The sequence below is a fragment of the Paenibacillus sedimenti genome, assembly GCF_014534655.1.
GTDB classification, from domain to species: Bacteria; Bacillota; Bacilli; order Paenibacillales; family NBRC-103111; genus Paenibacillus_E; species Paenibacillus_E sedimenti.
The window spans coordinates 173015-288357 of the sequence record NZ_JACVVD010000002.1; the positions used below are offsets into that span (position 1 = coordinate 173015).

Genomic DNA, 115343 nt, shown 5'->3' on the forward strand with positions numbered 1-115343 from the left:
AACTGCCCGGCGACGATGTGATGGATAGCTTCAGCCAAGTCGTCGATCAGCTGGAAAAGCTGCAGCAGGTGATTGCCGATCCCGAAGTCACCAGCATTCGCCTCGTCGTCAATCCGGAAAAGATGGTCATTTCCGAAGCCCGGAGAGCGTTCACGAATCTGAATTTATACGGTTTTCACACCGATGCTGTCATCGTCAATAAAGTGCTGTCCGAAGAAGCGGCCGAAGGGTATTTCGCCCAATGGAAGCAAATCCAGACCAGGTACGAGGAAGAAATCAATCATTGCTTCAGTCCGCTGCCGATCTTGAAGGTACCTCTAATGCCTCTCGAGGTTATGGGCAAAGAAATGCTTGAACGTGTTGCAGCGGCGGCTTTTCATGAACGGGAATGCGGGGCGATTCTTCACCGGGGAATCGTGGAGGAAGTGAAGAAAACAGAGGCAGGCTATGAACTGCGGATCTCGCTTCCTTTTACAGAGAAGAAGCAGCTTCAGCTCAATCAAAAAGGCGATGAATTAACGCTGCAGGTCGGCGGTTATAAGCGAATCGTTGCGCTGCCGCGAGTTTTGCTGGGGCGCTCTGTAGAGGCGGCGCGTCTTGCAGACGGCGTGTTGACGATCCATTTTGGCCAGATGGAATAAAAGAAGGAGGATGCGGTTATGAGCACCCGAACAAACCTGCAAGACCTGGAGAACATCGTAAGCTGTCTGGAGGATGTAAAGAACATCGTGGTGGCAAGACTCGTGCCCGAAGAGGCAAGAACGCATTTTCGGCAAGCTGAAAAAGAAGCATTGCTGGGAGTCCGCTCGTTGCTGGATGCAGCGATTGACCGATTAGATGAGGACAAAGCCGATCAAAAAAGGAAAGACAGGAACCGAATGAAGCAAATTTTGGTTGAAGAGTAATTTTTTATACGAGGAGGAAAGAATATGCCGATTCAAAAGCACAGCGGATGGATGTTGGAGTGGACTTCTTATATTCACACGGCGATCGGGTTACTCTTATTTTGGAAACCAGTCAGTGACATGGTGAAAGCTGGGGTGTGGAATTCTGTAGATCTAGCCATAGACAGATCGAACGCGTTCTGGTTCCTATTCTCCGGGGTATTACTGTGGATCATCGGGCGAATGTTGCGCTGGTTGACCCGAAAACAAGGTATTCCGATCCCGCGATTCGTTGGTTGGCAGTTACTTATTTTCTCTATTGTGGGGGCCATTTGTATGCCAATTTCCGGGTTCTGGGTTGTCATTCCTCAAGGTATTTACATCTTAAAGCGATAGGCGGATCCTATGCCTCTCCAAGACTCTTGATCGATTGGATCAAGAGTTTTTGTGTTTACTTGACAAACACCGCATATAAATTAACAAATGGTCAATATACTTATTTACAAAAGTCAATTGTTAAGATATTGTAAATGGTATTTACATTTATCGTTTTTCTGGATGGCCATTGACTTCTAGTTTTTACGTAAGGGGGAGAGCGCAATAATGCTTAGTGTAGATGTCCATTTATTAATCAAATTAGGTGTCTCGGCAATTTTTGGGTTAATTATCGGTCTGGAGCGAGAAGTTCGGAATAAACCGCTTGGTCTGAAAACTTCTCTGGTCATCTGCTTAAGCAGTTGTTTATTGACGATTGTTTCTATTGAATCAGCCAATAAGTATGCGGTTGCAGGCTTGCACGTCATGGATCCGATGCGGCTTGCTGCGCAGGTTGTCAGCGGAATCGGTTTTCTCGGTGCAGGGGTTATTCTCAGAAAACATAACGATGTCATTATCGGCTTAACGACCGCTGCGATGATTTGGGGAGCGGCAGGACTGGGTATCGCCGTGGGTGCAGGTTTCTTCGTAGAGGCTTTTTTCGGCCTTATCCTTATTATGATCAGCGTTGTCGCACTGCCATATTTGATTAAGAAAGTCGGTCCTAAACCGTTAATTATGAAAGATCTGCGCGTCAGGCTCATCGTATCGCATGATGCAAATTTAACCGCTATCATAAAAAAGATCATTGCCAAAGGCTACAAAATGCAAAGCGTTCACATCAAAGAGCTGAACAGCGAGCATCAGGAGCTGAATTTTATTGTGTACATTGATCGAAAGTACGCTTCCGAAGTGTATGACGAGCTCAAAAGCATGGAATATATTGAGATCGTTGAGGTCGAGACGCTTTAGATTTTGCTAAGCAAAGGTGGAGGCTTCGGAATGAGGAGCGCGCAGAACGCTCCCTTCCAATCCGCCTCATATTAGTTCGTAACGCCGAGTGCAGCTGCGAATTTCTTGCCATATTCCAAGCAGAATTGCTTTTCTTCTTTGGAAGGGTTCAGCTCAATTTTCAGACCATCAAGCACTTTCTCAGCCCCAAGCTCGGCAAGCTTTGCTTCAAGCGTGTCTACAGCAGCCCCGAACTGAGCGTAAGAGGAGTCAGCGGATCCGAACACAGCGGATTTGCGGCCTTGAAGGTTCAGATCATCCATTTCCTCGTAGAAATCCTCGAATTCATCCGGCAGATCGCCATCGCCCCATGTGTATGCGCCAAGCAGAATGCCATCATAATTCTCCAATTCTTGACCGTTCGCATCCATGACGGATTTCACAACGGGCTCGATCCCAGCCTCTCTAATGCCTTCCGCAATCGCCTCTGCGATTTCTTCGGTATTTCCAGTCATACTAGCAAACACAATAATGATTTTTGACACCCGGTATCCCTCCATCTCTAATGAAATCATCTTCATATTAATTGATAATGATTATCATTGTCAATGTGTAATTGCGGATATGTAAGTACAATTTCACTTAAGCTTCCGACTCCAGGCTGCCAAACTATCTTCTCCGTTCACATAAATGCGCTTCAGCTGAAAAGGCTTTTGCGAGGAGGTCGTTCGGCCTTGCTCGATGGTAAAGGCGTACCGGAATCCGGCGTCTTTTAAAATGGTAAGCGTTTTCGAATTGAAAGCTCCGTATGGATAGCAGAATACATCGGCCGTCGTTCCTAACTGCTCTTCGATCAATCTGCGCGCCTCCGTTATCTCTTCTTTCTGTTTCTCCACGGATAGCTTTGAAAGATAGGGATGCGTCATACCATGAGGATGGATGTCCCAGCCGGCTTCGTGCATTTCCTTGACCTGCTCCCAGTTCAAATAATCGGGCTGTCCGACAGCTCCGGGCGACATAAAGAGTGTCGCAGGATAACCGTACTGCTTCAATAAAGGCATAGCAAGCTCATAGTTATCCGTATATCCATCGTCAAACGTGAGTAATACCGGCTTGGACGGAGGCGTCAATTTCTTTTCAAGAATAAGGATAAAATCGGACATCGTAAGCGGCGTATACTCATGTTCTTTCAAATACTCCAATTGCTTTGCTAGTTTGTCCGGATGAAGTACGAGCGTATTGCCAGGCTCATTGCCGATGCTGTGATAATTGAGTACGGGAATGGAAATCTCCTTGGTTTGTTCTGGTTGCCTCGTAGGGGACGGAGGCGAAACGGCGGGAGTGCTTGAAGGTTCTACGTGGGTTGATACAGGTATGGGCGGGTTGAGAAAGGTAGTTGGTATCGACTCTTCGTCATCCGCTAACCTTGTATCAACGATCGATGGCATGGGCGTATGGACGTCTGCCGGCATAGGTGTGGAGCCCTCTGCATGAGGGATCAACTCTAATTCAGCCTGTAAAATTGGATGTGCCGACTCCATAGGAGTTGGCTGGACGAGATAGACCAATAGACTAGCTCCGATGATGGCCATCCATACGATGGCGGCTGCAGAAATCCATTTTTTCATAGAGAGCCTCCTAAAAGTTTTCGAAGAAAACTTGCTTCGTAAGCATAGGCGATCGAACCAATTAGAATATACACTTCCAATCTATTCGTTTCCCTATGAAAATATGTCCCGAGCCGTATGAAGCTAGGAACTTGCATATTTTGATGAAAAAAACCGCCTAATGGCGGTTAGTGAATTAAGGTTCATCAATGTACTCTTCATCGTTCGGAATACTGTTGAATAGGCCTTCATTTACTTTGATTTGGGCTTGATCTGTATTTGGTGCTTGGTCTGTGTCGCAGTTTACGATACATTTCATTATTTCTTCGGAGTTGTCTTGAAGGTTAATATATTCGACCATGGATGAACCTCCTTTCATAGAAAGTAGGGTTTCCAAGGATTCCATTTTTTAGTCGTTGGAAAGTTTGAAAACATCCAGCAGCTTGAAGAACAAGCTTAGCAGAATGGTAATGACGGTCGCCAGAGCCATGCCTTTCATTTCAAAATGTCCCCATTTCAGCGCCGCACCGCTAAGACCAATCACAAGAACTACGGTCGTTAGAATGAGGTTGACCGGTTTAGAATAATCTACTTTGGTCTCCACAAGCATCCGGATCCCTGATGCGGCGATAACGCCGAACAGCAGTAAGGATACGCCGCCCATGACTGGCGTCGGAATGGTTTGAATAAGCGCCGATATTTTCCCGACAAAAGACAGCACAATAGCAAGGATCGCAGCTCCGCCAATAACCCATACGGAATAGATGCGGCTGATCGCCATGACGCCGATGTTTTCGCCGTAGGTTGTATTAGGCGTTGAACCGACCAGAGACGAGAGCATGGTTGAGACTCCATTCCCAAGTAAGGATCTGCTTAGCCCGGGGTCCTTGGATAAATCTTTCCCGACCATATTCCCGGTTACGATCAAATGACCGATATGCTCCGCAATAACGACAAGAGCCGCCGGCGCGATGATCAGGATACTTGACCAATCGAAAGTGGGGCTGTAGAAGGTTGGCATTTTAAACCACTCAGCCGCTCCCCATATGTCCGCAATATGTACCAAACCGAACAAGGCTGCCAGCACATAACCGGCAACAATGGCAACCAGAATCGGAATGACCTTTAATATCCCGCGAAATACTACGGAACCTATAACCCCAACCAATAAGGTGAAAATGGATACCGTTACAACGGTTGAATCAGGAGACCAGCCGGCCGGCGCCCCGCTTGGAGCGATAAGGCCCGCCATTCCGGCTGCAGTCGGTACCAGCTCTAACCCGATCACGGCAACGATGGCGCCCATTGCAGCGGGTGGAAACACAACATCAATCCATGCGGTGCCTACAGCCCGGATCAATAAAGCTACAATCGTAAAAATCAACCCGACTACCAGAAATCCGCCCAATGCCGAACTATACCCTTTGGATGATAAAACGACGAAAACCGGAGAGAGGAAGGCGAAGCTTGAACCTAGAAAAGCCGGAATTTTCCCTTTTGTCATGAAAATATAAAGCAAAGTACCTATCCCGTTCATGAACAGGATCGTGGCTGGATCGACTTTAAATAAAATAGGAACCAGCACCGTGGAGCCAAACATAGCAAATAAATGCTGCAGACTAAGCGGAATACTCTCCCAAAATGAGGGGCGTTCCTCAACTTGAATGATGCGAGACACGGTGAAACCTCCCTGAAATTGATTTCTCGTACGATATCTTATCATATTTTAACTATGAAAGGACTATCGCTAGTTTAACAGGGGCTAGGTTTTGCTTTTCTCGCGCACCAATGATTTAAACTCAATTTCTTTATCGAAAAAGTAACCGGCATCGTCCCTGGAAGGCTGGAAAATCGTTTCCTGCCATCGCTGATAGGTATACAAGAACAGAGATACGGCGGTCATCAATAATAAGAGCTGCCATTTGGCCACGTTAGCCATTGTAAACACACCCATACGTTCAAAAATATTTTGAAAAAAGTATAGATGCAGGCTGTCAACGATTAGATTGGTCAAAAAATAAATCCAGAATTTACCGAAGGTCAAGCGGAAAATCCACAAGGTACCAACCAGGAAGAAACCGTAAACAAAAGAAATGTTCGTTATGTTCCCCCATGTAACGATCTTAATCTTTAAAATCCACCAGTTGTAAACATAAGCAATTTCAAAGAAAATGGTGACCACTAGCGCTGCAAGAATAGAGACAGGCATATAGCGTTTGATCATGGATTTTTTCATGGCAAACAATGTAATCCAGGGGAGAATCAATGAGGTCCACATGATGATTTTTACGATCATCGTAATCAGCTCTCCAATCAGCAGTTTCCACCTAGTATTTCCAAAATAATAATTTACAAAATCTGCTTGTTAAAATTAGTTCACAGCATTATAGTAGTGCTTAATAATACTACTATATTCGAAAAGAGGGATTCGCAGATGAATCATTGTTTTGTTGTTTTGCTCGAGGTCGATCACACTTGGCTGGCGCTGCCCAGAGAGGCTCGCAGGGAGTATGCGTCAGAACTTTATGAGATCATCGGGCATCATGCAGACGAAGTAAAGGTACGGTATTTTGATGCGGATGCGTTCAGCGGAAAATGTACGGATTTTGTTATTTGCGAGACTCAGCATATTGCGGCCTATTACAATATGTGGGAAGCGTTAAAGGATACTCAGGCTTTCTCCGGCGGTTTTTATCGGATCAAGGATGTTATATACGGAATTCAAAATGCTTACCAAACCTATGAAATCGAGGTTTTGGGGATGGAAGAAGAAGCTTGTACGACCTAAATCAGGGAAATCATGTTACAATAATAACCAAGTTGAATATTAACCGGGTTAAAGAAAGAAGGGCTGTAGCATGGAGGAAGTTTTGCAGCATTTGAAAAATCTCGGCTTCACGGATCTTGAAGCCAAATGCCTGCACGTGCTTGCGGAGTCCGGCAAGCGGACAGGTTACGAAATCGCCAAACGTCTTGGCGTTTCGCGTTCGAACGTGTACTCAGCGCTGCAGAAGCTCGCGGAGAAAGGCGTCGTGCTCACCAGCCACGGTGAGCCGACGCATTACCAGAGCGTGCCGATCGACGAGATCGGCGACAAGATTGAAGCGGAGCTGCAGGCTTCGATCCGCTATGTGAAGTCGCATATGCCGAAGCAGGATGCGGAACGGACCGAGTACTTCAGCCTGGAGGGCGACGCCAAGGTCATTGAGCGCATCCGCACCGAGCTGAAGAAGGCGAGGGAAGAAGCGCTCTGTGAGCTGTGGTCGGAAGAAGCGCAGCTGCTGAAGGACGAACTGGCGCATGCGCAGGAGCATGGCGTGCGCATTCTGGCTTCGACCGTCGGCGAAGCCCAGCTGCCGAATGGCGTGCATCAGTTCCCGCATGGCCGCGATGAAGCATGGCAGGCTCGTATTGGGCGCAAGTTTACACTGCTCATCGACCGTAAGTTGGCGATTATCGGTACGCGAGGCGGCGGTGAGCCAACCAAGGCGATGCTGACGGAGCATCCGGCGATGGCGGAGCTGCTCTTGAATAATTTTTTCCATGGTGTCGTGATGCATGAGCTGCAGCGGGATATGGGCGCTAAGCTGGAAGATAAGTACGGCAAGAACTTCAAGAAGATCATGCAGAAGTATACAGAGGTTAAGTCAACTGAGGCGAAGCAAGCTGAAGGAAAGCCAGCCGAAGGGAAGAGGAGAAAGAAGAAATGATGCGGGAGCAAGAACAGGAGCGAGATCAAGAGCAAATGCAAGAGCGAGAACGAGAACGAGAACGAGAACGTATTCTGCTCGCGGCCGAAGCGCTCGTGAAGGAGAAGCTGGAGCGCGATAGCAGCGGCCACGATTGGTGGCATATCTACCGCGTCGTGCAAACAACGAAGCGGATTGCCGCCGCCCAAGGCGCCGACCGCTTCGTCTGCGAGCTCGCGGCGCTGCTGCATGACGTCGCCGACGAGAAGCTGAACGCCGACCCGGCTGCTGCGCAGCAGGAGCTGGAGGCGTGGCTCGCCGCCAGCGGCACGCCGGCGGCGCAAATCGACCACGTGCTGGAGATCATCGGCACGATGTCGTTCAAGGGCGGCGCGCGGCCGCCGATGCGCACGCTCGAGGGCCAGGTCGTGCAGGATGCCGACCGGCTGGATGCGATCGGCGCGGTGGGCATCGCGCGCGTGTTCGCTTATTCGGGCTGGAAGGGACGCCCGATTCATGATCCTTCCGTCATGGTGCGGGAGCAAATGACGGAGGCCGAATATCGCAGCGGGAACGATACGGCGATCAATCACTTTTATGAGAAGCTCCTGAAGCTGAAGGAGCTGATGAATACGGACTTCGCCCGTAAGCTCGCAGAGGAGCGGCACCTTTTCATGGAGCAATATTTGGAGCAGTTCTATGCGGAGTGGGACGGGGAAAGATAGCGATATGTTGAGCCGGCGACGGCTCTTTTTTGTTGTACCAGGAATTTATGCAAGAAACCGATGTGCGTGGATGTGACGTTAATATTTCGAGCTTGCTCGTCAAATATGGTTATATAGAACAATGTACCCTAAACAACGAACAAGGTGCTTTATTAAAGACCTTTGTTCGTTCGAGCCCATTTTATCCATATCTTCGACGATATAGCGTCGCTTTATATCCTTAATAACGACCATTGTTCGTTATGAATCGCCATACGTGCGAAACGCCTCATAAATGCGAAACAGCCCCTACTTCGCGAACAACTACAGCTCAAGTCCATGGCCGGACCTCGTTACTTTGCTTTTATGTACGAGAATAAAATGCTTAACACCGCCTAGTACCTCGTCCCAGCTCTACCGCCTCACTTAAAAGACGGCTTCGTCAGCGGACAATCCGGCAAGCCGAGTATTTCCACGTTGTAGTCAGCCAGCTTGTGCAGGAAATAGCAAGTTTCCGGGATGTGATGCTCCAGGAAGCGCAGTGTCAAGCGGCTCAGCAGTTCGGTGTGCTGGTATTCCCGAATCACATCTTCAACCAGGTGATAGAAGCCGATAACCGATGTGGCGACTTGTCTGGCAAATCTTTGCTGGACTGGGAAGTTAGGCGCGGTAAACCGGAGAAAACCCCGTATCGCCTTATTTTTGACGATATGGGCTTGAAACTGCTGCGCGAATTGCTCCGTGCTCTTTCCAAGCTCGATCTCTGTAGGATCGAGATGATTCCCTAGCAGCACCGCATGGCCGAGCTGATCTTCGAGCCACATGTCCATTAAACTCACGAGCGGCAGAGGCTCATAGGGCAAGCCGTTCATCCAATAGGAGAGGATCCGCAAGTACTCCCCGTTCTCGAGCAGCGTTCCATTGAAATACACCGGCGTCAGGGAGATGACGATTTTATTTTGAAGGCGAAGATGCTGTAAATGTCCTTCAAATTGATAATATCCGTGCGCCACCGGATAAATATCTTTAGACAGCTTGATCATCGCTTCATATGAAACGGGCAGGGAAGGATCGGTCTTCAGAATGCGATTCCGCAGTTCGGTAAAAGCGCCGATATACCGCCTTGCGATCGCAATCCATTGAACTTCTTCCGGAGCAAGCGCCTCATCCGCAAAGATCGCGTGGTCCTGCAAAATTTCCACCCAAAACAAATGCTCCTGCCAAGGCGTCATGGTCCCATTCAAGCTCAAGGAAAGCCCCTCCTTAACGAAAAATCCCCGCTGTATCACGGGCTGTAATGCTCCACACCGAAGTGTATTCACCCCAAAAACCAACAAGAACAAGTTGAGTCGGATTTTGTGTTAAAATAAAAAGAAATGAACAACCACTACACGAAAGAAAGAGATGTTACGGAGATGAAAAAAGAAGCTAAATATATCGCAACGGTATCATTGGGCGTCATGGGAGCCGGATTTGTCGCTACGCTTCCGGTGTCTTCAACGGTGTGGGGAGCTTTCTTGCAGGGCGGCTTCGAAGCCGGAGTTGTCGGCGGCTTGGCAGACTGGTTTGCGGTTAGCGCTTTGTTCCGCCATCCGCTGGGCATACCGATTCCGCACACAGCGCTGCTGCCGAAGAATCGTGAGAAAATCACCAACGCGCTTGTTTCCACGGTCGAGAATGAGCTGCTGTCCAAAGAGACGATCCGCACGCGTTTGCAGCAAATTCGTTTTCTGGAGCGAGGACTGGAGCTCGCTGAGAGCCATTTGGATAATGAGGCGCTTCACAAGGGATTGACTGCTCTCGCAAAGCAGGCGCTGCACGCCATCGATCTTGAGAAATTGACGCCGCTCCTGGCGGAGGAAATTCATAAAGCACTTCAAGACGTGGTTACGAGCCGACTCGTTCGAACGATTGTGAATGGCTTCATGGAAGGCGGATATGACGGCAAAACGTTTGACTTTGTGCTGGATAAATTAGAGGCGTGGGCGGTCAAATTCGAGACGCGGGACCAGCTCGGCGGCATGGCGCTCAAAGCTTTTGAAGGCTTGCAGTCGAACGGCTTCATGGCGTTTGCCGTCAATGCGTTCATCGGCATGGTGAGCGAGGAGAAACTGGGCAGCATCATCCAGAATTTTCTGCTCACCTACATCGAGCAAATGAGAGTCAAGAACCACCCGCGCAGAGAAGCTGTACTAAGCTTTATTCACAGCGAGCTGAACAAGCTGGATAAGCATCCGCAGCTTTTGGCGGAGCTGGATCGGTTAAAGGAGAAGCTTCCTGAGATTTTCTCGCTCGAAGAGAAGCTTGCGGGAACACTGGAGCGGTTGAAAGGCAAAGCGGAGGCGTTCGTGGAGCAACCGGATTTTGCATCGCAATACGTGGTTCCTATGATCCGTAAGCTATTGGCTTCTGTGAAGGAAGACAGGGATGTAATGGAGCGCGGCGAGGACTGGATTCAGCAGCAAATCGTCTTATACCTGGAGCAAAATCACAGCAAAATCGGGCAGCTCGTGAAAGAGAATTTGGACAAGCTGGACAACGACAAGCTGATTGAAATGATGGAGGACAAGGTCGGTAAAGATCTGCAATGGATTCGCGTCAACGGCGCGATTTGCGGTTTTATTATCGGACTTGGCCTGGCGGGTCTGAAGCTGCTTTTCTAACGTAAAGGAGTATTCTTGGTAATGGCGGTATAGATGAAAGGAGGTACGCATTTTGATTGAAATCAAGGAAGTCAGCAAGACCTTCATACAGCGGATCGGCGGCAGCTATAAAGCGCTGGACGATATATCGCTCACGATTCAAAAAGGAGAATTCGTCTCCTTGCTCGGGCCGTCCGGATGCGGCAAGTCAACTGTTCTGAATTTGGTCGCCGGCTTCGATACGGTTAGTGAAGGAACGCTTCAAGTGAACGGAAAAAAGGTGACCGGTCCCGGCGCGGACCGCGTCGTTGTCTTTCAGGAGCATGGCCTGTTCCCGTGGTTGACGGTGCTGGATAATGTCGCTTTCGGCCTCAAGCAGAAAGGCATCGGAAAGAAAGAACGCCATGAGCTTGCCATGGAACAGATCAAAGCCGTGCATCTCAGCCGGTTTGCGGATCGCTATCCGCACGAGCTTTCCGGCGGGATGCGGCAGCGGGCGGCGATAGCCCGCGCTTTGGCGATGGATCCTGAGATTCTGCTCATGGATGAGCCGTTTGCTGCTTTGGATGAGCAGACCCGGCTTATTTTACACAAAGAACTGGAAGAAATCTGGATGCGTACGCGCAAAACGATCCTCTTCATTACCCATAACATACGCGAAGCGGTCATCCTCTCGGATCGGGTTCTCGTGATGTCCACGCGACCGGGCAAGATCAAGAAAGAATTCGTGGTGAAAGCGGCGAGACCCCGTGACAGCGCGGATTCGGTGCTGCATCATGTGGAGAGCTCGATTATGGATGCGTTAGCGGATGAGCTGGAGAAAGTGGTAAGGGAGGAAACCGGCGATGAGTACAGCATTAAGAAGAACGATTTTTCTGGTACTGCTTCTGATAGCTTGGGAGGCGGGATTTAGAATTTTTGGCTGGGGATGGAGGTTTCCTTCGCCGACGCAGACGCTGCAAGCCTTTTATGACGGCATTGTCCACGGGGAATTGATACAAGCCACGATCGCGAGTATGGCCAGATTGTTGATTTCATTCATTATTTCTTTACTGATCGGAACTACGCTTGGATTCCTGTTTGCGAGATACCGGCTGCTTGATGATACGATTGGCTTCCTGGTGGTCGCGCTTCAGACGATTCCGAGCATTGCTTGGCTTCCTTTTGCAATTATTTGGTTCGGTCTTAATGAATCTTCGGTTATTTTCATCACCACTTTGGGCGCTACCTGGACGATGGCCTTATCGAGTAGGACCGGCATCAAGAACATCCCGCCGATCTATTTGCGCGCCGCGCAGACGATGGGCACCGGCAATGGCTTCAACATGTTTGTGCAGGTCATGATTCCGGCAGCATTCCCGCATCTGATCAACGGCGTGCGTACCGCATGGGCATTCGCCTGGCGCGCGCTTGTGGCCGGTGAGCTCATTGCTAAAGGCGCAGGACTCGGTCAACTGCTGCAAGATGGCCGCAACTTAGGCGATACGTCATTGATGCTATGCATCGTCATCATTATTGCCGTACTGGGGACGGTCTCCGACCATTTCTGCTTCAAGAAGCTTGAGGATAAAGTACTGGAACGCTACGGCCTCGCAGGCTCGAAATCATAACGGGGGAACCTACAATGAGAAAATTGGCATGGACCCTGACGCATCTCCTGGTTGCTGCTACACTGCTGACAGCTTGCGGGGACGACGCTCCTACGGGCAAAGCGCAGAAAGTAAGGCTGGGCATTTTCAAAAATGTGACGCACGCTGCGGCCTATATCGCTCTGGAAAAAGGTTATTTCCGCCAGGCCTGGGGCGACGATGTGGACATCGAAGTGACGGCCTTCGATAACGGATCCGATCTGTCCATCGCCATGGCGACGGGAGATATCGATATCGGCTTCGTTGGACCGGGACCGGCGACGACTTTTTACCTCAAAAGCCAGAACTACAGAGTCGTCTCCGGTTCGAACAATGGAGGCGCTGTGCTGGTAGCCCGCAATGGAACAGGCATTAATGCCGTTAAAGATTTAGTGGATAAAACAATCGCGATTCCGTCCAAAGGGAATACGAATGAAATTTCGCTGCGCATGCTGCTTCAGCAGGAAGGTGTAAGCTTGGGAAGAGGGGCGGGTAGCGCTCATCTCATCGTTCGCTCTCCGTCGGATACGCTGATCTCTTTCCGTCAAAAGGAAATCGACGCGACGCTCGTACCTGAACCTTGGGGAACGCAGATCGAGAAGGCCGGACTCGGTAAAATGGTGGCCGATTGGCAGGCAATACCGCCTAACCACGGCGATTACCCGACGGTCATTATGGTGGCCAGCGACAAGTTTATCGAGCGGTATCGGGACATGGTCAAGGGTGCGATCAAGGCGAACCTCCAAGGGATTGCCTTTATCCAGGACAACCCCGATCCGGCATACGACCTTATCAACAACCAGTTGAAGCAGTACAGCGGTAAAGGCATGGACAAAAGCTTGATCCAAGCTTCGCTATCCCGACTTAAACTGACCACGGACGTGGATGTAAAGGTGATGGAGGAGATGGCGAAGGTGTCCATCGACGCCAGGTATATTAAAGGCATTAAGAAAGAGGAGCTCGATCTCAGCAAGTTCGTGAATCTGTCGATGCTTGAAGAAGTGAAGAGCGGGAAGTAGGGAGTGACAGCTTGATTATATCCTTTTCAGGATTGAATCGGGCTTTTTTTTTTGGAGCAGTTCATAACGAAGCTGTCATTTCGCATACGAAATGATGCTGGGATCGCGCTTTTTTATTACTCATCGTGTTGCTTGTGGCATTCCTACTAGCTCTTTCAAAAACAATCCCCCATTCCTTATCAACGCAAGCGATCGCCCGATAATTAATGTTCTTCTCAACGCATGGCGGGTATATCCAAATATAACAGGAAAAGCTCCTGCTAAATTGGCAGTTACAAGCGGATTTAGGAAATCAATATGGGCTTCGAGTTCGAAATTAGCTCCGGTTTTTCCCGCTAATGTTTAATCTGTGTAGTTGTGCACGGATTGAGTAAAGGGCTATCCCTAAGGTCAATTCAGACCTTTTGGGATAGCCCTTTTTATTTTAATTCCCGCCGGAAGCGGCTTGCTGTTCGTTCTTTTGCTGCTTATGCGCCTTGGCGTCGATGACCTTGCCGCCGCTGCCGCCGCTTCGTTCAGACGCTGCCATATTCATGGAGCTGCTTCCTTGGAAAATCCCGCCCTCCTGAATGATGAAGGAACGCACATCAATGTTGCCGATCAGCACGCCGGAGCTGGTTACGATGAGCTTGCCCTTGGTATGGACATTGCCTTTGACTTTGCCGGCAATGATGACGTCGCGGGCGTGTATGTTGGACTGCACGATGGCGTTCTCGCCGATGGTGATGTCGCCTGCGCACTCGACGTCGCCGTGCAGTTGGCCTTCGACGCGAAGGCTGGCTTCGGACATGATTTTGCCTTCGCAGATCGTACTTTCACCGATTAATGTGTCTGTCGTCTTGTCATTAATTGGCTTGGATTTGCTGCTTCCGAGCATTAGCGGTCATCCTTTCTATCTTGAATAAGATAAGGGGAGGGGTTGATCTCGACACCGTTCTTGTGCACTTCATAATGCAGATGGGTACCTGTACTTCGCCCCGTCGTTCCCATGAGGCCGATCTTTTGCCCTTTCGTTACTGATTCTCCGCGTTTCACGAGCATTTTATTCAGATGCATGTATACGGTCCTCAGCCCGCGTGTATGATCCACGATAATGTGATAGCCATGCTGATTGTCGTAGCCGGCTTGCACCACTTTGCCTGCTGCGGTTACGTATACGGCATCATTCAGCTCGCCGTCAAGGTCTAACCCGGTATGCATAGTGGGCTTTTGGGTGAAAGGGTCTTTGCGTATGCCGAAACCGGATGTGATGTTGCGGGAGTCGGTAGGCCATAATGTAGGCGTGATGTTGCGAAGCCGCTCGGCTTCTTTCAGCTTCGCCTCGGACTCTGTCAAATTCGCCAGCAGCGCATTAATGTCTCCGACGAGCGAGGACAGGTCTTGTTTGGTGCTGCTGACGAGCTGGGAAACTTCCTGCGAATTAACAGGAACCTCAGTACCGCCAACATCAGAGCCGGTTCCGGAAAAGGAGCCGCTGTTTGAAGCTGCGGATATTTTGCTTGTCCCGCCTGTTTGGCTCATCAATTGTACGACATGTTCCAGCTTTTTGATTTCCTCCAGCTTGGCTTTAAATTCATCGGTTTGTTGCGATAGGTCAATCAAATTGTTTTGAAGCTGTTCGAGTTCGCTATTTTTAAGTGTAATTTGATCAACCAGTTGACGCTCTTGTCCATCAAACGATTGCTGCATCGAGCTCGTCGTCTTGTGGAAGTAGGTGTTCATCAAATAAATCGTGACAAAAAATCCAATCCATACGAGCACAATCACGCTGGGCACAACATATAAACTGCTGTGTGGAAGCTTGATTCTTACGGTTCGGCGGTTGGCGCCCGGAATGATCATTAAGGTGAATTCCTTCTTACCCCAGATGAACTTCAACCGATCCTCTTCCTTTCCGTAACAAAGTCCCCCTCCTTGATTCGATTGTATTCGTCATTGGGGCGAGTCATGACTACTTTATTTGGACACTGGCGCAACGCCAAGAGCTTGCCGGCTTTTTGACGTACATGTTTTTGCATTGGTAAATTATACATGAATTCGAATATAGCGGGCATACTAGATGGGCGTATAAGCTTGAGACGAACGAGGTGGTTTCGAATGTCTGTCTGGCAGTGGATGAAATATAGACCGGTACCAAGTGGTCAGCGTGAAAAGGATAAAACGCCTCAAAAGATCATACCCGATCGTTATCTGGAGCAGCACCACGATGAAATATTATCGGGTAACCTGGATGAATCGATCCATTTCATTCAAACAGTTCTTGGCGATAACGATGATCTGATCATTCGCAGATTCCATATATTTGGACAGTATCGGGCTGTCATGGTGTATTTTCTCAATATGATCGATCAAGAAGGGGTTAATGCGGACGTCTTGAGACCCTTGATGACAGCGCCAACGCATCTCTCAATGGCAAGTATTGAATTGAACCAACTGAAGGATATTCTCTTATACGATACGCTCTATCACAGCATGGGTAAGCTGGAAAATAAAATTCCTCCTATCATAGATGTCATTTTACGCGGTCAAACCATTATCATTGTAGAGGGTATGGACGAAGCGATTATCCTTGGGACGACCAAGGTCGATAAACGTTCGATCGATCAACCGCTAACCGAACAGGTCATTCGAGGTGCGCGTGAAGGCTTCATTGAGCAGCTTGGCACGAATATCGCACTGCTGCGCTACCGTTTGCCGACAACGGATTTTACGATGAAGTCGCTGCAAGTCGGCAGGGTGACGAAATCCCGCGTAGCGGTTTGTTATCTCAAAGGCATTGCGAACGAAGCACTTGTGGAGGAGGTCGAGAACCGCATATCCGCTATCGATATCGACGGTATCCTGGATGTCGGTTATCTGGAACAGTTTATTGAAGACAACCATCTCTCGCCGTTCCCGCAAATCCAGAATACGGAAAGGCCAGACAAAGCGGTCGCCAATCTGCTGGAAGGAAGAGTCATTATTCTCGTCGACGGTTCTCCTTTTGCGCTAATCGCCCCTTCGGTATTCACACAGTTCTACCAGACGACCGAAGACTATGCGGAACGCTTTCTGATGGTCAGCTTTATTCGGCTGGCGCGCTTGCTGGCGCTTGTTTTCTCGCTGGTCACTCCATCCCTCTATGTAGCGGTTATTGCGTTTAATCCGGAACTGATTCCGACTAAATTCGCTGTTGCGGTATCAGGAGGCAGGGCGGGAGTTCCTTTTCCCTCCGTCGTGGAAGTGCTGTTGATGGATGTATCCATGGAAGTGCTTCGTGAAGCTACGCTTCGCTTGCCGCAGCAGGTCGGCGGCGCCCTCTCCATTGTGGGTGTACTTGTTATTGGACAAGCAGCGGTAGCCGCCGGCTTCGTTAGCCCGATCACCGTTGTCGTCATTGCTTTAACGACGATCGGTTCGTTTGCAACACCAGCCTACAATGCGGCATTGGCATTAAGGTTGCTGCGCTTTCCCCTTGTTTTTCTGGCGGGAATGTTCGGCCTTTTCGGCGTGATGGTAGGCTTGATTTTAATTGCCAACCACGTACTTTCTTTGAAATCCTTCGGGGTTCCTTATATGAGCCCGATCGTTCCGGGTAATTATGAAGGCATGAAGGATACGGTTATGCGCGGGCCGCTATGGTGGATGAAGAAACGCCCTTCTCTTTTACATACACCCAACCGTGATCGTGTAGGCGATGATGTGATGAACAGTCTCAAACAAACTCCGCACAATACATTAGACCCGCTGAAGGTCGGCAATGAGAAATGGGGGGAGTCCGATGGAATATCCAAAGCAAGTCACAACGATTCAGGCGGCGGCAATTCTCATTAGTACAATCATCGGTGTTGGGGTCCTCCCCCTTCCTTTATTTGCTGTTCGTTCAGCAAACACGGGTGCGCCTCTGGTAACATTCTTTGCTGTATTGGTCTCTTCGTTAGGGCTATGGGCTGTCACCAAATTAGGGATGAGATTTCCGACCCAGTCATTCCCGCAATATAGCGAGGAGATTTTGGGCAAATGGCCCGGGAGGATCGGCAGCGGCATTGTCGTCCTCTTTTTCGCTATTCTCGCCTCCTTGGCGTCCAGGGAATTCGGGGAAGTCGTCATCACTTCAGTCTTGAAGAAAACACCGCTTGAAGTTTCCGTTATCGTCATGCTGATGATAGCGACACTTGCGTCGCGCAGCGATATGACCACATTCACCTACATTCACCATCTCTATTTGCCCATTATTTTAGGTCCGGCCATTCTCATTGTTTCGCTCTCTTTGAAAAATGCGGATGCCGATTTTTTACTGCCGCTTTGGGGCAATGCACCACGAGACATGTTGAACGGTGTGCTGATTATCGCGGCCTTATTCCAAGGTTCGTTTATTCAAACGATTGTCATCCCTGCTATGCGTCGACCGGAAAAAGCGATGAAAGCCGGTTTTTGGGGGATGTCTATATCAGGTGCGCTTTACATAACAATTGTCATAGCCGCTGTCGGTGTGTTTGGCCCTGCGGAAACCAAACTATTACTATGGCCTACCTTGGAATTAGCCAAGACGACGACGCTGCCCGGTAATATTTTGGAACGGCTGGATGCCGCTTTCTTGGCGATTTGGGTAACGGCTGTGTTTACAACCATATTTGCCAGCTATTACCTGACGATTCATTTAGCAAGCAAATTATTCGGTTTGCGGGATCATCGAATGCTCTCCCTGTTTATATTGCCGTTTTTGTTTGTAATGGCGATGCTTCCTCAGAGTATTTTACAAATGTATGAGGTCATTTCGATTGTTGGAAGGTGCGGTCTAATAATTACCATTGTATATCCAATGCTTCTTCTGATGATCGCCAACATTCGCAAGAAGGGAGGCTTACGATGAATCATCATGGATGGACTTCCTATTTTTCAAAAGCCATTATCCTTATCTGCATCTTTCTGCTCACTGCAGGGTGTTGGGATCGTCAAGAAATTGAGGAACGTGCTGTTGTTCTTGGTATTGGAATTGATCCGGCGGAGCCCGGCGCTGCAGAGGAAGAGGCACAGATTTCCCATAAAAAAGGCGCGCTGGATATCCCTGAACACGGGATGATTCAACTAACGGTGCAAGTCGCCGTTCCAGGCCGCATCCCATTAGGTCCCGGGGCAGGCGGTGAGGGTGGGGGGAAAAGGACGGTGTGGGTCGTTTCAGGCGTGGGTCATACAATAGATGATGCCATTAACGGGCTGCAGCAGCGAATAGCGTCCCCGTTATTTTTTGGGCACCTGCGTGTTATTGTCGTATCTGAAAAGGTAGCGCAAAAGGGGATGCAAAATATAAACGATTATTTTCGCCGGAATCCCGATATTCGCCGCATGAGCTGGATGTTTATCTCCAAAGGCAGCACAACAGAATTGATGAAAGCATCACCACAGCTGGAGCGGGTGCCTACCTTATATCTGATGACAACGATGGACCAAGCGGTCAAAATGGGGCGATTCCCGAATGATTTCCTTGGTTTATTTTGGAGTTCGGTATCGGCCAAAGGAAAGGAAGGGTACTTGCCATACGCTGAACTTAAAGGTCAGGACAGTTTACAGATCAGCGGCTTAGCTTATTTCCGCGGCGATAAATTAGTAGGAAGCGCACAACCGGTAGATATCATTCTGCTCATGGGTATCATGGGGATGAATCCTGCGGGAGGGCAGGCTTTCGTTAAAATTCCGGGTACATCTGATTACTTGGAGTTCAGTGCAAGGAGCCGCAAAGTGTTCACCAAAGTTGATATTCAAGACGGACAGCCTCATGTACGTGTGAAAATCATGCTGGAAGGAAACATCCGGGAGAAATCGACCGAAGAGGTAAAGCTGGACCATACTGTCATACAAACGATGGAAAAACAGCTGAACAAAGATGCACAAAAGGCGTATTTGGATTTAATCCGCCGTACGCAGGAGAAGGGCTCTGACATCTTCGGCTTTGGCGAAAAAGTCCGTGCAAGGAAGTGGAAATATTGGGATCAGCATATTAAGACCAAAGAAAAATGGCAGCAGATGTACCCGGATATTAAGGTTGATCTCACCGTACAAGTAGAAATTCGACGTGTCGGCATGAAAGCAGTTTAATCCTTTAATAAGCACGTTTGAGTGGGGGAAAGTCGATGGCATCAGGGATATCTATTGGCTATATCCAATTCACCATCTATTTGTTGTGGTTGACAGGGGGGATCATGCTGCGATTTGATTTGAAGAGCTATCGGTTAAGTAAACTGGAAACGGAAGCAAAAGTAACACGGTTTCTGGGATGGTTCAACCTCGCAGCCGGCAGTATTGCTTTTGTTGGGAATTGGATTTACAAAACTTTCTTATGGTGAGTCTCCATAGGGGCAGAGTAGGCCGTTAGTAGGAATTTTTGACCGTCGTTCAATTCGACATTTTTTATCGAAGGGGTTTTGGATAAGCGGGCGAATAGTTATAACTGTGTAATCCCATTTTGCATTGGAGGAGGAGTCTCATGAAAGTCAAATTATCTGTCGCTCTATTTTCTTCCGTAATTGCAGCATCGACCTTACTCAGTGGTGTCGGCTTATCCAAACCTGCTTCAGGTGTCTCAACAGCAAAAAAATATTTGATCGCTTACCAAAACAATATTCCTGCCGATTACGAGGCCTCAATCTCAGGCGCAGGAGGAAAAGTTCTACGCGTACTGCCTGAGCTCGGCTCTCTTGAAGTTGAGTCTTCAGACACTGCGTTTCTCACTAAAATCAAACAGGTGTCGGGAATTCGTGGAGCTAACCTTGAATTGGTGCATCAGCTTGATTATAAGAAGGTGGATCCCGCAGCGGCAGATGGGCAGCCGGTGACAGATATCCCTCAACATGCAGCAAGCTTCTGGGAGTACCAATGGGATGTGAAGCGTGTTACGAACGATGGAGCAACCTATGGACTTGAGACAGGAGGGAAGTTAGAGGGAGGCTCTATCAAGCATAAAGCGATTGTAGGCGTTATCGATTCGGGCATCGACGCGAACCATCCCGACCTGAAGGCAAATGTGGTAGGCGGGAAGAACTTTGTTCCTGCCGGAATAGATGCCAGTGAAACGGGAGATCCCGCTGACATTCGCGACCGGGACGGACATGGAACACACGTTGCAGGATCCATCGCGGCGAACGGTAAAGTGAAAGGGATCGGACCGGATTTAGGCATCCGTTCTTACCGTGTATTCCCAGAAGGACAAGGTGCGCCTACCTCCTGGATCGCTGCTGCTATCGTGCAAGCGGCTAACGACAAAGTAGATGTCATTAATATGTCCCTTGGCGGGTTCGATGCCATCTCGCGGTATACGTTTGAGGGCGGAAGCTATAGCGATGTAGCCGACACACTCGTCTGGAAACGCGCTGTAGATTACGCATTAAGTAAAAATGTTACCGTCGTAGTAGCTGCGGGTAATGATTCATTAAATTTAAATAATCCTACTGAAATCACCGATTATATGAATGCGCAATACGGAAGCCTCGGTTTCAGCTTTAAAGGGGCGTCAAGAGTAGTTCCCGGACAAACACCGGGTGTGATCACAGTATCCTCATCCAACCAATGGTCTACGGAAAAGATTGCGTTTTATTCGAATTATGGAACGAAGTCGATCGATGTTTCCGCTCCGGGTGGGGATAACGGACCGGTCTACGCTGAAACAGGGGATCTGAATCAACGCGATTTCCATTACCGCACACTCAGCACTTGGCCAACTTATTTGCCTTCTTACTTTACGTCCAATCTGACCAGCTATGCGCTGCTTCATGGTACATCGATGGCGTCGCCTAAGGTTGCAGGCATGGCGGGTGTTATCAAAGCCGCGCATCCGGAGCTAACGCCTTCTCAAGTAACAGCTCTTATCAGCCAAAGCGCAATTGATTGGGGTAAAAAAGGAACCGACCAGCTATATGGCGCTGGAGAGGCGAATCTTTATAATGCTTTGACCCAAAAATAAGTAGAGGTATAAGTAAGAGCCTAGTCCTATTCATTAGGACTAGGCTTTTTTTGTATGAAATGTGTGGATTTCCTCTTTTTTGTAGAAAAGTGTTGAAATATGAAAAAACGTGGATTAATATGGGAAATAGTCAGTTCTAAATGACTAGTGCTAATAAGTAGAAATACCTATTAACCAAGCAATAATGAACAAAGGCAAACCCACCGAAAGATGGGGACGCAAAGCCACGGGTCTAAGCCATGTGTCACACCTCATGGGACGATAGCCGGGTTGCTCTATAGGAGCTTGGTTTTTTGCTGTTTAAATTCGAAAAAATTTTAGGAGGTACATCATGTTGAAAGTGAACAGATTAATGATCATGGTATTTCTTGCTTTTGCAGTAACATTCGGGGTAATACAAGAGGCCGACGCTGCAAGCATTCCCGGCGGGGATGTGTATATTTCCGGCGAGGAAATGGTGTGGCACGCTCCGGATGACAGCGGGAAACGGCAAATTTTTTATAAAAATGTTGCAACGGAAGAAACCAAGCAAATTACCAACACCGCTACGGTGAAAACTTTTCCGAAAGTAAAACATGGCTTAATCGTTTGGCAGGAGAAAAGGGATGTGGACAATCCCGAATTTGAATGGAATGTGTATGGTTATCAATTGTCAACAGGCATTGAGAAGAAATTAAATACCAATTCGGGAAACCATATCGAGCCGACTACAGATGGCCGCTATGTCTCTTGGCACAACAACAAGGCTTCTGCTGAGATGTATGTGTACGATTGGTCGACCGGCAGCCTAAAGCAATTTGCAAATGGCCGCTTTCCGAAAGTAGCAAGTGGAACCATTGTATATAAACAACAGACTGGAACGGGGCTTGATCTCTACACAATAGCTACCGGGGAGATCAGGACGGTTGTTCCGTCTTCCAAAACCGAATATGTAAGTTGGTTTGCTTTTAATGGGAATCATACCTTGTTTATTATTAATAACTACTCGGAAACACAGTACGCGTTGGTGAATGTACATGAGGTGCCTTCAAACGTAAAGAAGTTAACGTTAATGACCAAGAAGGAAAGGGATTTTGGTGAATTGGTCGTAGGTGATTCTTACGTAGCCTGGATGGAGGACAAGAACGGTGTAGCCCAAATGATGGTGGCAAGCGTACATACTGGAGACGTAAAACAGGCAACATTCGGCACGGTAGACCAGAGGCCCTTAGCCTTTACTGGAAATGTGCTAATAAGCACGAAAGATTTTGCAACACTGGATTCGCAGAATGTAAAACAATATTTCCCAGAGCCTTCTTCAGGTGGTCCCTCACAACTTCCACTTCCGCAGAAAGATGTTGTGATCAAAGGTAAGATCGGTCCTAACGGTGGAATCTTGAAGACGGATGACGGAAGAGTTTCACTTGAATTTGCCCCGGGGACCTGGGATCAGGAAACAGAAATTGAGCTGAATGAAGTTGTAGAGCTTCAAGCGGAACAAAACCCAATGTCTCCGTTTCAAAAAATGGCAAGTGTTTGGGACATTCATTTTACTCAACCGCCTTCAAAGCCGGTTATTTTAAAAATGGCCTACGAAGATGAGGATATGTTTGCTGAAAACATAAAGAAGCTCGGTATTTACTCGTATCATCCTGAACAAGGATGGAATTACGAGGGAGGAAGAGTCAACGGACAACTGCATATGGTTCAATCGGAAGTTACTACGTCCGGGGTGTACGCTATTCTATTTCACGATGTAAAGTTTACAGATGTTGAAGGACATTGGGCTGAATTGCAGATTGAGGTGCTTGCTTCCCGTGGAATCCTCAATGGCATGCAAGAAGGGGTGTTTGAACCGAGTGCGAAGCTGACCCGCGCGCAGTTTACGAAAATGTTAGCTGCGGCGATGGGGCTAAAACCTGTTTCGGCTAATGGACGATTTACGGATGTAACTTCGGATCATTGGGGTGCAGGATGGATTGAAGCTGCTGCCGCCAAAGGCATCGTAGATGGCGGAGATCAAGGATTTCAGCCCGATGTGGAACTGACTCGGGAGCAAATGATGACCATGATCATTCGTGCGATGGGGAAAGAAAATGAAGCGATTCAAGAGCGGGGAGAACTTCCTTTTGCTGATGCGAATGAGATCAGTTCTTGGGCACAAGGTTATGCGGGATTGGCTGTAAAGCTGGGACTTGTTGAAGGGAGTACGGAAGGAATCAGGCCGCAATCCACTTCCACACGTGGCGAAGCAGCGATGGTCATTTTCAGATTGTTAGTAAAGCAGGATAAGTTATAGAGCGAAGGAGAGAGTCGAACATGATCCAAAAAGTAACTAAAAAGAGATGGAAGCAAGTCATTTCAATTGTACTTTCCTTCCTTGTAATGTTAACGGGAATACCTTTCATACCGGGTGGAGGATTGCCGAAAGCACATGCTGGAACGACTGTGACGGCTTCATCTACCCAAATTAATGCCGTATATGGGGAGAAGACGGACATCGGATGGATTTACACCGATCCTGCCCGGGATCCGATTACAAATGCCATACTGCAACCAACCCATCCAACAGATGTAAAAATATGTCAAGGCGGGACTAGAAGTATGTTGTCTGGTGTCGACAAAGCCGTTCTGGTACATCACACAGTGACATGGGATGGTCAAGTGGAGGTAGAAAATGGAACGGACTTTGCCTTGGATGGGATCTACACGGCGTGCGTTACACCGACAGATTTCTCAGAAGAGAGTTCTTCGGTAGATATTACCGTGTTCAATCCGAATCCGCCGGCTCCTACGCATTTGGAAATGTTGCCGAACTACAATAAGGCTAACAACGATCCTCATTATGATCCGGAGCGGTTGAAAACTTCACATAAAATTCGGGGATTAGCCGAGGTCGGCACCGAAGTTACATTATATTACACAAGAGTTTACCGCGAAGGCATTCAGCAAATCGAAGACCCTACGGAACGTGTGCTTACACCGGTTAGTGGAAAAATTTTTACGAAGCCAAGAGAAAGCGCGTGGGCGCAAGGTATTCCGATAACACCAAGTTATTTTAACGATTTTCCTACCCGTACAGATAAGACTCCGGGCAGCTTAGTAGGGGAATGGGAAGCGGAAGTTGATTTGAAAGAAAATGAAATTTACAAAATTACCGCAGTTGCTAAACGAATCCGAGGTGGGAAGGAATCCCATCATTCCGCGCAGTATAACATTTTGCGGCATGATGTTCGGGATAATAATGTGACCTGGGAAGCTTTGGCCGGGTATTATTATGTGAAAAAGACCGTGCCTGAAATGGTGGCAACGGGGAAGATGATTGCCACTACCAACATTCTTCCTTTCAAACCCTGTCTTGGGGTACCTGAGGGTTGTCCGGGCTTAATAGATAAAGGCTGGCAGTTATTAATGTATGATCCGAAGTGGGCTGGAACGTATGAATCAGAAGAATTGGATTACTTGACCAGCATTGAGAAGATTACAAACCCGGACAAATACCCTCGCCCGATTGGGTTGGATCCGATTAATCTTGCAACAGGAGATTTTGTATTCTCGCATACTAACATCAGTTTGCAAGCCAGATTCCCGCTAGAGTTTGAGATTACGTACCACAGCAGGGATACGTTTAATGGAGCTTTAGGTTATGGCTGGCGTCATACGTATGAATGGAGATTGGAGCGGCGTGCCGGAGAGACCATCGCCGTTACGACTGCTGAAGGTGCGAGCTATGAATATACGCCGCTAGGCGACGGAACGTATAAACCTCCGCTTGGAACGTATAACACATTGAAACGGCTGCAAGATGGCACCTATTTGCTCGAAATGCCGAATCATTGGAACTATCTGTTCCGTCAAGACGGGGTCTTGTTATCCATAACAAACCCGAACGGGAATCAGGTGAATCTGACGTATACGGGCAGCGTGTTAGAGGGGATTCATACGGAGGGCGCCGGGCTGAACCTCTATTATGGCGATGCCGGGAAAATAGAAAGAATTGTAGACCAAGCGGGCCGGGAAGTCCGGTATACGTATGATATCTACCAACATGATTTGAAGAGCGTCACGCTGCCTGACGGCGGAACAATGAAGTTCAAGTACGACCCCAATCACCGTATAACGGAAATCCGCAATCCGAATGATACCGCATCTCTAGTAAATGTGTACAATGAAGAGGGTAAGGTCAAGGAACAGACCGATTTCCGCGGTGTGAAAGGTTACATTTCCTATGATACGGAAAATAAGCAGACCAAAGTAACCGACGAACTGGGCCGCGTCAAAACCTATTCCTATGATGAGAGATATCGTCAAACGGCGATCGCTTATCCGGAGGGGTCCAGTGAACATTTTGAATACGATCATCAAGACAATATGACCCTACACACGGATCGTAACGGAAATACGAGAAGGTTCTCTTACGATTTGCAAGGTAATTTGGAACAAGTGGTGGATCCGATAGGCGCAGTAACTTCCATGAAATACAATGAGTGGAACCAACCTTGGGAAATTACAGATGCACTTGGGAACAAAACCACCATCGGGTATGACGGCAAAGGCAATATGGAGACCATCACCAATGCCTTGGGTGAGGTAAGCCGAATTAACCGGGATGGACAAGGCGTTCCAACAAGCATCGTGAACCCCAAAGGCGAGACCGTGGTACTCACTAACTACAGTAATGGATTTGTAGAATTTGTAACCGATCCGCTCGGCTACAAGAAGCACTTGAAACGGGATGGCCTCAACCGCGTAACCGATATTGTAGACGCATTGGGTCAAGTCAGTTCCATTGAATATGACTCGCGCGACCGTGTTACAGCCAAGATCGATGCGCTCCACAATCGGGAAGAATTTCAATACGATAAAGACAGCAATTTGAAATACCATAAGGATGCTGCGGGTGCAGAATCGCATTTCACTTATGAATTTGACCGTATCAAAACCGTAACGGACAGTCTCTCGAAAACGACGGAGTTCTTTTATGATGCTATAGGAAATATGACGCGGAAAGTAGCTCCGAATGGAGCAGAGACCGAGTATCTATATAATAACGTCAATCGTGTGGAGACCATGTTAGTTAAGGATAAGAACGAACAAGGCGAAGACATTACCTTAGTAACCGAATTCCGTTATGACGGTAATGGCAACCTGATTTGGACCAAAGATCCGAAGGGCGGCATTACGGAGATTCATTACGATGAACGGAATTTGCCTGACCAGGTAAAGGATGCCTCAGGCGCTATAACCACATACACATATGATCATGTAGGCCGCTTAACCCGTGAAACGAATGCTTTAGGACATGGCACAACCTATGGCTATGACGCAGTAGGCCGCTTAGTAAAAGTGACGGATGCGTTGAATGCCTCAACATCTTTTGAATATGATAAAGCCGGACGCCTGACCAAGACGATCAAACCAAACGGCGCAGTTTGGGAAATGTTCTATGATGCAAGGGGATTGTTGACAAGCACGAAGGATCCGCTCGGCAATACGACATCTCTGGAGCGAGATGAATTGGGACGAGTCCGCACATCCTCGGATGAGTCGGGAGCAACGACTCAGTACGGTTATAATGCATTAGGTTTTGTTACGTCGATCGTAGATGCGATGAACCAGGCAACTTCGATGAACTATGATCCGCTGGGGCGCTTGAAAAGCATAACGGACGCCAAACAGCAAACAACGAGCTATGACTATGATCCGCTTGGCAGGTTAACATCGGTAACGAATGCCTTGCAAGCTAGAACAAGCTACACCTATGACGCAGTAGGGAATATAACGAGTAAAACCGATGCGCTCATGCGGGTAACGGGATATGAATATAACAACCGAAACCAACTGGTTAAACAGATCAATCCGCTCAATCAACTGACACAGCTAAGCTATGATAGCAACGGCAATGTGGATCATATTAAGTATCCGGATAACAAGCTAACCGCTTATCAATATGATCCCATGAACCGACTGATGGAAATCAGCTACTCTGATGGGAAAAAGGTCAACTACGCCTACGATGCCATTGGTCGACGCACCTCCATGAATGATTCGACCGGAACGACATCGTATGCGTACGATGCTTTGAATCGTCTTACCCAGGTCACGAACGGGGCGAACCAAACCATCGGCTACGAGTGGACGCCAACTGGGCAGCGCAGCAAAGTCGTGTACCCGGATCAAACGGCCGTTACGTATCAGTATGACCTGTTAGATCGCATGACAGGTGTCACCGATGCAAGTGGTCTAACCACCAGCTACACGTACGATAAGCGGGGCTTATTGACACAGAAGAATCTGCCGACGCAAGGCGTAAGCACGTACCAGTACGACGCGCTTGGTCAGGTGCTGAACATTCGACACGCGAATCAGCACGGCAAGGTCGTGGAACAACTGCAGTACGCGTATGACCCTGTAGGTAACCGTTCACGCATGGAACGAGTGGAAGATGGCAACGACGAAGATGATCTGGATAGCGGAGACCATCCGGAATCGATGATTACCGAATACGCCTATGATGCGCTTAACCAATTGACGCAAGTAAAGCAATACAATCAGGCAACAGCGGCTACGCCAGCCTTGACTAGCTATAGCTATGATGCAGTTGGCAATCGTCTAACGAAACAGAGCACGTGGGATACGCTATCTAACTTGGAACAATATAGCTATGACCCAGCCGATAAGCTTCTTCATTGGCTAAGCGGAAGCAACTACAAGGATTTCACCTATGATCCGCGGGGTAATCTGCTGAAGGTAATCGGCATTGATAACCTGGATGATACCGCAGTTACTAGCCTATCCAGCATGAATGGATGGAATTCCGTAACGGGCGGGGTCTACGACTGGGGCACAGTTGCAAGTGGCGTATATGGTAATAACACATTGATGAGCAGTGCAACGACAGCTTCCCCAGAGCTAATAGAAGAATACATCTGGGATTCGTCCAATCGATTGAAGCAGCATCGAAGCGCGAAGAAAGACATCTCTCAATTCTTCTATGACGGAGATGGCAACCGAACGAAGATGATCGTCGACGTAAAACATGGTCCGACGGACCACAGCAACGGGAACGGTCAGGGCAACGGAAATGGAAATAGTAATAACAACAACGGTAATGGCAATGGTAAATGCCATGAAGTACCTCCTGGCTTCATTCCACCCGGGCTAGCTAAGAAATGTGGGCAAGTAGAAGAGCCCTATCCGGATATGCATCCGGGAGGACCGCGTGAAGGCTGGGAGCCGCAGTTCAAGAAGAAGCATTGGGAGTTCAACTATACCAATGATGTCAGTTTAGCGCTTCCGGAACCGCTTCAGGTAACGGATAAGGATCAGTTAAACGGAACTAACGATTTCTACCGCTGGAAAGAGACTTACACGTATGGAGCAGGCGGAGAACGTATCAGTATGACGTATCTGCCAGCGTACGACAAAAATAACGGATGGGATCCTCATGACGGCACAGCGGGAGCTGAAAAGGGCGTAGCACCGAGAACATTGTGGTATTTAAACGATACTCTAGGCAGCGCGGTAGGCTTAATCGAGAAGGATGGACGCGTATCATCACGTTATCACTACGATGAATTCGGCATCCCTACGGACGCAAAGAAATTCGACGTCAACTGGCCGGGACCGGATAACCTTTTCGGATATACGGGATTAGGGTATGATTACTATAGCGGTATGTCTTATGCGAGAGCGAGGTACTATAAGCCGGAGCTTGGACGGTTTGTTAGTGAGGATACGTATAAAGGGGCTTTAGGCAATTCGAAGAGTCAAAATGGGTATGCGTATGTGTGGAACAATCCGTTGAGGTATATTGACCCAAGTGGATATATCCCTACTGTGAGGGAAGCCGCTGTAATGGCGCAAAACATTTATGGTGCTACAGAGAAGGATGCTACAGATAAAAAAATTGTTGTTGGTGGATGGACGATAATTGACATCCTGAGAAATGGCGAGGGATTAAAAATAGGTGTATATTCAAGTGTCAAGGCTGACGGAACAACAGAATACGCCTTAGTAAACAAAGGTTCTAGCACAAAGGGCGATTGGGTCAATAATATCCAGCAACCATATGGTTACTCGGATGATATGAAAGACTCGATTTCAAAATCATCGTATTTTGTGGCTAACAATAAGGATAGTGAAATAACCATGGTAGGGCACTCGAAAGGAGGGGCAGAAGCGGTTGTCAATGCAGTTGCCAATAATTTAAATGCTATTACATTTAATCCTGCAATACCAAAATTAGATGAATATGGTTTAAGTGACGAGGACTATACCGCTAGCGTAAAAAATTATGTTGTTACGCGTGAAGTTTTAAACGATACTTTTGGTGAAGTGCCAACTGGGACAACGTATTATTTACCACAGCAGGTTTTCTTTGATGAGAATAATGTTAGAGAAAAGACGTGGTATAATGGAGGAGCGGTACTATATGATAGAGCGAGCGAAAGTGCGAGAGTGGGAATAGCTAATCACTCGATGGATTCAGTAATAAGTGCTTTGTTGGAGGATGGTCATAATTGAAAGTGAAAATATTGTTAATACTAGGTGTTCCGTTGCTGTTGGTAATAGCAATCGTAACGTACCTTGCTTGGCCTTGGCTTCTCATATTCATAGGCATTCATTCAGAACCAAACCCTCCACGACCTGAAATCACATATGGAGAATTTCCATTTCGTTTGGAATATGTAATTAACGGAGAGCGAAAGGTGATTCAGGATACTTTAATATGTGAATTTGATGGTTTTGGTGCAGATGAAGCCAATGGAAAATATCGTAAGTGGAATGATAGATTGGCTAGCGGAAATAGCTTCCGGCAACCGTTGCTAGAAGTCAATGGCAAAGCGGAAATATCCTATTATCCAGGGATTGCAAGATACTTTATGGGTGATTTGGGTCACAATGAAGAGTTTCAGCAGACTATTGCTGACTCTATAGTTATTGAAAGAGGAGGCAGAATTATCAAAAAAGATGGAAGGGTTTTTGAAAATGATGGAAGGACTGTTAGCACTCAATTTTCCAATGCAAGTGAATTTCTTGATAAGTACCATATTAAACTGATAAGCTGGGACTCTACCCAACCAATCAAAAATACTTTTTCTAAATGATATATTTAAACCACCTTGCGACTAACCATCGTAGGGTGGTTTTCTTTTTGTCCACCGCTGTATCGTTAACAACGTAATTAAAAACTAGAACGATACTAGCGGCTAAAACTTTCAATTCAAATGACAAAAAACCACTAACTAACCTGACCGATTCTGAACACGTCTGCGATGTTGTATGCGTAGCTGATAATCAGCATCAACACGACAAACAAGAGAGAACAGCGTGACGTTTCTGTTTGTCAGGTGTCATGTGGGGCTTACGATACACCTTAGATAAAAGTCATCTTTTATATATGGGGTTCGTTTTGGTTATAGGTCGCCCTCCTGCTGTGCCTACCCCTTTGCGGAAAAATCCATTTTCTATTTAGGTAATTACTACCCCTCCACCCCTCACGATAAATGACCGTCCCCAAATGATAGTATTCGTCAATAATTCAACTTCCTACCTAACTCAAGTCACACAATCATAATTTTGTTGCATCATGAAAATCCATGAAAGCTTGTCAGCTATGCATTCCTCGGAAACTTCGAAAATTTAGACTGGACAATGCAACATATTGGATGATACAGTCCCAGCAAATGACACATATTGTATGGGATAAGGAGTACCGACACTAATGAATATAGTCCAGCCGATTCGTGACAAAAACAAGATTGAAGAAATCAAAGACCGACTTCGTCACCAATCTCTACGGGACGAATTTCTCTTTACGCTTGGCATTAATAGCGGTCTTCGTATTTCTGATCTACTACCGTTACGAGTTTGTGATGTAAGAGCCAAAACACATATCATGATCAAAGAGAAGAAGACGGGGAAAGAGAAGCGTTTCAAGATCAACAGCAACCTTCGCACCATTATTGATGACTATATTAGAAGGATGGATGACGTAGAATATCTATTTCCTTCAAATAAAACGGGGATACCGATACGTAGAGAGCAAGCCTACAGGATTCTCAACAACGTGGCTAGAGAGGTTGGCTTAGAGGATATTGGATGCCATACTATGAGGAAAAGCTTTGGATTCTGGTTCTATCAAAAGACCAAGGACATAGCGTTGTTGCAGGAATTATTCAATCATTCAGCCCCTTGTGTGACACTCAGATATATCGGTATTAACCAAGATATCATGGATAAAGCAATTGACGATTTTAGTCTATGATAGCTAAAATTTCACAGAAGACAGCATAACGTAATATATTTTAACAAGCATCGCGCGGTGGTAGACAACAAATCAAAACTATTAGTGTAAAGCAATAACTTGAAATTTAACAGGTATGATTTTTGGGGTTAATTAATATAAGACTGTACTGCTTACGCTCTTTACTCATTACTCAAAAATTCCAAAAGAATATAGCCCTTTATTATATTAACCCCAAATAACATACCTGTTTATTTTCTAAGCCTTTCAAAATCAAAATGGTAACAAATTGTCGTCAATATCAATTGTATTAGCCAACTGTAGAAAGTCATTTCCAGTATTATTGTCCAGTGTATCAATTATTCCATATTCTTTTTCATACGTGTATAGGCTCATAACCTTTCTCTTTTCTACTGGAGTTGCCTTATTTCCGAAGAACTCATGTTCCTTAACGTTATAGGTGTTAGCTTCCCAGAGACGCTGTGGTAGGTTAAATACATAGGGTTTCACCCGGCAATCTATCATATTAAATTCTTTGAGCCTTGTTAGATAGGTAGTGAGAGTAGTAGCTTTTATTCCTGTTTGATCTGCAATCTCCTTAAGAGAAATGTCTACCCCAGCTTGAAATAGATCGTTCTTGTTCTTTATAAAAGCGTAGAGATAGAAGCCTATAACCCCAATATCCTCTTTCGCCATGCAATACATAAAAACCTCAATCGGAATCATGTGTGTACTGTATACATCATAAAACGTACCATCTAGGAGTTGTGATTCCAAAGATTCATTCGTTCTGTGGAATGCTTTTGTAGGAAGTTTAACTTTAAAGTTTCTGCTAGTTGTCTCGGGTATTTTTCCAAATTCAAGTTTGTATGTTTTTACCGTCTGAAAATTTAAAATCTTATCTTCATCTATTTCCCATGTCAAAGGATAATCAGTTGTAGTTTCCAAATAACCCAATTGCTCCAACAATCCATTTTTCTTGATAATATAATCTAAGTTCTTATAGGTGGCAGTGTAACCCATGATCTCCTTTAATCGTTCTTGTGTAATTGGTTCGGTTTTAAAAAAGTTACAATACCGATACAACCATGTGCATAGATACGTATAGCTGTATGCAAATGCAATGTGGCTGCTTGTATCTTTATTGAACTCCTTACACGCTACCAAGTCTTCAAATATTTCGTTTGGCATATAAAGCTTAGTCGCCTTTTTGTCATAGCTGATAATTGTCTTAATCTCCTTCTCATTCATGGCATTTTAGCCCCTTTCATCCGCGTATTTTTGATTTGTATGGACGCGTAACCTAACATCCTAACGATCATAGCAAACACCCCATTTTCATTTCGGTTTCATAAAAGTGCAACAGAAAGAACATGGCAATGGTGCTTGCCATGCTTTTTCTCATATGAATTTACCTAGTCAACGCAGAAAAGGTTGGATCGGAATAATCCAATGTTGGATTATCCGATGCAACTTGTTCTGGTACTGTATCATTTTATTTTTTGAATGTCCAGCTTTTTCTGAAATCGTTTTCAGTCTAGAGTAATAAATTCTTATTCAATAACGAATATTTATGGATAGTTGTCATGAGATAGTTCCGTTCAATGCTAATAATTGTAATATTCAACCCAAACTTTAATCAAGTCAATATAACTTGACCAAATCGTGATGAGATGATATACTACGTTCATAAGCTTGAATTTGGAGGAACATCTCAAATGAAAAATAATATTAAAGCTATTCGTAAAATACGCAATGTAAGTCAGCAGGTCATTGCAGACGCTCTAGGTGTAACGATAACAGCAGTGAACAAATGGGAAAACAACTTTAAAATCAAAATTCCCGAAAAGCGTGTTAAGGAAATCGCACAATTACTTGGTGTAAATGAAGTAGATATATTGGCAGAGGATTTGAATACCGACAAAATTAAGCTAACAACTGCTCGGGAAGCATTAGCAAAACTAGAACGGAGTGGACTTATTGAAGTTAGCTATGTCGATAAGGATTTATTAAGCGATAAACAATTGAAAGCCATTAATGAACGTTTTACATGGAAGCAAAGCATGCATCCTAAAATTGAATCATTTGTTGAAGAAAATTTCTCGAAGGCTTTTAGCTACAAAGAACAGGTTGCTATAGGCAAAAATATTAATTTGTACTTGGAGGAAGATTCCTATAAGTTAGAGTTTCTTCAAAGGGTGGTTCAATTTCTAACCGATTCAGATTCTAACCGTAACGAAAGCAATCCGTTCTTTGCTGATCTTGCTGATCTTTATGAGAAGCATAGATAAGTGAATCCTTCTGATTAGATGTATTTACCTGTAATATCCATAATTGACAATTTAAATACATGCGTGTAATATACCAGCCAGCCTGGTTGCCTTACGTCCAATATTGAAAGGTGCGATGTGGTGGTAGCTTACAAAGGAAATGAAAAACTAATTATAGATGGCATTGACCGACTAGAAATCTCTTTACCCATTACACTGACCTTGAATGCTTATTGAGAGGGAAATATTGCTTAGGTATCTTTGCGGTTCGACCGCTTGAAGTGAGGGTGCAAATTCCCTTTTTATTAAGCATTCAAGGTTCAGGAATAGGATGAGAGGAAGGAGAACTATATGGAAGAAGATCATATGCATGATGAAGCGGAAGAAATACGTCTTAAGCACATCTTTGTAGGCGTAGATTTACACAAGAAGCATCATACTGCCGTTTTTCTCAACGGTTTTAAGAGGAAGCTTGGAGAGTTTAAGTTTGACAATAAACCTAGTGAGTTTCCGAAGCTGTTTGAAGAAACAAAGAAGTATCTCAAAAAGGGTATGAAGCCCATTTTTGGTCTTGAAGATACTGGTGGTTATGGCAGGGCATTAGCGGTTTTTCTTGTGGAGAACAAGCAGACCGTAAAAGAAGTGAACGCTGCACTTCCTAACGGTATTAGGAAAGCCAATCCGCACGTTCAAAAGTATGATGCTTGGGATGCGGAATGCGTTGGACAAGTGCTAGTTGACCAGTTGGAACGACTACCTAATGCCAATCCAATAGATAGGTACTGGATCATTAGCCAACTTGTCACCACTCGTACAGCGATTGCTGGAGATTTAAATGCTCTAACTAACCAACTTCATACACAATTAGGGCATCATTATCCAAGTTATAGAAAGTTCTTTAGTGAACTGGATGGAAAAACATCACTAGCCTTCTTCAAACGATTCCCTGCTCCGTGCCACTTGCAAGATTGGACAGCAGATCAGCTTAGAGATTTTTTGATTGTTCCAAGTAACTATAGTTGTTCTTTGAAAAAAGCAGAGCAAATTCTTTCCTTAGTGGAGTCTGATGGTGATACGAAGAATGAGTACCAAGAACAAAGGGACTTTATTATTCAAAGTCATGTGCGAAGAATACAAAATTCAAAGCACGAATTGAGTCAGATTGAGGAACGACTTGCAAGCTTAATTAAAGAGACAGGTTACAAGTTAGATACGATGGACGGAATTGATGTGGTAACGGCTGCTGGCTTTATCGCAGAGATAGGAGAAATTGGACGATTTACTAGTTCTGACAAGCTTGCACGATTTTCTGGAATAGCACCTTTGTTGGTTGGTTCAGGAGACAACCATAAACACTATAAGAGCAAGCAGGGGAACCGTAATTTGCATGAACTGTTTTACAGACTAGCAGTAAGACAAATCAATGTGACAAGAGGTAAGGATAGTAAGCCAAAGAATCCCTACTACTATGAATATTATCAACAAAAACTTTCCGCAGGAAAAACAAAGAAACAGGCTATTATTTGTATTATGCGTAAATTGGTGGATGTTATATTTGCCATGATGAAGAATAGATCAGTATATGTAAAACCTGAGGTAGTGAGTAAATTAGCAGGGTGATATAATGGCGATAACTGGTAATAAGACGGTTATCGCTTTCTTGTCCTAATGAGCGGTTTGTTAGATAGGATACGTATAAGGGGACGTTAGGGAATCCGCAGAGTCAGAATAGGTATGTGTATGTGGCGAATAATCCGTTACGATACATCGACCCTTCGGGTCATATGCAAGAGAGTGATGAAAAATATAAGGCGAGTAACCCATTTGTTTACAGCCAATTACAATTTATAACAAGTGTGTGGGATTCTTCTAATTTGGATAATGATATAGATAGAGCAATGCGTTCCCAAATGCATGCAACTGCTGATTATTTGCGAAATGTAGCGGATAACGGAACGAATTATGCAATAATAACTTTAAATACTTTTTTACCTGTTGATTCTGGTACAGCCCCAATTACTGGGAGGAAGTTTTTAGGTAATGGAGCAGATAGACAATTTGGTCATAATGATTTGAATAGTAAGACTTTGCAGTATGGTGTCGTCAATCTCGATTATAATTCAGTGGTTGGATTTAATTATGATACGATTACTGAAGAAGTGGATGCTAGTGGTAATGTGATAAAATCCAAACGTGATGGTATCGAAGGTATGTACTGGAATGAATATAATCTGGATTCAGATGGAGGAAGTGATTTTACTAGTATAGGAGCTACTACTTCTCAGAGAAACGAGTTAGTTTATGGTTCACCACCACTCGACTATACTACAAATGTGCAAATAAGAAATAAAAGTGAAGTTTCATTTACGGTTACATTAGATAAATTCCCTTCATATGAGGGATATATTAGTATCAATGGTGGGAGTTTCAATACGCTTTATCAATATAGCGCTATTCCTGCTCCTATAAATCCTTTCTTTAATCTTGCAGTTAGTAGAGGGACATTTACTGGCAGTTTTACGTATGAGAAATAAATAAAAATTGGAAAAGGCTAGGGATATTAATTCTTAGCTTTTTCCAATTAATGTAGGAGTGAATGCATATTGAAGATTAGACAAGGATTAACCCTTATTGTAATTGGAATCATATTAATCATTTTTTCGGTTTATCCATTGTTCTTAATGATTCGCGAATCTGTATTGGAAACGTATGTTGATTCTAAATATGAAATTGAGCAGATGATTAATATACGTAATAAGGGGCAGATGGGGAAGCAGACTCAACAGCATCAAGTTCTAACATCTCCATTTCAATGGGAAGGCAATAGCATTGAAGTATTGACAGAGGATACAGGGCTGACTGCTCCAAAAACATCATATAGTAAAATAGATAAAAACATAATGAAAATCTCAATTAAAATTAATGGTAAGGAAATATCATCCCCGACAGAAGCATGGCTTCCTCTAAATGACATCAGGGATGCTCGATTTTTATCATGGCTAAATATTGTGAAAATAAAGGATAAGAAGAACAACGAAGAGCAAATTGCAATAGTTCAAAGGTTAACAGGAGAAGTGAACGTAGAATCACAACAATGGCGTGTGTTATTTGTGAATAAAGACAAACAAATAAATGAGGAAGGCTTTTCGTATGTTGAACGAGGGAAGCACTTATTAGGTGTAAAATTAGTGCAACTTTCTTCGCAATCATCATCTTTTATAGGGTATAAATCGGATATTTCGTACTTACTGCCCAGTCTTTTGTTTCCACTTGTGTATCCTACGGGTACTTGTTTAATAGGAGTTGTCCTACTGATAGTAGGTTATGTTCGTAAAAAAAGAAGATAGTATTGAAATACCTAAGCAACGGGAAAAGATGAATGGGCTAATAAGCGGAGAACTGCAACAAAAGGATGTGTCGGGCTACTACCGAAGGTTGATTGTAGAGGAAATGCGAAAGCAGACTACATTGAATTTCGATGATGTAGCAGCGGCGCAGTGGAAGGAAGCCATAACACTTCCATGTGCTGTTTTATGTGGTCAGATTAGTCATCTTCCAGTACAAGAAGTTCGTTTAGGCTGATGTTAAGTGTCTTGCATATCTGCTCTAGTGTATCAAAATATGCGGCATTAACTTTATCCGAACAGAGATGACTTACCGTACTTGGACGCATGTTCATTCTGCGTGCTAATTCACGTTGGCTTATCCCTTGTGCTTCAAGGATTTCTTTTAATCGTAATCGAATCGGCATTATATCCTCCATTCACCGTTATACAATATATAGATTTCTTTCATAGTATCATCAGAAAACTATTTTGTGCAACGGTATACCGTAATATAATCAAGGAATGATACGGAATACCGTTACATTAATTGTGATTTCTGTAACGGAGGGGGAGGAAACAGTATGAATGTCATCGGTTATGTTAGAGTTTCAACACAAGGTCAAGCCAAAGATGGCTACAGTTTAGCTTACCAACAGGATGAAATCCGCTCCTATTGTCAGGAACATGGATGGAATTTAGTGAACATGTACACTGATGAAGGTATTAGTGGTGCAAAAGCGGGGGACTGTGTACTTGCGCGACCCTAAACAGATTAATCTTGACTTGTTGAAAGACAATGGGGAGACGGTTACCTTAACCACATATAACTACAATACAGTCAGCCCGCGTTACGATAATCAAAACAGACCGTTTAATACGGTTACTTTTGATGAAACCATCGGGTTTGCTCCGACTAAACTTACTATTCGTGACGAAGATGCTTCTAGAGATATCATCTCATATCCAAACATTACGGACGCAACAAGGATTGGTTATTCCTTTGCTAATAATTTGGAATTGGGAATTTATCGTATGAAAGGGTCTCATCACTTTTCGACAGTAACAGCTTCCACGTATCTCTCAGCAGGCGCAAAGTTGTTTACATTTACACCTCAGCAGCATGCCCTTCCTGCCTATAGCGCTGTTCCTTTAAAAGGGATGTACTTCTATCTTCCTTCAAGCGGCGGCGATTTTGTAGCTTTGAAGAAGGAAAATACAGAAGAATCGGACTTTATAGTAACAGATAAGACTTTGGGGCAAAACGTACCACTAACTTATGCGGGTCCTTCACGTAGTGGCAGTGTTACACAGATCGTGTATAGTTCTTATGTTATGTTAATCCAACCGCAGACCCCTTTTCAGGTAGATCATGAATATGAGTTAAGCCTATCTTCTACAAGCTCAGGCAATGAAATTCTGATGCCGGCACCAGGAAAATATACGGTCAGTGCACTCTTGGGTGATATATATACCGGATCGTCTTATCCTTTCTTGACTAATTATGTGAATTCGATTAATTTCTTTTACACGGAGATCGGCCAATCTGCCTCAACTACGACACCTACAGAGTCTGGATCTGAACAATCAAACGGTGGGGAGGGAACGACACCGTCTGCTTCTGGGCCTGTAGCAGGTACAACCGGCAATACGTCAACTACAGGCAATGCTGAGCCTACGAAGGCAGATAAATTATTGCAAGAAATGGCCGCAGCAAAGGATTCCATGGTGACTCTTTCGGTACCGGATTTCAAAGACTCTGCCGATATTCGCTTTTCTGGACAGGCTCTTTCTGATGCATTGGCTAAAGCGCCAAACGGCAAAATTGCTATCCAATCTGAGCAAATCGGTTATGAGCTTCCTATACGGATTCTAAATTTGCCTTCTTTAATTGATGCACTTGGAGTGAAGAAACCAGAAGAAATTCAGTTCACGGTTCATCTGAATAAAACAGCGACATTGCCCGAACTTGCCAAATCTTTTTCTGAGCATGGTTTACAGTCTATTTCTGACACCTACTCTTTTGAAGTTTTTGCAGAGGCGAACGGTAAAAAGGTAGAGGTCAACTCATTCTCCGATACCTATGTTTCCCGTTATGTTCAATTGAATGGCAGCATCAATAAGAACGAAGCTTCCGTAGTGATGATCGATCCGGTTACTAAAGCTTACAGCTTTGTTCCTGCTTTGTTTGTAACAGAGAACGGCAAAACTATAGTTACGATTAAAAGAAACGGAAACAGCGAATATACCGTTGTATCCGGGAAGAAATCTTTCAATGACCTAAACAACCACTGGTCCCAAGCGGATGTAGAGCTGCTAGCGACCAAATTAATCGTTAACGGAACATCAGATTCGCAGTTTACTCCGGATCAACAAATTACCCGTGCTCAATTCACTGCCCTTCTAGTTCGTGGTTTGGGGCTCAAAGATGAGAATATCTCTCCGGAATTCAAAGATGTGAAAGCATCTGATTGGTTTGCTGGTGCTGTTAGTACTGGTGTGAAAGTGGGTTTAGTGAGCGGTTATGAGAACAACACCTTCTCACCTGAAGCGCCCATCACACGCCAAGAGATGGCAGTTATGCTTTCAAGGGCCGCGAAGTTTGCAGGACAACCTATTACTCTAAAGTCCACATCTTCTGATTTGTTGAATGGCTTTAAAGACCGTGAGAAGATTCAAGCATGGGCCTTAAATGAAATAGCTGAAGCTGTACAGGCCGGTTTTGTACGGGGAATGGGCGATTCCGGGTTCGTTCCCGGAGAGAAAGCCACTAGAGCTCAGGCTGCAGTTACGGTAAAACGACTGTTAGACTATTTGAAATTCATCAACTAAAACCATTTAACCACAATGCGGCTAACTTCGTGTTGTGATTTCTTTATTGCACTCAGCATGGGGGCTATCTCTAAGGTTCAAGTCACAAATGGTGAAGGCGGTAGTCATATAGCTTAAGACAAGGGTATCGACCATGAGGTCGAAAGGAAGTGGCGGCAAATCCCCGGCCTGAGTAACACGAATCTAATAGAAGGCTAGCGTGGTTATGGCAAAGATTATGGCAGTTACGGATATCGGGAAGGGCAAGGTATTCGGAACCGCCAATTGTCCAAGTTCAAGGCGCACATGAAAATTACGGTTCCAATGCTCGCCGAAACGTATAAATTTTGTTTGGTTCTGGCAATCTCGGGTGGTCTGAATGTATTCGCCAATATGTTTGGATTTTTTCGCAGTATTCCTGTAGAGCTGAAGGAATCGGCGTGTATGGACGTGGCAAGCATTTACCGGACATTTTATACGATCATTTTGCCGATTATTTAACCTGCTGTTGCAACGATGGTGATCTTCGTTTTCTTGTCCGCGTGGAACGAATTTACAATGGCGTTAATTCTGATTACGAAGGAATCCCTGAAGACGCTGCCGCTTGGATTGCTTTTCTTTCAAGGTCAATTTACAACCAATTGGGGCCGCGATGGGAGCGGCGATGACGATTGCCAGCTTGCCGACCGTACTCGTCTATGTGCTCTTTAGCGAACAAGTCGAAAAGGCTTTGACTGTCGGGTCGGCCGTAAAGGGGTAGTAAGAGGCGGTCGCTTCTCCATAAGGTGAAAGGTTAGATTGGAATAGGTGCTAGCAACAATCCGTCAAACCGAATGCGTTTGACGGATGCTGCCGGTCTTATTTTAACGTATGAAGTTGTTGCCCGGAAATCTACTTTATAAAGGATATGATGGCCAAATTCATTTCGCGGATTCCGTCCGTTACCAGCCGGGCTATTTGGATGGCGCCGTTTTCCTGAAAGTGGGTGTTGTCCTGAACGCCGTTAGGGAAATTCGGATATGCGCCGGGCTCAAGCCAAAGGAATATCGATTTGGTCGCTTCTACGCCAATGGAATTGTAGTACTGTATGCTCTTCGAGTTCAAATCGATCAGTTTCACATTGCGCTCGGATGCGACTTGTTTCATGGCCGTTACGTAATCGGGGAAATCGTTCTTGAAATTGCCGTTCGCGTCGTAGCTCCTGCGCCCGACCGGGGTAACAAGAACCGGAATCGCCTGACGCTGATTCGCTCCGTCAATGTACATGTTCAAATACTGTTTGTAGGTCGTGTACGGGTCGGTATGCCGTTCGGGAATGGATGACGCATCGTTATGCCCGAACTGAATGAACAAATAATCATTCGGTTTGATTTCGTTCAGGATCGCATCCAGCCTCCCTTCGACCGCAAAGCTCTTGGAACTGCGCCCGCCGATGGCTCGGTTCGTAAATTTGACGCTGCTTGTGAAATAGTCGGCTATTTTTTGACCCCATCCGGCTTCCGGATAAAAGCTGGAATTATAAGTTTGTACGGTAGAGTCTCCCGCGATGTAGACATTCGGAACAGTGCCCTGAACGCGATTTGGAAGCTTTGTTGCTATGAGCGCATTGATGCGCGGAACCGTGCCGACGATGTCCACGTTCAGTTGGCTGTCGATGACGGAAACGGTAAACGTGACATCCGAATAGCTGCCGGCGGCGGTCGTAAGAGCAGCTGCTTTGGTCAAGCCTTCAGCTTTAATGTCCACGGAATTGCCCGCAATGGCATCGCCCGAGATGATGCGAACCTGATAATCGCCGTTAGGTACATCGGCGAGGAAAGAGGTGCCGCTCGGCATCGTAAAATCACTGCGAAGCGGATCAGAAGTAGCCCGGTCCCGCGAGCTTACTTTTGTCGTATCGGCAAACCCATACCCGCGTTCGGATGAATAGGCAGTGCTTTCCAATACCTGTATATACCCAGATTCTATGGCGCCAGGCCCAAAATCATATTTAAATATTCTTGAAATTTCGACAGCGTTCACTCTGGGGACCGCTCCCGTAAACTCAAGATTAAGCTGGCCGTCAGTGATCGTTACCGGAAAACTCTTCTGATCGAATTGGCCTGCTGCCGAGCTTAGAGCGGCTATGGCAACACCCTCAGCTTTGACGCCTGTGCTGGAGGAAGCGATGTTATCGCCGGAAATAACGGTTATCTGATAGTCGCCGTTCGGAAGATCCGCTTTGAACTGCGTGCCGGCGGGCATACAGAAGTCGCCTCTCAGCGCATCCGGCGCCCCTCGGTCGCGGGATGTCACCTTCGATACATCCTCAAATCCATAACCCAGGGATGGGGAGTAGGAAGTCGTCGGAAGCAGCCCGGTATACCCTGGGGCTGCCGTGCCGGGACCGCAATCGAACAAGAGAAGCGATTTGGCCGGCGGGGCTGCAGAAGCGTCTGTCGGCAAGGAAAACGCGCTTCCCAGCACGAACCCGGTACATATTGCGGCTATAGACAGGCAGTTTGCTATTCGCTTGAACATATTAATGCCTCCCAGAAAATTATTTGAGATGATTAGCGAGCGGCTGTACATTGTTCAGTCTGATTTCATTCACCACAAGGGCGGCTAATTGGTTGGCTCCATATTCCTGAAAGTGCACGTTGTCTTGGGCGCCGTTCGGATAATTAGGGCTTTCGCCGGGATCCAGCCACATGAAAACATCTTTCGTTTTTTCGACACCGATGGAGTTGTAATATTGGATGCTTCTTGCATTCAAGTCGAGGACAGGTACGTTCATCGCCGTACCTAATTCCCGCATGGCAGACGGATAATTGCCGATGCTGTTCGTGAAGACGCCGTTCGCATCATACGTCCGTTTGCTCTGGGAAGTGACCAGAACCGGAGTGGCTTGGCGTGCGCGCGCTCCGTCTATATACTTTTTCAGATAATCCTTAAATGTGGTTGCAGGGTCGGTATGGCGCGCGGTATCGCTGCTCGAGTCGTTGATACCGAACATAATGAAAAGATAATCGCCCGCTTTCATCCGGCTGAATATCGTATCCAGCGATCCTTCGTCGACGAAGCTCTTGCTGCTGCGACCTCGTTTGGCCTGGTTATCGATCGATATGTTTTCCGTGAAATAATTCGGCAGCATTTGCCCCCAGCCGGCTTGAGGAGCCTGGAATTCGTTGTAATCGGAAACGGTCGAATCACCGGCCAGAAAGAGCGTAATTCGCTTATCCGGGACGGAATCGGGCTTTCTTGTGATGACAATAGCATTCACATGAGGAGCGGAGGCAATGAAGTCAAGATTCAACTGGCCATCCGCTACCTTGATCGGGAACGTATCCTCGATGAATTTGCCTTCCGGGGAACCGAAGCTGTAAAGTTCGGGAAGACCTTCCGCCTTGACATCCATGGACGTTTTGCCAATGGCGTCGCCGGTCAATATGGACACATCATAGATGCCGTTAGGCAGATCGACCTGGAAAGGCGTTCCGCTGGGCATGAGGAAATCCGCTCGAAGCGCATCGGGCGTTCCCCGATCCCGTGAGCTTACCTTGGTTATATCAGGGAATCCATATCCTAGCGCTGCGCTGTATGCGGTACTCTGAAGAACCTGGGTATAGCCGGATTGAACGGCGCCGGGTCCGAAATCAAACTTCAGGATTGATGAGATTTCAATGGCATTGATGCGGGGAACGGAGGAAATGAAATCCAGCGTCAATTGTTTGTCCGATACTTTGACCGTAACGGTTTTCTTAGCGAATTGACCTGCGGAAGCGGAGAGGGTGGCAACGCTGACGCCTTCCGCTTTCACCTCTGTCATGGAAGAAGCAATACTGTCTCCGGAAATCATAGTCAACGTATAATCGCCGTTCGGCAGGTCAACTTTGAAGGGCGTTCCGGCGGGCATACAGAAATCGCTCTCCAGCGCATTGGACGATCCTCTGTCCCGTGAACCGACTTTCGAGGCGTCTTCAAAGCCGTAGCCTGAAGAAGTCATATACCCCGCAGATTGCAGCACTTGCTTAAAACCGGGTTCCACTGCTCCGGGACCGAAGTCGAATTTGTACACCTGAACAGGCGAAGCTGCCAAGGCCTTGTTCGTCAGACTCATAGAGATCCCCGTGAAGAGAGTCACGAATAAGGCTATGGACATTAGCAGTGAAAAATATCTTGTAGCCGTTTTCATTTGTAAATACACCTCCATATTTAGTGATGAAATGATTGTCAATCCTGTTAGGTTGATCCGAATCCGAAAGTTACCTCCTCCCTTCAGCCGTGCTTGATGTAAACAATTAATTCACTCCCTCCCTATTCCAAAAAATTCCATGCCCATTAATTGTAAACACAGTCCTGAAAAATGTAATCTCAAAAATTGGACATTATTGTTTAAATATCAGATATGATTTCAAATTTTGGTCGCGCTTTCATGTTATCTGATTTTTAATGGGAAAAATCGGATTTTTTGCTTAATCGCCGCCAAGCAATAAGCTATGATGAAGGGAGGGAGGTGGTAAGAAAAAGTGAGGCAGCTAGATAACGCTATTGGCGATGCAGCAAGCAGTTCACTTTGAAACGGAGGTATGATGATGAAAACAACCAGACGCGGAGGGCGTCTCACACTGGTAATTTCTTTTGCGGCGATGCTGGTTTTGACGGGATTTCCGTCAACGACCGAGGCGGCCCCGGGCAATGCTTACCGGTTTGATTACGGTTCTGCGGCAAGTCCCGTCGAAGCCGGATATCTGCAAGTCAGCAACACGATGGTATATAACAGCACAAGGGGTTACGGCCTCAACATGCAGGTGGATTTCCGGGACCGCGGGGCGCCGGATCCGCTGCTGCGGGATTTTGTCATTAATGCGAACTATTCCTTCGCGGTAGATATTCAAAACGGAAGCTACAAGGTCAAATTGAAAGCCGGGGACCAGATCGCGTCGAACCGGACCAGCGTCAGTATTGAGGGGGTACCGGTCGGCAACCTGGCATCGTCCAGCGGCAGCTTTGCCGAGCTTGACCAGAACGTGACCGTCACCGACGGCCAAATGAATTTTGATTTCGGCCGGGACGGAAGAGTCAACAGCATTGAAATAACTCCGGCCAGACAGATGGAGAAGCTGGATCGCGGTTTAGTGGCCGTGAAGGTGAACAGCGGCGTTTATGTAGGCTGGAGATTACTTGGGACGGAGCAGCCAAGCATCTCTTTTAATCTGTACCGAAATGGAACCAAGGTGAATGCCACGCCGATAACCGACAGTACGAACTATCTGGATACGGGCGGATCGGTTGCATCCAGTTACCAGGTTAAAGCCGTCGTGAATGGCATCGAGCAGCCGGGTTCGGCCACGGCAACCGTCTGGGGCGCCAACTATCACCAACTTCCGTTGCAAAAACCGAACGGGGGCACGACGCCTGATAATGCGGCTTATACCTATAGTGCGAACGATGCCAGCCTCGGCGATGTGGACGGTGACGGCCAATACGAAATCATCCTGAAGTGGGACCCGTCCAACTCCAGGGACAATTCCCAGGCCGGGTATACGGGAAATGTCTATATTGATGCCTATAAATTAAACGGCACTCGTCTGTGGAGGATTGATCTCGGGAAAAACATACGGGCGGGGGCGCACTACACGCAATTCATGGTATATGACCTCGATGGGGACGGAAAAGCGGAAGTCGCGATGAAAACAGCAGACGGAACTGTGGATGGCACCGGTGTCACAATTGGAAATGCGTCTGCCGATTATCGGAATGCGAGCGGGTATATATTAAGCGGACCGGAATATTTGACGATTTTCAACGGCCAAACCGGTAAAGCGATGACAACGGTCAATTACGATCCGCCGCGGGGGAATGTTTCGGACTGGGGGGATGCTTACGGCAACAGGGTGGACCGCTTCTTGGCGGGCATCGCGTATCTGGACGGAGTAAAGCCAAGCTTGGTTATGGCTCGAGGATATTATACGAGAACAGTTATTGTCGCTTATAATTATCGCAACGGCGCACTGACCAAGCAGTGGACCTTTGATTCCAACAGCGCCGGAAATACAGCCTACGCGGGCCAAGGCAATCACAGTTTGAGCGTGGCCGATGTCGATAATGACGGCAAGGATGAGATTATTTACGGGGCGATGACGCTCGACGATAACGGAACCGGCCTGTACAATACAGGTTTGGGCCACGGAGATGCCTTGCATGTCGGAGATCTCGATCCGACCCGGCCGGGCATGGAAGTATTTGACGTACATGAGCATAAAGATGCTCAATATGGCATGGAAATGCACGATGCGGATACTGGCGCGATCCTGTGGGGACGTTATACGGGCACGGACACAGGCAGGGGATTAACCGCCGATATCGACCCGAGATATCCGGGGGAAGAGGCTTGGGCCGTGAATGGAGCCTGGAACAGCATGACCGGTTGGTTGTACAGCGCACAAGGGCAACTGCTTTCAACCGCGATTCCCTCCACTAACTTCGCTATTTGGTGGGATGGGGATCTGCAGCGGGAACTGCTGGATCATCAGTGGGACAGTACGACGGGAACCGGCGTAGGTAAAATCTATAAATGGAATTATACGAATAACACGCTGGTTAATTTGCTGACGGCTTCGGGAACGCTCTCCAACAACAATACCAAGGGGACGCCAAGTCTCCAGGCAGACTTGTTGGGAGACTGGCGCGAGGAAGTGATCTGGCGGACAACCGATAGCAGCGCGCTGCGCATCTATACGACGACGGACGTGACATCTTACAAGATACCGACCCTCATGCATGACCCTGCTTACCGTCTGAGCATTGCGTGGCAAAATACCGCCTACAACCAGCCGCCGCATCCCGGTTTTTATCTTGGCAACGGGATGACGCCAGCTCCGACTCCGAATATGTATACGCCGTAGGGTTGTCGAAAGAATGAAAACGAAAAGCAAGATATTCACTGTAGTAAGTAACAGCGAATATCTTGTTTTTTTTGCGACCTGGTCGCATTTCGCATCATTCTTTCACCCAAACCGTCATTTCACCGGCGCCCCGGTTCGGAGAACACGCTACTTCGGCGGCTGCCCTCCGCCATTACCGCCATTTCCTGCGCCATTGCCATTGTTGCCGGTTCCGTTAAAGAACGTATTCGTAAGCGCCCGAATTTTATCCATAAATTTCCCATACCCATAACCGGTAAGGAAGGCGACGCTAATGCGTGCGGCCATCGAATCGCCTACTTGCAGCAGCAGAATGCCGCTTTCGAAGAGAACAATGGTGATGATAGCTGAGCCGAAGCAGACGATCGGTCGCATCAGGTACCAGTAGATCCATTGCGTGGTGAGGTCATGGTAATGCTCATGAAACATGCGCAGCCCGTACAGCGCACCGCCCAAGGCACCGGCGAAACCAAAGGCCGCATATTCCCGATACAGGTTCACGTCGATGCCCAGTAACTTTCCTTGAAATGAACCGCTGCCAAGCAAGGCCATCATCCATAGACTGCCAATGAACCATAGGAGCAAATAAGCGAAAATGGACTGCTTGCCGAACCTCTGAAGTGGCTCCATAAACAAACACCGCCTTACACATGGTTAGTACCATTGTATGAGCGGTGTTGTTGTTGATGACTTTATGTATGGACGTTTGTCCGATAGTTTCAAATATTGAATGATCGCCTTCGAGCAATCTTGCGCGCGAAATTGCTGATGGGTGCGGACATCCGACCTGCGCTTGGAGAGCTCAGGATACTGTTCGAGCAGCAGCTTAAACCAATGTTCGATCATATCCAGCGATGTTATCATTTGGCCGTAGCCTTGCTCTTGAAAGTATTGGCAGTTCTTTTCTTCTTGTCCGGGTATAGGCGAGTAGAACAGCATCGGAATGCCTTTGGCCATTGCTTCGGTACAGGTCATACCGCCTGGCTTCGTAATGAGCAGATCCGATATATCCATCAGCTTGCTGATTTCGCGCGTGAAACCGATGAGATGGACGTTCGGTCGGCGGAAAACCTCTTCCTCCAGCAACTGCTGCCGTGCCTTTTCATTCGTGCCCAGGCAGATCAGAAGCTGGATATGCTCGCTCCAGGAGGCGATGTAAGTCAGAAGTTCTTCCTTCTCCTCTTTTTTGAAAACGCCCCAGCCGCCGCCCATCACCATGACCGTAGGCATGTCTTTCAGTCCGAATTCGCTGAGAGTTTGTTCTTTGCTGTGCTCCTGCCGGAAATTCGGATGCACGGGAATGCCTGTCACTTCTACATGCGTCTCCGGAACCCCTCGTCTCAGCAAATGATCGCGTACGGAAGGGGTCGAGACCAAATATTTATCTACAGAGGGATCGATCCACGTTCCATGTACATCATAGTCTGTGATGACGGTGAAGAGGGGGACAGGCAGTCCGGCGCGTTTCAACCGAGATACGATGATGCTTGGAAAAGGATGCGTACAAACGATGATATCCGGTCTGAGCTGCCTGATCACCGCTTTGGTCTGTGCATAGAAAATGCGATGCAAGGCAAGCCCTGCGACGCGGTTGAGTGATTTTTTATACTGATTACGGTAGAGCATACCATAAAGTTTGGGTTGTGAAGTAACCGTGCGGCGGTATGCCGAAAAGACCCAAGGAGCCAAGGTCGGATGCAGGAACGCGCCCAGCTCGATCACGCGGGTAATAATCTCTGAAGAGTTCTGTCTGAGCTCGACCGATAGCGCATGAGCGGCTTGCGTATGTCCTTTCCCGAAGCCCTCGGATAAGAGCAAAATCCGTTTTTTTCGCAAGGAATTCACCTTTCTTTGTGGAGCGGTTTATAGGGATTACTCGGCGGCCAAAGCCGCTTTTTTTCTCGAGGCATAGCATTTCCGGCATACCGGCACGTAGCTCTCATTGCCCCCGATTTGAATCTGTTCACCGTGGAAAATAGGTTCTCCGTCTTTGCAGCGCATATTCATAATCGCTTTTTTGTCGCAGTACCAGCAGACCGTCTTAATTTCTTCAATGGTATCCGCGGCTGCGATAAGGGCCGTGCTGCCTTCGAACAGCTCTCCCATGAAATCGGCTCTGAGGCCATACGCGATGACCGGAATATTCAAATCATCCACAATGTCGATAAGCTGAGCGACTTGTCCTTTATTCAGAAACTGCGCTTCATCGACCAAAATACAGTTAGGCTGCTCTGCACGGGCGAGTTCGATCATATTCAGCTTATCATCAACGACGAGCGCGGTCTTCTGCATGCCGATCCGGGATGCGACCTGTCCCACGCCGTAACGGTCATCCACGACGGGAGTGAAGAGCAGCACTTTCTTGCCTTGCTCTTCATAATTGTGCGCGACGCGCAGGACTTCAATCGATTTGCCGCTGTTCATCGTGCCATAACGAAAATATAATTTTGCCAAGGGTGACAGTCCTCTCTGCGGTGTATTAAATAGTGAAAAAGTAAGTAGCCTTCAGCGTATCGAGCTCGGCCAGCTTGACGGCGACATTGAAGCTCGTTTCAGCAGCGGGCTTATCGCCGATTAACGGCTGTTTTTTGTACAGCTTGCTGATCTGGACTTGAATGCTTCCCGGCACGGGCTCGTCCGTCACTTGAATACGATGGGGCTCATACATCAACACGCTCATGATCGTTCTGGCTGTGCTGCTGGAGCTTTGCTGAAGCTCTTGAATCAACTCGTGATCCAGTAGAGAGGGAATGCGCTCTGACATGCCGGGAAGCGCATCGCAATGGTGCTTAACCGCCTTGGCCAGCAGAGCATCCATCGCTAGAAATTCCGGCTGCAGCATAATGCGGTGGTCTTCCACGACAGCGTGAGCGAGAGCTAGAGCCGTTTCTTCATCAGCTTCCAGATAATGACCGCGAAAACGGAGTCCTTTTATCAATTCAGAAGGTTGCAACTCGTGTTGACCGGCATGGTAAGTATCTCTGAGAAAGCTGTCTAGGTGATCTAAACCCATAAGAGGGGTTTTATTTGTGATAGGGCTGTCTTGATTCAATATGGCGACGATCGCTGACGGCAAAATACCGTGCTTGTTCAAAATCTCTGCAACGGTCCCCGTTTCAATCAAGCGTTCCGTAAGCTTATGATGGTCGTAACCGAGCGTCCGTTCGACGGCATGGGAAAAGGGCAAATGTCCGATATCGTGCAAAAGCGCCGCAATGCGAAGCAACGGTTCATCTGGAAAAAAGTGCGCCGCAAGCGACCACACACCGACCGTGTGCTCGAAGCGGGAATGCGTCATCGGCGAGAAAAGCGCAGACGCGCCGAAATGATGCAGAAACTTCAAACGGCGGACCGGCTGCGACTGGAAAAGCTGGACTTCGACCGGTAGGGCGGTTGTGTTCCACCTATAGATAGGTTCCCATATCGTCCCGGTCAGACAGGTATGCTGTATACTCAAAACAGAGTTCCTCCTACGCTGTGGAATCTGGATGTATGTTTTTTGCAGCGGCATAAGCTATCATAGCATGAAACATAGAAAGTTTGCTATCAAACATTCCCATGGAACTCCCAGCGATTGCATCATTATTCTGGGAGCTGCGGTCTGGGATGGCAAGCCGAGTCCGGCTTTACGCGAGCGGCTGGATATCGCCGTGGAAGCCTATCGCAACGGCTTGGCGCCGACCATCATCGCAACCGGCGGCGTCGGGGGCAATGAACCGTCCGAAGCGGAGACGATGAAACATTTTCTCGTGGAAAAAGGTATTCCGGCGGAAGCTATTCTATTGGAGGAACAATCGCATACGACGATGGAGAACTTACGCAACAGCCGCTCCATCATGGAGGAGAAGGGGCTTACGAACGCCGTCATCGTGACGCACGGCTTTCATGCCTATCGAGCATCGCTTATGGCGCATAGCCTGGGGATTCCTTCTACTGTGGAACCGGTGCAAATTCGTCCTCTGGCGCTTACGTATTACACGCTGCGTGAGTGCGCGGGAATTGCTGTGTTTTCAATGGAATGGGTGCTGGAGACGATAACTGGATAATGGGCTCGTAAGCTTGAACTGACATCTTCGCTGTATCGTCTATTCCTATGAAAAGGAATACGATATGGGGGCGATTCGGGTGAGAATAACGAATAAAGTATGTGTAGGCATGGCGGCAATTCTCTGCATAGCGGGATCTGCCGCTTTTTTGCTGCCTGCAGGCCAAAATCTTCATCCTGCATGGCAAGAGCAGGCGCAGGCAACAGCCCATCCAACTAGCGAACATGACATTCAGCCCGCTGTTCAACCTTTTACACAGCCAACTGCTAATCTAATTCTCACACCGTCCCCCGTACCAACTCCCCAACCCTCTGCTCCTGGTGTAGAACAGCTTGTCCCCTACAATGGACCTGTGGAGCATATCTTCTTCCATCCGCTAATCGTCTACCCGGAGCTCGCTTTTGACGGCGATTCGATGAGTAAAGGATATCATGATTGGTTTGTCACGATCAAAGAATTTCGGGGCATTCTCGACTCCCTATACAGCAAAAACTACATGCTGATTGACATACACACCTTATATGAGGCTTCAACTGAAGACAATCATACGGTTGTGAAGCCGAAAGAGCTTCGTCTGCCTCCAGGCAAAAAGCCTGTCGTTCTGTCCATCGATGATTTGAACTACTACACTTACATGAAGGAAAATGGCAATGCATACCGTCTCGTTTTGGATGATGATGGAGAGGTGGCGACCTACTCAGTAACCCCGGACGGGAAGGAGCTCGTATCCCGGGATAACGAAATCATTCCGATTCTCGATGATTTTATTGAGAAGCATCCGGACTTTTCCTTCCAGCGAGCGAAGGGGGTCATCGCGTTGACCGGCTATGAAGGCGTGCTCGGGTACAGAACGGATCAATTATATTCGGCGGATTATGCGCGCGAAAAGGAAAAAGCGATGGCGGTAATCGAGCGGCTAAAAGCCACAGGATGGTCATTTGCTTCCCACGGGTATGGTCACTTGGATGCAGCCAAGGTTTCCCTTGACCGGTTCAAAAAAGATACGGAACGATGGAAAAAGGAGGTCGAATCCTTAACCGGACCAACCTCTGTCTACATCTATCCTTACGGCAGCAGCTTGCCCGCCAAAGACGCCAAATATCAATTTTTGCTTCAATCCGGCTTTCAAATGATCTGTGCGGTAGGTCCAGCCCCTTACCTGCAGTTCACCGGCAACAGCGTCATGATGGATCGCAGGCATATTGACGGGATCGGACTGCATGATCAAAGAATAAGGCTGCTCCCTTTATTTGACAGTAAAGATATATGGGACGATGTTAGGGGATAGGTTTTCCCCATTTGAAGTCTATGAAGTTATTAATGTGAAACCCCTTACAATATAATAATTTTTGAATTGAACTATACTATTTCAAGTGTTAATATAATATAAAAAATATTGAGACTATTTCATCAATTCGCATTCTTAGGCATTGTTCTACATAGGGGTGAAATAGAAATTGTCACGCTTCGACATTTTAATACTTTAAAGCGTACAACGGACAAAGCGTCGCCAAAAACCAGAAGAGAAAGGTTGCACAACATGACTAAAAAAGGGTTACCTCCCAAGCAGGGATTGTACGATCCTCAGTTTGAGCGAGATGCTTGCGGTATCGGCTTCGTGGCTAATATCAAAGGCGTCAAATCACATGAAATCGTCAAGCAAGCGCTTCGTGTACTTTGCAATTTGGATCATCGCGGAGGGCAAGGGTGCGAGAAGAATACAGGGGACGGCGCAGGTATTCTTATGCAAATTCCGGACACGTATCTCCAAGCAGCCAGCCTTGAAGTGAACATCAAGCTTCCTGCAGCAGGCAGCTACGGTGTGGGAATGGTCTATTTGCCTCAGGATTTGGAAGCTCGTCAAGCATGCGAGAGTATCATTGAGCGCATTGTGAGGGAAGAAGATCAGCAATTCCTCGGCTGGAGAACCGTCCCTACGGACAACAGCTCTTTGGGGGAATCCGCCAAGTCAGCCGAACCTTTCGTACGTCAAGTCTTTATCGGACAAAGCGCGAACGTAACAAGCAATTTGGACTTCGAGCGGAAGCTTTACGTGATTCGCAAACTTTCTGAAAACGCTATCCGCAAGGCGCATAGCGATGTTCAATTCTATTATTCTAGCTTGTCCAGCAGAACGATCGTTTATAAAGGCATGCTGACGCCGGAGCAAGTGGACGCCTATTATCTTGAGCTTCAGGATGAGAGAGTGGCTTCCGCGCTTGCGCTCGTGCACTCCCGGTTCAGTACGAACACCTTCCCAAGCTGGGAGCGTGCCCATCCTTACCGCTATCTGATTCATAACGGAGAGATTAATACCCTTCGCGGAAACGTGAACTGGATGCATGCGCGTCAGGCGATGTGCGATTCGGATGTATTCGGCGAAGATTTCAAACGCATTCTTCCGATTATTGATACCGACGGTTCCGATTCGCAAATGTTCGATAACACGCTGGAGTTCCTTATGCTCTCCGGACGTTCATTGCCGCATGCAGCGATGATGATGATTCCTGAGCCATGGTCCAAGCACGAGACGATGGACGATGAGAAAAAAGCGTTCTATGAATACCATAGCACATTAATGGAGCCTTGGGATGGACCGGCTGCGATCGCTTTCACGGACGGCAGCATCATCGGTGCGGTGCTTGACCGTAACGGTCTGCGCCCATCGCGCTACTATGTGACCAGCGACGATCTGATCGTCTTGGCATCAGAGGTCGGCGTGCTGGATATCGAGCCTGAGCGCATCGTGCACAAAGAACGTCTCCGCCCGGGTCGTATGCTGCTCGTTGATACCGTGGAAGGACGTATCGTTGCCGATGAGGAAATCAAAAACCGCATTGCCGGCGAGCAGCCTTACCGTGATTGGCTTGACCGGCATCTTGTTAGCCTTGAGGATCTGGAAGATGCCGAGATTGTGTTGGGCTCTGATCATGATACGGTGCTGCAGCGTCAGCAAGCGTTCGGCTACACGTTCGAGCAGCTGCGTAAAACACTGGAGCCAATGGCCAAAACAGGCGTAGACCCAATCGGCTCGATGGGTACCGATGCACCGCTGGCCGTGCTGTCGGATCGCCCGCAGTTACTGTACAACTATTTTAAACAATTGTTCGCGCAAGTGACGAACCCGCCGATTGATGCGAACTTCGAGGAAATTATTACAGCTCAAGGCACGACGATCGGGCCTGAGCGTAACCTGATTCATCCGGAGCCTGAGAGCTGTCGTCAAATTCGCCTGAAAACGCCGTTCATCACCAATGATGAGCTGGCGAAGCTGCGCCATATTAAGCGTGAAGGCTTTAAAACCGTGACATTACAGACGCTGTTCGAGGCGGCTCAAGGTACGGCAGGCCTGGAGAGCGCGATGCAAGCTTTGTATGCGGCTGCCGATCAAGCGATTACGGACGGCGCTACGCTGCTCATTCTATCTGACCGTGGCGTGGACAGTAAGCATGCGCCAATTCCGGCATTGCTGGCTACTTCCGGGCTGCACCATCACTTGATACGTGAAGGTACACGCACGAAAGTGAGCTTGCTTGTCGAGTCCGGTGAACCTCGTGAAGTGCATCATTTTGCGCTGCTGCTCGGTTATGGAGCGGGTGCGATCAACCCTTACCTTGCCTTAGAAACGCTTGATGACATGATCCGCCGCAAACAGCTTGTTGGCGTTGATCACGAGAAAGCGACTTACAACTATATTAAGGCTGTAACCAAGGGTGTTGTAAAAGTATTGGCGAAAATGGGGATCTCCACGATTCAAAGCTACCGTGGGGCGCAAATTTTCGAAGCGATTGGCCTAAGTCAAGAGCTCGTCGACAAATATTTCACCTGGACGTTCACGCCAGTCGGCGGTATCGGCATCGATGTTGTGGCGCAGGAAGCTTTGCTCCGTCACAACCGTGCGTTCTCCGAGCAGGAGGGACGCGATCCCGTGCTGGATACCGGCGGCGATCTTCAGTGGCGTAAAGACGGCGAGGAACATCTGTATACGCCGGAAACGATTCACGCCCTGCAAACAGCGGTACGCACGAATAATTACGCGATGTACAAAAACTTCGTGAAGTTCATTACTCGCGAAGATGAGAAATTTATGGCGCTGCGCGGACTGCTCGGCTTCAAAGCAGGCCGCCAGCCGATCCCGATCGAAGAGGTTGAGCCGATCGAATCGATCTTTAAGCGCTTCAAGACCGGAGCCATGTCGTATGGCTCCATCAGCAAAGAAGCGCACGAGACTTTGGCGATTGCGATGAACCGCATCGGCGGCAAGAGCAACACCGGCGAGGGCGGCGAGCATCCGGAGCGCTTTACGCCGGATGCGAACGGCGACCTTCGCCGCAGCGCCATCAAGCAGGTGGCGTCCGGCCGCTTCGGCGTCACCAGCAACTATCTCGTCAATGCGGACGAGATTCAGATCAAGATGGCGCAGGGCGCCAAGCCCGGCGAGGGCGGACAGCTGCCGGGAACGAAGGTGTACCCTTGGGTCGCCGAGGTTCGCGGGGTTACCCCGGGCGTAGGCTTGATCTCGCCTCCGCCGCATCACGATATATATTCGATCGAGGATCTCGCTGAGCTGATCCACGATCTCAAAAATGCCAACCCTCGCGCCCGGATCAGCGTGAAGCTGGTATCCGAAGTAGGCGTTGGCACGATCGCTGCCGGCGTAGCCAAAGGTAAGGCGGACGTCGTCCTCATCTCCGGCTACGACGGGGGAACGGGCGCGTCGCCGCAGACGAGTATCCGCCACGCGGGACTGCCGTGGGAGCTTGGCCTCGCCGAGACGCACCAGACGCTCGTGCTGAACAACCTGCGCAGCCGGATCGTCGTCGAGACCGACGGCAAGCTGATGACAGGACGCGATGTTGTCGTTGCAGCGCTGCTAGGAGCCGAGGAGTTCGGCTTCGCGACGACTCCTTTGATCACGATCGGCTGCGTCATGATGCGTGTCTGCCATTTGGACACCTGTCCGGTTGGCGTAGCGACGCAAAATCCGGAGCTTCGCAAGAAATTCGCCGGAGACCCGCAGCATGTCGTGAATTTCATGACCTTTATCGCACAGGATGTGCGTGAGCTGATGGCTGAGCTTGGCTTCCGTACCATCGAAGAAATGGTCGGACGCACGGATGTGCTGGAGTCCAAGCAGGCTATCGAGCATTGGAAAGCCAAAGGCGTAGACCTGTCGCCGCTTCTGCATCAACCGGATGTGGGCGAAGATGTAGGACGCTTCTGTACAGAGGCGCAGGACCATGGTTTGGATCGCTCTCTCGACGTAACGCAGCTGCTCGCGATTTGCGAGCCTGCAATTGAACGCAAGGAGCATGTGCACGCGATCCTGCCGATCACGAACATCAATCGCGTCGTCGGGACGATTGTCGGCAGCGAAGTGACTCGCCGTTACGGCGCGGAAGGCCTGCCGCACGATACGATTCGCCTACACTTTAACGGCTCTGCCGGCCAAAGCTTCGGCGCTTTCGTGCCGAAGGGCATCACGCTCTCGTTGGAAGGCGATGCGAACGACTATGTCGGTAAAGGATTATCCGGCGGCAAGCTGGCGATCTTCCCTTCCGGCAAGGCGACCTTCGTGCCTGAAGAGAACGTTATTATCGGGAATACCGCATTCTATGGCGCAACCGATGGGGATGCTTACATTCGCGGTATTGCCGGTGAACGCTTCTGCGTAAGAAACAGCGGCGTACGGGCGGTTGTTGAAGGCGTGGGCGATCACGGCTGTGAGTACATGACAGGCGGGCGCGTAGTCGTGCTTGGTTCAACAGGCCGCAACTTTGCAGCGGGAATGTCCGGCGGTATCGCCTATGTCCTGGATGAAAAAGGTGACTTCTCCAGCAAGGTGAACAAAGAGATGATTTTGCTTGAACAGCTGGAAGAAACGTATGAAATGAATGAGCTCAAGACGATGATTCAGCATCATGCCACGTTTACTGACAGTAGCGTTGCCCATCGCGTATTAAATCACTGGGATGAATACGTTTGGAAATTCGTGAAGGTCATTCCGAAAGACTACAAACGGATGTTTGATGCGATCGAGAAGGTAAAACGTTCCGGACTTAGTCAGCAGGAAGCTGTCATGGTCGCTTTCGAGGCGAATATGAAGGACGTTTCCCGTGTCGGCGGAAATTAAAAAACTCTCAGGAGGGCAACGCAATGGGTAAACCCACTGGTTTTATGGAATATAGTCGTGAAGTCGCTACCGAAGCGGCCCCGCTGCAGCGGATCGGTCATTGGAAAGAGTTTGCGACTCCACTGACGGACGATAAACTTCAGACGCAAGGCGCTAGATGTATGGACTGCGGCATCCCGTTCTGTCATACGGGCAAGCTGATAAGCGGCATGGCTGCCGGCTGCCCGGTCAACAACCTGATCCCGGAATGGAACGATCTCGTGTATCGCGGTCAATGGAGAGAAGCGTTGGATCGTCTGCACAAGACGAACAACTTCCCTGAATTTACTGGCCGCGTATGTCCCGCTCCGTGCGAAGGTTCTTGTACGGTTGGCCTGAAAGACACACCGGTTACGATTAAAAGCATCGAAAAAGCGATTATCGATAAAGGCTTCGCCGAAGGCTGGATTACACCCCAGCCTCCGGAAGTCCGCACCGGCAAGAAGGTTGCCGTCGTAGGCTCCGGTCCATCCGGACTCGCTGCAGCGGCCCAACTGAACAAAGCCGGCCACTGGGTGACCGTATTCGAACGCGCCGACCGTATCGGCGGACTGCTCATGTACGGCATCCCGAATATGAAGCTGGATAAGAAGTACGTCCAGCGCCGTGTCGATCTGCTTGAAGCCGAGGGCGTTACTTTCATAACCGGCGCTCACGTTGGCGTGAACTATCCGATTGAGAAGCTGCAAGAGGAGTTCGATGCGATCGTCCTTTGCGGAGGAGCTACGAAAGGGCGCGACCTTCCGATTGAAGGCCGTGAGCTGAAAGGCATTCACTTGGCGATGGAATTCCTGAGCAAGAACACGAAGAGCTTGCTCGATTCCGAGCACGCTGACGGCGCCTTTATATCAGCCGAAGGCAAAGATGTCATCGTTATCGGCGGAGGCGACACGGGAACGGACTGCGTGGGCACATCCTTGCGCCACAAGTGCAAGAGCGTCACCCAGTTCGAAATCATGCCGAAATCGCCGGATACGCGTCCGGCGAACAATCCTTGGCCGGAGTGGCCGAAAGTCCACAAGGTGGACTACGGTCAACAGGAAGCGGCCGCCGTTCAAGGCGCCGATCCGCGTCAGTACCTCATCAACACGAAGAAATTCGTGGGGGATGAGAACGGCAACCTGAAAGAGCTGCACACGGTTCTGATCGAGTGGCAGAAGAATGAAAAGGGCGCGTTCGTGCCTGTTGAAGTGCCGGGCAGCGAGAAAGTGTACCCAGCGCAGCTTGTGCTGATTGCTATGGGATTCACAGGACCGGAGAACACGGTACTGGATCAGCTTGGTGTTGAGAAAGACGATCGCTCCAATGCGAAAGCGGCATACGGCACATTCGCGACGAATGTACCGGGCATCTTCGCAGCGGGCGACATGCGTCGCGGTCAAAGCCTTGTCGTTTGGGCAATCAACGAAGGTCGCGCTGCGGCTCGTGAAGTCGATCGCTACCTCATGGGATCGTCGAACTTGCCATCATAGAGCTTTATATCAAATAGACTGCTTTCGAAGTAGACGCGGGTTTACTTGGAGGCAGTCTTTTTGCTTTTCACTATGAGAATTTGGTCTTTTTTTGCAATGTTAATAATTTGTATTTTTATGACATTACGACATTATTTTACTTTTTTTATTCCTGATTATCTGTATAATGACTGTAAACTGATGATTTCATCAAAAATTGGAAAGGAAATTATATGGTCGCATGAAAAAAGTCATTGTATTTGATTTTGACGGAACTTTAGTTCATTCCAGGCCGTTAGCTATTCAAATTTTTAATGAACTAGCTGAAAAGTATGGATGTACGAAGATCGAGGAACATTTAGTTGAAGAATACGCCAAATTAAATATAAGAGACCGTTTAAAGGCTTTGAAATGCCCCATACATAAGCTTCCGAGATTACTTCTTGATGCACGGAAAAGATATAAAAGCTCAGTAGTGGGTCTTAACTTGATTTCCGGGATTGAGGACGTACTCAGAACCTTGAAACAAATGAATATAAGAATCGGTATTCTAAGTTCTAATGCCGAATCGAATATTCGTCATTTTTTACAACTGAACGGGATTGAATTCTTTGATTATGTCTATTGCGCAAGCAATCTTTTTGGCAAAGATAAGGCAATAGCAAAAATGGTAAAAGAGCTTAGTTTGAAAACAGAAGACGTTGTATATGTCGGAGATGAAATACGCGATATTGAGGCTTGTAAGAAGGTGAATGTGACGAGCGTTGCGGTAATATGGGGGTATGATTCAGAAGAGCTGATTTTGAAAGGAAAGCCTGATTTTATCGTTCACCATCCCGAAGAAATCGCTCGAATTGTTCAAGGAGGCAACATTTAGGTGCTTTATTTAGCAATGTTTCTCATGTTGCTGCTAACTGCTATTATTATTGCCTATATCAATCCGGGGGTAGACAGATCACAGTGGGCAGTCTTTTTCCTGATTACTTCCTCCTTGGCGCTTTTGTCGGCGGCCATTCTGGCTTTGGTCCCTCCGATATACATCGGTAAATGGATGCAGCAGTTAATTATGCTTTTTAATTACATCAGTCACACCTTCTACTACTATGCTTTTTTAATGTTTACGATAGTTTATTCCAATTTCTTCACGAAGAAGCATCAAAAAAAGTATGCCTATATACTCGTTATTCCTTGTTTTATAATGGTGTTTTTTTACCCTTGGGGGCAGTTTGTAAAAGAAGATTTAACCTATTTCATTATCCTGCTGTTCTGGACCGTGCCTTACAATCTACTAGGCTGCATCCTTCTGATATTGTCTTATCTGAAAGAAAAAAACAGGACGATTAAGCGTAATCGGTTGTTTATTGTTCTAATTTTTGTGCCGGGCATCTTATCGACATTAGTTTTCGTCAACTTGGCAGATGTATTTTATTATGAAAATGCAGCTCAAATGCACCGATACGCGGGTCTATCTGTTTCGCTTTCTTTCCTCATGTTTATAGTTTTTTCCATACTTAACGGAGTTATTTTTGTACGTAAGGAAAACGATTTACTAAACAACTCGGTTCGTGTTTATGCCTCAGGTGCGGAAATTATGAATCATACCATCAAAAATGAAACCGTAAACATTATGTTATATGTGGACCAAATGAAGGCGTTACTACAGCAGGAAGCGGGCGGCAAAGAAATAGTGCTTGAAAATATCGAGCGGCTGACCGAGGCTTCTCAACGCATGCTCCGTGTGGTAAATCTGTTCAGAGGACATAATCGGGAAATAAAGATTACTCCAAGATCAGTTCTGCTTGAAGAGGCAATTAATCAAGTCTTTTTCAAGTTGTCTCCTGCATTTGAGAAGGCGGAAATTATGCTTGAACGGCAATTCGTATATCGGGGTTTACTATTTGTAGACGTGGAACTGCTGCAGGAGGCAATCCAAAACCTGCTTCAAAATGCAATGGAAGCGTATAACGGGAAGCCCGGAGCGATCCGGGTTGAAACCACAAAAAGAAGAATGGTTGAAATTACTGTTTCTGATCAAGCAGGTGGAATACCCGAAGACATGATACAGCGGGTTACAGAAGCTTTTTTCAGCACAAAAAATGTCTCTACCAACCACGGAATCGGCCTGCACCATGTGGACAAAATTATGAAAGCCCATAGAGGGAAACTTGAGATTTCAAACATCGAAAATGGAGCATCAGTAACGATGAAATTTCCAATGAGGTGATCAAGTGGACGTTATAAAAGTCATGATCGTTGACGATGACCAATCCTGGCGCGAACATATGCGGGAATTATTGGTAGAAGAAAAGGATATTCAGGTTATTCACTCTTGTGCCGATGAAGCAGCTGCTCTACAGGCCTTGCAAAATCAGGTTCCAGACATTGTTTTGCTGGATATTATGTTGTCCAAGCATCAATATAACGGTATTGAGGCAGCGGGTCGAATTCACCGTTTATCTTCAAGTAAAATTATTATGCTTACGAGTTTAAGCGCGGATAAACAAAGAATTTTGCAAGCTTTCGACCAAGGGGTCGTTAATTATATCGGGAAAGAAAGCTACAGGGACATTCCAGGTGCTATCAGGGCAGCCTACAAGGGTCGTGTAAGTATCCATCCGGATTGTTCTGCTATCGTTACCCAGGAGCTAAGAAGAGAGCGGAAATTACGGGTTCTATCGCCTGCCGAGCGCAGCGTACAGGATCTTCGGGAAGAGGGGAAGACGCGTAAGCAAATAGCCGAGTACTTGGTTACAACCGCCGATAATGTAAAGAGACACATTTATAATATCAGAAAAAAACTAGAGAGGGAGGGGGGGAAATAACTCCCCTCCCCAAACATAATATTTGTAATTATGATAATGGATAGATGGATTCTCAAAGGGTGATAGAAGTATGATATTTCATTGGATAAGCTTTCTATTATTGTGGGCTATGGGAAGCGTACTTCTTTGGAACAAGTGGCGAAGCGTAGATGCGAGGTGGGCGGGACTAACTCTTTTTGTTGGAGGAATTGGCAACCTTTCTAATATCATTGATGAACTTATGGAATCGGGCACTATTCAAGCTGATGCAGAATGGGCTAGAGTTATTTTTCTCGGCTATGAGACCTGCTCGCTTTTGTATCATTATGGCCTGCCATATGCCTATATTAATTTCTGCCTAGACTATACCAAATTTTTCGGGAACAGAATGAAGAGGGTCATCTCATATGGATTGGCTATTCCACTCCTAATTTTACTTGGAACTACCCCAATTTATCCTATGCTTCAATTCAATTATCTCCTTCTTTCTTTATGGGCAGGGTGCACTTTACTGCCTGGATCCGCTTTACTAGTATACTGCTATTTAAAGGAGGTCCACCCTTTCGTAAAAAAGGAGCGGCTTCAGCTCCTGTTTTGTTTGCCGATCGTCATATGGGTACTATTTGCAGACTATATTTTGTTTACTAACGGAGAGCAATTAAAATGGATATATATGGATATTATCAAATGGTTGTTCCTTATAACATTATTTTTTCTTGCCGCGAAATACGGCATTATGGGCGTAAAACTTAGATTCAAGCAGCAAAATCTTAACCATACATTACATACGGTATCTTCCGCAACCCAGATGATGAACCATTGTATGAAGACGGAGATAAGTATTATTTCTATGTGCGTAAATAACATCTGTAACCATCCTGCAGCCAAAAACTTGGATATTCAAGAGAATGTCGCGTTAATTATGAAAGCAACTGATCATCTTCTGGCTATGATGGCACGTTTGCGTGATCAATCGGAAGATATCAAGCTTAATCTGCAGGCTCACCGGATATCTGTTTTGGCGGACAAAGCTATTCAAGTCATGACTCCGTATTTCTCGCAACAACAAATCACGTTGAGCCGGAACTATAGCTGTGATGCGGTGATGTTATGTGACAACGTCCAAGTTCATGAAGTATTAGTTAATTTGTTTAGCAACGCAGTTGAAGCAATGAAGTCGGGGGGGAAATTATACATTGAGATTTATCGGCTCAAAGGTGGAGTGACGTTATCAGTAAGGGATACAGGCGTCGGAATCCCTGAACGTCACTTTGGTTTTATTGTGTCTCCGTTTTTTACTACAAAGGATCGGAAAACCAATTTCGGCTTAGGGCTATCCTATGTGTACAAAGTAATGCAGGCTCATAATGGTTCAATGGAAATTTTAAGCAAGGAAGGCAAGGGCACTGCGGTTCTGCTCCATTTCCCGAAGCGTAAGTTGCTTGACTTAGATCGTAAAGTGTCCCTTTTTGGGAGGGAATTTGCAAATGATAAACCTGCTGCTCGTCGATGACGATGCAAATTGGCTGCATGCATTGAAATTGTATCTTGCCGCTGATCGTAATTTCTTTGTAATGGGAACTGCAATGAAACACAAGGAAGCCCTGGATTTTATTAAGTTTCATGGACATGAAATCGATATTGTGTTGATGGATTTGCATTTATCGTCCACAAAATGGGATGGAATCGCAGTGGCTACAGAGATTAAACCTTACTGTGACGCGAAAATAATTATGCTTACTTCATTTGAAGAAGAAGAGGCGGTTCTTCAATCGTTTGCCGTTGGAGCCGTTAACTTTATCCCCAAGTTTCATTATCAATGGCTACCCGAAGCCATTCGTACTGCCTACTATATGGAAGGGCCAATTCAAATCCTTGTGAAAGAATATGCGCGTTTAAAACAAGAAGAGCAGCTAATGGAGTTAACTCCGGCTGAACGTGTAATTTTTGAACTTATCGAAGAGGGTTTGACCCAACAACAAATCCAGACGAAGCTCTACAAGTCGGAAAAGACAGTCAAAAATCAAGTATCGGCTATTTTGAAAAAGTTAGGTGTTAAGAGCAGTAAGGAAGCAATTCGAAAGGTTAGGCAGGGAGGATGGCTGCAGAGCTAATTCAATATCTAAAAGGTCCTATAATAAATGGGTCTTATATAAAATAATGGAAAACGTTAGGATGAAGGAGGATAGCATCAAGTAAAACAATACATACCGATCCATTAGTCTATGATTTGTATCCTGAAAAGCAAGGAGGTGATTCGTGAAATGGCATACGTTTCGCCGACATTCATAATTAAGCAATCGGACGTAACAAGGGACGAATGGTGGCCCGTAGTGCTAGTACTGCTCTTCATCATCAGAGTTTACAGTAATTATGCATTGGATCAGGCGGTACAAGAATGCAAAGATAGCGGTGGTACAGCCAAGGTTTCATCCAGTTTCTTTGGAAGCTCATGGCAAGTTGAATGTTATAAGGAATAGTTTTTAAAGCGGTTCATTTAATATTCTAAGGAGGAATTGATGATTATGACATTTCAAAGCCCGCAAGTGAACTTGGAGCAAAAAAGCAATGTTTCCCGTGATGAATGGTGGGGTTTAATTCTTTTGTTTGTCGTCTGGGTCGTCAGTCAAGTAGCGCTAGATCGTGCGATCAGCAGTTGCCGCGATTCAGGTGGATTAGCGAAAGTAGAAAGCTGGGCGTTTAGTCTGATGTGGAAAGTGGAATGTTACAAAAACTCTTGATCTCAAGATAAACGTGTTGAAATCCGCGCAAAGGCATCTTTGTGTGGATTTCACGGCGTTTATCTAATGAGAACAGTGAGGAGGAGGAAGTTCTGAGGTCTTCGATCATAACACTTACGAATGTAACGAAGATGTATGACCGCGATAAGGGAATCAAAAATATAAACTTGTCCGTAAACGAGCATGAAATACATGGATTAATCGGTATGAACGGTGCAGGAAAAACCTCGATAATTAAAGCGATGCTTCTGCAGATGTTGATTGATGAAGGTACGATAAGTTGGCAAGGCAACGTGATAAACATGAAGGACGAAGTTTCCTACAGGAAGCGCATCGGATATGTTCCCGATGACGAGGTGTTGCTGGATCATTTGACACCTTACGAAATAATAGAATTTACTGGATTTGCATATGAAATGACAAAGGATAAAATCCGGCAAAATGCTGAAGGGTTGTTTCAGGTATTACAGCTTTCAGAGTTACATATGAATGTGGGGGGCTTTTCCCGGGGAATGCGCAAGAAGGTACAGCTAGCCGCTGCACTGCTTTCCAACCCAAAGCTGCTTATACTTGATGAGCCGATTGCCGGCTTCGACCCTCAAGTGATCTACATGATCAAACAGCTTTTGCGAGAATGGAAATTGAAAGGAAACGGCGTTCTTATTTCAACCCACGATATGGGATTCGCCGAGCAATTGTGCGACCGGGTCACACTTATTCATCGCGGAGAGGTGCTGTTGTCAGGAAGCGTTTCGGGAATGCTGGCAGAGCATGGTTGCCAATCACTTGAAGAGCTTTTCATCTCACTTACCCTGATGCCATCCGCCAAGGAGTTGGTTAAAGATGTGGTTGCCAATTTATAGGCTAACGCTATTGCAGCATAAACGTGCAGCCGGCAAGCTGGAGAAAAAGATATGGGCAGGGGTTGCCCTGTTTTTAATCGGTTTTCAAATTTATTTGTACTTTGAAATGAAGCGAAATTTTCAAAGCTTACCGCCGATGGGTAAGGATGTACTCTTGATCAACGTGGTGACAGTAGCCAGCATCATCTATTTGACCTTAACATTGTTTCTGCTCTACTTGTTGAGGCCCGATCCGAGACAGTACCTGCAAAGGTTGCCGATATCCAAGAGGGATATATTTCTCTCTAATGCCCTCCCTTTTCTAGGGCTGTTATTTGTCCTTTTTACTATAGAGAGCGGCAGCATGTTTGTGGTTATGCTTGAGTATTTTGAAAGGAATACGCATCCAGTCTTATTCCTGACAGCTTTCATGTTGTTGATCCTGTTCTGTATACAAACCTCATTTATACTAAGATATGTAGTTCGTTTTGGAGCATACCGACTAAAACTGCGCTCGTATACCTTAGAAAGCATGTTGAATTTGCTTGTACTAGTATTATTTATTTACATAATTGTCATAGATAGGTTCTCATTAAAGCTTCCGACACCTATTGTCTGGACCATAGAGGCGATGTTTGGCTCGGTAGTTTCCATCTGGATGCTTGCATTAATATGCGTTGCACAATTTGCATTTATTTATTTCGTTCTCAGCAGGTCGGGAGACAATAGACCTATAAAGGCGACAACAACGGGATCATGGCGCTTTTATCCATCCGAGGTAGCCAACGGCTTCAAATTGGAACTGCTCCAACTAATTCGAAATTCAGGGCGAATGGGGGCTTTATTATTTTACGTTTTACTTGGAAATGGTTTTGTACTCATAGCTTATTCCTTATTTGGGCTACGAGGTCAAGGTGAGTATGCTCATTTTTTGATTTTCACATTAGGACTCGGGTTAAGTCAATTATCAACTTATAGTTCGCACACCATGCGTACGATTCGCTTGTTGCCACTGAAATTGAAGCCTTTTATAGCAGGGAAGATGTTGTTTTATATAGCCGCTGCTACTTTGCTGCTAAGTATCTCTATGGCAGCAATGGCATTGCTCCGGATGAAGGTGGAACTGATGACGGTACTTATGATGTTTATAGAACTATGGTTATTTGTCCTCATCGCACTTTTAATTCATGAATTTCTTAAGGAAATCGTACAAATGAACAGCATGCTTCAAACTATTGTTTCGATCCTAGTGTTTCTAATAGCAATTGAGGGAGTATCTCTTCTGCAAAACAAGATAGTAATCCTGTTCGGCAAGCTATTGCTTACGGCATGCTTCTCTTATTTGTACATAATATGGTTCACTACAAAGAAGAAGAAGGGAAAATTGGATTATGATGCTATTCCTGGATGACATCCCGAGTTTGCCGGTTTCCGTTCAAACAGATGGCGAGCGGATAATTGATGTCCTCATGAAGGAATCGTATCCACTGAATGAGAGTGGCGCGTATATGCTGTCTCTCGTTGACCATCACCGCAGTTTCAAAGTTATTGCGGCTGAAGTGGCTGAACGCTATTCAATTGATTTATCGAAAGCTGAGTCGGAAGTGCTTCTCTTCTTTGCCGGGTTGAACGAACATTATCTCGTAAATGTGAAGCGAAGAAATGTAAGATTACGCCTTTCCTATGCATGGTTTTACATGAGAACCTTGGAGCTTCGGCAGTTAGTCCTGCTCTGGGAAAGACGGGAAAGGTACGATATACCGCCTATGGCTGCCCGTCATCCGCTGTTGATGTTTCTTTACCTGGTCTTTGCGATCCCTTATTATTACTTGCTCGCTCTGTTTGTGATGTTTTTGTTGTTTTTGCAAATTGAAAATTTCGATGTGATGGCTGCTGGTTTGTTTACAATTAATATTTTCGTATCCATTGCCGTTCATGAATTTGCCCATGTATTTGGGTTGTACATGACCGGGGAGCAGGACAAGATGCTGTATGTCGGACGTAAAAATTTCACGATAGGCCTATACCGGAAGACACTTATGGAATGGAAAGAAATTGTAGTCAGCCTCCTTGGGCCCCTTCTGCCAGCGTTAATTGGTCTTGAGTTGCTATACTTTGCTAGGTTGAACAGCTCGAATTCACTCGCGTTTATCGCGTTTATCTGGATTTCAAATATCTTCACGTTGCTGTCCACTGACGGGAAAAACATACGGGCAGCCCTATGGGGAATCCTCAGAAAAAAATACTTCAAAGCCAGAGAGGGAGGTTCGAGATGAAACTGTTGCTCAAATTGTTTAAGTTCTTTTTGGGGAGTTTTGCGATATCTTTCGCTTTGGTTTTCAGCTTCGCCGCATTTCAGAAATTGGAATTGGGGCAACGGATTGGAAAAGGTTTGTTTTACCTAAAAGGTTATTATGAAGAATCGGAAATGGTGGGCGGAGAGCTTCGCACAAAAATTGTCACGGAACAAGGTCCTGGTCATTTAATGATTCCTTTGTTTGTTGGTCTATTGATTACGATTATTTACATCGTGTATTTGACAATAAAAGCGAACCAAGGGGGACGAACATGAAAGATTTCGTTGCAAAACGTATGATTTCCGGGTTCATCGTGATCGCCGTCATACTCCTCGCAACGGGATATGGTCTTTCTTACTCCTACGAGCGAAAGATGGAGAATGAGAAACGGTTATTTAAGAATGCAATTACATACAAAGAACTGGAAGTTAAGTTAATAAATGAACCCGACATTTACGCCTACTATTACCAACCGGGCTGCCAAATATGTGAAAAGGTATCACCTGAACTGCTAGCCTATGTGGAACGGGAGAAAATTTCTCTGGTCCCGATTAACATTTATCGAGACGAAATTGCTTGGGATACTTATTCGATTAAAGTGACCCCGACATTGATTCGTTTCAGCAAGGGGAAGGAGGTAGAGAGAATTGCAGGCAACTATCCCAGTGAGGACTACACAGCGTTCGTTTCCAAGTAGTTTTACAGGTCGTGTATATATGGGGATGTGCTGGGTAACCGCAGCAATTTTCCTGTATTCGGCCAGTAGTAAAATAATCAACATTTATGGTTTCGGACTCATTTTGGATTCATATGGGCTTATACCGGAAGCTTGGAATAAACCTCTGTCAATTCTAATTCCCATTATGGAGTTATTAATCTCAGCAGGAATGCTTTACTTTCCTTTTGCAGCACTAGCGGCAGGTGGAGCCGGACTGCTTGTCGCTGCCTTCACGACAGTTCTCTTATGGAAATGGGGGGAAGTGCTCCCCTACGGTTGTGGCTGCTTCGGTCCGGGTACAGCAAGAGAAGTCGGGTATTGGGATATAACAAAAAATGCTTGTCTATTGATAGTCGTTGGCTATTTATTGATTTATCGCCTTTTGTTCTGGCGCCGCTTTCGAATAAAGAGTGGCTAGGAACCAAGGATTTTGATGTATCGTTAGGAGGGAATGACATTGAAAACCTGGATATCCGGGCTCGCCATTTTGATGATAATAAGTGTGACCATTACAGGATGCAAGCTTTATCCTGCCGGAGATAAGGTTTCCGATTCGGCCGAAAGTGCATCGATTAAGGTCATGAATTGGGATGAAGCCTATTTCAATCAACAGTATGGCGGTACATTCTCTTTGAAATACCCGAAAATAGACGTCAAGGTTACGCCCATGGAATCGTTGTATAATACAACGAAGGATATGAATAGCGCTTTTTATAAATTTTTGGATACCGAGAAACCGGATGTTTTGATGCTTAATGAAAGTCAATACCAAGAAATGGCAGCCATGGGCAAATTGCTTGATCTAGAGCCGTTGATTCAAAGGGATAGCTTTGATACTGAAGGGATGCTATCCTCCGTAGTTCAAATGCTTAAGGAAAAAGGTGAGGGCTTTTACGGGCTGAGTCCAACGTTTAACAGTCAGGCGCTCTTTTATAACAAGACTTTATTTGATCTATATGGTATTCCCTATCCCCGAAATGGTATGACTTGGGAGGATGTGTTCCGACTAGCTGAGCGGTTTGATTCTAAGGAGGCCGAAGGGCAGAAGATATACGGTTTTTCGCAAAATTCGCCGTCATTGTTTAATCTATTGATCAATGTCGGTAATACGCAAGGCATGAATATAGTTGATCCGACAACGATGCAGCTCACTATTCGGACAGACGGTTGGAAACGGAGTTTTCAAATCGTAACCGATGCATACCGGAAGAACTCGATTTACCTTGCGCAGTTCGGTAGCGGCGGAGAAAAATATGAAGATTTTTTAAAGCAGAACCTATTTGCTGTAGGTCGAAGCGCCATGACTGCAGAGACTCCATTCATGATCAATTCTATTAATCAAGCAAAGGAGGTATTAAAAGATATTCCTGCGTTCGATTGGGAACTGGTGACGGTGCCGATCGATCCATCTAATCCGAGCTTAAGCCATGCATTTTCGTTATCCTATATCTTTGCGATTTCCGTTGATTCGCCTCAACCGGAAGCTGCTTGGAAGTTAGTTCAACATATCAACAGCGACGAAACAGCTAAGATACAGTCAAAATCGACGAAAGCGCTGTTGACCCGCGTATCCTATTCAAAAGAAAGAGAAGGTCGGAGCTTAGAACCGTTCTACGCGCTCAAACCTAATTCAAATCTAAGTAACAACGGATTCGACCGAATTCCAAACTCTTTCTTTCAGAAGTTTGCCACTCTGGCGGAGGAGGAGCTGCGAAATGTTGTCGGAAATAAGAAAACAGTAGATGAAGCATTGGCAGCTTTGCAGAGCAAGGGGCAGGAGGAATTGTCTAAAGCGATAGCAGAGAAAGAGCAATAACATGCTAATTACCAATGTTGTTATTGAACATTTAGAGTAAAAATCAAATGCCAAGTGCTCTTTTAAAAAAGAGAACCTGGCATTTGCTGTTTTTTCAGCCTATTGAAATCGTCGGATACTAGGTATACAGAGCACGCAAGCTACAGCTGCAATACCAACAGCAGCAAAGATCGCCATCGTGCTGATTCCACCAATCTTATCGGCTATCCAGCCTATGAGGACGTAGCTAACGGGCAGCAAGGCGAAAGAACCCAGCAAATCGAGGCTGGCAACACGGCCAAAGGCTTCAGCAGGAACCAGTTCTTGGAGGCTGGTCTCCCAAATCAGGCCAAAGATCATCAGCCCAAAGCCCTCAAGAGCCATCAGTGATGCCAAGCCGATGGATGAGGTTGTGAAGGGCATCAGCAACAAAGCAAGACCGCTCAGCAATGCGCCGCCATAAGCAAGCACCCCGCGCCGCTTCCAGTTTGTGCGCGATCCGAATAAGAGTGCTGCTGCAATAGCCCCGCCACCTGAGCAAGCGATACCAATCCCGTAGATGAACGGATCCAGCTGGAGATGCACCTTAAACAGCCAAGGAATGAGAACAACAATGACTCCGCTATAACAAATATTGATGAAGGAAAAGGCAAGAATCGTAATCCATAGCCAGGGATGTCCCTTTAAAATAGTGATCCCATCCATAAGGTCGCTTTTCCAAGAGAAGGTTGCTTCAGTGTCTGTCTTTTTCTTGGGTAACTCCCGGGCCAAATACTTCACCAGCTGGATCAAGCATAAGAAGGAGAGTAGATAAGTTAGTGCATCCAAGCCGAATCCAAATCCCGGCGAAAAGGAAGATACGATCAGCCCGCCGAGTACAGGGCCAATCAACCGCACCGCCTGTATGCTCATTTGCGTGAGCGCATTGGCTGCATTGCGAATTTCCGGCGTGAACACAGTAGCCCTGACAGCGGAAAAAGCAGGCTGAAAGAGTCCTTCCATCAAACCATTTACTCCGACAAGTACAAATAAAATATGAACGGATAACCAATCTGTAAATATAAATATCGCTATGAGCAACATAACGATAAATCGGATTACATTCGACAGCATCATAATTCGGACTCGATCATAACGGTCTACGACCCATCCCGAGAACGGAAGCATGAGGACATAAGGCAGCATATAGATCCCCATCACAATGCCCATCATTGTCGTCGAGCCGGTTAGCGAATAAACGACCATAGGAAGGATAACGGTTGTAATTGAGCTGCCTACCATAGAAATAAGTTGGCTGAGCCATAAATACGGAAATGAACGTGATTGGGTAAAAGGGACCATGAAATTATCAAATAACCGGAGCTTTTTTTTCAGTTGAGATTGAGCTTGCATGCAGGGATACTCCTTTCATTCAAACAGATATCCGCCCAATTTTTATAGAGATTCCATATTCTGCGCCGGTTGATTGGTGGCTTTCCCACCGGGATAGCAATTGATTCAATTCTTCACGAAATTGCTCCAGCTCAGAATCGGATAGCAGTAAGCTAGTGGAAAGATGCGAAGGACGTTCGCCTGGAATAAATTCAATTTCGGAACGAGCATCAGTCTTGAATGCCGTCCCTAGGGATTGATAATATTTCTCTACAACACCGCGCACAGTCTGGGTTTTAACGATTTCGAGGAACCCGCCGTCATGAAGCTTCTGAATATGGTAATGAATATTGCCCGGGGTTTGCTGAAGTTGAACAGCTGCTTGTTTGGCCGTTTTTGCTTCTTTGGCCAGTGCATGCAAAATCTTGATGCGCAGTGCGCTTTGGAGCAGCTTGCTTTGTTCGGGCGTGATCTTTGGAATGGATTCGGTTTGATTAGATTGGTTCTCCATGTCTAAGCCACCTATTTCATTAATGATCTAAATTACAGAATAATCTGGAATATAGATTAAAAATAATACAGAACAGACTGGAAGTCAATTACGACTTTGAAGCCGTCCAATATTCACAAAACATTAACGTAAGATTAATAAATCCCGAATAGTTGCCTTCTATACTTGGTGGAAGTTGATATGAAAATATTTCCAGAGTAAGGGGACAAGAAGCGATGAGTAAACGTAACACATGGTTAATTTCCATTCTGGTAGCTGGGATGATGCTGCCTGCGGGAGGATCGTATGCGGCAGATAGCGACTTTGCGCCGCTCCGTGAGCAATTGGAGAAGATCGGGGCCGAGGTCAGCTGGGATGAGGAGGACCGGACGGTGATGTATAAGCTTAAGAACGGCATTGCCGGAATCGTTACGATCGATGAAGTCAAGTATCGGTTGGCCGGCAAGGAGGGCAAACTCTCCACTCCAGTGAAGCTGTCGGATCAGAAAACATATGTGCCAAACACGCTCATGCAAAGCATTTTGGCCGAAAACGCCAAGTATCAGGATCCGAAGGATGCGATTCCGTCGGTGGCCGTGAAGGCGCAGGGCGAGACGGAGGCGGTGGACAGCGGTGATGATGCGGCGGATGACCCGGCGATATGGGTGGATTCCATGGATCCGGCGAAGAGCAAACTGATTGCGACTAACAAAGCGGGAGGCATCCTGGTATATGATCTGGATGGTAAACAGCTCCAGTCTTACAAGGTTGGCAAAATGAACAACATCGATCTCCGCTACGACTTCCCGCTTGGCGGTAAAAAGGCGGATATCGTTGCGGCGACGAACCGGACGACGAATACGATCGACGTTTTTTCCGTTTCAGGGGATACGGGAGAGCTCACAAATATCGTGGACAAGCCGATCAAATCCAGCATGGGCGAGGTGTACGGCTTCAGCTTATACCACAGTTTGAAGAGCGGCAAGTTTTACGCGCTTGTGCTCGGCAAGAAAGGCGAGTTCGAGCAGTATGAACTGAGCGATAACGGAAGCGGCAAGGTGACAGGCAAGCTGGTGCGTGAATTCCGTTTGGCTACTCAATCCGAGGGCATGGTTGCGGACGATGAGTACGGTCATATTTATATCGCTGAGGAAGATGCGGCGATATGGAAATACAACGCCGAGCCGGACGGCGGGAATGAGGCGATCGCTCAAGTCGATATTGCGGACGGCCGCCGCCTTCAGGACGATATCGAGGGCTTGACTCTGTACTACGGCAAAGACGGCAGCGGCTATATGATCGCGTCGAGTCAGGGAAGCAACAGTTATGCGGTATACAAACGAGAAGGCAATAACCCATATATCTCGAATTTCACCATCGCTGACGGCGATAATATCGACGGCACCTCTGAAACGGACGGTATCGACGTGCTCAGCTTCGGACTTGGCGCGAAATATCCGAACGGGATATTTGTCTCGCAGGACGATGCGAATTACGAGAACGGAAAGAAACTCAACCAGAATTTCAAGATTGTCGGTTGGGAGCAAATCGCCAAAGCGATTCAGCCGAATTTGGATATGCAAAACAGCGTAGATCCGCGGAAGCTGGTACAGCGTTCGGCGAAATAAAAGGATTACGGGCGAGAGGAACCGACGTTCCGATAATCCGCGCGCGATTAATTCTGATTATGGAAAAGGGGCTGTCCCTCAGGTCGTTACAGACCTTGTGGGGCAGCCCCTTTTCCGTTACCCACGTGAAAGAATAGCGATAACAACCAGTTGCAAAAGATGAAGATTTGATCCGGTTCGTGTACAATAGAGAAAGCTTGTTAAACAAGGAACGGATTAAGGGGGAGCACATGAAGAAAGAGGATCTCATAATGGTTGAAGAGCTGAACATGTTGCTCGCCGATCTTGGAGAGGAGATTCAGAATGACGGAACGGAAGAGCCTGTCAGCGCACAGCGCTTGATTTCTTTGCAGAAGGCCGTCATGCTTCTTTCCAAACAAGTGATGTCCCTTCAAGATGAGCTTCATGAACATTCTCAATCCCAGCATCGGCAGCAGGAACAGCTTTTCCGGCAGTTAAAGCTGGGGCTCGAAAGAAAGCTGGATCAGCAATGGGCAGCAATGATGGAGCAGCACTGGCGATCTGACAGCGGAACGGAGCAAAACCCGCAGATCGCAGGAGACGCTGAGGCGGCGCCGAAAGAAGAGCGGCTTGCACCGGAACCCGCTTCAGCCGAGGAGCCCGCACCAACCTACTCCAGGGTGAAGAGCTACAGAAAAATACGCAAAAGAAGAAAGTCTTTTATTGAGAAATTGTTTGAATGAAATAAAGCCGCTTCCTTGGTCGGTTGCCAGGGGGCGGCTTTGTTCTATTTGGGAGATCCCTACCTACAACAAACCTTCCTCATGCGCCTTCTTCGAGGCTTGGATGCGATCGCGGACGTCCATTTTGGAGTAGATGCTGGAAATGTAGTTTTTGACGGTGCCTTCGGACAGGTACAGCTTCTCGGCGATTTCCTTGTTGCTGAGCCCGTCGGCGATGCAGTGCAGCACCTGGACCTCTCGTTCGCTCAATCCATAGACATCCGTTCGCACAGCTTCTTCGGCTCCGGGCTTTGCTGCCGGCTCGCGATCGTTCGTCTCTTGCACGCCTCGTGCTTGTTGAACTAGCATTTTGGCGATGTCTTGCGGAATGAGCGTGCCGCCCTGGTGCACCCACTTGATGCCGGCGGCAAGGTCTTTGGGGTGAATCGCCTTGAGCAGGTAGCCTTCAGCGCCTGCACCGAGCGCATCGACAACGTAGTTGATCTCCTGGAAGGTGGTCAGAATGATCACATGAATATGCGGCCAAGCGGCCTTAATCTGCCGTGTAGCCTCGACGCCATCCATCACCGGCATATGAATGTCCATGAGGACAACGTCCGGTTGATGCTCTTCGCACTGCTTCAGCGCGACATGACCGTTCTCTGCAAGGCCTACCACGTTAATATCCGGGTCCATATCGAGCACAATGTGCAAACTTTCTCTAATTAAATCCTGATCATCGACCAGGAGCAGCTTTAGCGGATTTGCGCTCATATGTGAATCCTCCTACTTTATGTTTACTACATTGTACCATCAGGTAATGGAACGAGCTAGAACGAAGAAAAGCGCTTGGCGGGAATCGAGCAGGTGACAACGGTTCCTTGACCGGAAGCCGAGCTAACCTGCAGCGTACCTTGCAGCGCAGAGATTCGCTCCTGCATGGCGTTAATACCGAACCCGGCCTTCAGCTGCTCGGCGCCGATCCCGTCATCTTCGATGCGCAATCCGACCTCGTCTTTCCCGTAAGTCAATAAGATTTCCACGGTGTTAGCTCTACCGTGCCTTTTGGCATTGGTCAGCGACTCCTGCAGGCAGCGAATTAATGAGAGCTTGCTCTGCTTGGATATTTCGTACTCATCGCCATTTGTTTTGAAGCATATTTTAGTGCCGGTATGCAGGGCGAATTCATTGGCAAGCCGGGTTAGCTGCTGAGAGAGAAACATATCGTCTCCACCAGGCACCATCTGATGGATGCTTCGGCGCACTTCTTCCAGCCCATTGCGGGTCACATTCCGCAGCACGTCCAGCTTCTCTTTGGCTTTTTCGGGCGAGGCCTCGATCAGGTAGGATACGGCGTCCATTCCCATGATGACCGAAGTGAAGGTATGTCCGACCGTATCGTGCATTTCACGCGCCATGCGGTTCCGTTCCTCGAGCAGTGTAAGCTGTTCGATTTGATTGGCATACTGCTCCAGGGCATTGTTCTGCTCGTGGATTAATTGATATTGGCGTTGATTTTCAGCTAAAAGTTTTTCTGTTTTTTCATTCGAAGTGACCACACGCTGCAAGCTGAGCCCAATGGCGAATATCATGCAGGCATTTAAAATTTCACTGAAAAGTTCACCTGTTCCTATTCCTTGGTGCAGGATGAACAAGTAGGAGACAGGCATGGCTACGAGAAACACAGGCGCAACCCACCATGCATTTTTTCGATCAGTGAGGAATCCGATGGCCATTAAATGGCAATTAATAATAGAGTAGGCTTCTTGGCGCATCCAAGAAAGATAGATTTGCAACGGCGCATTCGTTATGAGGACGGCTAACGGGTATAGGGGCGCATTAACGTAATTGGGCCTCCAGAATAGTAAAGGAAAAGCATAAGAAAGGAGAAATGCAATAATCGTAAACAAGATTGAGATATTTTTAAACTCATTCATATGCAAAAGTATGTAAAGCAAACTAAGCAGCGTAAACCCGGTTAAAACGATAAATAGAGTCCATTCTACGCTATGCCAATCTCTTCTTTGGACCATCATGTAACCCCTTCAACTAACGTTCTTGTAAGATCATTGTACATAAAAACCGGCAAATTCCATAGTGAGATCAGTCATAGTCCGGATATGACTTCTCATGTGACTTCCTTATGACCCGCGCCAGCTGAGACTGTTCATGCGGGCGCGATACAATTTTAATATAAAGGAGTGTGTAGATATGACTCACGCAGATTCACAATCGCCGATTATACAGATTCAAAACATATCGAAACGAATCGGCTCCAAGACGATCATTGATCATTTAAGTTTTGATGTTCCGCGTGGCGAAGTGTTTGGCTTTCTCGGTCCGAACGGTGCGGGCAAAACAACGACCATCCGTATGATGGTCGGGCTGATGTCCATTACCGAAGGCGACATTCGGATCGGCGGTCAGTCGATTCGGACGCATTTTGAGCAGGCGATCCGGCATGTTGGCGCGATTGTTGAAAATCCGGAGATGTACAAGTTCCTGAGCGGATACCATAACCTTGTGCATTACGCCAGAATGATCCCTGGAATCAACGCGGAACGCATTCAAGAGGTCATTACACTGGTTGGTATGGAGAACCGTATCCATGATAAGGTCAAAACCTACTCGCTGGGCATGCGCCAACGGCTGGGGATTGCGCAGGCGATGCTGCATAAGCCGTCCGTCCTCATTTTGGACGAACCGACGAATGGGCTGGATCCCGCCGGGATTCGCGAGCTTCGCGACCATTTGCGGAAACTCACGCGGGAGGACGGCATCTCCGTTATCGTGTCCTCTCACCTCCTGTCCGAGATGGAGCTGATGTGCGACCGTGTAGCCATAATACAGAACGGCAAGCTGATTGATGTTCGGCAGATCAAAGAGTTCGTGCAGGCTGAAAGCCGCCAGAGGGTTGCTTTTGAAGTGGAGCCCATGGATCAGGCGACAGCACTGCTAGACGAATCGCGAACAGAGGTGAAAGCCGAAGTGGAAGGGCGCGAACTGATCATGAGCCTCGACAGAAAGCAGATCTCAGCGTGGAACAAAAGATTCGTAGAAGCAGGGGTTCACGTATATGGCATCCGCGCCGCGACGAAATCGCTGGAAGATCAATTTTTGGAAATGACGGGAAGTGATCAGATTGCTTAATCTGATCCAGAATGAAAATATGAAAGTTTATCGCAGGCTGCGTACGTGGATTCTAGGTGTGCTGTTGATCGTTATCGTCGTGATGGCGGCTACGCTCTCTCACGTAGGTTATGACGATAATGACGATTGGAAGACAGTTGCCGCGGAATCTATCGAGCACAATAAGAAAGAATTGGAAAATCCCGATTTGCCGGAGACATTTAAGATGAGCATGAGGGAAGAAATTGCTCTGCAGCAATACGCGCTGGATCATAATATGCCCCCTATTCAGAACACCCTATGGGGAGGCGTTCAAAGCGCAGCGGATCTCATTCAGATTGTGACACTGTTTACGGTCATTATTGCGGGAGATATGGTAGCAGGAGAATTCACATGGGGAACGATCAAGCTGCTGCTCATCCGTCCGGCGACCCGCGCGAAGATTCTTTTCTCCAAATATGCGGCGACGCTCCTGTTTGCTGCTGTGTTGTTGTTGGTTCTCTTTATATCCGCAATGATCGTGAATGGAATCCTGTATGGCTTCCAGAACATAAATCTTCCATACTTGAAAGTTAGTGCGGAAGGTTCGGTGCAGGAGAGAAGCATGCTGCTGCATGTCCTTGCAACGTATGGCTTCAAGCTCATCCAACTCATTATGGTCGTGAAGCTCGCATTTATGATATCGACGGTTTTTCGCAGCTCGTCGCTGGCGATCGGTCTTAGCATTTTCATCATGTTCGCCGGACAGATCATTACGATGCTGCTGATGCGATACAGTTGGGGGAAATACTTCTTGTTCGCGAATACGGATTTGACGCAGTATTTAGAGGGAAGCCCGATGGCAGAAGGGATGACGATGGGTTTCTCCATCTGCGTGCTGCTCTTCTACTTCTTGTTGTTTAATGTATTGTCTTGGGAAATATTCCGCAGACGCGATGTCGCGGCGTAGCTAAAAGGACTGCCTTTCCTTCATCGGAAGCGGCGGTTTTTTTGATTTTTTGGAGAGGCGCTGAAGGAATATTGTATCAGCAACGGCTTGGGTACGATGGGAAGAGAACCCGGAAGGTTCAGCCACTTCAATCGAACATGTCCATACTCCCCTCGCCTCCATACAACAAAGGACGCTGACCGTGCGACGTCAGCGTCTTTTGTTGTGTGGAGGTACCTCCCTTCTTAAAGGAATGGACCGTCATGAAAGGATCCGCTTTTTGAGCAGGGGAAAGAAGGGGATTTCTGTATATTAATTGTTACAAATTGTTTCGTTGATCTCAAGAAAATGATACAGTATGTATGTGGCTGACTTTCTAGCGTGACTGGCAGTTTTTCATCCTTTTTTGACAGGGGGACGGAATGTGGTTCGAGTGAACATAGGAAGTATGCATTTTTGGTGGATCGCGTTGGTTATCTTGATCATGGCTTGCTTTATTTCGACAACCGTTTATGCGGCTCCTGCAGCGGAAATTGCAACAGATAAACGTACATATAAGGCCGGGGATACGGTAGAAATTACCGTTAAACTCGATGGGTTCACTTCGGGAGCCCAGATCAACAGTGCGACATTAAGGCTAGCCTACGATTCTTCAACGTTCGAGCTGTTAACCAATCAAGTGAACAACGATGTGGTTGACGGGGGAATTCCGTCCGCAGCAAAGACCGACTCGGCTGTGCCGGGAACCATTACTTACCTTGTTGCTAGTCCAAGCATTAATTATCCGGTTGTTAACGATCAGGCTGTCTTTACTGTGAAGATGAAGGTGAAGTCGAACGCTGCTGTGGGAGATAAAACGTTTTTTCTAAAAGGAGACAATCAGGATCTATCTACCGATCTATTGGATTTGGACGATCATGTGTATCACCTTCCGTCTACAACCGCTACCGTGACAATAGCCTCCAGTTCCTCAGGGGGCGCTGTGGTCCCGTTCTTTCCCATAGTGCTGCCTGCAATTGAAATTCCCTCTGTCTTGATGCCAGATGTGGTACTGACGGGGGGGCTTCCTTTCGTTTCACTAAACGAAGCAGTAAAAGCACAACGAACAGACAGCGGTTATGAAGTGCAGTTGGATCCATCGATAGCTGCCGGTTTAATTAACGAAACCCAGGGAGATAACGGCAGGCTCTTATCTTTCGGAATCGATGTTCGCGGTGCCGCCTCTTTCGAAATCCCGTCCTCCGTAGCTAAACTTGCGGTCGAGAGGTTCGGGGAGGAAGGAGCCATTATGGCATTTACCCGAGCGGGTTCATTCACCGTCCCGCTATCCGTGATCAAGGTTAATGACGGCTTTGCCGAAGGCGCGGCCATCCATGTTTCCATACTGCCGCTAAGCCAAGAAAATTTGGCCAAAGTGAAAGAAGCGGCAGATCAAGACGAAGAATCACTGCTCCCGGCGGCGGGTGTTACCTATCATCTATCGATCTCCGCTGGAGGTCAAGAGCGAACTATCAACGACTTCGGCAATACGTTCACTGTACGCTCGATCGGCCTCGGGGAGATTAAGGCGAATCTTTCAACGGATTCCGTGTTCATGCTTTATGAGGGCCGGCTTCAGCCCGTGCCAACACAGCTTGTTACCGGAGCTGGCGGTGCGATGCAAGCAATCTTTCGCCGTACGGGCAACAGCACGTATGTGGTAGGGCATAAGAGTATTGATTATGGCGATCTCGCCGGACACTGGGCTCAAACGGCTATCAACAAACTCTCGGCCAAAGGGTATGTCAATGGGAAGTCGGCTTCCTCCTTTAAGCCTGACGATCCGGTAACTAGGGCGGAATTTGCTGCGCTGCTTATTCGCGGACTTGCGCTTTATGATAAACAGGCAGCAGGATTTTTTAGCGATGTCAAAGAGACCGACTGGTTCCGAAAGGACGTATTTATCGCAAATCGAGCAGGATTGGTCACCGGTTACAGCGGAAAATTTCATCCGCATGAACGGATCACTCGGCAAGAAATGGCGGTAATGGCGGCACGAGCGCTGCTTTATGCGAACCCAGGCAAAGAATCCGGATCTGCCGATATCGCTCGATTTGCCGATGCGGAAGAAATATCCGGTTGGGCTGAGGAGGCAATACGAATAACGGTTGCGAACGGGATCATGAACGGTCCGGGTCATGATCGGTTCGATCCACGCAGCACGTCAACGCGAGCCCAAGCGGCTTTAGTGTTACTAAAGCTGCTGCAGTCATTGGAATTCATAGATTAGAGGTGAAGGGGATGAGGCAGCCGGCTTGGCAGAAGATCTTCTAAGGAAGCTCTGACCGAAAAGCAACGGCTAACGATAAGATCGCAGCCGATTTCACAAGAGACGATTGGTGAACAACAAAGATTTCTTCTTATGGGACGGCGGTATTTCGCAAAAATAGAATTAGTAAATGGAGGGAAAATGTGGATGAGGCGAGTGAGCGTAAGAGCGAGGCGTTCCGGAATCATGTGTATCATGCTTATGTTGTTATGTTCATTGTTTCCATTCGGTTTAATCGCATCGGCGGAGCAGGGAAGGGATGCGTTAAACCAATCGACCGTAACGAAAGCGACATACACGGCGCTTGATGTTACGGCCCAAAGCCCAGGAGTTGAAGTCGGAGAGCTCTCAAATCAAACGGTTATAGATGAAGTTTATTCTAATTTACCCCTACTTCCTGTTATTGCAGGCGGGGCATACCATAGCATCGCGCTGGCAGACGACGGCACAGTATGGACATGGGGGGAAAACTCTTCAGGGCAGCTGGGTAATGGCACTTTAGATAATAGTAATAAACCAATACAGGTTAATGAACTAAATGAGATCATTGCGGTTTCCGGCGAGAAATCACATTCGTTAGCTCTAATGCAAAATGGTACGGTATGGGCTTGGGGATCTAACCTATATGGTGAACTGGGGGATGGTACGCGTACCGATAAATATACCCCAGTTCAAGTGGAAGACCTTAGCGATGTAATTGAAATTGCAGGCGGGGGGTACTATTCGATTGCCCTGAAGATCGATGGAACGGTCTGGACCTGGGGAAGGAATTATGGAGAAAGCCAGTCTGGGGCCGAAACAACGACAGTTCCTGTTCAAGTGCCCGGACTTGATAATGTAATTGCAATCGCAGCAGGAGACTATCATTCAATGGCTTTGAAAAATGACGGCACGGTATGGACATGGGGAGCTAACAATGAAGGTCGACTCGGGGACGGTACAATAAAGAATAAACAGAATCCTGTTCAAGTATCCGGTCTCGGTGATATGGCTGCAATTGCAGGCGGGGGTTATCACTCGATGGCCTTGAAAAAAGACGGCACAGTCTGGACATGGGGGAGCAATTCCTACGGTCAACTTGGCGATGATACATTCGAGGATAAGAAAATCCCCGTTCAAGTCGATCTTCATAACGCGATCGCGATCGCCGCCGGCTCTCAACATTCCGTAGCGTTGACAAAGGATGGCACAGTGTGGGCATGGGGGGATAATACCTACGATCAGCTTGGGGAAGGCGCGCCCTATTTACGGGATGACCAACCGGTGCAAGTAACCGGTCTTAACGATGTGACCGCGATCGCAAGCGGAGGATTTCATTCGATTGCGTTGAATACCGCCGGGACCATTATGGCGTGGGGAAACAACGAAGCCGGGCAGTTGGGAGATGGGACAACAACGAACCGCTCGATCCCTGTCCAAATATCCGATTTGATTACAACCGATGCAAGCAACGCGGATCTGAGCGGTTTAACCCTATCTCAAGGTTTGCTAAACCCAACTTTTGCAGCCGACAAAACTAGCTATTCGGCAGTTGTTGCAAATGAAGTGTCCGCTCTTACCGTTACGGCAACTGCGGCGGATTCAGAAGCAACCGTCACAGTTAACGAGGCCGCGGCATCAAGCGGCCAAGCCAGCAACCCCGTAAGTTTAAATGTAGGAGCTAATACGATCCAAGTTATTGTAACTGCACAGGATGACATAACGACCAAAATATATACAATAGAAGTTTCAAGAGCAGCGGGAGCTTCCTTACTTCCTAAATCTGTTATCGCGGGCGGCGTAGAGCATTCGATAGCGCTGAAGAAGGATGGTACTGTCTGGAGCTGGGGGGACAATGAATACAATCAGCTGGGGGACGGGACAACGATTGATAGACTGACCCCTGTCCAAGTAAGCGGCCTAACCGGGGTGGCTTCAGTTGCCGCAGGAAGATATCTTGCTATCGCCTTGAAAAACGACGGCACCTTGTGGTCTTGGGGGGCTAATGGCTTTGGTTCTCTTGGAAGCGGAGGAGCGGAGGATCGAAGTGTCCCCGGCGAAGTCGCAGGAATTAGCGGAGTTTCGGCAGTTGCAACCGGGGGATTTCATGCAATAGCCTTGAAAAACGACGGCAGTATATGGACGTGGGGTTTAAATGCCCGCGGGCAGCTGGGAGACGGGACTACGACAACTCGGTTCTCTCCTGTTCCAGTAGCAGGTCTGAACGGAGTGACCGCGATTGAAGGAGGATTCGAACATACCGTTGCTTTAAAAAGTGATGGAACTGTATGGGCGTGGGGGGCTAATCTCTCCGGACAACTCGGAAACGGGACAACCGCAAACAGTCTAACTCCCGTTCAAGTTCCAGGTCTTTCAGGGGTGATTGCCATTGCAAGCGGTGATTACCATTCCTTTGCCTTGAAAAGCGACGGCACGCTATGGGCGTGGGGAGGCAATGGGCGTGGACAGCTGGGAGACGGGACAACGATAGACAGGCGAAGCCCGGTTCAAGTGGGCGGCATTACCGGCGTGAAAGCGATTGCGGGCGGAAGCTTCCAAACTATAGCGCTTAAAAACGACGGCACGGTTTGGATGTGGGGTATGAATGATAAAGGGCAGCTCGGGGACGGCACGCTTACAGATCGATTAACCCCAGTACAAATACCGGGTCTTTCCGGAGTCACCACCATTGCAAGCGGAGAGAAACATTCGATCGCGGTGAAAAGTAACGGCACGATATGGACGTGGGGATGGAATGAAGCGGGTCAGCTTGGGGACGGCTCAACAATTGACCGGATAACTCCTGTTCAAGTACAAGGTTTAGGCGCTGCCGACGCAAACTTAGTAGGCATAACCCTCTCGCAAGGCACATTAAGCCCGGCTTTTGCATCAAGCATTACCAGCTATTCGGCTAGTGTTCCAAATTATGTGGACCGTCTTACGGTTACAACGGCTGCTGCCGATGTTACGGCTACCGTTCATATAAACGATGTGGCTGTAATAAATGGGCAACCGCAAACTCAAATTCGTTTAGGTGTTGGCGATAATATAATTCGTATTGTTGTGAACAGCCAGAATGGGGCTGCGACAAAAACCTATACCATTATTGTAAGTAGACGGGCTCTGAACGGGCTAATGATTGCAAGCGGAGGAAGCCATACGATCGCCACGAAAAGCGACGGGTCGGTTTGGACCTGGGGAAACAACAGCAGCGGTCAACTTGGGGATGGTACAAACACAAATAGAGATTTTCCTGTTAAGGTGTACGGCGTTGATGAAGTGAAGGCCATAGCAGGGGGATTGGGGCATACGGTTGTACTAAAGGGTGATGGAACGGTATGGACCTGGGGAGATAACAACCGTGGTGAATTAGGGGACAACACGAATACAAATCGAAATATTCCTGTTCAAGTAACGAATCTAACCGGCGTGAAAGCGATTGCGAGTGGCGGAGAACATACGCTGGCTTTGATGAACGACGGCGGAGTGAGAACATGGGGACTGAATGTCTACGGCCAGCTCGGGAACGGTATTTCGGGTACGGATTCAAACGGGCCGAGAATAAACAAAACTCCAACTTCAGTATGGAATAAAGACAGGGATAGCGCAGGTACACTGGTTCCTTTTAGCGAAGTGAGCGCGATCGCTGCCGGGGGAAACCACTCAATTGCTTTGAAAGGCGGTATGGCATGGACCTGGGGGCATAACGCTTATGGGCAATTGGGGGATGGTACTAATACATCGAAAGCATATCCTGTTCCAATTACAAGCTTAAATTGTTCGTATCCAATCGACGGTTGTTTTGCAGTAACCGCAATTGCAGGCGGGGCGAATCATACGATAGCTCTAAGATCCGACGGTACGGTATGGACGTGGGGGCGTAACGATAGCGGTCAATTGGGGAGCGGAAGCACAGACAAGAATTATCCTTCGATTGTTGCCGACCTCGACGGAGTTGTAGCGATCACAGGAGGATCGGGACATTCGGTAGCTTTAAAGAATGATGGGACAGTATTGACTTGGGGAAATAATAGTTCCGGCCAGTTAGGAGACGGTACATTGACAAGCAGAAATAGACCCGTTCAAGTTTCCGGACTTAGTGGAGTGGTTGCGATCGCAGGGGGGGCGCTTCATACGGTAGCCCTGAAAAACGACGGAACAATTTGGGCCTGGGGAACCAATGCTGCAAGCCAGTTAGGGAACCGTTCAACGGTAGAGTCTTCCGTGCCTGTCCAAGTACATGCATTCGGCTTTTCGCAGTTAACGGCAGATCTTTCTTCTTACAATCGAGGAGATGATGTAACCGTTCATTTCAGGCTAAAGGGTTTCACTAGCAGTGACAAGATCAACAGCGCCACCTTTAAGCTCGAATACGACACCGGCGCTTTTGAACTTGCTTCAGGGAATATACAAAACGACGTTGTTTCAGGTTATATTCCAGCCCATATTAAAACGGAATCCGTACCGGGAACAATAACGTATGTTGTTGCAGACTTAAGCCAGGATTATCCGATTGCAAATGATACAGTGTTGTTCTCCGTCCATTTTAAGGTAAAACCGAATGCCTCAATCGGTTCGAAAACATTCAGAGTTTATGGAACGAATGTCGACTTATCAACGGATATGCTGGATTCAAGCTTTAAAGTGTACAATGTATTGCCCACATCGTTGGAAATAGATATCGTCAGCGGGGCAAAGATCGATGCCTCGGTAAGTCTTTATCTTGGCGATCAAAATTCATCATTAAATAACTTGCTGCTCGGCAAGGTAAAACAGAACGAAATCAATAAAATTTTTGAAAACCTCACGGTTACCGTGAAATCATCGTCTTCTGACCCGGGGGTTACTTACAAGGGCAAAACTTACTGGATCCAGGACGCAAACGGGAATATTGCGGCCAAAGACGGCAACAATCGGGTGATCGGTAAATTAAACATTACCGCGTTGCCGCCTATCAGTAATGCTATTGTTGAAATTGGCGGGTCGGGATATTTGACGAAACGTGTGGAAAACGTGGACCTGGTGGCGGAGCAATATAACTCGCTTAACACAACAGCGGCCAGCCCAATGGAGTTAATACCCGGGGATATTGGCAGTATTGGGAGAACGAACGGAAATCTTATGATTCATTCTGATGGGATCATTAATAACGTCGATTTTTCCGCATGGTTAAAAATCTTTAAGGAGATTCAGAATGCGAATGGTGCTCAAGCCGATATTATGCTAGCGGATTTTACACGTGACGGCGTGGTCAATAACGAGGACTTCTCCTTATGGACTGCAGCTTATCGGAAAGTAATTTGATCCTTTTTGCACGATGGAGCGGTAAGATTAAAAGTCGCTGCAAACATATTTCAAAAATCATGAGGTAATAATGTGTTTTCGGCGAATTGTGGTTTTGCACAGACACGGTTCGCCTCCACCATGTAAATCCACAACCGCATGAGGTTGTGGATTTTGCTTTATTCAAAAGTGAAAATGATCTGAATAAACTTGAAGGCGGTAACACGGATTTTCATCTTTGCTACTCCCTTTTGTTTCCTGATTTTCTCCTTTAATGCAGCCTTTGTTCCATGTAGTTATGTTTATATGGGAGGAGGAAACAATTGGTAATTGTAGAATTCTTTGAAGAAAGAAACCACTTTTTCAGCATTAGCTTGGGTCATTTCGAAGAACAGGAACTCTCTACATCAGAAAATGAATTGTCACATAGACTTAGCTATCATATTGATGATACTTGTGATTTTTTACGTAATAAATATTCCCTTGACGAAAGGGAGGTTTGTTACACTCAGAATTAAAAAACGTAAGCGTCAATCCTGTACGACTAAGAAGTCGAAATTTTCGATGTTATAATCTTTATGACTTAAGCAGAGCTTGTCTTTCGATGAAAAATTTAAAGAAACGGACGAATATAAATGAGGAAAACTATGAATTCTTATAGGAATTCAAGGACCGCTATTTGGGGAAAGGGAACGGCATTATGATGGAAGAGACAGTTTCCGTGGCGCAAAGAAGAGCGGGTCGGGCGATCGTTATTGGGGGCAGTATTGCAGGATTGCTTGCAGCGAGAGTACTTGCTGATGTTTTTAAAGAAATCATCATAGTTGAGGTGGATGATCCCCCGGATGGTCTAAAACCTCGAAACAAGGTTCCGCAAGGTCATCATTCACACATATTTCTTGAACGTGGCCAGAAGATTCTGGAGTGCTTGTTTCCGGGCATTATTCAGGAACTGATACAGAACGGGAGTATCGTCACCGATTTTACCAATGATCTTGAATGGTTCCATTTCGGGGAATGGAAAAAGCGGTTCCCGAGTGGAATAAAAGTGGTACAGCAAACGCGACCATTCATTGAGCGGCATATTCGTCATCGGGTAGATTTTATTCCCAATGTAGCTTTTCAGTATCGTTCCCGTGTGACCAGTTTTATCCTTTCCGATGATCGGAAGCATGTTCAAGGTATCAAGATGCGGAACGAATCATCTCACCTGGAAGAAGTGATCATGGCAGATTTGGTCGTTGACGCCGGCGGGGCAGGTTCTCAAGCGTTGAAATGGTTAAATGTAGAAAAAGATATGGGCGAAGTTGTACATATTGATTTATTTTATGCTACCCGCTTTTACAAAACCGAATGGGTTGATCGTGGATGGACGAATCTGATGATATCGGCCCAGCTTCCCGAGCATCCCTATGCAGGGGTAGCCATCCCTTTTGAAATCAAAAAATTGGCGTTACTCTAGGAGGATACTTGACAGAACCTCCCCAGACCGAAGAGGACTTTGAACATATTGCAAAAATGCTGCCTCAACCGCATATCTATGACTTTATTCAAAGAGCGACCCCTATCAGTGAATTGAAAATTTACAGAATACCCTCCCAATCAAGGAAACGGAGAAATATTATCAACAAGCTCCCCAACCGGTTTATTATGATCGGGGATTCGTACTGCCGGTTCGACCCACTGTACGGCCAAGGTATGACGGTAGCTGCAATGGAGGCCGAATTATTGCGTAAGGAGCTTGGCCGTTTATCAACCGGAGAAACCATGGATACGGTAATAAAAAGCTATTGGATTAAGTTGCCCAAACTTACCAATGACCCTTGGGACATGGCTCTTATTGAAGCTTACAGACATCCTGGCATCACGGGAACAAGGCCAATCGGTATCGGTTTGAAACAATGGCTTACCCAAAAAATATATAAGGCATCGGCCCATGACAGTTCTGTTTATTTACGGTTAGCGCAAGTCATGAATCTGACCCGCCCCTCAAGTATATTTTTCCTACCTTCTTTGTTGCGGAAGCTGTTCCGATAGAAGTCATCCCGGATAGTCCATTGCAGCAACACTCTGGATGTTCCGGGATTCTCCGTTCAGGTAACTACGCAACCTCTCCATATAGTCTCAACATCACGCGGCGGCGGATTGCGGATTTGCCAAGCCACGGTTCACCTCCAAATGGTATATCCATAAAAACGGGTCAGATCCGAGGGGGAAGTATTTCCATATACTGGTTGACAATGTAAAATGCTGTGTAGTATACTCAGCCTTAGTTGTAATAATTACGATTAATTCAAAAAGGGGGCAAAGTAATGACCGAACAAAAACTGCTGAGAAGCTAGCCATGTCAATTATATGTTGAGAATGGAATTATAATATCAAATATGATTTGGAGGTCGACTATGGCACATCTTTTGATGATTGAAAGCTGGGTAGGAGCAAGCGGCAATCTGCTGCCTCCTTTGCTCCAATCGCTGGGGCACACCTATACCTTTGTTACTCGTAAACTTGAGCATTATCAGAGTGCGCTTAGTACGGAGAAGCATCCGGTGTTGCGGTATGCAGACTCCGTTCTGGTAACGGAAACGAATGATGTTCCAAGCCTGATTGAATTTTTGCGGCCTTGCCGCTTTGATGGAGTCATTACGGTCTGCGATTACTATATCGAGGCAGTGCGAGAGGTGGCCAAGGCCTTTAACCTTCCTTGTCCTTTCCCGGAGGAAGTAAGAACCGTACGGCATAAGCATCTCATGCGCCAGGCACTTGACCGAGCGGGTCTTGCCAATCCGAATTATCATCTCGCAAAGAGTTGGGCAGAGGTAGAAAAAGCCGCAGAGGAAATCGGTTATCCGCTAGTGATCAAGCCGGTAGATCTTGCCTCCAGTGCCTTTGTGAGCTTAATTCAGAATGTAAAGGAATTACAGCGCGCCTATCAAGCTTTGGAAGCTTTCCCGCTCAATTTCCGAGATCAGGAAAGAGACTGCACGTATCTCCTCGAGGCGTACATGAGAGGCGAGGAGGTTAGCGTCGAAAGCGTCTCCTATCAAGGCGAGACTACGATCTTAGGCGTAACGGATAAATCCGTTATGGGGACCCCCTATTTTATCGAAAATGGCCACATGTTCCCGGCACAGCTGAGCGATGAGACTCGTGCGGCGGTGACGCAGTTGGTAAGGGAAGCGCTACTGGCAGTAGGCTATGACCATGGTATTGCCCATACGGAAGTGAAGATCACGGCTGAGGGGCCGAGGATCGTCGAGATCAATCCTAGAACGGCCGGCAACTACATCGTAGAGCTGATCAAGCGGGTTACCGACATCGATTTGCTCGAAGCCTTCGTCGATCTCTCGTTAGGACGCAAGCCTGCCATAGCTGCCAAGGACTGCGGGATTGCCAGTGCGGCTGTGATGTTCCTCGTCCCTCCGCAAGGCGGCACTATTACTCGGATTCAGGGAATGGAATCGCTCGAGTCGGATGCGCATATCGCCCGTTATAAGATCGAGAACTGTGCGGGTAAATCGATTGCGGCTCCTATTGATAATGCCTGCTATCTGGGCCACGTCATCACGCAGGATCCGGTTGGCCTAAATGCAAGAACGTATGCGGAAGAGGCCCTGAGGCGCATTACCCTTACCTTTGATTCTAGCGAGGTATCCGTATGACACAAATGAAAGCAGCGGCCCCGCGCTCCGTGGCTGAATTGCGGGAAGCCATTCTGAAAGGCAAGCTCGGCCCTAAACCGGAAACCTTGACGGTAACGGGAGCATCCTATATTTATCAAACGACCCAATTCCCTTCCTCTACGACGAAGTACCACAACTACTACTTGCTGCTAAGAGTGGAAGCCTCCTTCGGTGCCTGTTCTCATACGCCGGACCAGCTGAATATGGAAGCCGCAGCACATTACTCCGGGCTCCCTCTCGATACCGTACTGCAAGACCCGAAACTCCCCATACAAATAGCGGCGATGGATGCTTATCTCGGCGCCGTCTTTCCTCATCATGATCATAGCACCAAGACGGTTGAAATCGGTGCGGGAACTCCCATTCAGAAAGCAAAGCAGCGAGATGCTCTTATTGCAGATATGGCCGATCTAAAGGCATCGCAGAAGGTGGCTTTAATCGGGGTCGTCAACCCTCTCGTTGAGGCCATCAAGCAGCGTGGCGGAACCTGTCTGCCTTGCGACCTGCAGCTGCAGGAAACCCAGTGGGGAGAAGCGGTTGAGAAGGATATGAACAAAGTTCTGGATCAGGCGGACAGTGTGATCTGTACAGGCATGACGTTAGGTAACGGGACGTTTGATCACATCTTGGCGAGAGTCCGGGAAAGACAGATTCCTTTAACGGTATATGCTCAAACGGGCAGTGCAATTGCAGCTCAATTCATCCATCAAGGTGTTACTGCGCTTGTGGCAGAGCCTTTCCCTTTCACCCAGTTTAGCAGTGCCGCTTCACAGCTCTATTGCTACACAAGCAGAAAGGAGTAAGAGGAATGCAGATGAAGATCAAGCTGGATACGGATAATTTCCTGCATACGAATCCTTCGCTCTACCTGGCCTTTAACGGGGAGCATGACCAAAGCATGGCGCTATTCATACATAAGCTTTTACAAGATTATCAGGTTGGGAAGAAAGTATTGGATATCGGCTCCGGTCCGGGGCGTGAGGTCGCCTATCTTACTAGTAAGGGGTATGAGGTTACCGGCCTGGATAATTCGGAGGAAATGCTTTCATGGGCTAAAGAACACTCCCCCGGTTTGCCATTCGTTTACGGAGATCAATCGGACTTTTCACTGAATCAGCAGTTTGATGGCCTTTATTGTGTAGGAAGCACCTTCTTGTACAACTTTTCCAATGAAGCTGTTCTCTCGAGCCTGCAGTGCTTCCGTAAACATCTGCACAAAGGGGGACTTCTCTATCTTGATATGCGCAATGCCGCCTTCTTCCTTACGAAGGAGGGACAGCGCTGGCTTACCGAAGAGCTGGTTGAACAGAGAACGGTTAACGAAGACACGGTTGTTTCTCTGAAGACGCGCTTTAGCATTGACTTGGCCAATCAAATCCTGGAGAGGGACTATTGCTGGACGATGGCAGGCTACAAACCCATCGTAGAGCATTTACGACATCGCCTCTTGTTCCCGCAGGAGCTGATTCACTATCTTTCTTCCTGTGGTTTCCGCCTTGTGCAGCTCTTTGATAAACCGTCGCCCCATGTTACGAAGTACGACATGCAAGGCCCTTTAACCTTTAGCAATGACATGGTAGGAACGCGCATGCAGGTGATTGCGCAAGCTATATAAACGAAAAGTGGGGGTTACGATGAAGAAGGTTCTATTCTCTACACTGATATTATTCGTAATTATTACTGCTATAGGCTGCAACAGTACGTCACCATCAAGTACGCAGACGGACAAAGCGGAAAGCAAGGACCTGGTGATTGTGGGCCAAGAAATTGCGGCCGGCTTGGATCCCGTGCAGCCGCTTACCTCCAGCTATTTAAGAACTATCGGTGCGGCAGAGGCGTTGTTTAAAGTCACCGCAGAGGGGAAGATCGAACCTTCTCTTGCCGAAAGTGTTAAAGAAGTTGATCCTACGACGTGGGAGATCAAATTAAGGTCAAATGCACGCTTCTGGAGCGGGAAGGCTATCGATGCCGGTGCGGTCATCGCCTCTTTAGAACGTTCAAAAGCAAAGGATGTCCAGGCTCAGCCCTTCCTGGCGAATCTGACCTTTACCAAGCTTGACGAATACACGGTAGAAGTGAAGACGAACGGGAATCATCTGCCGGTGCCGCTCCATCTTTCCTACTACCAGACCGTAATTCACAATACGGAAGCCAAGCACGATGCTGTCGCTACCATGGATCTTTCCGGAATGTATAAAGTGGTGGAGTTCACCCCCAAACAGAAGATGGTTTTGGAAAGAAACGAGAGCTATTGGGGGGAAAAGCCGGCCATCAAGAGAGTCGTGTACGAAGAAATTGCCGACGGACAAACGAGGGTGCTGTCCGTACTGAGCGGACGCAGCCATGTGGCGTTAAATATCCCTGTAACCAGCCTGGCACAATTTAAGGATCATAAAGAGGCAAGAATCTCTGCAGCCCCCGTTGCGAACACGCAAACCATTTATCTCAATTTGAGAAGACCGCAATTCGAGGATGTGAGAGTAAGGCAAGCACTATCTTGGGCGCTGGACCGCAAGGAGCTGGTAACTCTTGCTGTAGAAGGGCAGAGCGTCCCTATTACTACATGGTTAGGCTCTAATCCTGCCTTTGCCGAAGCAAAGAATGCCGTTTACACCAAGACCGATCAAGCCACAGCGAACCAGCTATTGGACGAAGCGGGATGGATGAAAGGTCCGGACGGCATCAGAACCAAGGATGGGAAGCCCTTAACCCTTCGCTTGATGACTTGGGGCGGCGATAAAGCATTAGGAGAAGCCTTGCAAAACCAATGGACGAAGCTTGGCGTGAAAGCAGAAGTACAGCATGGCGATTATAGCTTGATCCAAGCGGCTCGCGACAAAGGGGATTGGGATGCTTCCATCGAAGCATGGAGCACCTTCGGCGATACCTTCACCCTTTTATCAGGCCAGTTTTCCCCAAAAGGCAGCGCCAACTACGGCGGTTACCAAGATGAAGAAACGAATCGATTGCTTGCACAATTGAAGGAGGCATCGGATTCCAAAGAACGGAATCAGCTAGCTCTCAAAATCAATGAGAGGGTCGCACAGCAGGCCCCGATCATTGCTTTATTCCCGCGTCCCCAAATTACGGCTGTAAGCAAAACCCTTGCCGGCTTTGAAGAGCACTTCAGGCAATTTGAGAATGCAGTGAATGCAAGCATGTCATTCCGTTCTGCCGGCTCGAAGTAGGGGCAGGACCGATGTACAAGGTCATTTTTCGAAAAGGGTTGGAAGCCATCATTACTTTATTTTGTGCAACGCTGATTATTTTCCTTTTGACGCACTTAGCTCCAGGCGACCCTATTGCGCTGCTCTTAAAGCAACCGTCTGAGGTCGCCATGAGCAATGCACAGGCTTATGAGGAGAAAGCGGCAGAGCTGCGAGCGCAATGGGGCCTTGACCAGCCTATGATCGTGCAATACGGAACTTGGATCAGGCGCTTACTAAACTTTGACTTAGGAACCTCCATTCATACGGGAAGACCCGTAAGCTCGGAAATAGCGGCAAGGCTTCCTGCGACCATCGTACTTGCGATATCTGCCCTCTTCATCCAAGTAGTGTTGGGAGTGCTGTTTGGTACAGGTTCCGCACGAAAGGCAGGTATGCCTTATGATAGCGTCATTCGATTGCTCTGCGTAGCTCTGGCATCTACTCCTGCGTTTGTCATAGGCTTGGTTTTATTATCCCTGTTTGCCGTGACTTTGGGCGCTTATGAAATAAGCAGTGAGGCCAGCCTGACCAGGCTATGGCTTCCGGCTATCACGCTTGGCTTGATTGGAGCACCGCAATTCATACGGGTGGTAAGAGCGAATCTGCTTTCTGAGCTTGGCCAAATCTATGTGCTTTCCGCTCTTTCAAGAGGCCTGGGCAAAAAGCAGGCAGTCAAGCACGGAGTAAGAAATGCTTTGCTTCCTACGATAACCATGGTTGCTCTATCCCTTACGACACTGGTTAGCGGTGCAGTCGTCATCGAAAGCATTTTTTCATGGCCCGGCATCGGGAAGTATGCTCTCGACAGTATTCTGCTGAAAGATTATCCCGTCATCCAAGGCTATGCTTTGGTGATGGTGTCGTTAGTGGTGCTCATCCATTTACTGGTTGATGTCATGTATGTTCTCGTTGATCCCCGAATACGTAGCAAAGGAGAATCAGGAGTTGAAGAGGTGGCGTAACTCCAAATATCCGATCAGCTTTCTAGTCGGTATCATCATGCTTAGTCTCATTACTATTCTCGTCCTGGGGTCGCCCTTATTTACTCCTTATGATCCATTGGAGCAGAATGCGTCGGAACGTTTGGAGCAACCCAGCAGGGAACATCCTTTAGGTACGGATCGTTTTGGAAGAGATGTCCTTTCACGAACCCTTTACGGAGGCCAAACCACATTAGTATCGTCTATTCTCGCTCTTTGTACTGCACTTCTTATTGGACTGATGGCGGGATTGGTGGCCGGTATGTTCCACGGCTCTATCATCGATAGGATTCTGATGCGTCTCATTGATGTGCTGTTAGCCTTTCCTTTTATGGTGCTTGCCATGGTCATTGCAGCGTTATTCGGCACAAGCCTGTTCCATCTTCTCCTTGCTGTAGGAGCGGTATGGTGGGTATCCTTTGCCCGGTTAACCCGCAGTGTTGTTTTACAGGCGAAGAACGAAACCTCGTACGATGCTGCCATCGTTCTTGGGGCCAGCAGCAGGGTGATCATTCTTCGGGAATTGCTTCCCAAAGTAATCAGTCCCGTACTCATTCTCGCAACGTTTGAACTGGGCAGTTTAATTCTTTCCGTTTCAGCCCTTTCGTTCTTGGGTTTAGGTGCCCAGCCGCCGGCTCCGGAATGGGGCAGCATGCTGGCAGATGGACGGGATCACTTTCTGCAAGCGCCCCATATTCTGATAGGACCCACGCTCTTTATCATTCTTACGGTTCTAGCTTTTAATCTCATCGGTGAGGGGCTGCGAGACCGGCTTGATCCTTATGAAATAACAGGACTATAGGAGCGTAGCATATGCGGATAGAGGAAAGCGGTACGATTCTGCAGGTTAAGAATCTACAAGTGACGTATAAGCAAAGCGGGCATTTCATGAACATATTGAACAACCTCTCTTTTGACCTGAACAAAGGTGAAATCCTCGCTCTGCTAGGGGAAAGCGGATCGGGAAAATCGACGATTGCGAAGGCCATCACGGGGCTGCTACCCCCTTCTGCCCAGATCGTTGGCGGAACCCTGCGCATCGGCTCCACGCTTCCCGTAAATCTGGCCGGCACTAAGACGGATTGGGATGCTATCCGGGGCCGACAGCTCGCGATGCTCTTCCAGGATGCCCGGCAAGCACTGAATCCCGTGATGAAAATCAAAGAGCATTTTAAAGAGACGCTACTCTTCCATCGACTGGCTACTGCTGAACAGGTAGTGCCTTTAGCTGCCCAACTGCTAAGCAGGCTCAATTTCAAGGATGTGCAAAGCATCCTGGATTGCTATCCATTTGAGCTCAGCGGCGGGATGTGTCAACGGATCTGTCTTGCTCTCACGCTGTGTCTGAAGCCTAAAGTGCTGATTGCCGATGAGCCTACTTCCGCTTTAGACACAGTGAGCCAGAAGGAAGTGCTTGATTTGCTGAAAAGCTTGCAGGAGGAGCTTAGCTTATCGGTGCTTCTGATTACCCATGATATCGCCGTAGCGAATTCCATAAGCAATCGGGTGATCGTATTGCATAAGGGGGTCATTGAAGAAGAAGGTGATACCAAGGCCGTGTTCTCAAGACCTCAATCGGTATATACACGTGAGCTGCTCGCTTCCCGCTCTCGAATGGCTAAGCCATCGCGAGCTCGCGGGGGGCCGCAGCATAATGAGCCTCTGCTCGAAGTGATTGGGCTGGAGAAGATCTTTCATCAGAAGAAGCGCGTCTTGCATGATATCCATCTTCAGGTAAGCAAGGGGGACATCGTAGGGATTCTAGGTCAAAGCGGTTGCGGCAAATCCACCCTGGCCAGGTGTATTACGGGCTTGGAGACTCCCGGCAGCGGACGTATTCTGTATCGCGGTACGGATATTAGCCGTTTGCAAGGCAAGCACAGACGGGAGCTATGCCGACATATTCAAATCGTATTCCAGGATGCCAGAGCCAGTCTGAATCCTGGGCGTACTGCTTTGGAATTGGTACAAGAGCCGCTCCATTACTTGAAGATCGGACAGAAAAAAGAACGGGAAGCGATGGCCAGGTACTATCTGAATGAGGTGGGGATCAGCGCCGATGCACAGCATAGGAGGCCTCCTCAGTTAAGCTCGGGCCAATGTCAGCGCACTGCGATTGCCAGAGCGCTGGTGCTGGGGCCGGAGCTCCTGATTTGCGATGAAGCGGTATCCGCTTTGGATATGAAGGTGCAAGCCCAAATCGTACGATTGCTGCAGCGTCTGCATAAACAATTCGGATTTTCGATTCTGATGATCTCGCATGACATTCGAGTCCTTAAATCCTTTTGTCACCATATTGCGGTTATGGAGAATGGAACCATTTCTGAAATAAGGCCGGGAGCGCTGCTCCATGAAAGTAAACAGTCTTATACGCAATTACTGCTTAAATGCGCAGGCGATATGGAAGAAGGCCTTTAGTAGAGGAGAGGACTTATGATAACCAGTATTCTGGAGACCATCGGCAACACGCCGCTCATCACGATACCTAATAGCAACAGAGCGAATGAAGGTCAAGTGCTGTTTAAATATGAACGATTCAACCCGGGAGGAAGCATCAAGGATCGCGCTGCCATTCATATTATTAACGAAGCTGAACGCAGGGGGCTGCTAAAGCCGGGGGGTACGATCATTGAGTCTTCCAGCGGCAATTTCGGCATTTCCCTTGCCATGATCGGTGCGGCTAAAGGCTATCGCGTCATTATCCTGATAGATCCAAAAACGACCAGTGCGAATCTGGCACTCTTAAAGTGCTTCGGGGCGGAGGTCATTGTCGTCACAGAAAAGGATGACTGCGGCAGTTATCATAAAACCAGAATCTCGCTGGCCAACAAGCTTGCTATGGAGATCGATAACGCTTTTCGCCCTGATCAGTGCTTTAATCTGATGAACAGCGAAGCCCATTATCAAAGCACGGCTCGCGAAATCATGGGGGATTGCTCCAATAAGCTGAAAGTCTTCATAACTGCGGTTAGTACCGGCGGGCAACTAGGCGGTATATCCAGATATCTCAAGACGTTTGCGCCGGAGGTTCAAGTCATCGGAGTGGATGCCGTAGGCTCTTCCATATTCGGAGGCCATGCAGACTCGTATCGAATCCCCGGCATCGGGTTAGGTTGGACACCGGTGAATCTGAACATGGAATATGTGGATTGCGCTTATAAAATAACGGATGAGCAGGCCTTCGTCACAGCTCGGGCGTTTGCCCGAAATGAAGGCATCCTTATGGGACCCTCCAGCGGAGCTTGTGCACTGGTAGCCCTCAAGGTGGCCCAAGAACTTACACCGCAGGATCGCATTGTCTGCATGATTTCGGATGGAGGGGAGCGCTATATCCAAACCTTATTCAATGATGAATGGATGCAGCAGCAAGGCTTTGCAACCAATGCGGATTTTGAAACCATACGTACGATGGCGCGGCAGCTGCAGCCTTGGAGTATGTGCCCTGCGAGCAGTGCAAATTACAGATCAGACTTAACTCAAAGCTTGGAGGTTCCGGATTCTACGCTGCGTATGAACTTGGAGGTAGAAGGCCGGAGGTATACCCGTCAAGTCAGCTCCATGTATATCGATTAATTCTTATTTTGCCGGAGGTGGCTGCCTTGCGTACTCACCGAGCCACTTCGTGGCCATTTCTACGTCTATATGCGCTCGCCTTTCTCTTTTTCAGTGCGAATTCGGTCTTGAATGTCATCGTTCCGATACGAAGTGAATCCTTGGGAGCAAGCAATACGATGATCGGCTTTATTATGGGCACTTATATGCTGACCTGCATGTTTTTTCGCCCATGGGCAGGCCATTTCGTTCATAAGTATGGCCCCGTTAAGGTACTACGTGTACTGCTGATTGTTAATGGGACAGCACTTTTGTTATATACGGTTTCCGGACTGGAAGGCTTCTTTGCTGCGCGATTCCTGCAAGGCGTTTCCACCGCTTTCTTTTCCATGGCGCTGCAGATGGGGATCATTGATTCTCTCTCGGAAGAGGAACGGTCTCAAGGAGTCTCCTTGTATTCCCTCTTTACTTATATGCCTACCATTACAGGTCCCTTGATTGCATTCGGGATCTGGGAATGGGGAGGAATGAATGCCTTCTCAGCTGTAATGGTTGCCATAGCGGTCATTACGGGCTTGTTTGGGTACAGCACATCCATACAGAACGGTTCCACAGGGAAGGAGGAGGAGCAATCAGGCGCAGGAATGCTGAAAGCGGTTAGACAAATCGTTACTCAGCCTTCCCTGCTCCTTTGCAGTGTGCTCATGCTCACCGCTTCTGTCGTTTTCGGGGCCGTGTCGGTATTCATTCCGCTCTATGCGAATCAGGTGGAATTCGGTCATGCGGGTATTTATTTGATGATTCAGGCGGGAGTCATTGTTTTTTCGCGTTTTGCGTTTCGCAAGCGGGTTCCCTCAGATGGGAAATGGCACCCCCGATTCATCGGCGCTATTTTGCTGCTGGCAGCTATAGCCGCATTGCTGCTATCCTTGGCAGCGTCCATGGGATCGCTGTTTCTATATTCGGCTGCCATCTTGATGGGAATCGCTCAAGCCTTGCTATACCCGACATTGATGACCTACTTAACGTTCGTGCTTCCTTCTTCCTCACGGAATGTATTGATCGGTTTGTTTATCGCATCGGCTGATCTGGGCATTTCCTTAGGAGGGATTGCCTTGGGACCGGTTGCTGACACATTATCTTATTCTGCGTTATATGCGGTCTGTTCAGGTCTTGTGATGATTAGCGCATGTTTTGCCATCGTGTATCACAGGCGATGGAATCAGGCTGCCGTGTAGTTCAATTCATTTTACCAGTGTTATCTGCATACCTCCAAGTTACAATTGCCCAGAACATGAAAAAGATTGCCAACCACCCAGCCAGAAAGGCCGGGTAGTTGGCAATCTATATTTATAGATAAGAAAGTACAGGTTAGGGAAAAAGGAACCCCATATCCAATTCCCTCCCCATGCTCAAACGTATAGGTTTAGACAAGGGTTCTCAACAATCTGAACTAGCGATAATGGTTCCTACTAGTTTTTTTTCACGTAATCATGGATCGTCCCAGGCACTTCTCGGAGCGAACTAAGCTGATAGAACGCACCTTTAGGCACGATGTCAATCTTGCCTGTGTTATACTCCCAGTCCTGTGCGACTGGAATATGGATCGAATGAATGCCTGCATGCAGAGCCGGAAGCACGTCGGTTTTGACCGAATTGCCGATCATCCACGTATGGCGCCGATCCAGGCGCTGCTCATGCAGCAGCGTTTCCATGAACTCTTTGGTTTTATGTACGGTTACGAAGATGCGGTCATCGAAATAAGTATCTAAGCCGGCATCGCGTACCTTTTTCATCTGGATCGAAGCATCCCCGCCTGTATACAAAAACAGCCTATGGCCCGCTTGCTGGAGCGACTCCAGCGTTTCGTTCATGTGCGGATAGGGCTCCACGGTATATTCATAAACCGTATGGCCTAACTGTAGCAGCCAGGACTCTTCTTGCGGGACCACCGGGCGGTTGTAATTCTCCGAAAACCATTGATAAGTTTCAACGAATGATTTAGGAAAACGATCGGGCATGAAGCCATGAATATGGACGCCGGCAAGATCGATTTCGAGCTGCTTTTGTTTAATGTCCTGCGGTGTTAACGCGTGACCGGAAAACCAGGTCAGCATCAAGTCCACGAACTGGTCGATCACAATGTCAAAATATTTGTTGCAATGAACGAGCGTATCGTCAAGATCGAATAGGATCGTCTGTTCTCTCATCAGTATGTCTCCTGCTTCAGCCAGAAATTGGGGATTTCCAGCCATTATACCATGACTTTTGCTTGAGCGGCTAATCTAAGGAAGCGCCCAGCCGCGTCCTACATCGCAACGGTATTCCCGCCAAATGAGCCATTTGCCGCAGAAGCGGGCTTGTTTTCATTCTCAGGCTCGCCGCTCTGTGGCGTTTTAACCGGTGCTTTCCCGTCCATCTTGCTATTGCCTTGGAATTGACCGCCTTCTTCAATGATGATCGATGTGGCGCTGATATTCCCTTGCAAGGAGCCGGTTGAAGTAATCGTCAGCTTGCCCTTGGTGATAACGTTACCCTGTACGCTTCCTGCGAGTACAACATCTCTTGCGGAGATGTTCGATTTGACGCTTCCATGCTCGCCGACGATAACGTCTCCCGCACACTCGATATCGCCGGTAATGTTGCCTTCAATCCGGATACTGGCCTCAGATTTAATACGGCCTTCAAACGAAGTGCCTTCTCCGATTAAGGTATCGGTCGTATTGGGATTCATCGAAAGCTTTTTGCTTTTAAACATCATTAATCATCCTTTCGCACCGCTTTTAGATAAGGTCTGGGATCTGTGCTTTCTCCATTTTTGAGCACTTCGTAATGCAAGTGAGGTCCTGTGCTTCGTCCGGTAGAGCCGACGAGGCCAATGGTATTCCCCTTTTCAACGTTATCGCCGTTATTCACTAAAATTTTATTCAAATGCATGTACCAAGTGCGTAAACCTTTGGAATGCTCAATGACGATGTTGTTGCCATGAAAACGGTCCGTACCGGTACTGACGACTCTGCCGTCAGCGGTGGCGAAGACGGGATCATTTTCTTTGGCCCCGAAATCGATGCCAGAATGAAAGCTGGGGCGATAAGTAAAAGGGTCGCGACGGTAACCGAATGACGATGTGACTACCTTAGTGGTAGTAGGCCATAGCGTTGGCGTTACTCGCAGCTGCTGTTGTTTGACGGCAACCTTCTGCAACGTTCCGGTAAAACTCATTTGCAGTTCTTTGACCTCGGTATCCAATTCGGATAAGGAGGCGAGCGTTTGTTCGCCGAGCTTCATGATTTCCGCTTGGGAGACAGGATTCAGACTACCCCCTATGCCAATCTGCGCGGAATCGTTGTCCCCGCTCTCGTTCTGAATCGCTACTGGGTCCTTAGTAGGAGACGAGCCAGTATCGATCTGTGCGATCGTTTTTAAATCATTCTCTAATTTCTTCATTTCTTCAACCTTGGCTTTCATCTGCTCAGCTTGCTGGGAAAGCTGGATCACTTCGTTCTGCAGCTGCTCAATGGTCTGATTCTTGCTCGTGAGCGTAGCATTCCATTGTTGACTCGCGCCATTCAGCTTGGACTGAAGGTCGTTCGCGGCTTTCACCGTATTCGCATGCAGGGTGTAAGTGATAATGGAAATAAGCAGCAGCACAGAGAAACATGCAGCAGCTATATAAGCAAACAGATGGGGAATACGAAACCTGACGACGGATTGATTGGCATCTGGGATGATGACCAGCGTCAGCTTTTTGGGCTTCCATTTGAGCTTCATAACGGCTTAAACATTCTCCTGTCGTGGTTGATTTTGGTAAACTTCTTTGTAATCCATTCGTCACATTTCGATAAAAACCCTCCCGATACCTAAGCAGATTAGTGAAAATGAGACTAATGTAGGAAGGATTACTGTCGGAATAGATCGAATATACTTAGCAAAATAAGGTAGCGCAGATTTTGAATAGAGGCGCGTATGAATAAGCTTGCAGGTATTGATATAGGTAACGATAGCATTAAATTGGTGCTGGATGGTGCGAAAGAACCGCTGGTCATCCCGAATATCATCGCTCCTGGCTACGAGAGGCATATTTTGCAGGAAGAGGATGCTCCCTGAAAGGCGCTGGATGTGGTCATCTACAGCCCGTCCCTTTCACAAAGAAACCAGCGATATTTTGTTGGACACTTGGCTTTGGAGCACGAAGATAACCTGGAGCTCGAAGACACGGATAATAAAGCAGTTTCCGACCAATCGCTCGTCGTTGCGTTAACGGTGCTTGCTTATCAAGGTTTGATGAATCAGGGATCCGGCGGTTCAGACGGTTACGGCAGCACGGTAGAAGTAGAATATGTGCTCGGTACCGGTCTACCCGTACGCGCCTTTGCGAAATTCAATCAGCAGTTCGAGCAAAGACTCGTTGGCGAACACGAGGTGACGTTCCTCTCCACGCCTCAGCTTCATAATCGCAACACGAATGTACCTGCTGAAGCGGCGGGTACTTTTTTCATTCAAACCGGAGGCACAGCTATTATTTTCCTCCTATTGACAGGATTTTATTACGAAAGCTGGTAAGTTTTGAAGGAACGATATTGAAAGCGGTTCATAGTGAGACTAGTGGTATAGATGCGCGTTTCTTGGCAAAAGCTAACTGAATACTTAACACTTGGGAATACGGTCTATGAGTCAGAGGAGATGAAGCCGTGTTGTGGATCGTGATTGTGCTGCTGCTATTCATATTTCAGACAGCAACCATTCTGATCGGTGAGTACCGACGACCTTCGAAAACGGTTGCTTGGCTGCTTGTCATGTTTATTTTTCCAGTGATCGGCTTTATCATGTACTACTTTTTGGCAAAAGAATATTCGGCGCGTAAAATGGTTCGCCGGAAGGGGCCACGCAAAATAGCGGAAACACAGTCCAAGCTTATGAATCAGGTCATCGTGTTGGACGGTTCAGCAGATAATTCTAACGTTTGCGGATTATACAAAGAACCGCGGCTATACGGGCTGCTGCTTAACATCCCGGGATCGCCCATCACGCCGAACAATCAAGTCGAGGTGCTGACGAATGCAGATGCGACTTATACGTCTATGCTTGAAGCGATTGATCAAGCCCGGCTGCATATCCATTTTGAGTTTTATACGATTCGGCATGATGAGATAGGGAGGACATTCCAGGAGGCCCTAATCCGTAAGGCGAGGGAGGGGGTTAAAGTCAGGGTGATTTATGACGGGATCGGGAGCTATAGCCTCTCTAGCGATTACATCCATAAATTGAAGCGGGCAGGTATCGACGTATATTCTTTTCTTCCGCCCCTGATTGCTTTCTTCGACAAACGCATGAATTACCGCAATCATCGTAAAATTGTTGTCATAGACGGTATCGTGGGCTTTCTTGGCGGTATTAATATTGGAGATGAATACTTGGGGGGCGATCCTAAACTTGGCTTTTGGCGTGATACTCATCTGAAGCTGCTTGGGGATGCCGTTTATTATTTGCAGCAGACGTTTCTTACGGACTGGCAGTTTGTCAGCGGGAAGCGGCTAACGGAGGATACATTCTTTCCCGAGCACGCTCAGCCTGCGTCTTCCATGGTCCAGGTGATTTCAAGCGGTCCCGATGCCCACTGGGATGCCATTCAGGAGATGTTCTTTGCGGGGATCGTCGCAGCCAAGAAGCGGGTTTATTTAGCGACCCCTTATTTTATACCGGATCCTAGCATCACGATGGCACTCAAAACGGCCGTGATCAGCGGTGTAGATGTGCGCATGATTCTCCCTTACAAAGCGGATTCGCGCATCGTACAGTATGCAACGAGATCATACCTATTGGAGCTTATGCAGGCCGGAGTCCGTATCTTCCTGTACCGGAAAGGGTTCATGCATGCCAAAGTGATGATCATCGATCGCATCATGGCGACTGTCGGCACAGCGAACATGGACATGCGCAGCTTCTTCAGCAATTTTGAGCTGAATGCGGTAATGTTCGATAAGGAAGTCATTCAGCGATTAGAATACGATTTTGTTCAGGATTTAAAAGAAAGCGAGGAATTGAAGCTGGCTGAATTTGAGAAGCGCTCCCGGTTCGAGAAAGGGAAGGAAGTCATCGCCCGCATGCTATCTCCCCTGTTTTAATAAAGGTTGTTTAAAAAATCCACTTTGATAACGAAGTTTTTCAGGAAGTATCTCGACATCGAATCTTAAACGAAATTCGGGAAGTCCGGTACTCACGTAGCAAATCACTACGCTCCGTTCCTCCTTCTCCGAATTTCGTCCAACCTTCTCGGTTCTGAAAGCGGACTTTTTAAACTCTTATTAAAGGGTGCTATTCGGCTACAGCTGCGCCAGGATAGCATCCAGATTTTGCGGAGGGACCGTTTCGATGAGATCTCCCATTCTTCGCACTCTGTCCAGCACGGTATGCAAATTGAATTCACGAGGACTCGGACGCAGCTCAACCTCTTTCCACAACAGGGGAGTGGAGACGGATGCGTCCTTTTTGGCGCGGGGCGTGTAGGGTGCTGATAATGTTTTTCCATACCAATGCTGCAAATAGTCTACGTAGATCTTATCTCCGCGGTTTTTCTTGAACCTCTCAATCGTAAAGAGATTCGGGTATTTCTTTACGACAAAAGCCCCCACAAAATGACCAATTCGCCTTAACTCTTCAAACGTATAGCCGTGCTGAATCGGGATATAGATTTGGACGCCCGTAGCACCTGATGTCTTGGCAATCGATTGAATGCGCAGGGCATCCAGTACCTCACCGATAATGTGCGCAGCTTCCATAATTCGCGGTTCTTCTTCCAAGGAAGGATCAATATCAATCACCCATTCCGCAGGCAGTGTTTCGCCAATCCGATGAAAAGAGGGGTGAAACTCCAAACAGGCCAGGTTACCCAGCCATATAAGAGTGGACAAGGAGTCCAAATTTACATAATTAATGCCGTCCAGCGGAGCCAACTTGACGAAGGGTGGAACAGGCTCGGGGGCGTTTTTTTGATAAAACGACTTGTCGTTATAGCCGTGCGGAAAGCGAATTGTCGTTAAGTGGCGGTTACGGCAATAGCGCAGCAAATAAGGGGACAGCTCCGTCAGTTTAGCAAGGTAATCAGCTTTGGTAATCCCCGCTTCCGGCCATAATGGTTTGCCGGGATTTGTAATCGTCAGCTCGTTTCCTTCTACGATAAGTGTTCCTTTGGTCGTAACTGCCATTGTGTACGCTTCCCTTCATTGCCCGTTTCCACTGATTATTCCCTGGTGGCCGAGATCTCAAACAAAGAACCGGATCGAAAGGGGTTGACAAAATAGGTGAAAACCAGTCATAATAATAAAAGTTAATAACTATTAGTTAGTAACAACATAATTAAAAGCTAATGTTAATTTATTATTAAATTTCATATTTGATGCAACGTATTTTTGGTGGTTCGCGATCGCCAAACGATCGTTGGAACATAAATAAATCACTTAAAGAAAGCGGAGGAATCAATAATGGGTAAAGATTTTTTAACTGCAGTGAAAGAAAGACGCACTTATTACGGTTTGAGCAAGGAAGCTGTTGTTTCCAATGAGCGCATCCAGGAGATCGTTAACGAAGCAGTAAAGCATACTCCTTCTTCATTCAATTCACAAAGCGCGAGAGTTGTCGTTCTTTTTGGCGAGCAGTCCGATAAATTATGGAATATCGCGAAAGAAACTTTGAGAAAGATCGTTCCTGCGGATAGCTTTGCGCAAACGGAAGAAAGATTGAACGGTTTCAGCAGCGGCTACGGCACTGTGCTGTTCTTCGAAGATCAAACCGTCGTTGAAGGTCTGCAAAAGCAATTCGCGCTTTACGCCGATAACTTCCCGATTTGGTCCAATCAATCTTCAGGTATGCTTCAATTCGTCGTATGGACAGCTTTGGAAGAAGCGGGTCTTGGCGCATCTTTGCAGCACTACAACCCATTAATCGACGAAGAAGTGAGAGCGACTTGGAATCTGCCGAGCGAGTGGAAACTGCTTGCGCAAATGCCATTCGGCAAACCAACGTTCGAACCAGGTCCGAAAGAGTTTAAACCGCTTGAAGATCGCGTGAAATTTTTCTCCTAATCATAAAACAAAGATAAGGGCTGTCCATGAGTCGAAAGACTTGGGGATAGCCCTTTGTTCATATAGGGTCAAAAAGAGGATACATCACTTCATTGTCGAACTATCTCCCCATTGCAAGTAATTCTATCTAACCCATTGAGTGAGGCAAAAAATGACCTATAAAGTGATGATTGTGGATGATCAAAATTTGCTGGTAGACGGGTTAGCCACCATTATCGATGTTCAACCCGATATGGAAGTGGTTGGGACGGCGGAGAATGGGCTTCAGGCATTAGAGCTGATTGAGCGGTTGCATCCGGATGTTGTCTTGATGGATGTTCGCATGCCCGTTATGGATGGCGTGGAGACGACCAAGAGGATCAAGGCGGCCTATCCCAAGACGATTGTCTTGATTTTATCCACTTTTGCGGAAGAGGAGGTTATCGTCGAATGTTTGGCGCATGGCGCAGAAGGGTTTCTGCTCAAGGATATCCGTGGAGAGCGATTAATTGCCATGATTCGAGACGCCTTGACGGGACAGCTTGTTCTGCCGGCCGTCATCGCAGCAAAGCTGGCTGAACGCCTCTTCCGGCTTTCCTCGAATTTGAAGGATGAGATGGAGAAGGCGAGAGTGAGGAGCCAAGGGATCACGTTCACAGAGCGGGAGCAAGAAATAATCCGACTCCTGTTAAAAGGCTGGAACAACCGGCAAATAGCCGCCGCTTTATTTATAAGCGAAGGGACGACGCGGAATTACATTAGCGCCATCTATAATAAGGTAGGCGCAAGTGACCGTGCACACGCTCTGGTGCTGTTGAAGGAGTTGATGAGCGAAGAATGAAGAAAGCTTCCTATTCGGCTCTTCATTTTCTGTTTTTTGCCGCGGCGGTTTGCTTCGTGCTGTTTATGTACGGGCTGCTGAATTTTATGCAGCCTGTAAAGCCTGCAGATATCGTCACACTTTCACCCGGCGAGGTACAGTACCAATGGAACGCTTCCGCCCCGAAACAAGGGGCATGGAGTTCCTTTCCGATTCTGCCTGGCAGTTCTGATCACGGGCGGCTCTGGCTCCAAATCCAACTTCCTGAACGGACGTGGAAGGACAAGCGGTTATTGATTTACCCGTCCGTCCCGGAAATCAGCGTACATGCAGGCGATAAGGTATCTACCTATCCGACGAACCCGCTCGGCGCGGATCCGAGGTATATGATTGAATGGTCTGCCATTCCTCTAGACCAAGCGGACAGTGACAAAACGATTCTTCTTAGCATCGAACAACCTGCTGTGCCCCCGTATATGATTGAAGTGGGCGAGTGGTCTGCGGTTGTTGAATACTTTTACAAAACGGATCTGAAGCTATTTATAGGATTTATGGTCATGCTATTTATTGGCTTTGTAGCACTAGGCCTGTTTATAGCGTTCCGTAAGGAAAGATTATATCTTATTTTATCTTTATTTGCCTGGTGCCTATCGCTTGGTTATCTAGTGAGAATGAACTCGAAACATTTGTTCTACTTCTCTCCGGAACTGTATTACTACCTTAGCAAGATCGGCGCGATCGGATGGCCCATTTTTGCGCTCATGTTCTTCGAGAATATCGTTTACGCCCGTTACAGGAGCTGGATTCGCAGAATGTGGCAGGGGTATGCGATTCTTGCCTCTGCGGTGATGACCATTATTACACTCCGTCCTTCCACGTACTTATGGTTTGAGGAAGGTTCCATGGCGATCATCATCCAATTGATCTCGCTTGCTATTGTGGTGGCCTTAATTCTCTCGATCCGCAAGCAGCCTGAAAATGTGGAATATGCTTTTTTCTTATTCGGTTATACCGTCTACTTTCTGGATCTGGCAGTCGGTATCGGGCTTTCGTACCAGGAAGGGGGCATTGCTTCCAGCTTTGCGCTGGCCCTTTCCTTTACAGCGATCATGCTGCGCAGATATTGGTTGACGCAAAAAGAACTTCAATCGCTTAACACCGGATTGGAGCAAAAAGTGAGGGAGAGAACCGAGGAGCTGGAGCAGACCCACAAGAAGCTGGTCGTTTCGATGCAGGAGAGCGCTTTGGTCATGTCGGAAATGTCGGCATTAACGGAACGGAACCGTATCTCACAAGAAATGCATGACGTAGTCGGGCATACGCTTACCGCATCGATTGTCCAACTGGAAGCTGTGAAGATTTTGATGACACGGGATCTGGAGAAGGCTATGCAAAAGATCGGGATTGCTGAAGAGCTGGTTCGCAAAGGACTGAATGATATTCGAGGTTCGGTACGAATGCTTAAAGAAGAGGACTGGACTGCATCGATCGGAACGCTGCTCCAAAGGGTCATTCATGATACGGAGTATTCCGCCGAGGTGCAAATTCGTGCAGCCATTGAAGAAGGCAGGGAGATCGGTCCCATCCACAAAAATGTGCTGTATTTTGCTCTCATCGAAGGGCTTTCCAACGGGATTCGTCACGGCAAAAGCAAGCGCTTCAAGGTATCGCTTCACTATGCTGAAGACGAGGTGAGATTTCGGCTATCGAATGCCGGCCTTCCCTATGAAGGAAGGGGAGACTACGGTTTCGGGCTTCAAACATTGAAGGAAAAGACCGTGATGCTGGGCGGAAAGCTGGAGGTTGTTCCGAATCCAGACGAACCGGGAGCTGTTATTGACATTCGTCTGCCTCTCACATGACACCCGGCATGACAAAGACATGACAGGCGTATCTGCTCATATGACACCCTTTCTTTATACAATGTGTTTATAAACGACAACACAAGTTAAGAAAGGATTGAGATGTATGAGTCAAACGAAATTAATTAGATCATTTGGTTTTGCCGGGATGTTGGGAGGGCTGGCGTACTTGCCGTCCAGGTTTTTTATTCAGCCGCAATTTAATGGCAGCGTAACGGGGCTGATCGGTTGGGGACTGGATACAATAGCGTTAACGTGCTCGCTGTTTTTGTTTGCCGGCATGCTTTTGGCCCAGATTCATAAAGTACGCGGTTTCGGTCTGTTTACGTTTTTCTTTATTTTCCTGACGTCCTCGCTGTTCGCTGGTCATCAATACGGTTTGCTTTTGCTGGCGCCGATCATTCACCAATTGGATCCCGCTATGTTTGAGGGGACTGGAATGCCTCCGCTTCCTTTTATGATCGCTACGCTCGGTAATGTCGGATTGAAATTGATTGCTATCGTCATGTTCGCCGCCGTGTCTCTCAAACATAAAGTTCTGCCTCGCTGGGCGCTGATCGTCATGATCATTGGAGCTTTGAGCGACTTCGTGCCGTTCGGGGATTATATTAGCAGAATCGTGTCCGGGATCGCCTTCATCGGACTGGGCAGCGCATTATGGAAAAGAGAAGGAGATTTCGCGCAAGTTGAAACAAAAAGCGTTCATATTTGAACGCTTTGTTCACGAAGACGTGACACCGATACCGGCATTGTTGATCAAAATATCAAATTGATGGCTGCCGGTACGTTAACAAGCTCCTCATCAAGCGCTGTAGTCAGCTGGGTGACTCTATTGAGCGAAGCGAGTCCTGCGCCCACTGCAAATGCACGGCCACCCCGGGCTTCAATCGTGCCAATGACTTCCTCCGCGGCATCGCGGTTGCTGCCATAGTGGACAGCGACCAAAGCCCCCTCATCGGCCAGGCGTAGGGCAATTCCCCGCCCAATGCCTCGGCTTCCTCCTGTAACAACTGCCACTTAACCTTCTAATCGTTTCATCGTATTCACTCCCTTAGTTTATCTAAGGCTACTCTATACCCTCCCCTTATGGGGAGAGTCAAGAGGCGGGGAGTGAATATTTCCTCGAAATCAAAATGAATGCCATTCCTTCATTTCAATCAAGTATGCCGCCGCCAAACAAAAAGCGGTACTCCAGATGCTTGAACCTCAAGTTATCAATCCGGACGCCACCGGTTTCCTTGGATGCAGTATGAATGATCTTGCCATTTCCCAGATAAATGCCCATATGCGTGATCGGCTTTTGAGATTCTTTCAAGCCTGCATAATCCTGAGGCCGGTTGCCGTAAAATTTGGTGAAGAATAACAAGTCGCCGCGCCGCGCTTTTCTTAATTGCCGATATTGTCGTTTCGAAAATGCTTTGACATATGCAGCCTGGCTCCGGGAATCCCATGGCAAATCCATGCCTAACGCGTATAAATACACCCATCGCGTGAAGTCCGAGCAATCAAAGGAAGATGGTTCCGTGCGGTCGGAACCCCATACGTAAGGCGTTCGTAAATAAGATTTTGCAGTCGCTATGACATTTTCTGTATACCTTCCGCGTATCGGGGTAATCGATTTATCCGGAAACCTTTGCACAAGCGGAAACCCATTGGGGTCCAGCAAGGTAGTCGTCTTCGCCGCTTCTTTTGCGAAGCTTCGCAGCTGTCCGGGTATGGCGACTTGCTCTATACCCCAATCTCCGACATAGAGATCCTTATCGTTCTGGATAATCGCCCAATCCGATAATTTGTCGTCAGTCACATTTTCCTGGGCCCTTTTTGTGCACCCGGAGAACAGTATAAGGCTGCACAGGCATGTTAATGTTAGCGCTATTTTTCTCATCATTAAACCCCTTTGTAACGTTGATGAGCTTAGGATGCTAACATTATTCCTTTTTTACCACACAGCATTCGCAATGGGGACACCTGGATTCAAGCCGAATAACAAACCCGCACCGGCTATGTAAGAATAGCCGGTGCGGGTTTGTTTTATGCGGATTCGGATATATCGCTTTGTACCCAGCGTTTTTGTTTCAACTTGCGGATGATCACGCCATGTGTCGGCGAGAAGAGCAGCGCAAGAAGGAATAGGCCGCCGGCTACACTGATCATGCTGCCTGCGATCGAAGCGTCCAATACGCTGGCCACATAATAACCGATGACGGAACTGCTGCTGCCGATGATGACACTATAGACGATCATCAAGCTCAATCTTTCGGTAAGCAGATACGCAGTAGCGGGTGGAACGACCAGCATGCCAACGACGAGAATCGCTCCGACGCTTTCAAAAGAAGCAACTGTGCTTACAGATACAAGGCCCATGAGCAGATAGTGGAACAGAGCAACCGGAATGCCCACTGCCGCTGCCATGGCCGGATCGAACGCACAGATTTTAAATTGTTTATAAAAGGCTGTAATGACAATGACGCTGAGCAGCAGGGCAAGACCGACGCCCCATACCGCTTTGGGCCCAATATCGATTCCGGCCAGCTGAATCGTATTCCAAGGCACATAGGCGATTTCTCCGTAAAGCACGCAATCGAGGTCCAAGTCGATATTTCTCGTATACATACTGATCAGAAGTACCCCTACAGCGAATAGTGCTGTGAATACCACGCCAATTGAGGCATCGGACTGTACCCCGCTCTGATGGAACAATTGAATCAGGAAAACGGTAATCAGTCCAAGTACGGCTGCGCCGAGCAGCATGAATAAAGAATCGCGGGAACCGCTGATCAGAAAGGCGATGACAATACCGGGAAGGACGGAGTGACTAATCGCGTCTCCGATCATCGCCATTTTCCGCAGAACGAGAAAACAGCCCACGATGCCGCAGGTGCTGGCCACAAGCACGCCGGTTAAGATGATCCAAAATGTACTCATAACGCGCTCTCCTTCCGCTCCGCATGGAGTACCACTTGTGCTTGCTCGCCTCTGACTTTGTTCCGAACAGATACGCGCAGCAATAACTTAGACAATACCCCTCGCCGTGGAGCTGCTACGACCGAGATGAGAAAGAGGGAGGTGGAGGCAAGCACGGTTAATGGGCCTGTCGGCAAATTATTGCCGTTAGCACTGATGAAAGTCCCTGTCAAACCGCTAAGAGCTCCAAACAGACCTGCGAGAACGACCATGATACCGAGCCTTTCCGTCCAATATCTGGCCGATACGGCAGGCGTAATCAAGAGGGCGGCCATGAGCACCACACCGACAGCTTGAATGCCGACGACGACCGCGATCACAATGAGAAACATGATGAACTGATCCAATAAGGCGACCGGATAGCCTAATCCCCGGGCAAAGCCGGGATCGAAACTGAGAAGCTTAAATTCTTTGAACAATAAGGCGCAGACACCAATCAATACGATGGATATGATGGCCATAATCAACACATCGGACAGCATCATGGAAGCGGCTTGACCGAACAAGAACTTATCGAGTCCGCTTTGGTTGCCGTTCCCGCTATGCTGAATTTGTGTCAGCAAGACGATGCCAAAACCGAAGAACACGGAAAGCACGATTGCTAAAGCAGAGTCCTGCTTAATCCGCGTATGCCGCGTAATATATCCAATCCCGAATGTTGCCACGATACCGGCAATGGCAGCCCCAATCAGAAATAACAGAATCGACTTCGAGCCGCTAAGCATAAAAGCGATGCAAACGCCGGGAAGCGCCGCGTGCGACAAAGCATCGCCCATCAAGGACTGTTTGCGCAAATAGGCAAAGCTCCCGATGACGCCGCTGCTTAAACCAAGCAGCATGCAGCCTAGAAGGATCCACTGGGTATTAGGATCCAAAAACACTTTCATCCAATCCGGCATGCTCATCACCTCGTATTCATGATCATGGACGATTGGTTATCGTGATCCAATATCGTTAACCTTCCGCCGTATGTTTGCTGCAGTTTGTCAGCGGTAAACGTCTGCTCCACAGGACCGAAATCGAGGAGCTGTACATTCAAGAGCATGACCCAATCGAAATATTCTTTGACCGTGGCCAGGTCATGATGGACGACCAGTACGGTTTTGCCTTGCATCTTCAGCTCGTTAAGGAGCGTAATAATCGCTTTTTCCGTTGCCGCATCCACACCTACAAACGGCTCATCCATGAAATACAGTTTGGCATCTTGAGCAAGGGCTCTGGCCAGGAATATCCGCTGCTGCTGTCCGCCTGACAGCTGGCTAATCTGCCGGTCGGCGAATTCCGTCATACCGACTTTCGCCAGACATTCCATGGCAAATCTTTTTTCAGCTTGGCCGGGGCGTTTGAACCAGCCCAGATGTCCATATCGTCCCATCATGACAACATCGAGCGCATTCGTCGGGAAATCCCAATCGACGGATTCCCGCTGGGGGACATAGCCAACCATTTTGCGCTGCTCGGCGTATGGTTTTCCATAAATGGATACATCGCCGGACAGACGGGGAATGAGCCCGAGCGCCGCTTTAATTAAAGTGGATTTGCCGGCTCCGTTAGGACCGACGATACCGATCAGCTTTCCTTCCGGTACTTCGAAGCTAACGTTTCGAAGTACCGGTTTTTTCTGATAAGCAACGGACATGTTATGAATCGATAAAGGGTTGGTTTGCATGCTCATTTTCTCCTTTGCCAATTATTTGAGTGCGCCCACAATCGTGTCCACGTTATGGCGAACCATGCCGATATAAGTGCCTTCCGGCGTTCCTGCTTCGCCCATGGCATCAGAGAACAGCTCGCCGCCGATCTTCAAATCTTGGCCCTTTTCTTTGGCGCCTTGAATAACGGCATCAATTGCTTTGCGGGGGACACTGGATTCGATAAAGACAGCTTTGATCTTGTTTGCGACCAGATAATCCCGCAGGTCGATCACATCTTTGGTGCCCGCTTCCGAAGCTGTGCTGATCCCTTGGAGTCCCATGACTTTCATGCCATAGGCGTCGCCGAAATAGCCGAAAGCATCATGTGCCGTAACCAATACGCGGCTTTGTTCCGGTATCGTTTTGATTTTCTCCGCAACCTCATTGTGAAGCTGCTGCAACTGTTTAAGATAAGCGTCGGCATTGCTGCGGTATTCTTCAGCATGAGCCGGATCATGTTTCACAAGTGTATCGCGAATCGACTCCGCAGCCGTCATCCAGAGTCTGACATCGAACCAGATATGAGGATCGAACTCGGTTTCCATTTCGGCTCCGGATCTCAGCTTGGCGCGGTCAATATTATCCGATACGGCCACAGTCGGTTTCTTTTTGCCCATGTTCTCAAAAATTTCAATCATTTTCCCTTCCAAATGCAGACCGTTATAGAAAATGATGTCCGCCTTATCCAGCTTGGCGATATCGCCTTGGGATGCTTTGTATAAATGAGGGTCTACCCCTGCCTTCATAAGTCCCGTCACTTCCACATGCGTCCCGCCGACTTGGTTAACGACATCAGTGATCATGCCGATTGTTGTCGTCACTTTAATTTTTCCTGAAGCAGTAGCATTTGGCGATGCTGTGTTGGTTTGGCCGCAGGCGGACATGAGGGCTATACAACCGATGAGCATAAAACTAAGGAACAACCGCATAACTGCACCGCTAAGTTTAGATTTTGTTTTTGTTGTCATTTGCATTTGCATGGCTTCATCTCTCCTCGTTAGTCTTGTTTTTAGTTACTATTTTATCTTTCCTATAAACAAATAAGTTTCTCTAGGGCAAAAATTAAAATAAAAAAAGGGATATGTATTTCCTTATACCTACAGTATTATAGTACAACAAAATAATTGCATGTACAACACAAATTTGCACGAAGGAAAAATAAATAGGCCCCAGTAGCAAGAATACTTGCCTGGAGCCCTCTGATTGATTTTCTTACAACGAGTCGGTTTTTATTTTTTAAATATTGGTATCCATATTTCGCTTTTAAAAGCGGGCGATGTTACATCTTTATGCTCGTTCCACAAGATTTCTGGCCCTACTGCTTGTTCATAGTTCGAGGATGGAAACCATTCGGAGTAGATGCGTCCCCAGATATCCTGCAGCGTATCCGGAAATGGTCCGACTGACTCGAATACTGCCCATGTTGAGGCGGGAACTTCAAGTTGTGTCAGGTTCTCCGGACATTCCTGCGTTGTTGCCGCGCCTATATAATGATCAAGCTCCCCATTTTCCAGTCGACCTTCAGAAAAGTTTGTGGATGCGCTAAGCAATCCCCAAGGCTCAACATTTGAAAGTTGCTTAAGTTTATTGATCGTCTCATCATTTAAACTTGCCCACATCGAGGCAATTTCCGGATTAACTCCATGGTAAATCAAAGAAACTCTTTTCTTAATGCCAACGATGCGAAAAGTCTCCTTTTCTACAATGCGATAGATCATTTCACTTCCTCCTTTAATGGTTAACTGAAAGGTCATACGTGGATAAGCTTTTAGAGATTTGCCGCTATGTCTGGCATCTGACGGTGTTATGCCATGCAAATTTTGAAAAGCTCTTGCGAATGAGTCCGGAGAGTTGTATCCATATTTAACTGCAATATCAATAATCCTTATGCTGCTATTAGTAAGCTCGAATGCTGCAAGAGATAGGCGCCTGCGGCGGATGTACTCCGACAGCGTAACCCCTGCAAGGAAAGAAAACATTCTTGTAAAATGGTACTCCGAGCACATAGACAGCCTGGCTGCTTCTTTCAAATCAATCTCATGAGTAAGATTGTTTTCAATATAATTCACTGCTTCATTCAATTTCTTAAGCATATCCATGAGATCACCTCCCTCATTAATAGAATAGCAGGTGTCATATATATCTTTCCGATATTTCTTGCACAATTATGAAGGCTAATGAGGCATATAAAAAAGCAAGAAGCCTAGATTGATTAAGCTAGGCTTCTTGCTTATAAGGGAAATGATTAACTCATTACTTTTTGAGAGCCGGGCGGGACATAAAACGGAGGCATATTAATCCAACCTCGTTTGCGCATTAATTGTTTCAATCTAGCCGCAAAAGCTAATTTTTCAGCTTGAAATTGAATGAATAATAACCCGACGTCTGAGCGAATCGACTGCGTAGCAATGCTGGCGGCCTGCAAAATCAAACTTGCGATTTTCAGAGATAATTCGTTGGCGAGCACCTCATCCGTTTGTTTAACGCCGAGAGGAATACTGTTAGGATCCGAAGTTGGCATATCTTCAGGGGCTTTAGGCAAGCTAAGTCCTTCCTTAAGCATAAAACTATGGAGTCTTTCCCTTTGGCTGGTACCGAGTTTTGAGTCTTCTTCAAGTATAAACTTCAGTTCATGATCGGAAGTGGTGTTGATTCCGGCTTGAACGGTAACTTTCGCTAATTCCAGGCCAGCCAAGTATATCCAGCATCCCATTACTTCTCCGACATGAAGTGGCTGGTCTTCATCTTGAGCCGTCATCGATTTAATGTAATCTAATGTTGTTTCCAGTATATTTACCATGCGTTTCCTCCTGTTTTTAAAATAATAAGTAATATTGTTTGCAGAGGGAAACTGTTTATTCAAAAATTGCCTATGATTTCGTTTATAGAACGAATGCGCCTGTAATGCCGCTTAATATCCCTAGTACAACAACTGAAACGATAAC

At 47.3% G+C, this 115343-nt stretch carries 103 protein-coding genes, 1 pseudogene and 1 riboswitch (2 of these 105 running past the window's edge); of the genes and pseudogenes, 71 read left to right on the top strand and 33 right to left on the bottom strand.

Going from position 1 to position 115343, the window contains the following annotated elements:
• The 4 genes from ICC18_RS05415 to ICC18_RS05430 all read left to right on the top strand — a co-directional run.
• Positions 1-641 carry the 3' portion of an ArsA family ATPase gene (locus ICC18_RS05415; protein ID WP_188173367.1) on the top strand. The gene continues 529 nt to the left of window position 1, outside the view, so the window shows 641 of its 1170 coding nt (coding positions 530-1170); the start codon falls outside the window, past its left edge; the stop codon is at positions 639-641.
• 18 nt (positions 642-659) lie between these two features.
• On the top strand, positions 660-905 hold the full coding sequence (locus tag ICC18_RS05420; RefSeq protein WP_188173368.1) for a hypothetical protein: 246 nt from the start codon (positions 660-662) through the stop codon (positions 903-905).
• 24 nt (positions 906-929) lie between these two features.
• Complete coding sequence (locus ICC18_RS05425; protein ID WP_188173369.1) at positions 930-1280, top strand: DUF6463 family protein; 351 nt, start codon at positions 930-932, stop codon at positions 1278-1280.
• Between the two features lie 207 nt (positions 1281-1487).
• The gene (locus ICC18_RS05430; protein WP_188173370.1) at positions 1488-2171 is read left to right on the top strand and encodes an MgtC/SapB family protein; all 684 of its coding nucleotides are present in this window, start codon (positions 1488-1490) and stop codon (positions 2169-2171) included.
• Between the two features lie 71 nt (positions 2172-2242).
• Here ICC18_RS05430 and ICC18_RS05435 read toward each other — a convergent pair whose 3' ends face one another.
• From ICC18_RS05435 to ICC18_RS05455, 5 genes are all read right to left on the bottom strand, one after another.
• A complete protein-coding gene (locus ICC18_RS05435) occupies positions 2243-2695 on the bottom strand; it encodes a flavodoxin (RefSeq protein ID WP_188173371.1) in 453 nt (150 codons plus the stop codon).
• 93 nt (positions 2696-2788) lie between these two features.
• Positions 2789-3778, bottom strand: coding sequence for a polysaccharide deacetylase family protein (locus ICC18_RS05440; protein WP_223192352.1), 990 nt, complete (start codon positions 3776-3778; stop codon positions 2789-2791).
• Between the two features lie 175 nt (positions 3779-3953).
• Entirely contained in the window at positions 3954-4118 is a 165-nt protein-coding gene (locus tag ICC18_RS05445) for a hypothetical protein (RefSeq protein ID WP_188173372.1), read from the bottom strand.
• A 48-nt stretch (positions 4119-4166) separates the two neighbouring features.
• Positions 4167-5480, bottom strand: coding sequence for a uracil permease (gene uraA / locus ICC18_RS05450; RefSeq protein ID WP_188173373.1), 1314 nt, complete (start codon positions 5478-5480; stop codon positions 4167-4169).
• A gap of 39 nt (positions 5481-5519) precedes the next feature.
• Positions 5520-6053 carry a hypothetical protein gene (locus ICC18_RS05455; RefSeq protein WP_188173374.1) on the bottom strand — a complete coding sequence of 178 codons (534 nt, stop codon included), beginning with the start codon at positions 6051-6053 and terminating at the stop codon, positions 5520-5522.
• Positions 6054-6191: 138 nt separating this feature from the next.
• On the opposite strand from ICC18_RS05455, the gene ICC18_RS05460 reads away from it, so the two are divergent.
• From ICC18_RS05460 to ICC18_RS05470, 3 genes are all read left to right on the top strand, one after another.
• Positions 6192-6545 (top strand): darcynin family protein, encoded by a 354-nt coding sequence (locus ICC18_RS05460; RefSeq protein WP_188173375.1) that lies wholly within the window; start codon positions 6192-6194, stop codon positions 6543-6545.
• 70 nt (positions 6546-6615) lie between these two features.
• On the top strand, positions 6616-7467 hold the full coding sequence (locus ICC18_RS05465; RefSeq protein WP_188173376.1) for a TrmB family transcriptional regulator: 852 nt from the start codon (positions 6616-6618) through the stop codon (positions 7465-7467).
• Positions 7467-8171, top strand: coding sequence for an HD domain-containing protein (locus ICC18_RS05470; protein WP_223192407.1), 705 nt, complete (start codon positions 7467-7469; stop codon positions 8169-8171). Before ICC18_RS05465 ends, ICC18_RS05470 begins: the two co-directional genes overlap by 1 nt.
• A 401-nt stretch (positions 8172-8572) precedes the next feature.
• Here the strand turns inward: ICC18_RS05470 and ICC18_RS05475 are convergent, their stop codons facing one another.
• A complete protein-coding gene (locus ICC18_RS05475) occupies positions 8573-9400 on the bottom strand; it encodes a DUF2935 domain-containing protein (RefSeq protein WP_188173377.1) in 828 nt (275 codons plus the stop codon).
• A gap of 165 nt (positions 9401-9565) precedes the next feature.
• Here ICC18_RS05475 and ICC18_RS05480 point away from each other — a divergent pair, with 165 nt between their 5' ends.
• Genes ICC18_RS05480 through ICC18_RS05495 form a run of 4 tightly spaced genes read left to right on the top strand, consistent with a single transcriptional unit; the run spans position 9566 to position 13439 of the window.
• Positions 9566-10813, top strand: a complete 1248-nt coding sequence (locus ICC18_RS05480) for a DUF445 domain-containing protein (RefSeq protein ID WP_188173378.1) — start codon at positions 9566-9568, stop codon at positions 10811-10813.
• A 52-nt stretch (positions 10814-10865) separates the two neighbouring features.
• Positions 10866-11705, top strand: coding sequence for an ABC transporter ATP-binding protein (locus tag ICC18_RS05485; RefSeq protein ID WP_188173379.1), 840 nt, complete (start codon positions 10866-10868; stop codon positions 11703-11705).
• Complete coding sequence (locus tag ICC18_RS05490; protein WP_188173380.1) at positions 11638-12402, top strand: ABC transporter permease; 765 nt, start codon at positions 11638-11640, stop codon at positions 12400-12402. Before ICC18_RS05485 ends, ICC18_RS05490 begins: the two co-directional genes overlap by 68 nt.
• Before the next feature lie 14 nt (positions 12403-12416).
• Positions 12417-13439 (top strand): ABC transporter substrate-binding protein, encoded by a 1023-nt coding sequence (locus tag ICC18_RS05495; RefSeq protein ID WP_188173381.1) that lies wholly within the window; start codon positions 12417-12419, stop codon positions 13437-13439.
• 424 nt (positions 13440-13863) lie between these two features.
• On the opposite strand, the gene ICC18_RS05500 is transcribed toward ICC18_RS05495, so the two are convergent.
• Positions 13864-14316, bottom strand: coding sequence for a bactofilin family protein (locus tag ICC18_RS05500; protein WP_188173382.1), 453 nt, complete (start codon positions 14314-14316; stop codon positions 13864-13866).
• Positions 14316-15317, bottom strand: a complete 1002-nt coding sequence (locus ICC18_RS05505) for a peptidoglycan DD-metalloendopeptidase family protein (protein WP_223192353.1) — start codon at positions 15315-15317, stop codon at positions 14316-14318. The genes ICC18_RS05500 and ICC18_RS05505 overlap by 1 nt, the downstream gene beginning before the upstream one ends.
• A gap of 219 nt (positions 15318-15536) precedes the next feature.
• On the opposite strand from ICC18_RS05505, the gene ICC18_RS05510 reads away from it, so the two are divergent.
• From ICC18_RS05510 to ICC18_RS05550, 9 genes are all read left to right on the top strand, one after another.
• Positions 15537-17252, top strand: a complete 1716-nt coding sequence (locus tag ICC18_RS05510) for a spore germination protein (RefSeq protein ID WP_223192354.1) — start codon at positions 15537-15539, stop codon at positions 17250-17252.
• Positions 17200-18291 (top strand): GerAB/ArcD/ProY family transporter, encoded by a 1092-nt coding sequence (locus ICC18_RS05515; RefSeq protein ID WP_188173383.1) that lies wholly within the window; start codon positions 17200-17202, stop codon positions 18289-18291. Before ICC18_RS05510 ends, ICC18_RS05515 begins: the two co-directional genes overlap by 53 nt.
• Positions 18288-19514: a Ger(x)C family spore germination protein gene (locus ICC18_RS05520; RefSeq protein ID WP_188173384.1), complete on the top strand. Its 1227-nt coding sequence runs from the start codon at positions 18288-18290 to the stop codon at positions 19512-19514. Before ICC18_RS05515 ends, ICC18_RS05520 begins: the two co-directional genes overlap by 4 nt.
• 35 nt (positions 19515-19549) lie before the next feature.
• On the top strand, positions 19550-19762 hold the full coding sequence (locus tag ICC18_RS05525) for a CLC_0170 family protein (protein ID WP_188173385.1): 213 nt from the start codon (positions 19550-19552) through the stop codon (positions 19760-19762).
• Between the two features lie 140 nt (positions 19763-19902).
• Entirely contained in the window at positions 19903-21375 is a 1473-nt protein-coding gene (locus ICC18_RS05530; protein ID WP_188173386.1) for a S8 family serine peptidase, read from the top strand.
• 183 nt (positions 21376-21558) lie between these two features.
• Positions 21559-21653: riboswitch (cyclic di-GMP riboswitch) on the top strand.
• A 53-nt stretch (positions 21654-21706) separates the two neighbouring features.
• Positions 21707-23653 (top strand): S-layer homology domain-containing protein, encoded by a 1947-nt coding sequence (locus tag ICC18_RS05535; protein WP_188173387.1) that lies wholly within the window; start codon positions 21707-21709, stop codon positions 23651-23653.
• A 20-nt stretch (positions 23654-23673) separates the two neighbouring features.
• Positions 23674-29880, top strand: a complete 6207-nt coding sequence (locus tag ICC18_RS05540; RefSeq protein ID WP_188173388.1) for a DUF6531 domain-containing protein — start codon at positions 23674-23676, stop codon at positions 29878-29880.
• 2 nt (positions 29881-29882) lie between these two features.
• Positions 29883-30464 carry a hypothetical protein gene (locus ICC18_RS05545; RefSeq protein WP_312029500.1) on the top strand — a complete coding sequence of 194 codons (582 nt, stop codon included), beginning with the start codon at positions 29883-29885 and terminating at the stop codon, positions 30462-30464.
• Positions 30465-31081: 617 nt separating this feature from the next.
• Entirely contained in the window at positions 31082-31624 is a 543-nt protein-coding gene (locus ICC18_RS05550; protein ID WP_188173390.1) for a site-specific integrase, read from the top strand.
• A gap of 252 nt (positions 31625-31876) precedes the next feature.
• Here ICC18_RS05550 and ICC18_RS05555 read toward each other — a convergent pair whose 3' ends face one another.
• Entirely contained in the window at positions 31877-32854 is a 978-nt protein-coding gene (locus ICC18_RS05555; RefSeq protein ID WP_188173391.1) for a hypothetical protein, read from the bottom strand.
• Between the two features lie 467 nt (positions 32855-33321).
• Here ICC18_RS05555 and ICC18_RS05560 point away from each other — a divergent pair, with 467 nt between their 5' ends.
• The 4 genes from ICC18_RS05560 to ICC18_RS05575 all read left to right on the top strand — a co-directional run bounded on the left by ICC18_RS05560 (position 33322) and on the right by ICC18_RS05575 (position 37220).
• Entirely contained in the window at positions 33322-33894 is a 573-nt protein-coding gene (locus ICC18_RS05560) for a helix-turn-helix transcriptional regulator (RefSeq protein WP_188173392.1), read from the top strand.
• 330 nt (positions 33895-34224) lie between these two features.
• Positions 34225-35493 (top strand): IS110 family RNA-guided transposase, encoded by a 1269-nt coding sequence (locus ICC18_RS05565; protein ID WP_223192355.1) that lies wholly within the window; start codon positions 34225-34227, stop codon positions 35491-35493.
• A 122-nt stretch (positions 35494-35615) separates the two neighbouring features.
• Entirely contained in the window at positions 35616-36407 is a 792-nt protein-coding gene (locus ICC18_RS05570; RefSeq protein ID WP_188173393.1) for a DUF3238 domain-containing protein, read from the top strand.
• Between the two features lie 69 nt (positions 36408-36476).
• Positions 36477-37220, top strand: a complete 744-nt coding sequence (locus ICC18_RS05575; RefSeq protein WP_188173394.1) for a hypothetical protein — start codon at positions 36477-36479, stop codon at positions 37218-37220.
• A 197-nt stretch (positions 37221-37417) separates the two neighbouring features.
• Here ICC18_RS05575 and ICC18_RS05580 read toward each other — a convergent pair whose 3' ends face one another.
• The gene (locus ICC18_RS05580; RefSeq protein WP_188173395.1) at positions 37418-37624 is read right to left on the bottom strand and encodes a helix-turn-helix domain-containing protein; all 207 of its coding nucleotides are present in this window, start codon (positions 37622-37624) and stop codon (positions 37418-37420) included.
• Between the two features lie 156 nt (positions 37625-37780).
• Here ICC18_RS05580 and ICC18_RS05585 point away from each other — a divergent pair, with 156 nt between their 5' ends.
• The 4 genes from ICC18_RS05585 to ICC18_RS05600 all read left to right on the top strand — a co-directional run bounded on the left by ICC18_RS05585 (position 37781) and on the right by ICC18_RS05600 (position 40718).
• Positions 37781-37966: a recombinase family protein gene (locus ICC18_RS05585; protein ID WP_188173396.1), complete on the top strand. Its 186-nt coding sequence runs from the start codon at positions 37781-37783 to the stop codon at positions 37964-37966.
• Positions 37953-40028 carry an S-layer homology domain-containing protein gene (locus ICC18_RS05590; protein ID WP_188173397.1) on the top strand — a complete coding sequence of 692 codons (2076 nt, stop codon included), beginning with the start codon at positions 37953-37955 and terminating at the stop codon, positions 40026-40028. Before ICC18_RS05585 ends, ICC18_RS05590 begins: the two co-directional genes overlap by 14 nt.
• Before the next feature lie 264 nt (positions 40029-40292).
• Positions 40293-40508: a hypothetical protein gene (locus ICC18_RS05595; protein WP_188173398.1), complete on the top strand. Its 216-nt coding sequence runs from the start codon at positions 40293-40295 to the stop codon at positions 40506-40508.
• Positions 40509-40541: 33 nt separating this feature from the next.
• Positions 40542-40718: a hypothetical protein gene (locus ICC18_RS05600; protein WP_188173399.1), complete on the top strand. Its 177-nt coding sequence runs from the start codon at positions 40542-40544 to the stop codon at positions 40716-40718.
• Between the two features lie 180 nt (positions 40719-40898).
• Here the strand turns inward: ICC18_RS05600 and ICC18_RS05605 are convergent, their stop codons facing one another.
• Complete coding sequence (locus tag ICC18_RS05605; protein WP_188173400.1) at positions 40899-42527, bottom strand: rhamnogalacturonan acetylesterase; 1629 nt, start codon at positions 42525-42527, stop codon at positions 40899-40901.
• 19 nt (positions 42528-42546) lie between these two features.
• Entirely contained in the window at positions 42547-44181 is a 1635-nt protein-coding gene (locus ICC18_RS05610; RefSeq protein WP_223192356.1) for a rhamnogalacturonan acetylesterase, read from the bottom strand.
• Between the two features lie 400 nt (positions 44182-44581).
• Between ICC18_RS05610 and ICC18_RS05615 the strand changes: the two genes are divergently transcribed.
• Positions 44582-46894: a rhamnogalacturonan lyase gene (locus ICC18_RS05615; RefSeq protein WP_376745609.1), complete on the top strand. Its 2313-nt coding sequence runs from the start codon at positions 44582-44584 to the stop codon at positions 46892-46894.
• Between the two features lie 147 nt (positions 46895-47041).
• Here the strand turns inward: ICC18_RS05615 and ICC18_RS05620 are convergent, their stop codons facing one another.
• Genes ICC18_RS05620 through ICC18_RS05635 form a run of 4 tightly spaced genes read right to left on the bottom strand, consistent with a single transcriptional unit; the run spans position 47042 to position 50369 of the window.
• Positions 47042-47542 carry a hypothetical protein gene (locus tag ICC18_RS05620; RefSeq protein ID WP_188173401.1) on the bottom strand — a complete coding sequence of 167 codons (501 nt, stop codon included), beginning with the start codon at positions 47540-47542 and terminating at the stop codon, positions 47042-47044.
• 24 nt (positions 47543-47566) lie between these two features.
• Positions 47567-48748 (bottom strand): MGDG synthase family glycosyltransferase, encoded by a 1182-nt coding sequence (locus ICC18_RS05625; RefSeq protein ID WP_188173402.1) that lies wholly within the window; start codon positions 48746-48748, stop codon positions 47567-47569.
• Positions 48749-48784: 36 nt separating this feature from the next.
• Positions 48785-49366, bottom strand: a complete 582-nt coding sequence (locus tag ICC18_RS05630) for a thymidine kinase (protein WP_188173403.1) — start codon at positions 49364-49366, stop codon at positions 48785-48787.
• Positions 49367-49391: 25 nt separating this feature from the next.
• Complete coding sequence (locus ICC18_RS05635; protein ID WP_188173404.1) at positions 49392-50369, bottom strand: HD domain-containing protein; 978 nt, start codon at positions 50367-50369, stop codon at positions 49392-49394.
• A 67-nt stretch (positions 50370-50436) separates the two neighbouring features.
• On the opposite strand from ICC18_RS05635, the gene ICC18_RS05640 reads away from it, so the two are divergent.
• From ICC18_RS05640 to ICC18_RS05725, 18 genes are all read left to right on the top strand, one after another.
• On the top strand, positions 50437-50958 hold the full coding sequence (locus tag ICC18_RS05640; RefSeq protein WP_223192357.1) for a YdcF family protein: 522 nt from the start codon (positions 50437-50439) through the stop codon (positions 50956-50958).
• Positions 50959-51037: 79 nt separating this feature from the next.
• A complete protein-coding gene (locus tag ICC18_RS05645) occupies positions 51038-52246 on the top strand; it encodes a polysaccharide deacetylase family protein (protein WP_312029490.1) in 1209 nt (402 codons plus the stop codon).
• A gap of 252 nt (positions 52247-52498) precedes the next feature.
• The gene (gene gltB, locus ICC18_RS05650) at positions 52499-57091 is read left to right on the top strand and encodes a glutamate synthase large subunit (RefSeq protein ID WP_188173406.1); all 4593 of its coding nucleotides are present in this window, start codon (positions 52499-52501) and stop codon (positions 57089-57091) included.
• 23 nt (positions 57092-57114) lie between these two features.
• On the top strand, positions 57115-58602 hold the full coding sequence (locus ICC18_RS05655) for a glutamate synthase subunit beta (RefSeq protein WP_188173407.1): 1488 nt from the start codon (positions 57115-57117) through the stop codon (positions 58600-58602).
• 220 nt (positions 58603-58822) lie between these two features.
• Entirely contained in the window at positions 58823-59458 is a 636-nt protein-coding gene (locus ICC18_RS05660; RefSeq protein ID WP_188173408.1) for an HAD-IA family hydrolase, read from the top strand.
• 174 nt (positions 59459-59632) lie between these two features.
• A complete protein-coding gene (locus ICC18_RS05665; RefSeq protein WP_188173409.1) occupies positions 59633-60805 on the top strand; it encodes a sensor histidine kinase in 1173 nt (390 codons plus the stop codon).
• Positions 60806-60809: 4 nt separating this feature from the next.
• A complete protein-coding gene (locus tag ICC18_RS05670; protein ID WP_188173410.1) occupies positions 60810-61403 on the top strand; it encodes a response regulator transcription factor in 594 nt (197 codons plus the stop codon).
• A gap of 70 nt (positions 61404-61473) precedes the next feature.
• Positions 61474-62895: a sensor histidine kinase gene (locus ICC18_RS05675; RefSeq protein ID WP_188173411.1), complete on the top strand. Its 1422-nt coding sequence runs from the start codon at positions 61474-61476 to the stop codon at positions 62893-62895.
• Positions 62870-63496, top strand: a complete 627-nt coding sequence (locus ICC18_RS05680) for a response regulator transcription factor (RefSeq protein WP_188173412.1) — start codon at positions 62870-62872, stop codon at positions 63494-63496. The genes ICC18_RS05675 and ICC18_RS05680 overlap by 26 nt, the downstream gene beginning before the upstream one ends.
• A gap of 150 nt (positions 63497-63646) precedes the next feature.
• Positions 63647-63862 (top strand): hypothetical protein, encoded by a 216-nt coding sequence (locus ICC18_RS05685; protein ID WP_188173413.1) that lies wholly within the window; start codon positions 63647-63649, stop codon positions 63860-63862.
• 39 nt (positions 63863-63901) lie between these two features.
• On the top strand, positions 63902-64123 hold the full coding sequence (locus ICC18_RS05690; RefSeq protein ID WP_188173414.1) for a hypothetical protein: 222 nt from the start codon (positions 63902-63904) through the stop codon (positions 64121-64123).
• Between the two features lie 131 nt (positions 64124-64254).
• On the top strand, positions 64255-64986 hold the full coding sequence (locus ICC18_RS05695) for an ABC transporter ATP-binding protein (RefSeq protein ID WP_223192411.1): 732 nt from the start codon (positions 64255-64257) through the stop codon (positions 64984-64986).
• A gap of 154 nt (positions 64987-65140) precedes the next feature.
• Positions 65141-66376: a hypothetical protein gene (locus ICC18_RS05700; protein ID WP_188173416.1), complete on the top strand. Its 1236-nt coding sequence runs from the start codon at positions 65141-65143 to the stop codon at positions 66374-66376.
• A complete protein-coding gene (locus tag ICC18_RS05705; protein ID WP_188173417.1) occupies positions 66357-67241 on the top strand; it encodes a PqqD family protein in 885 nt (294 codons plus the stop codon). The genes ICC18_RS05700 and ICC18_RS05705 overlap by 20 nt, the downstream gene beginning before the upstream one ends.
• Complete coding sequence (locus ICC18_RS05710) at positions 67238-67537, top strand: hypothetical protein (protein WP_188173418.1); 300 nt, start codon at positions 67238-67240, stop codon at positions 67535-67537. The genes ICC18_RS05705 and ICC18_RS05710 overlap by 4 nt, the downstream gene beginning before the upstream one ends.
• The gene (locus ICC18_RS05715; protein ID WP_188173419.1) at positions 67534-67959 is read left to right on the top strand and encodes a thioredoxin family protein; all 426 of its coding nucleotides are present in this window, start codon (positions 67534-67536) and stop codon (positions 67957-67959) included. Before ICC18_RS05710 ends, ICC18_RS05715 begins: the two co-directional genes overlap by 4 nt.
• Positions 67910-68398, top strand: coding sequence for a MauE/DoxX family redox-associated membrane protein (locus tag ICC18_RS05720; RefSeq protein ID WP_188173420.1), 489 nt, complete (start codon positions 67910-67912; stop codon positions 68396-68398). The genes ICC18_RS05715 and ICC18_RS05720 overlap by 50 nt, the downstream gene beginning before the upstream one ends.
• A 39-nt stretch (positions 68399-68437) precedes the next feature.
• Positions 68438-69796: an extracellular solute-binding protein gene (locus tag ICC18_RS05725; protein ID WP_188173421.1), complete on the top strand. Its 1359-nt coding sequence runs from the start codon at positions 68438-68440 to the stop codon at positions 69794-69796.
• Between the two features lie 99 nt (positions 69797-69895).
• Here ICC18_RS05725 and ICC18_RS05730 read toward each other — a convergent pair whose 3' ends face one another.
• Both ICC18_RS05730 and ICC18_RS05735 read right to left on the bottom strand, forming a co-directional pair.
• On the bottom strand, positions 69896-71167 hold the full coding sequence (locus tag ICC18_RS05730; protein WP_188173422.1) for an MFS transporter: 1272 nt from the start codon (positions 71165-71167) through the stop codon (positions 69896-69898).
• A 19-nt stretch (positions 71168-71186) separates the two neighbouring features.
• Positions 71187-71657 (bottom strand): winged helix-turn-helix domain-containing protein, encoded by a 471-nt coding sequence (locus ICC18_RS05735; RefSeq protein WP_188173423.1) that lies wholly within the window; start codon positions 71655-71657, stop codon positions 71187-71189.
• Positions 71658-71872: 215 nt separating this feature from the next.
• On the opposite strand from ICC18_RS05735, the gene ICC18_RS05740 reads away from it, so the two are divergent.
• Both ICC18_RS05740 and ICC18_RS05745 read left to right on the top strand, forming a co-directional pair.
• Positions 71873-73264, top strand: a complete 1392-nt coding sequence (locus ICC18_RS05740; RefSeq protein ID WP_223192358.1) for a phytase — start codon at positions 71873-71875, stop codon at positions 73262-73264.
• Positions 73265-73494: 230 nt separating this feature from the next.
• Positions 73495-73968, top strand: a complete 474-nt coding sequence (locus tag ICC18_RS05745) for a hypothetical protein (RefSeq protein ID WP_188173424.1) — start codon at positions 73495-73497, stop codon at positions 73966-73968.
• 63 nt (positions 73969-74031) lie between these two features.
• Here the strand turns inward: ICC18_RS05745 and ICC18_RS05750 are convergent, their stop codons facing one another.
• Both ICC18_RS05750 and ICC18_RS05755 read right to left on the bottom strand, forming a co-directional pair.
• Positions 74032-74721, bottom strand: a complete 690-nt coding sequence (locus tag ICC18_RS05750; RefSeq protein WP_188173425.1) for a response regulator — start codon at positions 74719-74721, stop codon at positions 74032-74034.
• Between the two features lie 56 nt (positions 74722-74777).
• Positions 74778-75983 (bottom strand): sensor histidine kinase, encoded by a 1206-nt coding sequence (locus tag ICC18_RS05755; protein ID WP_188173426.1) that lies wholly within the window; start codon positions 75981-75983, stop codon positions 74778-74780.
• A 175-nt stretch (positions 75984-76158) separates the two neighbouring features.
• Between ICC18_RS05755 and ICC18_RS05760 the strand changes: the two genes are divergently transcribed.
• The 15 genes from ICC18_RS05760 (at position 76159) to cntE (ending at position 98236) form a co-directional block, all read left to right on the top strand.
• Positions 76159-77097, top strand: coding sequence for an ABC transporter ATP-binding protein (locus ICC18_RS05760; protein WP_188173427.1), 939 nt, complete (start codon positions 76159-76161; stop codon positions 77095-77097).
• Positions 77081-78025 carry a DUF2705 family protein gene (locus tag ICC18_RS05765; protein ID WP_188173428.1) on the top strand — a complete coding sequence of 315 codons (945 nt, stop codon included), beginning with the start codon at positions 77081-77083 and terminating at the stop codon, positions 78023-78025. The genes ICC18_RS05760 and ICC18_RS05765 overlap by 17 nt, the downstream gene beginning before the upstream one ends.
• Before the next feature lie 403 nt (positions 78026-78428).
• Positions 78429-80273: an S-layer homology domain-containing protein gene (locus ICC18_RS05770; protein WP_188173429.1), complete on the top strand. Its 1845-nt coding sequence runs from the start codon at positions 78429-78431 to the stop codon at positions 80271-80273.
• A gap of 186 nt (positions 80274-80459) precedes the next feature.
• Positions 80460-85595 carry an RCC1 domain-containing protein gene (locus ICC18_RS05775; protein ID WP_188173430.1) on the top strand — a complete coding sequence of 1712 codons (5136 nt, stop codon included), beginning with the start codon at positions 80460-80462 and terminating at the stop codon, positions 85593-85595.
• A 679-nt stretch (positions 85596-86274) separates the two neighbouring features.
• Positions 86275-87036, top strand: a complete 762-nt coding sequence (locus tag ICC18_RS33585) for an FAD-dependent oxidoreductase (protein WP_223192359.1) — start codon at positions 86275-86277, stop codon at positions 87034-87036.
• An 8-nt stretch (positions 87037-87044) separates the two neighbouring features.
• The gene (locus ICC18_RS33590) at positions 87045-87611 is read left to right on the top strand and encodes a Rossmann-fold NAD(P)-binding domain-containing protein (protein WP_223192360.1); all 567 of its coding nucleotides are present in this window, start codon (positions 87045-87047) and stop codon (positions 87609-87611) included.
• 365 nt (positions 87612-87976) lie between these two features.
• The gene (locus ICC18_RS05785) at positions 87977-89236 is read left to right on the top strand and encodes an ATP-grasp domain-containing protein (RefSeq protein WP_188173431.1); all 1260 of its coding nucleotides are present in this window, start codon (positions 87977-87979) and stop codon (positions 89234-89236) included.
• Complete coding sequence (locus ICC18_RS05790; protein ID WP_188173432.1) at positions 89233-90060, top strand: Rossmann-like domain-containing protein; 828 nt, start codon at positions 89233-89235, stop codon at positions 90058-90060. Before ICC18_RS05785 ends, ICC18_RS05790 begins: the two co-directional genes overlap by 4 nt.
• Before the next feature lie 5 nt (positions 90061-90065).
• Positions 90066-90872 carry a class I SAM-dependent methyltransferase gene (locus tag ICC18_RS05795; RefSeq protein ID WP_188173433.1) on the top strand — a complete coding sequence of 269 codons (807 nt, stop codon included), beginning with the start codon at positions 90066-90068 and terminating at the stop codon, positions 90870-90872.
• Between the two features lie 19 nt (positions 90873-90891).
• A complete protein-coding gene (locus ICC18_RS05800; protein ID WP_188173434.1) occupies positions 90892-92445 on the top strand; it encodes an ABC transporter substrate-binding protein in 1554 nt (517 codons plus the stop codon).
• Between the two features lie 11 nt (positions 92446-92456).
• A complete protein-coding gene (locus ICC18_RS05805) occupies positions 92457-93428 on the top strand; it encodes an ABC transporter permease (RefSeq protein ID WP_188173435.1) in 972 nt (323 codons plus the stop codon).
• The gene (locus tag ICC18_RS05810; RefSeq protein WP_223192361.1) at positions 93412-94248 is read left to right on the top strand and encodes an ABC transporter permease; all 837 of its coding nucleotides are present in this window, start codon (positions 93412-93414) and stop codon (positions 94246-94248) included. The genes ICC18_RS05805 and ICC18_RS05810 overlap by 17 nt, the downstream gene beginning before the upstream one ends.
• Before the next feature lie 11 nt (positions 94249-94259).
• Complete coding sequence (locus tag ICC18_RS05815) at positions 94260-95864, top strand: ABC transporter ATP-binding protein (RefSeq protein WP_188173437.1); 1605 nt, start codon at positions 94260-94262, stop codon at positions 95862-95864.
• A gap of 15 nt (positions 95865-95879) precedes the next feature.
• A complete protein-coding gene (locus tag ICC18_RS05820; protein WP_188173438.1) occupies positions 95880-97019 on the top strand; it encodes a cysteine synthase family protein in 1140 nt (379 codons plus the stop codon).
• 26 nt (positions 97020-97045) lie between these two features.
• Positions 97046-98236 carry a staphylopine family metallophore export MFS transporter CntE gene (cntE, locus tag ICC18_RS05825; RefSeq protein WP_188173439.1) on the top strand — a complete coding sequence of 397 codons (1191 nt, stop codon included), beginning with the start codon at positions 97046-97048 and terminating at the stop codon, positions 98234-98236.
• Between the two features lie 234 nt (positions 98237-98470).
• Here cntE and ICC18_RS05830 read toward each other — a convergent pair whose 3' ends face one another.
• The 3 genes from ICC18_RS05830 to ICC18_RS05840 all read right to left on the bottom strand — a co-directional run bounded on the left by ICC18_RS05830 (position 98471) and on the right by ICC18_RS05840 (position 100769).
• Positions 98471-99208, bottom strand: coding sequence for an HAD family hydrolase (locus ICC18_RS05830; RefSeq protein ID WP_188173440.1), 738 nt, complete (start codon positions 99206-99208; stop codon positions 98471-98473).
• A gap of 98 nt (positions 99209-99306) precedes the next feature.
• A complete protein-coding gene (locus ICC18_RS05835; RefSeq protein WP_223192362.1) occupies positions 99307-99759 on the bottom strand; it encodes a bactofilin family protein in 453 nt (150 codons plus the stop codon).
• Positions 99759-100769, bottom strand: coding sequence for a M23 family metallopeptidase (locus tag ICC18_RS05840; RefSeq protein WP_188173441.1), 1011 nt, complete (start codon positions 100767-100769; stop codon positions 99759-99761). Before ICC18_RS05840 ends, ICC18_RS05835 begins: the two co-directional genes overlap by 1 nt.
• Before the next feature lie 195 nt (positions 100770-100964).
• Between ICC18_RS05840 and ICC18_RS33595 the strand changes: the two genes are divergently transcribed.
• From ICC18_RS33595 to cls, 3 genes are all read left to right on the top strand, one after another.
• The gene (locus ICC18_RS33595) at positions 100965-101105 is read left to right on the top strand and encodes a hypothetical protein (protein WP_223192363.1); all 141 of its coding nucleotides are present in this window, start codon (positions 100965-100967) and stop codon (positions 101103-101105) included.
• A 12-nt stretch (positions 101106-101117) separates the two neighbouring features.
• Positions 101118-101561 carry a ParM/StbA family protein gene (locus tag ICC18_RS05845; protein WP_312029491.1) on the top strand — a complete coding sequence of 148 codons (444 nt, stop codon included), beginning with the start codon at positions 101118-101120 and terminating at the stop codon, positions 101559-101561.
• Between the two features lie 128 nt (positions 101562-101689).
• A complete protein-coding gene (cls, locus tag ICC18_RS05850; RefSeq protein WP_188173442.1) occupies positions 101690-103123 on the top strand; it encodes a cardiolipin synthase in 1434 nt (477 codons plus the stop codon).
• Positions 103124-103321: 198 nt separating this feature from the next.
• On the opposite strand, the gene ligD is transcribed toward cls, so the two are convergent.
• Positions 103322-104203: a non-homologous end-joining DNA ligase gene (gene ligD / locus ICC18_RS05855; protein WP_188173443.1), complete on the bottom strand. Its 882-nt coding sequence runs from the start codon at positions 104201-104203 to the stop codon at positions 103322-103324.
• A gap of 276 nt (positions 104204-104479) precedes the next feature.
• Here ligD and ICC18_RS05860 point away from each other — a divergent pair, with 276 nt between their 5' ends.
• The 4 genes from ICC18_RS05860 (at position 104480) to ICC18_RS05875 (ending at position 108452) form a co-directional block, all read left to right on the top strand.
• Positions 104480-105079 carry a nitroreductase family protein gene (locus ICC18_RS05860; protein WP_188173444.1) on the top strand — a complete coding sequence of 200 codons (600 nt, stop codon included), beginning with the start codon at positions 104480-104482 and terminating at the stop codon, positions 105077-105079.
• A 151-nt stretch (positions 105080-105230) separates the two neighbouring features.
• On the top strand, positions 105231-105899 hold the full coding sequence (locus ICC18_RS05865; RefSeq protein WP_188173445.1) for a response regulator transcription factor: 669 nt from the start codon (positions 105231-105233) through the stop codon (positions 105897-105899).
• The gene (locus ICC18_RS05870) at positions 105896-107740 is read left to right on the top strand and encodes a sensor histidine kinase (protein WP_188173446.1); all 1845 of its coding nucleotides are present in this window, start codon (positions 105896-105898) and stop codon (positions 107738-107740) included. The genes ICC18_RS05865 and ICC18_RS05870 overlap by 4 nt, the downstream gene beginning before the upstream one ends.
• A 106-nt stretch (positions 107741-107846) precedes the next feature.
• A complete protein-coding gene (locus ICC18_RS05875; protein WP_188173447.1) occupies positions 107847-108452 on the top strand; it encodes a hypothetical protein in 606 nt (201 codons plus the stop codon).
• A 24-nt stretch (positions 108453-108476) separates the two neighbouring features.
• On the opposite strand, the pseudogene ICC18_RS34460 reads toward ICC18_RS05875, so the two are convergent.
• From ICC18_RS34460 to ICC18_RS05920, 9 genes and pseudogenes are all read right to left on the bottom strand, one after another.
• Positions 108477-108757: pseudogene (locus ICC18_RS34460) on the bottom strand (SDR family NAD(P)-dependent oxidoreductase); the annotation flags it as partial.
• Positions 108758-108893: 136 nt separating this feature from the next.
• The gene (locus ICC18_RS05885; RefSeq protein ID WP_312029492.1) at positions 108894-109544 is read right to left on the bottom strand and encodes a C40 family peptidase; all 651 of its coding nucleotides are present in this window, start codon (positions 109542-109544) and stop codon (positions 108894-108896) included.
• A gap of 227 nt (positions 109545-109771) precedes the next feature.
• Complete coding sequence (locus ICC18_RS05890; RefSeq protein WP_188173448.1) at positions 109772-110665, bottom strand: metal ABC transporter permease; 894 nt, start codon at positions 110663-110665, stop codon at positions 109772-109774.
• A complete protein-coding gene (locus ICC18_RS05895; protein WP_188173449.1) occupies positions 110662-111603 on the bottom strand; it encodes a metal ABC transporter permease in 942 nt (313 codons plus the stop codon). Before ICC18_RS05895 ends, ICC18_RS05890 begins: the two co-directional genes overlap by 4 nt.
• Before the next feature lie 5 nt (positions 111604-111608).
• The gene (locus ICC18_RS05900) at positions 111609-112373 is read right to left on the bottom strand and encodes a metal ABC transporter ATP-binding protein (RefSeq protein WP_188173450.1); all 765 of its coding nucleotides are present in this window, start codon (positions 112371-112373) and stop codon (positions 111609-111611) included.
• A 21-nt stretch (positions 112374-112394) separates the two neighbouring features.
• Positions 112395-113327 carry a metal ABC transporter solute-binding protein, Zn/Mn family gene (locus ICC18_RS05905; RefSeq protein WP_376745613.1) on the bottom strand — a complete coding sequence of 311 codons (933 nt, stop codon included), beginning with the start codon at positions 113325-113327 and terminating at the stop codon, positions 112395-112397.
• A 300-nt stretch (positions 113328-113627) separates the two neighbouring features.
• Positions 113628-114497: an AraC family transcriptional regulator gene (locus ICC18_RS05910; protein ID WP_188173451.1), complete on the bottom strand. Its 870-nt coding sequence runs from the start codon at positions 114495-114497 to the stop codon at positions 113628-113630.
• Positions 114498-114643: 146 nt separating this feature from the next.
• The gene (locus ICC18_RS05915) at positions 114644-115198 is read right to left on the bottom strand and encodes a DUF3231 family protein (protein ID WP_188173452.1); all 555 of its coding nucleotides are present in this window, start codon (positions 115196-115198) and stop codon (positions 114644-114646) included.
• Between the two features lie 82 nt (positions 115199-115280).
• Positions 115281-115343, bottom strand: the 3' end of a protein-coding gene (locus ICC18_RS05920; protein WP_188173453.1) for a permease. 1014 nt of this gene lie beyond the right edge of the window; only the last 63 of its 1077 coding nucleotides appear in the window; the start codon falls outside the window, past its right edge; it ends in the stop codon at positions 115281-115283.

Excerpts from the sequence above, each read along its gene's own strand:
- ICC18_RS05865 (WP_188173445.1), top strand. The coding sequence starts at position 105,231 with ATGACCTATAAAGTGATGATTGTGGATGATCAAAATTTGCTGGTAGAC.
- ICC18_RS05800 (WP_188173434.1), top strand. The coding sequence starts at position 90,892 with ATGAAGAAGGTTCTATTCTCTACACTGATATTATTCGTAATTATTACT.
- ICC18_RS05500 (WP_188173382.1), bottom strand. The coding sequence starts at position 14,316 with ATGCTCGGAAGCAGCAAATCCAAGCCAATTAATGACAAGACGACAGAC.
- ICC18_RS05890 (WP_188173448.1), bottom strand. The coding sequence starts at position 110,665 with ATGAGTACATTTTGGATCATCTTAACCGGCGTGCTTGTGGCCAGCACC.
- ICC18_RS05840 (WP_188173441.1), bottom strand. The coding sequence starts at position 100,769 with ATGAAGCTCAAATGGAAGCCCAAAAAGCTGACGCTGGTCATCATCCCA.
- ICC18_RS05520 (WP_188173384.1), top strand. The coding sequence starts at position 18,288 with ATGAATCATCATGGATGGACTTCCTATTTTTCAAAAGCCATTATCCTT.
- ICC18_RS05685 (WP_188173413.1), top strand. The coding sequence starts at position 63,647 with ATGGCATACGTTTCGCCGACATTCATAATTAAGCAATCGGACGTAACA.
- ICC18_RS05655 (WP_188173407.1), top strand. The coding sequence starts at position 57,115 with ATGGGTAAACCCACTGGTTTTATGGAATATAGTCGTGAAGTCGCTACC.
- ICC18_RS05785 (WP_188173431.1), top strand. The coding sequence starts at position 87,977 with ATGGCACATCTTTTGATGATTGAAAGCTGGGTAGGAGCAAGCGGCAAT.
- ICC18_RS05420 (WP_188173368.1), top strand. The coding sequence starts at position 660 with ATGAGCACCCGAACAAACCTGCAAGACCTGGAGAACATCGTAAGCTGT.
- ICC18_RS05585 (WP_188173396.1), top strand. The coding sequence starts at position 37,781 with ATGAATGTCATCGGTTATGTTAGAGTTTCAACACAAGGTCAAGCCAAA.
- ICC18_RS05535 (WP_188173387.1), top strand. The coding sequence starts at position 21,707 with ATGTTGAAAGTGAACAGATTAATGATCATGGTATTTCTTGCTTTTGCA.
- ICC18_RS05615 (WP_376745609.1), top strand. The coding sequence starts at position 44,582 with ATGAAAACAACCAGACGCGGAGGGCGTCTCACACTGGTAATTTCTTTT.
- ICC18_RS05465 (WP_188173376.1), top strand. The coding sequence starts at position 6,616 with ATGGAGGAAGTTTTGCAGCATTTGAAAAATCTCGGCTTCACGGATCTT.
- ICC18_RS05870 (WP_188173446.1), top strand. The coding sequence starts at position 105,896 with ATGAAGAAAGCTTCCTATTCGGCTCTTCATTTTCTGTTTTTTGCCGCG.
- ICC18_RS05915 (WP_188173452.1), bottom strand. The coding sequence starts at position 115,198 with ATGGTAAATATACTGGAAACAACATTAGATTACATTAAATCGATGACG.
- ICC18_RS05460 (WP_188173375.1), top strand. The coding sequence starts at position 6,192 with ATGAATCATTGTTTTGTTGTTTTGCTCGAGGTCGATCACACTTGGCTG.
- ICC18_RS05830 (WP_188173440.1), bottom strand. The coding sequence starts at position 99,208 with ATGAGAGAACAGACGATCCTATTCGATCTTGACGATACGCTCGTTCAT.
- ICC18_RS05695 (WP_223192411.1), top strand. The coding sequence starts at position 64,255 with ATGTATGACCGCGATAAGGGAATCAAAAATATAAACTTGTCCGTAAAC.
- ICC18_RS05690 (WP_188173414.1), top strand. The coding sequence starts at position 63,902 with ATGATTATGACATTTCAAAGCCCGCAAGTGAACTTGGAGCAAAAAAGC.
- ICC18_RS05510 (WP_223192354.1), top strand. The coding sequence starts at position 15,537 with ATGTCTGTCTGGCAGTGGATGAAATATAGACCGGTACCAAGTGGTCAG.
- ICC18_RS05555 (WP_188173391.1), bottom strand. The coding sequence starts at position 32,854 with ATGAATGAGAAGGAGATTAAGACAATTATCAGCTATGACAAAAAGGCG.
- gltB (WP_188173406.1), top strand. The coding sequence starts at position 52,499 with ATGACTAAAAAAGGGTTACCTCCCAAGCAGGGATTGTACGATCCTCAG.
- ICC18_RS05445 (WP_188173372.1), bottom strand. The coding sequence starts at position 4,118 with ATGGTCGAATATATTAACCTTCAAGACAACTCCGAAGAAATAATGAAA.
- ICC18_RS05680 (WP_188173412.1), top strand. The coding sequence starts at position 62,870 with ATGATAAACCTGCTGCTCGTCGATGACGATGCAAATTGGCTGCATGCA.
- ICC18_RS05910 (WP_188173451.1), bottom strand. The coding sequence starts at position 114,497 with ATGGATATGCTTAAGAAATTGAATGAAGCAGTGAATTATATTGAAAAC.
- ICC18_RS05860 (WP_188173444.1), top strand. The coding sequence starts at position 104,480 with ATGGGTAAAGATTTTTTAACTGCAGTGAAAGAAAGACGCACTTATTAC.
- ICC18_RS05760 (WP_188173427.1), top strand. The coding sequence starts at position 76,159 with ATGACTCACGCAGATTCACAATCGCCGATTATACAGATTCAAAACATA.
- ICC18_RS05610 (WP_223192356.1), bottom strand. The coding sequence starts at position 44,181 with ATGAAAACGGCTACAAGATATTTTTCACTGCTAATGTCCATAGCCTTA.
- ICC18_RS05530 (WP_188173386.1), top strand. The coding sequence starts at position 19,903 with ATGAAAGTCAAATTATCTGTCGCTCTATTTTCTTCCGTAATTGCAGCA.
- ICC18_RS05730 (WP_188173422.1), bottom strand. The coding sequence starts at position 71,167 with ATGCAAGCTCAATCTCAACTGAAAAAAAAGCTCCGGTTATTTGATAAT.
- ICC18_RS05745 (WP_188173424.1), top strand. The coding sequence starts at position 73,495 with ATGAAGAAAGAGGATCTCATAATGGTTGAAGAGCTGAACATGTTGCTC.
- ICC18_RS05815 (WP_188173437.1), top strand. The coding sequence starts at position 94,260 with ATGCGGATAGAGGAAAGCGGTACGATTCTGCAGGTTAAGAATCTACAA.
- ICC18_RS05755 (WP_188173426.1), bottom strand. The coding sequence starts at position 75,983 with ATGATGGTCCAAAGAAGAGATTGGCATAGCGTAGAATGGACTCTATTT.
- ICC18_RS05705 (WP_188173417.1), top strand. The coding sequence starts at position 66,357 with ATGATGCTATTCCTGGATGACATCCCGAGTTTGCCGGTTTCCGTTCAA.
- ICC18_RS05605 (WP_188173400.1), bottom strand. The coding sequence starts at position 42,527 with ATGTTCAAGCGAATAGCAAACTGCCTGTCTATAGCCGCAATATGTACC.
- ICC18_RS05875 (WP_188173447.1), top strand. The coding sequence starts at position 107,847 with ATGAGTCAAACGAAATTAATTAGATCATTTGGTTTTGCCGGGATGTTG.
- ICC18_RS05895 (WP_188173449.1), bottom strand. The coding sequence starts at position 111,603 with ATGCCGGATTGGATGAAAGTGTTTTTGGATCCTAATACCCAGTGGATC.
- ICC18_RS05820 (WP_188173438.1), top strand. The coding sequence starts at position 95,880 with ATGATAACCAGTATTCTGGAGACCATCGGCAACACGCCGCTCATCACG.
- ICC18_RS05525 (WP_188173385.1), top strand. The coding sequence starts at position 19,550 with ATGGCATCAGGGATATCTATTGGCTATATCCAATTCACCATCTATTTG.
- ICC18_RS05440 (WP_223192352.1), bottom strand. The coding sequence starts at position 3,778 with ATGAAAAAATGGATTTCTGCAGCCGCCATCGTATGGATGGCCATCATC.
- ICC18_RS05795 (WP_188173433.1), top strand. The coding sequence starts at position 90,066 with ATGCAGATGAAGATCAAGCTGGATACGGATAATTTCCTGCATACGAAT.
- ICC18_RS05805 (WP_188173435.1), top strand. The coding sequence starts at position 92,457 with ATGTACAAGGTCATTTTTCGAAAAGGGTTGGAAGCCATCATTACTTTA.
- ICC18_RS05750 (WP_188173425.1), bottom strand. The coding sequence starts at position 74,721 with ATGAGCGCAAATCCGCTAAAGCTGCTCCTGGTCGATGATCAGGATTTA.
- ICC18_RS05425 (WP_188173369.1), top strand. The coding sequence starts at position 930 with ATGCCGATTCAAAAGCACAGCGGATGGATGTTGGAGTGGACTTCTTAT.
- ICC18_RS05660 (WP_188173408.1), top strand. The coding sequence starts at position 58,823 with ATGAAAAAAGTCATTGTATTTGATTTTGACGGAACTTTAGTTCATTCC.
- ICC18_RS05640 (WP_223192357.1), top strand. The coding sequence starts at position 50,437 with ATGAAACATAGAAAGTTTGCTATCAAACATTCCCATGGAACTCCCAGC.
- ICC18_RS05495 (WP_188173381.1), top strand. The coding sequence starts at position 12,417 with ATGAGAAAATTGGCATGGACCCTGACGCATCTCCTGGTTGCTGCTACA.
- ICC18_RS33585 (WP_223192359.1), top strand. The coding sequence starts at position 86,275 with ATGATGGAAGAGACAGTTTCCGTGGCGCAAAGAAGAGCGGGTCGGGCG.
- ICC18_RS05550 (WP_188173390.1), top strand. The coding sequence starts at position 31,082 with ATGAATATAGTCCAGCCGATTCGTGACAAAAACAAGATTGAAGAAATC.
- ICC18_RS05715 (WP_188173419.1), top strand. The coding sequence starts at position 67,534 with ATGAAAGATTTCGTTGCAAAACGTATGATTTCCGGGTTCATCGTGATC.
- ICC18_RS05565 (WP_223192355.1), top strand. The coding sequence starts at position 34,225 with ATGGAAGAAGATCATATGCATGATGAAGCGGAAGAAATACGTCTTAAG.
- ICC18_RS05735 (WP_188173423.1), bottom strand. The coding sequence starts at position 71,657 with ATGGAGAACCAATCTAATCAAACCGAATCCATTCCAAAGATCACGCCC.
- uraA (WP_188173373.1), bottom strand. The coding sequence starts at position 5,480 with ATGATAAGATATCGTACGAGAAATCAATTTCAGGGAGGTTTCACCGTG.
- ICC18_RS05790 (WP_188173432.1), top strand. The coding sequence starts at position 89,233 with ATGACACAAATGAAAGCAGCGGCCCCGCGCTCCGTGGCTGAATTGCGG.
- ICC18_RS05835 (WP_223192362.1), bottom strand. The coding sequence starts at position 99,759 with ATGATGTTTAAAAGCAAAAAGCTTTCGATGAATCCCAATACGACCGAT.
- ICC18_RS05455 (WP_188173374.1), bottom strand. The coding sequence starts at position 6,053 with ATGATCGTAAAAATCATCATGTGGACCTCATTGATTCTCCCCTGGATT.
- ICC18_RS05775 (WP_188173430.1), top strand. The coding sequence starts at position 80,460 with ATGAGGCGAGTGAGCGTAAGAGCGAGGCGTTCCGGAATCATGTGTATC.
- ICC18_RS05905 (WP_376745613.1), bottom strand. The coding sequence starts at position 113,327 with ATGCGGTTGTTCCTTAGTTTTATGCTCATCGGTTGTATAGCCCTCATG.
- ligD (WP_188173443.1), bottom strand. The coding sequence starts at position 104,203 with ATGGCAGTTACGACCAAAGGAACACTTATCGTAGAAGGAAACGAGCTG.
- ICC18_RS05430 (WP_188173370.1), top strand. The coding sequence starts at position 1,488 with ATGCTTAGTGTAGATGTCCATTTATTAATCAAATTAGGTGTCTCGGCA.
- ICC18_RS05540 (WP_188173388.1), top strand. The coding sequence starts at position 23,674 with ATGATCCAAAAAGTAACTAAAAAGAGATGGAAGCAAGTCATTTCAATT.
- ICC18_RS05665 (WP_188173409.1), top strand. The coding sequence starts at position 59,633 with ATGCAGCAGTTAATTATGCTTTTTAATTACATCAGTCACACCTTCTAC.
- ICC18_RS05620 (WP_188173401.1), bottom strand. The coding sequence starts at position 47,542 with ATGGAGCCACTTCAGAGGTTCGGCAAGCAGTCCATTTTCGCTTATTTG.
- ICC18_RS33595 (WP_223192363.1), top strand. The coding sequence starts at position 100,965 with ATGAATAAGCTTGCAGGTATTGATATAGGTAACGATAGCATTAAATTG.
- ICC18_RS05560 (WP_188173392.1), top strand. The coding sequence starts at position 33,322 with ATGAAAAATAATATTAAAGCTATTCGTAAAATACGCAATGTAAGTCAG.
- ICC18_RS05490 (WP_188173380.1), top strand. The coding sequence starts at position 11,638 with ATGAGTACAGCATTAAGAAGAACGATTTTTCTGGTACTGCTTCTGATA.
- ICC18_RS05580 (WP_188173395.1), bottom strand. The coding sequence starts at position 37,624 with ATGCCGATTCGATTACGATTAAAAGAAATCCTTGAAGCACAAGGGATA.
- ICC18_RS05710 (WP_188173418.1), top strand. The coding sequence starts at position 67,238 with ATGAAACTGTTGCTCAAATTGTTTAAGTTCTTTTTGGGGAGTTTTGCG.
- ICC18_RS05515 (WP_188173383.1), top strand. The coding sequence starts at position 17,200 with ATGGAATATCCAAAGCAAGTCACAACGATTCAGGCGGCGGCAATTCTC.
- ICC18_RS05740 (WP_223192358.1), top strand. The coding sequence starts at position 71,873 with ATGAGTAAACGTAACACATGGTTAATTTCCATTCTGGTAGCTGGGATG.
- ICC18_RS05480 (WP_188173378.1), top strand. The coding sequence starts at position 9,566 with ATGAAAAAAGAAGCTAAATATATCGCAACGGTATCATTGGGCGTCATG.
- ICC18_RS05675 (WP_188173411.1), top strand. The coding sequence starts at position 61,474 with ATGATATTTCATTGGATAAGCTTTCTATTATTGTGGGCTATGGGAAGC.
- ICC18_RS05470 (WP_223192407.1), top strand. The coding sequence starts at position 7,467 with ATGCGGGAGCAAGAACAGGAGCGAGATCAAGAGCAAATGCAAGAGCGA.
- ICC18_RS05900 (WP_188173450.1), bottom strand. The coding sequence starts at position 112,373 with ATGCAAACCAACCCTTTATCGATTCATAACATGTCCGTTGCTTATCAG.